Origin of the sequence: Trinickia soli (genome assembly GCF_002879855.1) — a bacterium.
GTDB lineage: Bacteria > Pseudomonadota > Gammaproteobacteria > Burkholderiales > Burkholderiaceae > Trinickia > Trinickia soli.
Genome location: NZ_PNYB01000014.1, coordinates 56,431 through 164,658 on the forward strand (window position 1 = coordinate 56,431; position 108,228 = coordinate 164,658).

The 108,228-nt window shown below is 62.6% G+C and carries 113 protein-coding genes, 4 tRNA genes, 1 rRNA gene and 1 riboswitch (1 of these 119 only partly in view); of the genes, 12 read left to right on the forward strand and 106 right to left on the reverse strand.

All coding sequences use genetic code 11. The annotated features are described in order from the left end of the window. A protein-coding gene (petA, locus tag C0Z19_RS17045; RefSeq protein WP_102611122.1) for a ubiquinol-cytochrome c reductase iron-sulfur subunit crosses the window boundary here: on the reverse strand, positions 1-52 show its 5' portion. 572 nt of this gene lie to the left of the window's left edge; only the first 52 of its 624 coding nucleotides appear in the window; it begins with the start codon at positions 50-52; the stop codon falls past the left edge of the window. A 284-nt stretch (positions 53-336) separates the two neighbouring features. Continuing rightward, positions 337-1,083, reverse strand: a complete 747-nt coding sequence (locus C0Z19_RS17050; protein WP_102611019.1) for a Nif3-like dinuclear metal center hexameric protein — start codon at positions 1,081-1,083, stop codon at positions 337-339. Between the two features lie 19 nt (positions 1,084-1,102). Between C0Z19_RS17050 and C0Z19_RS17055 the strand changes: the two genes are divergently transcribed. Further along, positions 1,103-2,335 (forward strand): Do family serine endopeptidase, encoded by a 1,233-nt coding sequence (locus C0Z19_RS17055; RefSeq protein WP_102611020.1) that lies wholly within the window; start codon positions 1,103-1,105, stop codon positions 2,333-2,335. Between the two features lie 25 nt (positions 2,336-2,360). On the opposite strand, the gene tatC is transcribed toward C0Z19_RS17055, so the two are convergent. The 29 genes from tatC to C0Z19_RS17200 all read right to left on the reverse strand — a co-directional run bounded on the left by tatC (position 2,361) and on the right by C0Z19_RS17200 (position 24,468). Beyond that, positions 2,361-3,140: a twin-arginine translocase subunit TatC gene (gene tatC, locus C0Z19_RS17060; RefSeq protein WP_102611123.1), complete on the reverse strand. Its 780-nt coding sequence runs from the start codon at positions 3,138-3,140 to the stop codon at positions 2,361-2,363. A gap of 84 nt (positions 3,141-3,224) precedes the next feature. Further along, the gene (gene tatB / locus C0Z19_RS17065; RefSeq protein ID WP_102611021.1) at positions 3,225-3,785 is read right to left on the reverse strand and encodes a Sec-independent protein translocase protein TatB; all 561 of its coding nucleotides are present in this window, start codon (positions 3,783-3,785) and stop codon (positions 3,225-3,227) included. A gap of 99 nt (positions 3,786-3,884) precedes the next feature. Beyond that, on the reverse strand, positions 3,885-4,133 hold the full coding sequence (gene tatA / locus C0Z19_RS17070; protein WP_102611022.1) for a Sec-independent protein translocase subunit TatA: 249 nt from the start codon (positions 4,131-4,133) through the stop codon (positions 3,885-3,887). Positions 4,134-4,253: 120 nt separating this feature from the next. Beyond that, positions 4,254-4,616, reverse strand: a complete 363-nt coding sequence (locus C0Z19_RS17075) for a histidine triad nucleotide-binding protein (protein ID WP_102611023.1) — start codon at positions 4,614-4,616, stop codon at positions 4,254-4,256. Positions 4,617-4,658: 42 nt separating this feature from the next. Next, complete coding sequence (locus C0Z19_RS17080) at positions 4,659-5,042, reverse strand: DUF4870 family protein (protein WP_102611024.1); 384 nt, start codon at positions 5,040-5,042, stop codon at positions 4,659-4,661. Between the two features lie 67 nt (positions 5,043-5,109). Next, the gene (locus C0Z19_RS17085) at positions 5,110-5,502 is read right to left on the reverse strand and encodes a phosphoribosyl-ATP diphosphatase (RefSeq protein WP_102611025.1); all 393 of its coding nucleotides are present in this window, start codon (positions 5,500-5,502) and stop codon (positions 5,110-5,112) included. Continuing rightward, complete coding sequence (gene hisI / locus C0Z19_RS17090; RefSeq protein WP_102611026.1) at positions 5,499-5,909, reverse strand: phosphoribosyl-AMP cyclohydrolase; 411 nt, start codon at positions 5,907-5,909, stop codon at positions 5,499-5,501. The genes C0Z19_RS17085 and hisI overlap by 4 nt, the downstream gene beginning before the upstream one ends. Continuing rightward, on the reverse strand, positions 5,909-6,682 hold the full coding sequence (gene hisF / locus C0Z19_RS17095) for an imidazole glycerol phosphate synthase subunit HisF (RefSeq protein WP_102611027.1): 774 nt from the start codon (positions 6,680-6,682) through the stop codon (positions 5,909-5,911). Before hisF ends, hisI begins: the two co-directional genes overlap by 1 nt. A 171-nt stretch (positions 6,683-6,853) precedes the next feature. Further along, positions 6,854-7,606, reverse strand: coding sequence for a 1-(5-phosphoribosyl)-5-[(5-phosphoribosylamino)methylideneamino]imidazole-4-carboxamide isomerase (hisA, locus tag C0Z19_RS17100; RefSeq protein WP_102611028.1), 753 nt, complete (start codon positions 7,604-7,606; stop codon positions 6,854-6,856). 166 nt (positions 7,607-7,772) lie between these two features. Beyond that, positions 7,773-8,411 (reverse strand): imidazole glycerol phosphate synthase subunit HisH, encoded by a 639-nt coding sequence (gene hisH, locus C0Z19_RS17105; RefSeq protein ID WP_102611029.1) that lies wholly within the window; start codon positions 8,409-8,411, stop codon positions 7,773-7,775. Between the two features lie 15 nt (positions 8,412-8,426). Next, complete coding sequence (locus C0Z19_RS17110) at positions 8,427-9,047, reverse strand: MarC family protein (protein ID WP_102611030.1); 621 nt, start codon at positions 9,045-9,047, stop codon at positions 8,427-8,429. A gap of 78 nt (positions 9,048-9,125) precedes the next feature. Next, complete coding sequence (gene hisB / locus C0Z19_RS17115) at positions 9,126-9,713, reverse strand: imidazoleglycerol-phosphate dehydratase HisB (protein WP_102611031.1); 588 nt, start codon at positions 9,711-9,713, stop codon at positions 9,126-9,128. A gap of 19 nt (positions 9,714-9,732) precedes the next feature. Next, entirely contained in the window at positions 9,733-10,809 is a 1,077-nt protein-coding gene (hisC, locus tag C0Z19_RS17120; RefSeq protein ID WP_102611032.1) for a histidinol-phosphate transaminase, read from the reverse strand. A gap of 2 nt (positions 10,810-10,811) precedes the next feature. Continuing rightward, on the reverse strand, positions 10,812-12,134 hold the full coding sequence (gene hisD / locus C0Z19_RS17125) for a histidinol dehydrogenase (protein ID WP_102611033.1): 1,323 nt from the start codon (positions 12,132-12,134) through the stop codon (positions 10,812-10,814). Positions 12,135-12,171: 37 nt separating this feature from the next. After that, positions 12,172-12,855: an ATP phosphoribosyltransferase gene (hisG, locus tag C0Z19_RS17130; RefSeq protein ID WP_102611034.1), complete on the reverse strand. Its 684-nt coding sequence runs from the start codon at positions 12,853-12,855 to the stop codon at positions 12,172-12,174. Continuing rightward, a complete protein-coding gene (gene murA, locus C0Z19_RS17135; RefSeq protein WP_102611124.1) occupies positions 12,852-14,114 on the reverse strand; it encodes a UDP-N-acetylglucosamine 1-carboxyvinyltransferase in 1,263 nt (420 codons plus the stop codon). Before murA ends, hisG begins: the two co-directional genes overlap by 4 nt. Before the next feature lie 87 nt (positions 14,115-14,201). Beyond that, entirely contained in the window at positions 14,202-14,444 is a 243-nt protein-coding gene (locus C0Z19_RS17140; protein WP_102611035.1) for a BolA family protein, read from the reverse strand. A gap of 22 nt (positions 14,445-14,466) precedes the next feature. Then, complete coding sequence (locus C0Z19_RS17145) at positions 14,467-15,222, reverse strand: ABC transporter permease (protein WP_102611036.1); 756 nt, start codon at positions 15,220-15,222, stop codon at positions 14,467-14,469. Further along, on the reverse strand, positions 15,219-16,145 hold the full coding sequence (locus C0Z19_RS17150) for an ABC transporter ATP-binding protein (RefSeq protein WP_102611037.1): 927 nt from the start codon (positions 16,143-16,145) through the stop codon (positions 15,219-15,221). Before C0Z19_RS17150 ends, C0Z19_RS17145 begins: the two co-directional genes overlap by 4 nt. A gap of 283 nt (positions 16,146-16,428) precedes the next feature. Beyond that, the gene (locus tag C0Z19_RS17155) at positions 16,429-16,740 is read right to left on the reverse strand and encodes an STAS domain-containing protein (protein ID WP_102611038.1); all 312 of its coding nucleotides are present in this window, start codon (positions 16,738-16,740) and stop codon (positions 16,429-16,431) included. Then, the gene (locus C0Z19_RS17160) at positions 16,737-17,369 is read right to left on the reverse strand and encodes an MlaC/ttg2D family ABC transporter substrate-binding protein (RefSeq protein WP_102611125.1); all 633 of its coding nucleotides are present in this window, start codon (positions 17,367-17,369) and stop codon (positions 16,737-16,739) included. Before C0Z19_RS17160 ends, C0Z19_RS17155 begins: the two co-directional genes overlap by 4 nt. Before the next feature lie 140 nt (positions 17,370-17,509). Continuing rightward, positions 17,510-18,466: an MlaA family lipoprotein gene (locus tag C0Z19_RS17165; RefSeq protein WP_102611039.1), complete on the reverse strand. Its 957-nt coding sequence runs from the start codon at positions 18,464-18,466 to the stop codon at positions 17,510-17,512. A 37-nt stretch (positions 18,467-18,503) separates the two neighbouring features. After that, positions 18,504-19,061: an outer membrane lipid asymmetry maintenance protein MlaD gene (gene mlaD / locus C0Z19_RS17170; protein WP_102611040.1), complete on the reverse strand. Its 558-nt coding sequence runs from the start codon at positions 19,059-19,061 to the stop codon at positions 18,504-18,506. Positions 19,062-19,147: 86 nt separating this feature from the next. Further along, positions 19,148-19,915, reverse strand: coding sequence for a lipid asymmetry maintenance ABC transporter permease subunit MlaE (gene mlaE / locus C0Z19_RS17175; protein WP_102611041.1), 768 nt, complete (start codon positions 19,913-19,915; stop codon positions 19,148-19,150). Further along, positions 19,912-20,736: an ABC transporter ATP-binding protein gene (locus tag C0Z19_RS17180; protein WP_102611042.1), complete on the reverse strand. Its 825-nt coding sequence runs from the start codon at positions 20,734-20,736 to the stop codon at positions 19,912-19,914. The genes mlaE and C0Z19_RS17180 overlap by 4 nt, the downstream gene beginning before the upstream one ends. Before the next feature lie 104 nt (positions 20,737-20,840). Continuing rightward, positions 20,841-21,941, reverse strand: coding sequence for a thiamine phosphate synthase (thiE, locus tag C0Z19_RS17185; protein WP_102611043.1), 1,101 nt, complete (start codon positions 21,939-21,941; stop codon positions 20,841-20,843). Between the two features lie 106 nt (positions 21,942-22,047). Then, positions 22,048-22,884, reverse strand: coding sequence for a thiazole synthase (locus C0Z19_RS17190; RefSeq protein ID WP_102611044.1), 837 nt, complete (start codon positions 22,882-22,884; stop codon positions 22,048-22,050). A 162-nt stretch (positions 22,885-23,046) separates the two neighbouring features. After that, positions 23,047-23,244, reverse strand: a complete 198-nt coding sequence (thiS, locus tag C0Z19_RS17195) for a sulfur carrier protein ThiS (RefSeq protein ID WP_102611045.1) — start codon at positions 23,242-23,244, stop codon at positions 23,047-23,049. 48 nt (positions 23,245-23,292) lie between these two features. Beyond that, entirely contained in the window at positions 23,293-24,468 is a 1,176-nt protein-coding gene (locus C0Z19_RS17200; protein WP_102611046.1) for an FAD-dependent oxidoreductase, read from the reverse strand. Between the two features lie 156 nt (positions 24,469-24,624). Continuing rightward, positions 24,625-24,756: riboswitch (TPP riboswitch) on the reverse strand. A gap of 305 nt (positions 24,757-25,061) precedes the next feature. On the opposite strand from C0Z19_RS17200, the gene C0Z19_RS17205 reads away from it, so the two are divergent. Further along, positions 25,062-26,825 carry an ABC transporter ATP-binding protein/permease gene (locus C0Z19_RS17205; RefSeq protein WP_102611047.1) on the forward strand — a complete coding sequence of 588 codons (1,764 nt, stop codon included), beginning with the start codon at positions 25,062-25,064 and terminating at the stop codon, positions 26,823-26,825. 34 nt (positions 26,826-26,859) lie between these two features. On the opposite strand, the gene thpR is transcribed toward C0Z19_RS17205, so the two are convergent. The 4 genes from thpR to C0Z19_RS17225 all read right to left on the reverse strand — a co-directional run bounded on the left by thpR (position 26,860) and on the right by C0Z19_RS17225 (position 34,971). Next, positions 26,860-27,447: an RNA 2',3'-cyclic phosphodiesterase gene (thpR, locus tag C0Z19_RS17210; RefSeq protein ID WP_102611048.1), complete on the reverse strand. Its 588-nt coding sequence runs from the start codon at positions 27,445-27,447 to the stop codon at positions 26,860-26,862. A gap of 4 nt (positions 27,448-27,451) precedes the next feature. Then, positions 27,452-28,918, reverse strand: a complete 1,467-nt coding sequence (locus tag C0Z19_RS17215; protein WP_102611049.1) for a glutamate synthase subunit beta — start codon at positions 28,916-28,918, stop codon at positions 27,452-27,454. Positions 28,919-29,098: 180 nt separating this feature from the next. After that, positions 29,099-33,799, reverse strand: coding sequence for a glutamate synthase-related protein (locus C0Z19_RS17220; protein ID WP_175084051.1), 4,701 nt, complete (start codon positions 33,797-33,799; stop codon positions 29,099-29,101). Between the two features lie 449 nt (positions 33,800-34,248). Beyond that, a complete protein-coding gene (locus tag C0Z19_RS17225; protein ID WP_102611051.1) occupies positions 34,249-34,971 on the reverse strand; it encodes a transposase in 723 nt (240 codons plus the stop codon). Between the two features lie 187 nt (positions 34,972-35,158). On the opposite strand from C0Z19_RS17225, the gene C0Z19_RS17230 reads away from it, so the two are divergent. Then, positions 35,159-35,881 carry an OmpW/AlkL family protein gene (locus C0Z19_RS17230; protein ID WP_102611052.1) on the forward strand — a complete coding sequence of 241 codons (723 nt, stop codon included), beginning with the start codon at positions 35,159-35,161 and terminating at the stop codon, positions 35,879-35,881. 383 nt (positions 35,882-36,264) lie between these two features. Continuing rightward, on the forward strand, positions 36,265-36,642 hold the full coding sequence (locus C0Z19_RS17235; protein ID WP_102611126.1) for an ElaB/YgaM/YqjD family protein: 378 nt from the start codon (positions 36,265-36,267) through the stop codon (positions 36,640-36,642). Positions 36,643-36,717: 75 nt separating this feature from the next. Here C0Z19_RS17235 and ugpQ read toward each other — a convergent pair whose 3' ends face one another. The 12 genes from ugpQ to C0Z19_RS17295 form a co-directional block, all read right to left on the reverse strand. Next, a complete protein-coding gene (gene ugpQ / locus C0Z19_RS17240; RefSeq protein ID WP_102611127.1) occupies positions 36,718-37,461 on the reverse strand; it encodes a glycerophosphodiester phosphodiesterase in 744 nt (247 codons plus the stop codon). A gap of 115 nt (positions 37,462-37,576) precedes the next feature. Then, positions 37,577-38,662, reverse strand: coding sequence for a sn-glycerol-3-phosphate import ATP-binding protein UgpC (locus C0Z19_RS17245; protein WP_102611053.1), 1,086 nt, complete (start codon positions 38,660-38,662; stop codon positions 37,577-37,579). A gap of 19 nt (positions 38,663-38,681) precedes the next feature. Continuing rightward, positions 38,682-39,527: a sn-glycerol-3-phosphate ABC transporter permease UgpE gene (gene ugpE / locus C0Z19_RS17250; protein WP_102611054.1), complete on the reverse strand. Its 846-nt coding sequence runs from the start codon at positions 39,525-39,527 to the stop codon at positions 38,682-38,684. Continuing rightward, positions 39,524-40,408: a sn-glycerol-3-phosphate ABC transporter permease UgpA gene (ugpA, locus tag C0Z19_RS17255; protein ID WP_102611055.1), complete on the reverse strand. Its 885-nt coding sequence runs from the start codon at positions 40,406-40,408 to the stop codon at positions 39,524-39,526. The genes ugpE and ugpA overlap by 4 nt, the downstream gene beginning before the upstream one ends. 163 nt (positions 40,409-40,571) lie before the next feature. Continuing rightward, positions 40,572-41,900: a sn-glycerol-3-phosphate ABC transporter substrate-binding protein UgpB gene (ugpB, locus tag C0Z19_RS17260; RefSeq protein WP_102611056.1), complete on the reverse strand. Its 1,329-nt coding sequence runs from the start codon at positions 41,898-41,900 to the stop codon at positions 40,572-40,574. 99 nt (positions 41,901-41,999) lie between these two features. Further along, positions 42,000-43,223, reverse strand: coding sequence for a deoxyguanosinetriphosphate triphosphohydrolase (locus C0Z19_RS17265; RefSeq protein WP_102611057.1), 1,224 nt, complete (start codon positions 43,221-43,223; stop codon positions 42,000-42,002). A gap of 52 nt (positions 43,224-43,275) precedes the next feature. Next, positions 43,276-44,352 carry a 3-dehydroquinate synthase gene (aroB, locus tag C0Z19_RS17270; protein ID WP_102611058.1) on the reverse strand — a complete coding sequence of 359 codons (1,077 nt, stop codon included), beginning with the start codon at positions 44,350-44,352 and terminating at the stop codon, positions 43,276-43,278. Further along, on the reverse strand, positions 44,349-44,855 hold the full coding sequence (locus tag C0Z19_RS17275; RefSeq protein ID WP_425330285.1) for a shikimate kinase: 507 nt from the start codon (positions 44,853-44,855) through the stop codon (positions 44,349-44,351). Before C0Z19_RS17275 ends, aroB begins: the two co-directional genes overlap by 4 nt. Before the next feature lie 150 nt (positions 44,856-45,005). Next, entirely contained in the window at positions 45,006-46,640 is a 1,635-nt protein-coding gene (locus C0Z19_RS17280; RefSeq protein ID WP_233196179.1) for a type IV pilus secretin PilQ, read from the reverse strand. 2 nt (positions 46,641-46,642) lie between these two features. Continuing rightward, entirely contained in the window at positions 46,643-47,593 is a 951-nt protein-coding gene (locus C0Z19_RS17285) for a hypothetical protein (protein WP_102611061.1), read from the reverse strand. Then, positions 47,590-48,255 (reverse strand): PilN family protein, encoded by a 666-nt coding sequence (locus C0Z19_RS17290; RefSeq protein ID WP_102611062.1) that lies wholly within the window; start codon positions 48,253-48,255, stop codon positions 47,590-47,592. The genes C0Z19_RS17285 and C0Z19_RS17290 overlap by 4 nt, the downstream gene beginning before the upstream one ends. Continuing rightward, the gene (locus C0Z19_RS17295; RefSeq protein ID WP_102611063.1) at positions 48,252-49,076 is read right to left on the reverse strand and encodes a type IV pilus biogenesis protein PilM; all 825 of its coding nucleotides are present in this window, start codon (positions 49,074-49,076) and stop codon (positions 48,252-48,254) included. The genes C0Z19_RS17290 and C0Z19_RS17295 overlap by 4 nt, the downstream gene beginning before the upstream one ends. Before the next feature lie 213 nt (positions 49,077-49,289). Between C0Z19_RS17295 and C0Z19_RS17300 the strand changes: the two genes are divergently transcribed. Further along, on the forward strand, positions 49,290-51,722 hold the full coding sequence (locus C0Z19_RS17300; protein WP_102611064.1) for a penicillin-binding protein 1A: 2,433 nt from the start codon (positions 49,290-49,292) through the stop codon (positions 51,720-51,722). 126 nt (positions 51,723-51,848) lie between these two features. Here the strand turns inward: C0Z19_RS17300 and cyaY are convergent, their stop codons facing one another. Continuing rightward, positions 51,849-52,166: an iron donor protein CyaY gene (gene cyaY, locus C0Z19_RS17305; protein ID WP_102611065.1), complete on the reverse strand. Its 318-nt coding sequence runs from the start codon at positions 52,164-52,166 to the stop codon at positions 51,849-51,851. A 53-nt stretch (positions 52,167-52,219) separates the two neighbouring features. Here cyaY and lptM point away from each other — a divergent pair, with 53 nt between their 5' ends. Both lptM and lysA read left to right on the forward strand, forming a co-directional pair. Next, a complete protein-coding gene (gene lptM / locus C0Z19_RS17310) occupies positions 52,220-52,519 on the forward strand; it encodes an LPS translocon maturation chaperone LptM (protein WP_102611066.1) in 300 nt (99 codons plus the stop codon). 14 nt (positions 52,520-52,533) lie between these two features. After that, complete coding sequence (gene lysA, locus C0Z19_RS17315) at positions 52,534-53,793, forward strand: diaminopimelate decarboxylase (RefSeq protein WP_102611067.1); 1,260 nt, start codon at positions 52,534-52,536, stop codon at positions 53,791-53,793. A 97-nt stretch (positions 53,794-53,890) separates the two neighbouring features. On the opposite strand, the gene msrQ is transcribed toward lysA, so the two are convergent. The 5 genes from msrQ to C0Z19_RS17340 form a co-directional block, all read right to left on the reverse strand. Continuing rightward, a complete protein-coding gene (gene msrQ, locus C0Z19_RS17320) occupies positions 53,891-54,637 on the reverse strand; it encodes a protein-methionine-sulfoxide reductase heme-binding subunit MsrQ (protein ID WP_102611068.1) in 747 nt (248 codons plus the stop codon). 24 nt (positions 54,638-54,661) lie between these two features. After that, positions 54,662-55,666 (reverse strand): protein-methionine-sulfoxide reductase catalytic subunit MsrP, encoded by a 1,005-nt coding sequence (gene msrP, locus C0Z19_RS17325; protein WP_102611069.1) that lies wholly within the window; start codon positions 55,664-55,666, stop codon positions 54,662-54,664. Between the two features lie 199 nt (positions 55,667-55,865). Then, positions 55,866-57,071 carry a c-type cytochrome biogenesis protein CcsB gene (gene ccsB, locus C0Z19_RS17330; protein ID WP_102611070.1) on the reverse strand — a complete coding sequence of 402 codons (1,206 nt, stop codon included), beginning with the start codon at positions 57,069-57,071 and terminating at the stop codon, positions 55,866-55,868. A gap of 15 nt (positions 57,072-57,086) precedes the next feature. Further along, positions 57,087-59,330: a cytochrome c biogenesis protein ResB gene (locus C0Z19_RS17335; protein ID WP_102611071.1), complete on the reverse strand. Its 2,244-nt coding sequence runs from the start codon at positions 59,328-59,330 to the stop codon at positions 57,087-57,089. A gap of 217 nt (positions 59,331-59,547) precedes the next feature. After that, on the reverse strand, positions 59,548-60,207 hold the full coding sequence (locus C0Z19_RS17340; RefSeq protein ID WP_102611072.1) for a c-type cytochrome: 660 nt from the start codon (positions 60,205-60,207) through the stop codon (positions 59,548-59,550). Positions 60,208-60,535: 328 nt separating this feature from the next. On the opposite strand from C0Z19_RS17340, the gene yihA reads away from it, so the two are divergent. Next, positions 60,536-61,183, forward strand: a complete 648-nt coding sequence (yihA, locus tag C0Z19_RS17345) for a ribosome biogenesis GTP-binding protein YihA/YsxC (RefSeq protein WP_102611073.1) — start codon at positions 60,536-60,538, stop codon at positions 61,181-61,183. A 349-nt stretch (positions 61,184-61,532) separates the two neighbouring features. Continuing rightward, entirely contained in the window at positions 61,533-62,531 is a 999-nt protein-coding gene (gene hemB / locus C0Z19_RS17350) for a porphobilinogen synthase (RefSeq protein WP_102611074.1), read from the forward strand. Between the two features lie 133 nt (positions 62,532-62,664). Here the strand turns inward: hemB and C0Z19_RS17355 are convergent, their stop codons facing one another. The 37 genes from C0Z19_RS17355 to C0Z19_RS17535 form a co-directional block, all read right to left on the reverse strand. Further along, positions 62,665-63,201: an antibiotic biosynthesis monooxygenase family protein gene (locus C0Z19_RS17355; RefSeq protein ID WP_146012088.1), complete on the reverse strand. Its 537-nt coding sequence runs from the start codon at positions 63,199-63,201 to the stop codon at positions 62,665-62,667. Positions 63,202-63,467: 266 nt separating this feature from the next. Beyond that, entirely contained in the window at positions 63,468-65,333 is a 1,866-nt protein-coding gene (gene dsbD, locus C0Z19_RS17360; protein WP_102611076.1) for a protein-disulfide reductase DsbD, read from the reverse strand. Beyond that, complete coding sequence (gene cutA / locus C0Z19_RS17365; RefSeq protein ID WP_102611077.1) at positions 65,326-65,658, reverse strand: divalent-cation tolerance protein CutA; 333 nt, start codon at positions 65,656-65,658, stop codon at positions 65,326-65,328. The genes dsbD and cutA overlap by 8 nt, the downstream gene beginning before the upstream one ends. Before the next feature lie 242 nt (positions 65,659-65,900). Further along, a complete protein-coding gene (gene rplQ / locus C0Z19_RS17370) occupies positions 65,901-66,296 on the reverse strand; it encodes a 50S ribosomal protein L17 (RefSeq protein ID WP_085228303.1) in 396 nt (131 codons plus the stop codon). 162 nt (positions 66,297-66,458) lie between these two features. Beyond that, the gene (locus tag C0Z19_RS17375; RefSeq protein WP_102611078.1) at positions 66,459-67,436 is read right to left on the reverse strand and encodes a DNA-directed RNA polymerase subunit alpha; all 978 of its coding nucleotides are present in this window, start codon (positions 67,434-67,436) and stop codon (positions 66,459-66,461) included. 124 nt (positions 67,437-67,560) lie between these two features. Further along, positions 67,561-68,184 (reverse strand): 30S ribosomal protein S4, encoded by a 624-nt coding sequence (rpsD, locus tag C0Z19_RS17380; RefSeq protein ID WP_102611079.1) that lies wholly within the window; start codon positions 68,182-68,184, stop codon positions 67,561-67,563. Between the two features lie 153 nt (positions 68,185-68,337). After that, the gene (rpsK, locus tag C0Z19_RS17385; protein ID WP_017777173.1) at positions 68,338-68,742 is read right to left on the reverse strand and encodes a 30S ribosomal protein S11; all 405 of its coding nucleotides are present in this window, start codon (positions 68,740-68,742) and stop codon (positions 68,338-68,340) included. 28 nt (positions 68,743-68,770) lie between these two features. Beyond that, on the reverse strand, positions 68,771-69,136 hold the full coding sequence (gene rpsM, locus C0Z19_RS17390) for a 30S ribosomal protein S13 (RefSeq protein ID WP_102611080.1): 366 nt from the start codon (positions 69,134-69,136) through the stop codon (positions 68,771-68,773). Positions 69,137-69,177: 41 nt separating this feature from the next. Further along, a complete protein-coding gene (gene rpmJ, locus C0Z19_RS17395) occupies positions 69,178-69,294 on the reverse strand; it encodes a 50S ribosomal protein L36 (protein WP_004199844.1) in 117 nt (38 codons plus the stop codon). 20 nt (positions 69,295-69,314) lie between these two features. After that, the gene (gene infA / locus C0Z19_RS17400; protein WP_004521905.1) at positions 69,315-69,533 is read right to left on the reverse strand and encodes a translation initiation factor IF-1; all 219 of its coding nucleotides are present in this window, start codon (positions 69,531-69,533) and stop codon (positions 69,315-69,317) included. Positions 69,534-69,541: 8 nt separating this feature from the next. Beyond that, positions 69,542-70,888: a preprotein translocase subunit SecY gene (gene secY, locus C0Z19_RS17405; RefSeq protein ID WP_102611081.1), complete on the reverse strand. Its 1,347-nt coding sequence runs from the start codon at positions 70,886-70,888 to the stop codon at positions 69,542-69,544. A gap of 62 nt (positions 70,889-70,950) precedes the next feature. Then, on the reverse strand, positions 70,951-71,385 hold the full coding sequence (rplO, locus tag C0Z19_RS17410) for a 50S ribosomal protein L15 (RefSeq protein WP_102611082.1): 435 nt from the start codon (positions 71,383-71,385) through the stop codon (positions 70,951-70,953). Between the two features lie 29 nt (positions 71,386-71,414). Further along, the gene (gene rpmD, locus C0Z19_RS17415) at positions 71,415-71,597 is read right to left on the reverse strand and encodes a 50S ribosomal protein L30 (protein ID WP_010106952.1); all 183 of its coding nucleotides are present in this window, start codon (positions 71,595-71,597) and stop codon (positions 71,415-71,417) included. A gap of 16 nt (positions 71,598-71,613) precedes the next feature. Continuing rightward, the gene (gene rpsE / locus C0Z19_RS17420) at positions 71,614-72,132 is read right to left on the reverse strand and encodes a 30S ribosomal protein S5 (protein ID WP_102611083.1); all 519 of its coding nucleotides are present in this window, start codon (positions 72,130-72,132) and stop codon (positions 71,614-71,616) included. 14 nt (positions 72,133-72,146) lie between these two features. Further along, positions 72,147-72,512 (reverse strand): 50S ribosomal protein L18, encoded by a 366-nt coding sequence (rplR, locus tag C0Z19_RS17425; protein WP_102611084.1) that lies wholly within the window; start codon positions 72,510-72,512, stop codon positions 72,147-72,149. 12 nt (positions 72,513-72,524) lie between these two features. Next, positions 72,525-73,055, reverse strand: a complete 531-nt coding sequence (gene rplF, locus C0Z19_RS17430) for a 50S ribosomal protein L6 (protein WP_102611085.1) — start codon at positions 73,053-73,055, stop codon at positions 72,525-72,527. A gap of 21 nt (positions 73,056-73,076) precedes the next feature. Next, the gene (gene rpsH / locus C0Z19_RS17435) at positions 73,077-73,472 is read right to left on the reverse strand and encodes a 30S ribosomal protein S8 (RefSeq protein WP_102611086.1); all 396 of its coding nucleotides are present in this window, start codon (positions 73,470-73,472) and stop codon (positions 73,077-73,079) included. Positions 73,473-73,486: 14 nt separating this feature from the next. Beyond that, positions 73,487-73,792: a 30S ribosomal protein S14 gene (gene rpsN, locus C0Z19_RS17440; protein WP_085228311.1), complete on the reverse strand. Its 306-nt coding sequence runs from the start codon at positions 73,790-73,792 to the stop codon at positions 73,487-73,489. A 7-nt stretch (positions 73,793-73,799) separates the two neighbouring features. After that, on the reverse strand, positions 73,800-74,339 hold the full coding sequence (rplE, locus tag C0Z19_RS17445; RefSeq protein ID WP_102611087.1) for a 50S ribosomal protein L5: 540 nt from the start codon (positions 74,337-74,339) through the stop codon (positions 73,800-73,802). Positions 74,340-74,356: 17 nt separating this feature from the next. Further along, entirely contained in the window at positions 74,357-74,665 is a 309-nt protein-coding gene (rplX, locus tag C0Z19_RS17450) for a 50S ribosomal protein L24 (RefSeq protein WP_102611088.1), read from the reverse strand. Between the two features lie 9 nt (positions 74,666-74,674). After that, positions 74,675-75,043, reverse strand: a complete 369-nt coding sequence (gene rplN / locus C0Z19_RS17455) for a 50S ribosomal protein L14 (RefSeq protein WP_102611089.1) — start codon at positions 75,041-75,043, stop codon at positions 74,675-74,677. 290 nt (positions 75,044-75,333) lie between these two features. Continuing rightward, positions 75,334-75,606 (reverse strand): 30S ribosomal protein S17, encoded by a 273-nt coding sequence (gene rpsQ, locus C0Z19_RS17460; RefSeq protein ID WP_102611090.1) that lies wholly within the window; start codon positions 75,604-75,606, stop codon positions 75,334-75,336. Then, a complete protein-coding gene (gene rpmC, locus C0Z19_RS17465) occupies positions 75,603-75,797 on the reverse strand; it encodes a 50S ribosomal protein L29 (RefSeq protein WP_075159014.1) in 195 nt (64 codons plus the stop codon). The genes rpsQ and rpmC overlap by 4 nt, the downstream gene beginning before the upstream one ends. A gap of 10 nt (positions 75,798-75,807) precedes the next feature. Continuing rightward, the gene (gene rplP / locus C0Z19_RS17470; RefSeq protein WP_102611091.1) at positions 75,808-76,224 is read right to left on the reverse strand and encodes a 50S ribosomal protein L16; all 417 of its coding nucleotides are present in this window, start codon (positions 76,222-76,224) and stop codon (positions 75,808-75,810) included. A gap of 2 nt (positions 76,225-76,226) precedes the next feature. Next, entirely contained in the window at positions 76,227-77,039 is an 813-nt protein-coding gene (rpsC, locus tag C0Z19_RS17475) for a 30S ribosomal protein S3 (protein WP_102611092.1), read from the reverse strand. 11 nt (positions 77,040-77,050) lie between these two features. Next, positions 77,051-77,380, reverse strand: coding sequence for a 50S ribosomal protein L22 (gene rplV / locus C0Z19_RS17480; RefSeq protein WP_004199272.1), 330 nt, complete (start codon positions 77,378-77,380; stop codon positions 77,051-77,053). 12 nt (positions 77,381-77,392) lie between these two features. Beyond that, the gene (rpsS, locus tag C0Z19_RS17485; RefSeq protein WP_004199273.1) at positions 77,393-77,668 is read right to left on the reverse strand and encodes a 30S ribosomal protein S19; all 276 of its coding nucleotides are present in this window, start codon (positions 77,666-77,668) and stop codon (positions 77,393-77,395) included. A gap of 10 nt (positions 77,669-77,678) precedes the next feature. Next, positions 77,679-78,506 (reverse strand): 50S ribosomal protein L2, encoded by an 828-nt coding sequence (gene rplB / locus C0Z19_RS17490; protein WP_102611093.1) that lies wholly within the window; start codon positions 78,504-78,506, stop codon positions 77,679-77,681. Positions 78,507-78,508: 2 nt separating this feature from the next. Then, positions 78,509-78,823 (reverse strand): 50S ribosomal protein L23, encoded by a 315-nt coding sequence (gene rplW, locus C0Z19_RS17495; RefSeq protein WP_102611094.1) that lies wholly within the window; start codon positions 78,821-78,823, stop codon positions 78,509-78,511. After that, on the reverse strand, positions 78,820-79,440 hold the full coding sequence (gene rplD / locus C0Z19_RS17500) for a 50S ribosomal protein L4 (RefSeq protein ID WP_102611095.1): 621 nt from the start codon (positions 79,438-79,440) through the stop codon (positions 78,820-78,822). The genes rplW and rplD overlap by 4 nt, the downstream gene beginning before the upstream one ends. After that, the gene (rplC, locus tag C0Z19_RS17505; RefSeq protein ID WP_102611096.1) at positions 79,440-80,138 is read right to left on the reverse strand and encodes a 50S ribosomal protein L3; all 699 of its coding nucleotides are present in this window, start codon (positions 80,136-80,138) and stop codon (positions 79,440-79,442) included. Before rplC ends, rplD begins: the two co-directional genes overlap by 1 nt. Before the next feature lie 220 nt (positions 80,139-80,358). Continuing rightward, a complete protein-coding gene (gene rpsJ, locus C0Z19_RS17510; RefSeq protein ID WP_102611097.1) occupies positions 80,359-80,670 on the reverse strand; it encodes a 30S ribosomal protein S10 in 312 nt (103 codons plus the stop codon). Positions 80,671-80,828: 158 nt separating this feature from the next. Next, the gene (gene tuf, locus C0Z19_RS17515; protein WP_102611098.1) at positions 80,829-82,019 is read right to left on the reverse strand and encodes an elongation factor Tu; all 1,191 of its coding nucleotides are present in this window, start codon (positions 82,017-82,019) and stop codon (positions 80,829-80,831) included. A 44-nt stretch (positions 82,020-82,063) separates the two neighbouring features. Beyond that, complete coding sequence (gene fusA, locus C0Z19_RS17520) at positions 82,064-84,166, reverse strand: elongation factor G (RefSeq protein WP_102611099.1); 2,103 nt, start codon at positions 84,164-84,166, stop codon at positions 82,064-82,066. A gap of 137 nt (positions 84,167-84,303) precedes the next feature. After that, complete coding sequence (rpsG, locus tag C0Z19_RS17525; protein ID WP_008343817.1) at positions 84,304-84,774, reverse strand: 30S ribosomal protein S7; 471 nt, start codon at positions 84,772-84,774, stop codon at positions 84,304-84,306. A gap of 171 nt (positions 84,775-84,945) precedes the next feature. Continuing rightward, complete coding sequence (rpsL, locus tag C0Z19_RS17530; protein ID WP_102611100.1) at positions 84,946-85,326, reverse strand: 30S ribosomal protein S12; 381 nt, start codon at positions 85,324-85,326, stop codon at positions 84,946-84,948. A 205-nt stretch (positions 85,327-85,531) separates the two neighbouring features. Further along, positions 85,532-86,236: a FadR/GntR family transcriptional regulator gene (locus C0Z19_RS17535; protein ID WP_102611128.1), complete on the reverse strand. Its 705-nt coding sequence runs from the start codon at positions 86,234-86,236 to the stop codon at positions 85,532-85,534. Positions 86,237-86,448: 212 nt separating this feature from the next. Here C0Z19_RS17535 and C0Z19_RS17540 point away from each other — a divergent pair, with 212 nt between their 5' ends. From C0Z19_RS17540 to C0Z19_RS17550, 3 genes are read left to right on the forward strand one after another with little or no spacing between them, the layout of a single operon-like run. Continuing rightward, entirely contained in the window at positions 86,449-87,774 is a 1,326-nt protein-coding gene (locus C0Z19_RS17540; protein WP_102611101.1) for a C4-dicarboxylate transporter DctA, read from the forward strand. A gap of 48 nt (positions 87,775-87,822) precedes the next feature. Continuing rightward, positions 87,823-88,839, forward strand: coding sequence for an allantoicase (alc, locus tag C0Z19_RS17545; protein WP_102611102.1), 1,017 nt, complete (start codon positions 87,823-87,825; stop codon positions 88,837-88,839). A 10-nt stretch (positions 88,840-88,849) separates the two neighbouring features. Continuing rightward, positions 88,850-89,359, forward strand: a complete 510-nt coding sequence (locus tag C0Z19_RS17550; RefSeq protein WP_102611103.1) for an ureidoglycolate lyase — start codon at positions 88,850-88,852, stop codon at positions 89,357-89,359. Between the two features lie 132 nt (positions 89,360-89,491). On the opposite strand, the gene C0Z19_RS17555 is transcribed toward C0Z19_RS17550, so the two are convergent. From C0Z19_RS17555 to rrf, 16 genes are all read right to left on the reverse strand, one after another. Beyond that, positions 89,492-91,579 carry a hypothetical protein gene (locus C0Z19_RS17555; protein ID WP_146012089.1) on the reverse strand — a complete coding sequence of 696 codons (2,088 nt, stop codon included), beginning with the start codon at positions 91,577-91,579 and terminating at the stop codon, positions 89,492-89,494. A gap of 266 nt (positions 91,580-91,845) precedes the next feature. Beyond that, complete coding sequence (gene recQ, locus C0Z19_RS17560; protein ID WP_102611105.1) at positions 91,846-93,693, reverse strand: DNA helicase RecQ; 1,848 nt, start codon at positions 93,691-93,693, stop codon at positions 91,846-91,848. Between the two features lie 267 nt (positions 93,694-93,960). Further along, positions 93,961-98,220, reverse strand: coding sequence for a DNA-directed RNA polymerase subunit beta' (gene rpoC, locus C0Z19_RS17565; RefSeq protein WP_102611106.1), 4,260 nt, complete (start codon positions 98,218-98,220; stop codon positions 93,961-93,963). A gap of 21 nt (positions 98,221-98,241) precedes the next feature. Further along, positions 98,242-102,348 (reverse strand): DNA-directed RNA polymerase subunit beta, encoded by a 4,107-nt coding sequence (rpoB, locus tag C0Z19_RS17570; RefSeq protein WP_102611107.1) that lies wholly within the window; start codon positions 102,346-102,348, stop codon positions 98,242-98,244. Positions 102,349-102,731: 383 nt separating this feature from the next. Next, positions 102,732-103,109: a 50S ribosomal protein L7/L12 gene (gene rplL, locus C0Z19_RS17575; protein WP_035988792.1), complete on the reverse strand. Its 378-nt coding sequence runs from the start codon at positions 103,107-103,109 to the stop codon at positions 102,732-102,734. A gap of 78 nt (positions 103,110-103,187) precedes the next feature. Beyond that, on the reverse strand, positions 103,188-103,685 hold the full coding sequence (rplJ, locus tag C0Z19_RS17580; protein WP_102611108.1) for a 50S ribosomal protein L10: 498 nt from the start codon (positions 103,683-103,685) through the stop codon (positions 103,188-103,190). Between the two features lie 313 nt (positions 103,686-103,998). Then, positions 103,999-104,697, reverse strand: a complete 699-nt coding sequence (gene rplA, locus C0Z19_RS17590; protein ID WP_102611110.1) for a 50S ribosomal protein L1 — start codon at positions 104,695-104,697, stop codon at positions 103,999-104,001. Next, positions 104,698-105,129 (reverse strand): 50S ribosomal protein L11, encoded by a 432-nt coding sequence (gene rplK / locus C0Z19_RS17595; protein WP_102611111.1) that lies wholly within the window; start codon positions 105,127-105,129, stop codon positions 104,698-104,700. It abuts the gene before it with no gap. A gap of 155 nt (positions 105,130-105,284) precedes the next feature. Next, positions 105,285-105,842 carry a transcription termination/antitermination protein NusG gene (gene nusG / locus C0Z19_RS17600; protein WP_102611112.1) on the reverse strand — a complete coding sequence of 186 codons (558 nt, stop codon included), beginning with the start codon at positions 105,840-105,842 and terminating at the stop codon, positions 105,285-105,287. A gap of 1 nt (position 105,843) precedes the next feature. Further along, the gene (gene secE / locus C0Z19_RS17605) at positions 105,844-106,224 is read right to left on the reverse strand and encodes a preprotein translocase subunit SecE (protein ID WP_102611113.1); all 381 of its coding nucleotides are present in this window, start codon (positions 106,222-106,224) and stop codon (positions 105,844-105,846) included. A 35-nt stretch (positions 106,225-106,259) separates the two neighbouring features. Next, a tRNA-Trp gene (locus tag C0Z19_RS17610) sits at positions 106,260-106,335 on the reverse strand. 63 nt (positions 106,336-106,398) lie between these two features. After that, the gene (tuf, locus tag C0Z19_RS17615) at positions 106,399-107,589 is read right to left on the reverse strand and encodes an elongation factor Tu (protein ID WP_102611098.1); all 1,191 of its coding nucleotides are present in this window, start codon (positions 107,587-107,589) and stop codon (positions 106,399-106,401) included. A 62-nt stretch (positions 107,590-107,651) separates the two neighbouring features. Continuing rightward, a tRNA-Thr gene (locus tag C0Z19_RS17620) sits at positions 107,652-107,726 on the reverse strand. A gap of 15 nt (positions 107,727-107,741) precedes the next feature. Next, positions 107,742-107,815, reverse strand: a tRNA-Gly gene (locus C0Z19_RS17625). Positions 107,816-107,858: 43 nt separating this feature from the next. Next, a tRNA-Tyr gene (locus C0Z19_RS17630) sits at positions 107,859-107,944 on the reverse strand. Positions 107,945-108,104: 160 nt separating this feature from the next. After that, positions 108,105-108,217: ribosomal RNA gene (rrf, locus tag C0Z19_RS17635) — 5S ribosomal RNA — on the reverse strand. Positions 108,218-108,228 lie beyond the last annotated feature (11 nt).

Genomic DNA, 108,228 nt, shown 5'->3' on the forward strand with positions numbered 1-108,228 from the left:
TCAGCCAGGTACGGCGGCTGCTGTCGACGCGTTGCTCTTCTTTATCTCGCATCACACGCCCCACTTCCGAGTTGGATTTTCCGTCACCGCTTTTGTTGCCGCCGCTAGTTTGCGCGAATGGAGTCGGCATTTACAAGAGCCGTCAGTCAAAAACCGTGCGAAGCGCTGATTCTTAAGGGTTTCCCCGCAGCCCGCGGACAGCCTTTCGCCCTCATTCCTCGTTAAGTGTTTCCTCCGTATTTCGTTTTTCGGCATACCCGCCGCACGGCGAATTGATTCGCATCATTTCAAGCACGGACATCAGCGAATAATGCAGCACAAAATTGCGGCACCGCATCAGACGGGATTATGGATATCGATAAACAGATGCTCGACGTCGAAGCGCTCCGACAGATGTGCGCCCAGCGCCTGAACGCCGTAGCGTTCCGTCGCATGGTGCCCCGCAGCAAGAAAGGCGACGCCGCTTTCGGCCGAGATATGGGTCGTCTGCTCCGAGATCTCGCCGGTCAGGTAGACATCGGCGCCCGCCTCGATGGCAGCCTCGAAGTAGTGCTGCGCGCCGCCCGTACACCACGCGATCCGGCGCAGTTCGGAGTCGGCGTCGCCAAGCAGAAGCGGGGTACGGCCGAGCGTCTGTTCGACCTGAGCGGCGAAATGCGCGAGCGTGACGGGCATCGGCAGTGTCGTCATCCAACCGAGCCCGTCGGCCCCGAAGCGCGATTCGCCGATGAGGCCGAGCCGCGCGCCAAGCTGCGCGTTGTTCCCCAGTTCGGGATGATCGTCGAGCGGCAGGTGATAAGCGAACAGGTTGATGTCGTTGGCGATGAGCTGCTTGAGCCGCCGATACTTGCGGCCTGTCACCTGCGGCGTCTCGTTGCGCCAGAAATAGCCGTGATGGACGAGGACCGCATCGGCGCCCCATTCGGTGGCCGCCTCCAGGAACGCGAGCGAAGCCGTGACGCCCGTCGCGATCTTGTCAATGCGCCGACGGCCCTCAACTTGCAGGCCGTTCGGGCTGTAGTCCTTGAAACGACCGATGTCGAGCATGTCGTTCAAGTACAATTCAAGTTCGATCCGATCCATAGAAACCTCGATTCTTCAAATGCTTAGACGCTTCTGGCTGCTTTTCGCCCAAGCGGTGACGGTGCTGCTCGCATTACTGTTCATCGTGGTCACGCTCAAGCCCCAATGGCTGCAGCGGCAAGGGCAATTCGGGAAGCAGCTCGCCTCCCCGATCGTCGCACTGCGTGAAGTCGCGCCGGGTTCGGGCTCCGGACCGGCGACCGCCTCCTATGCCGAGGCCGCCCAAAAAGCGATGCCGGCCGTCGTCAACGTATTCTCGGGCAAGGGTGGCGCGACGCCGCCCAATCCGCACGCGAAGGATCCGCTGTTCCGCTATTTCTTCGGCAACCCCAAGAACCCGCAGCAACAGCAGCAACAGCCGCCGCGAGACGAAGCCGCGACGAACCTGGGCTCGGGCGTCATCGTCAGCTCGGAAGGCTACATTCTAACGAACGAACATGTCGTGGATGGGGCGGACGAGATCGAGGTGGCGCTGCCCGACGGCCGCCGTACCAACGCGAAAGTGATCGGCGTCGATCCCGAAACGGATCTCGCCGTGCTCAAGATCGCCATGACGAACCTGCCGACGATCACGCTGGGCCGGATCGACCAGGCGCACGTGGGTGATGTCGTGCTGGCGATCGGCAACCCGTTCGGCGTGGGCCAGACGGTCACCATGGGCATCATCAGCGCGCTGGGGCGCAATCACCTCGGCATCAACACGTTCGAGAACTTCATTCAAACCGATGCGCCGATCAATCCCGGCAACTCGGGCGGCGCGCTCGTCGACGTCAACGGCAATCTGCTTGGGATCAATACGGCGATCTACTCGCGCTCGGGCGGCTCGCTCGGCATCGGCTTCGCCATTCCCGTGTCGACGGCGCGCAGCGTGCTCGAAAGCATCATCACGACGGGTTCGGTCACGCGCGGGTGGATCGGCGTCGAGCCGCAGGATGTCACGCCGGCGATCGCCGAATCCTTCGGGCTCGAGCAGCGGGGCACGATCGTCGCGGGCGTCCTGCAGGGCGGCCCGGCCGATAAAGCCGGCATCAAACCGGGCGACGTCCTGCTGGACGTGAACGGGCAGGAAATCACCGACACGACGCGGCTGTTGAACGTCATCGCGCAAATCAAGCCCGGCACGCAGGCCAAGGTCAAACTGATGCGTAAGAAGAAAGAGATGGATGTCGTCGTCACGATTGGCCGACGCCCGCCGCCGCCCAAGCAGGCGGCCAACGAAGACGGCAATAGCGACTCGCAGCAGGAAGAGTGACGGCGGAAAGCGCGAGCGGCGATCCTCAGCCGACCGCGCCCTCTTCGTCCACTACCGGGCGGTCCTTCCCGACGATCAAGCGCGCCGCGATGATTCCGGCTTCGTAAAGGATGATGAGCGGCAACGCCAGAATCAATTGCGAAAAGACATCGGGCGGCGTGACGACGGCCGCCACGATGAACGCGCCCACGACCACATAGGGCCGAATGCTGCGCAGCTTTTTGAGCGTCAGCACGTTCATCCGCACGAGCAGCACGACGATGATCGGCACTTCGAACGTCACGCCGAACGCAAGAAACATCGATAAAACGAAACTCAGATAATTGTCGATGTCGGTCGACATCTGCACATCGAGCGGCGCGTTGTAGTGCGCCATGACGCGAAAGATGGTCGGAAACACGACGAAGTACGCGAACGCCATCCCGCATAGAAACAGCAGGTAGCTGCTGCCGACGAGCGGTGCAACGAGCTTCTTCTCGTGCTGATACAGCCCCGGCGCCACGAACGCCCAGATCTGATACAGCACGATCGGCAGCGCTATGACGAGCGCCACCAGCATGGTCACCTTGACGGGCACGAAGAACGAGCCCGTGACGTCGGTCACGATCATGCGCCCGCCTTTGGGCAGGTTTTCCATCAACGGCCGCGCCAGCACCTTGAAAATGTCCGTCGCCCAGTAGACGAGCGAGAGAAACACGACGATGACGGCGATCCCGGCTTTGATGATGCGGTCGCGCAACTCGACGAGATGCGAGATAAACGACTCTTCTTTGCTTTCGCTTGACTTGTGCTGCGGGTCGCTCACGCCGGCCCTCTTAAGAAGAAGATCGACGCGCGGCGCGCCGAGAAATCGGAAGATGGGGAGCGTCAATGACGCGCATGGCTCGGATCAAAGAAACCGCCGCTGCTTGCGCAGGCTCGGGGGCGTATGCCGCGCGACACGCGCGGCGCCCGATTGCACCCGCGTGCGTCGGCCCGTGGCCCGCTTGTACCAGACCGGCGCCGCCGTCCGCTTGACACGCCAACTGACGCGCTTGACGGCGACCCCCGCCGACGCTCTGCGCCAAGCGTAATCCGCCGCCGTGGCAGCGCTTGTGCCCGCGCCCCCAGCGGCCGCGTCTTCGGCTGCGGCAGCGGCTGCGCCGATACTCGGCGAGACCGATGTAGCCGAGCGGAATGCGTCGTTGAGTTCGGACTCGTGCTTGCGAATATTGTCGTGAATCGTGTTTTCGACGTTGCGCGCGGCCGACTCGAATTCGGTCTTCATCCGGCGCAGCTCGTCGAGTTCGATTTCACGCGTGACTTCCGCCTTCACGTCGTTGATGTAGCGTTGCGCGCGCCCGAACAGCGCACCTGCCGTGCGTGCGACGCGCGGCAGCCGCTCCGGCCCCAGTACGACGAGCGCGACTACGCCGATCAGCGCCATCTTCGTCAGTCCGAGATCGAGCATGTAAGTGGCCTAAGCGTCTGTTGTCGGTTGTGCGTTGATATCCTTCCACCGTTTCGCTGCGCCTGCGTGCCGCGCCGTGCCGGCGGGCGCGCGGGGCGCTCAGCGGTAATCGTTCGAGCGTGTCTTTTCCTTCGCTTCGACATCGATCGCGCCGGAGCGCGGCAATTCGCGCCGCTCGGTGTCAGCGGGCGTCGACGAAGACGGCGTATCGGCATCCTTCATGCCTTCCTTGAAGCCTTTCACCGCACTGCCCAAATCGCTGCCCATGCTGCGCAGACGCTTTGTGCCGAACACGAGCGCGACGATCAAAAGCACGATCAACCAGTGCCAAATGCTGAATGAACCCATGAGAACCTCCCGAGCTTTCCGACCGCACTGCCGCGGCGGCAAAGAATACCGGCCTTGCGGCCGTAATGTGGAACGCGTGCGCTCCGCTGTGGACCGATGCGAACAAGGTTCGCCGCGCCTTCAACCCATCCGCTTCCACGGCCGCGGACCGGCAAGTATGTGCGCATGCAAGTGATAGACCTCCTGGCCTCCACCCGGCCCCGTATTGATGACCGTGCGAAACCCCGTATCGCCGCCCGTGTATGCGCAACCGAGCTGCTCGGCCAAGCGCGCCACCAGAATCATCATTTTACCAAGCAGAGGAGCATCGCCTTCGGTGCAATTGGACAGCGTTTCCACGTGTTTTCGGGGAATCACGAGAACGTGCGTGTCGGCCGCCGGATGGATGTCCTTGAAGGCGACGAAATCGTCGTCTTCGTGAACTTTCGTGCTCGGAATCTCGCCGGCGGCAATTTTGCAAAAGAGGCAGTTGTCGTGACTCATGGTGTTCCTGGTTGCGAAACGAAGGCCCGCCGCGCGGTCAGATCAGAACCACGCGCGCGGATCGAGCGGCTTGTTGTCGTAGAGGTACAGCCAGCCCTTGACGATACGGTACAGCATCCAAATCGATACGACCGTCAGAACGGCGAAGCCGATGACGACGAATACCAGCACCGCGCCGATGATATAGCCGACGAGCCCCATCCAAAACGTGCGGATCAGCCATTCCAGGTGCGGCTCCGACGGCGTGCCGGCGGCATCGCCGCGCTTCAGATAAGCGATGATGACGGCCACGATGATCGAGATGCCACCCGTGAACCAATGCAGCGCATAGAGCCCATAGAGGATGTGCGTGAGCGTGCGCAGGTCGCGCTCGCGGCCGATCTCGGAGCCGGTGTAAGGCGTGGGCGTACCCGGTCGCTGTTCCATTGTCGTTCTCCTGCTCGCGTTAAGCGCAATACCCGACCGTTCGCGTCGGGGTGTATCTCGCGCCGGCTCAACCGCCGTTTTCTTCGCGCTCGCGCCGCTTTCTCAGCGCCTTTTCCTCGATGCCGGACAGTCCTTCGCGCCGTTCGAGCTCGGCGATGACGTCCGCGGGGCTCAGATCGTAGTGCGACAGCATGACCAGGCAGTGAAACCAGAGATCGGCCACTTCGCCGACGAGCGCCGAGGGTGCGCCGCCCTGGCGCACGTCCTTCGCGGCGAGCACGACTTCGGTGGCTTCTTCGCCGATCTTCTTCAGGACGGCATCGTCGCCCTTGTGGAACAGGCGCGAGACGTAGGACACCTCGGGGTCGCCGCCCTTGCGGCTGTCGATGACGGCGGCGAGCCGCAGCAATGTGTCTTCGGTGGTGGGCGCGGCGGCGCCCGCTGGCGTGGTTTGCATCATCGGTAGATCTGTTCAGGGTCTTTCAGCACGGGATCGACGGCCACCCAGTCGCCTTCGTCCGCCGTACCTTCGAATTTCTGGAAAAAGCAGGAATGGCGCCCGGTATGACAGGCGATGCCCGACACCTGCTCGACCTTGAGCAGGACGACATCTTCGTCACAATCGAGCCGCACTTCATGGACGCGCTGCACGTGGCCGGACTCTTCGCCCTTGAACCACAGACGCTGGCGCGAACGCGAGAAATAGACGGCGCGCCCCGTTTCGATCGTCTTGGCGAGCGCCTCGCGGTTCATCCACGCAAACATCAGCACGTCGCCCGTCGTCGCTTCCTGCGCAATGACAGGCACGAGACCGTTCGCGTCCCATTGGACTTTATCGAGCCATACTCTTTCGGCGGGAGCCGTCATCATTGCCTCACCGAAATGCCGCGCTCGGCCATGAAGCGCTTGGCCTCGCCGACCGTATGCTCGCCGTAGTGGAAAATGCTCGCGGCGAGCACGGCGTCCGCGTGGCCCTCCACGATGCCGTCGGCCAGATCCTTCAGCGAGCCGACACCGCCCGACGCAATGACGGGCACCGGCACGGCATCGGACACCGCTCGCGTCAGCGCAAGGTCGAAGCCGCTCTTCGTGCCGTCGCGATCCATGCTCGTCAACAGGATTTCGCCGGCGCCGTATTCGGCCATTTGCCTGGCCCACGCTACGGCGTCAAGCCCCGTCGCCTTGCGCCCGCCGTGCGTAAACACTTCCCAGCGCGCCGGCTCGCCCTCGCCGGATACGCGCTTTGCATCGATTGCGACGACGATGCACTGCGAGCCGTATTTCAGCGCGGCCTCCCGCACCAGTTCGGGGCGGGCGACCGCCGACGAATTCATGCTGATCTTGTCGGCGCCCGCGTTCAGCAGCCGCCGTACGTCGTCGACCGTGCGCACGCCGCCGCCCACCGTCAACGGAATGAATACCTGCGCCGCGACCGCTTCAATGATAGGCAGAATCAGATCGCGTTGATCGGACGTGGCGGTGATGTCGAGGAAGGTCAGTTCGTCGGCGCCTTGCTCGTCGTATCGACGCGCGATCTCGACCGGATCGCCGGCATCGCGCAGCTCGACGAAGTTGACGCCCTTGACGACGCGGCCAGCGGTCACGTCCAGACAGGGGATGATGCGTTTAGCTAGAGCCATGATGGTGCAATTGCCGCTAAGTAAGCCGCCTGCGACTGCGCAGACGGCGTGAAGCCGTGACGGATACCGGCCCGCTGGCCGCACGGCCGACGCCGTATGCGCGAGCGGGCCGAATGCGGCCCAACCTGACCGCGGCCCGGTACACCGGGCGCGCCTTCGCCGTGGCGGAGGTCAGGCGTCGTCCGATTCGCGCAGCATATCGGCCCGCTTCTGCGCGGCCGCGAAATCGAGGTCGCCCGAGTAGATCGCGCGCCCGCAAATCACGCCCTCGATGCCTTCGTCTTCGACTTCGCAGAGCGCGTCGATATCGGCCAGATTGGACAGCCCGCCGCTTGCGATCACGGGGATCTTCACGGCGCGCGCAAGCCGCACCGTCGCTTCGATATTGATGCCCTGAAGCATGCCGTCACGGCCGATGTCGGTGTAAATGATCGACTCGCAGCCATAATCCTCGAACTTTTGGGCCAGATCGACGACCTCGTGGCCCGTGAGCTTGCTCCACCCGTCCGTGGCGACCTTCCCGTCCTTGGCGTCGAGGCCGACGATGATGTGGCCGCCGAACGCCGTGCAGGCGTCTTGCAGGAAACCCGGATTCTTCACGGCGGCCGTGCCGATGATGACGTACGACAAGCCATCGTCGAGGTAGCGCTCGATCGTTTCCAGATCGCGGATACCGCCGCCGAGCTGCACGGGAATTTCGGTGCCGACTTCGTCGATGATGGCGCGAATCGCCTCTTCGTTCCTCGGCTTACCCGCAAAGGCGCCGTTCAAATCGACGAGGTGCAGCCGCCGGGCGCCGCGGTCGACCCAATGCCGGGCCATCGCCGCGGGATTCTCTGAAAATATCGTCGCCTGGTCCATATCGCCTTGTTTGAGGCGCACACACTGACCGTCTTTGAGGTCGATGGCGGGAATCAGCAGCATAGCAATCGCGTGAAATCTGGGAGGTTGGATGTCGGCGGCCCCCCCCACTTGGGCGCAAGCATGCCCGACGTGGATGAGCCGTGTCGCTTAGTGTAGTACAACTCTTCGAGGGCTCCGCTTGCTCGCCGTCGGGTTCGGACGAAGCGTGCAGGCAGCCGCCCCATGTTCATGGGTTCCAGTCGACGAAATTGCGATACACGCGCAGCCCCGACGCAGCGCTTTTTTCGGGGTGGAACTGCGTCGCAAACAGGTTTTCGCGCGCCACGGCAGAGGTGAAGATCGCGCCGTAATCGGTTTCGCCGACCGTATGCAGCGGGTTTTCGGGAACCACATAATAGCTGTGGACGAAGTAGAAGAACGCGCCGTCCGGGACGCCGGCCCAAAGCGGGTGCGCGCGCGTCTGCCGCACGCGGTTCCAGCCCATTTGCGGCACCTTGAAACGCGAGCCGTCGTCCTGCAGCCGGCCTTCGAGCGCAAAGCGGACGACTTTGCCCGGCATGAGCCCGAGGCCCGGCGTCGAGCCTTCTTCGCTCCAGTCGAACAGCATTTGCTCGCCGACGCACACGCCCATGAGCGGCTTGGCGCGCGACGCTTCGAGCACGGCTTCCTGCAGGCCCGATTCGCCGAGGCAGCGCATGCAGTCTGGCATCGCCCCCTGACCGGGCAAGACGACCCGATCGGCCGCACGAATGCCGTCGGGGCGGTCGACGATCGCCACGTCCACTTCGGGTGCGGCCTTCTTCAGCGCCTGGTACACCGAGCGCAGGTTGCCCATCCCGTAATCCACAATCGCAATCTTTTTCATCGCATGCAGCGCTTCTCAGCGCAAGTTAGGCAATAACGCCTTCAATCCGTCGACGATGAACTCCACCGCCAGCGCCGACAACATCAAACCCATGAGCCGCGTGCCGATATTGATCCCCGTCTGCCCGACCCAGCGGGCGATCGGCCCCGCAAGCCGCAGCGCCCCGAAGCAGATGATCGCGATCACGAGGCCGATCGCGACGAGGCCGATCCGATCGTACCAGTGCGCGACGCTCGCCGAATAGACGATCACCGTGCTGATCGTGCCCGGCCCCGTCAACAGCGGGATCGCGAGCGGCACGACCGCAATGCTGTTCTTCGACTCGGCTTCGTCGCGCTCCTCGGGCGTCGCGCGCGTGTTGCCGATCTGTGCATTGAGCATATTCACAGCCATCAGCAGCATGATGATGCCGCCGCCCACTTCGAGCGAACCGACCGAAATGCCGAAAAAGCTGATGATCTGCTGACCGAGCAACGTCGTGATCGCGATCACGCAGAACACCGAGATCGAAGCGATGCGGATCGTGCGATGCCGCTCCGCGTCGGATTGCTCCGTCGTGAGGCTCAAGAAGAACGGCACCGCGCCGACCGGATTGATCAGCGCCAGCAGTGAAATGAACGATTTAAGAAGATCCATCGCTAGCCGGCGCTCACGGGGAGCAGCCGGTCCGTCGGTCGAGGTCCAAACCTGCTGACAGGTAGGTCAGAGCCTTGGTCAGAGACTGCCCTTGGTCGACGGAATCTGCCCCGCCGCACGTTCGTCGAGCTCTACTGCCATGCGCAGCGCACGGCCGAATGCCTTGAACACCGTTTCCAGCTGATGGTGCGCGTTCAACCCGCGCAGGTTGTCGACATGCAGCGTCACGCCTGCATGGTTGACGAAGCCACGGAAAAACTCGATCGACAGATCGACATCGAACGTGCCGATCCGCGCCCGCGTAAACGGCACGTGAAATTCGAGCCCCGGCCGCCCCGAGAAATCGATGACGACGCGCGAAAGCGCCTCGTCGAGCGGTACATAGGCGTGACCGTAACGGCGGATGCCCTTCTTGTCGCCGATAGCCTTGGCCACGGCCATCCCGAGTGTGATGCCCGTATCCTCGACCGTATGGTGGTCGTCGATATGGAGGTCGCCTTGCGCCTCGATGTCCAGGTCGATCAGGCCATGACGGGCGATCTGATCGAGCATGTGGTCGAGAAACGGCACGCCGGTGGCCAGCGTCTGCTTGCCCGTGCCGTCCAGATTGATCTTCACACGGATCTTCGTTTCGCTGGTATCGCGAAACACTTCCGCTACGCGCATGGAAAACCTCGAAGTCACTTTATTTCAGCGCGCGCTCTAGCGCCGCCAGCATTTGTGCGTTTTCAATGGGCGCACCCACCGTCAAACGCAAACAATTGGCCAACAATGGGTGCATTTTACCCACGTTTTTGACCAAAACCTTCGCATTCAGCAGCGCATCGAACGCGGCATCGGCGTCCGGCACCCGAACGAGCAGGAAATTGGCTGCGCTCGGAAACACCGTCGCGCCCGGCAGCGCGGCCAGCGCAGCCGATAATTTCCCGCGCTCCGCACGCAGTTCCGCGGCCTGCGCTTCGAGCACGTCGACGTGATCGAGCATGAATTCGGCCGCCGCCTGCGTCAGTACATTGACGTTGTAGGGCGGACGCACTTTGTCGAATTCCTTGAGCCAGACGGGCGGCCCGGCCAGGTAGCCGAGCCGGATTCCGGCGAGGCCCAGCTTCGATACCGTCCGCATGACGACGACGTTGTCGTAGTCGAGCACGCGGCCGATCCAGCTCTTTTGCGCGAACGGCTGATAGGCTTCGTCGATGACGACCAAGCTGCCCTTCGCGCCCGCGATGATGCGTTCGATGTCGGCATCGGGGTACAGCGTGCCCGTCGGATTGTTCGGGTAGGCCAGGTAGATGACGGCCGGCTTGTGTTCAGCGATCGCGGCCAACATGGCATCGACGTCGAGCGTCAGATCCGCGCGGTGCGGCACGCCGACGAACGCGAGTTGGGCGAGCTTCGCCGACATCTGGTACATGACGAAGCCCGGCACCGGCGCAAGCAGCTTCGCGCCCGGCTTCGCACACGCGATGGCGATCATGCTGATGATCTCGTCGGAGCCGTTGCCGAGCAGCAACTCGGCGCCCGCCGGCACGCCCATCACCTGCTTGAGCTTGTCCACGAGCACAGCGGGCCGCGGCTCGGGGTAACGGTTCAACGCAACGCCGGCCAATACCTCGCCCAGCTCGGCAGCAAGCGCCGCGGGCAGCGGGAACGGGTTCTCCATCGCATCGAGCTTCACGAAGCCCTTTGCGTCGGCTACGGCGTAGGTCGTCATCGACAGCACGTCGGGACGAATGATGTCTTCGGGTCGGGTCGTCGTCATGGTCAACCGCCTTGCTTCATCCGGTATTCGGCGCTGCGCGCGTGCGCCGGGAGGCCTTCGCCGTAGGCGAGTTCGGCCGCGATCTCGCCGAGCGTTTGCGCGCCCTCGGCGCTGACTTCGATCACGCTCGAACGCTTGAAGAAATCGTACACGCCCAGCGGCGACGAGAACCGCGCCGTGCGGGAGGTCGGCAACACGTGGTTGGGCCCGGCGCAGTAGTCGCCGAGGCTCTCGCTCGTGTAGCGGCCCAGGAAGATCGCGCCCGCATGGCGGATTTCCTTCGCCCACTGATGCGGATCGAGCGCCGAAATTTCGAGGTGCTCGGGCGCGATCTGATTCGCGATCGCGCAGGCCTCGCTCATATCGCGCACTTTGATGAGCGCGCCCCGGTCGACGAGCGAGCGTTCGATCACGTCGCGGCGCGGCATCGTCGGCAACAATTCGGCGATCGCCTCTTCGACACGCGTGATAAAGGCCTGATCGGGGCACAGCAGAATCGATTGGGCCAGCTCGTCGTGCTCGGCCTGCGAGAACAGGTCCATCGCGACCCAGCGCGGGTCGGTCGTACCGTCGCAGAGCACGAGGATCTCGGACGGCCCGGCGATCATGTCGATGCCGACGGTGCCGAACACGCGCCGCTTGGCCGCCGCCACGTAGGCGTTGCCGGGGCCGCAAATCTTGTCGACGGCCGGCAGGGTTTGCGTGCCGTAGGCCAGCGCGGCCACCGCCTGCGCGCCGCCGATCGTGAACACGCGATCGACGCCGCCGAGCAGCGCCGCCGCGAGCACGAGCGGGTTACGCACGCCGTCCGGCGTCGGCACGACCATCACGATCTCGCGCACGCCCGCCACCCGCGCGGGAATGGCGTTCATCAGCACGGACGACGGATACGCCGCCTTGCCGCCCGGCACGTAGATGCCGGCGCGATCGAGCGGCGTCACTTTCTGGCCGAGCACCGTGCCGTCGGCTTCCGTGTATTGCCAGCTATGGCTGCCGCATTCGATCTTTTGCTTCTCGTGATAAGCGCGCACGCGCGCAGCCGCCGCTTCGAGCGCGGCGCGGCGCTTCGGCTCGAGCCCTTCCAATGCGGCTTCGAGCTCGCTCGTCGGCAACTCGAGCGCAGCCACGCTGTCGGCCGACAGGCGGTCGAAGCGGTTCGTGTATTCGAGGACGGCCGCGTCGCCGCGCGCTTTCACGTCGGCCAGAATCTGCGCCACCGCGCGCTCGATCGCTTCATCCTCGCTCGCCTCGAAGGCGAGCACGCCGGCGAGCGCCGCGGCGAAGCCGGCGTCGCTCGAATCGAATTTGCGAATCGTAAGTGCCATGCTGGTATCCGTTTCGGTAATGCGCGTCGCGCGCGCCTCAGACGCTGCCCGCCGTCCGCCGCGAGGCCTGCTCGAATGCGTCGAGCAGCGGTTTGAGCGCCGCGCGCTTGAGCTTGAGCGCCGCTTGGTTCACCACGAGGCGCGACGAGATCTGCATGATCTCCTCGACCTCGACGAGGTTGTTCGCGCGCAGCGTGCCGCCCGAGCTGACGAGATCGACGATCGCATCGGCCAAGCCGACGAGCGGCGCCAACTCCATCGAGCCGTACAACTTGATCAGGTCGACATGCACGCCCTTGGCCGCGAAGTGCTCGCGCGCAGTCTGCACGTATTTGGTCGCCACGCGCAGCCGGGCGCCTTGACGCACGGCGTTGGCGTAATCGAAGCCGGCCTTCACGGCCACCGACATCCGGCAGCGCGCAATGTCCAGATCGATCGGTTGATACAGCCCGGAGCCGCCATGTTCGAGCAACACATCCTTGCCGGCGACGCCGAAATCGGCCGCGCCGTATTCCACGTACGTCGGAACATCGGTCGCGCGCACGATGATGACGCGCAGGTTCGGCGCGCTCGTGGGCAGAATCAGCTTGCGCGACGTTTCGGGATCTTCCGAAACATGCACGCCGGCCGCCGCGAGCAGCGGCATCGTTTCCTCGAAAATCCGGCCTTTCGAGAGGGCGAGCGTCAAAGGCGTCGCGAGGTTCGTACTGGTCGTGCTCATGCGCGTTTCTCCGACACGCGGCGCACGCGGGCGCCGATCGCCGTCAACTTTTCTTCCATGCGGTCGTAGCCGCGATCGAGATGATAAATCCGGTCGACGAGCGTCTCGCCCTCGGCCGTCAGGCCAGCGATAACGAGACTCGCCGAGGCGCGCAGATCGGTGGCCATCACCGTCGCGCCCGACAAGCGAGGCACGCCCGTCACGAGCGCCGTGTTGCCGTCGATCGTGACGTTCGCGCCGAGCCGATTGAGCTCCTGGACATGCATGAAGCGGTTTTCGAAGATCGTCTCGACCACTTGCGAGGTGCCTTCGGCGATCGCGTTCAACGCCATGAACTGCGCCTGCATGTCGGTAGGGAACGCAGGATATTCAGACGTGCGGAATGAAACGGCCGTCGGACGCCGCGCCATTCGCACGCGGATCCAGTCGTCGCCCTCTTCGATCGTCACACCCGCCTCGCGCAGCTTCATCGTGACGGCTTCGAGCGTGATCGGCCGCACCTTGCGCAGCGTCACGTCGCCGCCCGCCGCAGCCACTGCGCAGAGGAAGGTACCCGCTTCGATGCGGTCCGGGATGACCTCATAGTGCGCGCCGTGCAGCTTGTCGACGCCTTGAATCACGAGCCGATCCGTGCCGATGCCTTCGATCCTGGCGCCCATGCGCACGAGCAACTGCGCGAGATCGCCGACTTCGGGCTCGCGCGCCGCGTTTTCGAGCACCGTCTCGCCGTCGGCCAGCACGGCCGCCATCAACAGATTTTCGGTGCCCGTGACGGTGATCATGTCCGTCATGATGCGCGCGCCCTTCAGGCGCTTCGCGCGCGCTTCGATGTAGCCGTGCTCGATGCTGATCTCGGCGCCCATCGCCTGCAGCCCCTTGATGTGCTGATCGACGGGGCGCGCGCCGATCGCGCAGCCGCCCGGCAACGACACCTTCGCATGCCCGAAACGGGCGACGAGCGGGCCGAGCACGAGAATCGACGCACGCATCGTCTTCACGAGCTCGTACGGTGCGACCGGATTGTCGACGGCCCCCGCATCGAGCGTCAGCTGTGCTGCGCCGCGCGCTTCACGCACGCCCATCTGCGCGAGCAGCTTGAGCGTCGTGCGCACGTCCTGAAGATCGGGCACGTTGTCGAGATGGAGCGGATCGGCCGTCAACAGGCTGGCGCAAAGAATCGGCAGCGCCGCGTTCTTCGCGCCCGAGATGCGGACATCGCCGGCAAGCGGCCGGCCGCCTTCGATCACGAGCTTGTCCATGCTGATTTGCCCCGTGCGGGCCTCCGTAACGACGCCGCTGCCGGCGTCGCGTGAATCTTGTGTAATGCGCACTCTGAGAATCTCGAATTATCCGTTCGTCTGCCATTCCGACGGCGTGAGCGTCTTCATGCTCAGCGCGTGGATTTCCTGGCGCATACGCTCGCCGAGCGCCGCATAGACGAGCTGATGCCGCTGGATCAGGCGCTTGCCTTCGAAGGCATCGGAAACGATCGTCGCAAAAAAATGCTGGCCGTCGCCTTCGACTTCGAGATGCCGGCAGGCAAGACCGGCTTCGATGTATTGCTTGACCTGGTCGGGGGTCGGCAACATGGTGAACGCTCCTTCTTCCGATTCAATAACGCAACTTGTAGCCGGACGCGAGCAAACGCATCGCGAGCGCGGCGATCAGCGCGAAAAATCCGCCGACGACAACGAGACTTGCGAGCGGGTTGATATCGGACACGCCGAAAAACCCGTAGCGAAAGCCGTCGATCATGTAGAAAAACGGGTTAAGCCGCGACACATTACGCCAGACGTCAGGCAGCGTATGCGTCGAATAGAACACGCCCGAGAGGAACGTGAGCGGCATGATCAGGAAATTCTGAAATGCCGCGAGTTGATCGAACTTCTCGGCCCAGATGCCCGCGATGAGCCCGAGCGTGCCCAGAATGGCGGAGCCCAGTACCGCGAACACGATGATGTAAAGCGGTGCGGCGAACCCGAGCGGAATGAACCAGATCGTCACGATCAACACGCCGGCGCCGACGGCGAGCCCTCGCACGACTGCCGCGAGCACGTAGGCGCCGTACATTTCCCAGTACGTGAGCGGCGGCAGCAGGACGAACACGAGATTGCCCGTGATCTTCGACTGGATCAGCGAGGACGAGCTGTTCGCAAACGCGTTTTGCAGCACGCTCATCATCACGAGCCCCGGAATGAGGAAGCTCGTGTACTCGACGCCTGGATAGACTTCGACGTGCCCGCGCAGCGCGTGCCCGAAAATCGTCAAATAAAGGAGCGCCGTGATGACAGGCGCGAGCACCGTTTGGAACGCCACCTTCCAAAAGCGCAGGATCTCTTTGTAGAACAGCGTGCGAAAGCCCGTCATGCCAGCCCCTCGACGAGTTCGGGCGCATTCATCAATTGGACGAAGACGTCTTCCAGGTCAGCCTTGCGCACGTCGATTTCGTCGAACGTGCAACCCGCCGCCCGGCATTGCGACAAAATCCGCTCGACGTCGTCATAGCTCGCCAAACGCAACAGATGCTGACGCGAGCCGGGCGCAGCCGGATCGATTTCGAGCGCCCGCAGCTCCGTGGGCAGCACGCCCTCGGCCAGACGCACAAAGAGTTGCATACCGGAGAAGCGTTGCAGCAACGCACTCGTCCGATCGAGCGCGACCACCTCCCCGCGTCGGAGCATCGCAATCCGGTCGCAGAGCGATTCGGCTTCTTCGAGGTAGTGTGTGGTCAGCACGATCGTGTGGCCTTCACGGTTCAGTCGGGAGATGAATTTCCACAGCGTTTGACGCAACTCCACATCCACGCCGGCCGTCGGCTCGTCGAGCACGATCACGGGAGGGCGATGCACGAGCGCCTGCGCCACGAGCACGCGCCGCTTCATCCCGCCCGACAGCGCGCGCATGTTCGCATCGGCCTTTTCGGTCAGATCGAGGTTTGCCATCACTTCGTCGATCCAATCGTCGTTGTGATGGAGCCCGTAATAGCCCGACTGGATGCGCAGCGTTTCGCGCACGGTGAAGAAGGGATCGAATACGAGCTCTTGCGGCACGACGCCCAGCGCGCGCCGCGCCTGCCGGAAATCGGCGACGACATCGTGCCCGAGGACCGATACGCTGCCTTCATCGGCGCGCGCAAGCCCCGCAAGAATGCTGATGAGAGTGGTCTTGCCGGCGCCATTGGGGCCGAGCAGACCGAAAAATTCACCTTCCTCGACTGTCAAGCTGACGCCTTTGAGCGCTTGTAGCGCCTTATAGCGCTTCTTGACGTTGCGGATCTCTATCGCTGACATGAGTGTGCGCGGCCTTCACGACGGCGCGCCTTTGTTTAGACGTGATTCGCGTCCGCCTCGGACACGGGAGGGCTTGGGCGCGACTGCGGCAGCGCGGCGGCACCGCTGTGGGGCGCCGCTATTGACCCCGCTGTGGACTCGCCACACGCACCGACGGCAAAACCCGTATGCCGGCCGCCCGGAAAAACGGTTGATTATAGGCTAAGTCGGACTTCTCCACCCTGCGCCGCGAGCGGCGGGCCGGAGCGGCGCAGCGGCTCACCCGAGCCGCCGGCGGGAGGGCTCAGAGCGGCGCGACCGCCGCAGCTGGGGAGGAATGCGGCGCCGCGAACAGGGCGTCGATGCCATAGACCTGCGCGAGGCTCGCAAGGCCGGCCGGCACGTTCTCGATGCGAAGCGTGACGCCGCGCGCCTCGCCAGCGCGACGCCATGCCAGCAATACAGCGAGCGCAGACGAATCGAACTGCTTCAGCTCGGCGCAATCGATCACCGTCGCCCCGGCCTCGATCCGAGCCAAACCGGCCGCGAGCGCGGGGGTCGCGCTCGCGTGCGTGAGCGTTGCGCCCGTGGCGAAACGGCTCGTGTCCGTGCTCATGACGGCTGCTTGCCTGCGGCGAGCTGCTCGTTGCGCTGCGTCAGGAACTGCAGCAGGCCATCGACGCCGCCCTGGTTGATCTTTTCCGTGAACTGCTGCTGATACGCCTGGATGAGCCACGCACCGGCAACGTTCAGGTCATAGACCCGCCAGCCTTGCGCAGTCTTGTACAGACGATAGTCGAGTTCGACGGGCTGGCCGTTGTTCATGACCGTCGAGCGGACCACGACGTCGGTCGCACCGGGGTCGGCCCGGAACGGCTTGAATTGCACCGTCTGGTCGCGCACTTGCGAGAGCGCCCCCGAATAGGTGCGGATCAACAGCATCTTGAACTGCTCGACCATCTGATCCTGCTGCTGCGGCGTGGCCGTACGCCAGGCGCGGCCCATCGCCAGCTGCGTCGTGCGGCGGAAATCGGTGTACGGCAGGATCTTCTGGTTCACGACCTGCGTGATCTTGTTGATGTCGCCGCTCTTGATGCTCGAATCGCTTTTGATCTGATCGAGCACCTGTCCGGTCACGGTCTTGATCATGCCGTCGGGCGAATTCGTATCGACGGCTTGTGCGAAACCGCTGCTACTGAACGAAAACAAAGCGGAGAACAGCGCTACCCAGAAAAATTTCTTCATCATCATATCGATCCTTATGTTTCGAGGAACCGGAGTTCGAGCACACCATGCCATGCAAGTTCGAGGCCGGTCCAGCGCAGCGCGGCAACAGTCGTTTCGAATCGTTACTGCTGCCCGTTCTGGTTGGCATCGTCCCCCGCTCAGTGCGGCAGGTGAAGCGCCGGGAAGCCACCGCGCGGCGGCGGTACGTACTGCTGGCCGGGAACCGTCTGACTCTCGCCCCCGCCATCGGGCGCGGAAGCGCCGCTCGCAGGCGCCGCCGGCGCAGCGGACGCGTTCGAAGGCTGAGCGCCCGAAGCGGCGGCCGGCGCCGGTGCCGCTTGCGAACCGGAAGCGCCCGCAGGCGCGGCCGGCGCGGAACCGTCATCGTACTTCGGCAGCGAATCGTCGTAGTTCGGCACGCCGTCGGAACCGTCCGCACCCGAGATCAGGAAGCGGCGACGCTGCAGATAGGCATTGCGGATGAACGAATACTTGTCGATCGCGGCGGCCGAGAGGACATCGACCGTCGTCAGCAGGTTCGCACGCGTGTTGACCAGGTTCACGCCATAGAGTGCCCAGCTGACGCTCGACGGATGCACGTAGCTGAGCGGGTTCCCGTAATAGTCGACGGCAAGCCCGGCCGTATCGCGCACCGTGCTCGGCCCGAGCAGCGGCAAGACGAGATACGGCCCGGACGGCACGCCGTAATGGCCGAGCGTCACGCCGAAGTCGGACGAGTGTTTCGGCAGCTTCGCGAGCGTCGCTACGTCGAACAGGCCGCCAACGCCGAACACCGTATTGATGACGACGCGCATGACGTCGCCTACTCCGTCCGCAATCTTGAGCTGCAGCAGTTCGTTCGCGGCAATGTAGACATCGCCGACGTTCGAGAAGAAGTTCGTCACACTCGATCGCACGGGCTGTGGGACCGCCCAGGCATACCCCTTGGCGACAGGCTTGAGCGCGTAGGTGTCGACCGTGTCGTTGAACTTGAAGACCGTTCGGTTGACGCCTTCGAGCGGATCGCCCGGCGTAGGCGTTTGAACCGACGCACAGCCGGCCAGTGCCGCCATGGCCAGAACGAGCGTCGCGTGTGTGGCGCGCGTGGTTCGCATTATTGTTCTCCGTTGACTCTCTTTATCTGTGACACGATCAGCCGCCTGCGCTCGCCGCGATCGGCGCGCTGGCCGCGGGCGCGCTCGGCGCCGGTGAGCCAGGTGCGGGTGCCGGTGCGGCCTTCGCGCCGCCGGCATCGGCAGCTTTGCTGTAAAGGAATTGCCCGATCAGGTTTTCGAGCACGATGGCCGATTGGGTCATCGAAATGGTGTCGCCGGCCTTGAGCATGTCAGTGTCGCCCCCCGGTTCGAGCCCGATGTACTGCTCTCCCAGCAACCCCGAGGTCAGGATCTTCGCCGACGTATCCTTCGGAAACGGATACTGCTTGTCGATGTCGATCGTGACGAGCGCCTGGTAGGTATTCGTATCGAAACCGATCGCCGAAACCCGACCTACGACAACGCCCGCGCTCTTCACCGCCGCCCGCACCTTGAGGCCGCCGATATTGTCGAACTTGAGCTTGACGGGATAGGTCGCCTGGAACGACAGCGAACTCATATTGCCGACCTTGAGCGCAAGAAACAGCACGGCGACCAAGCCCAGCAACACGAATAAGCCGACCCAAAAGTCGAGAACAGTCTTTTTCATCGTCATTCCAAAAGACAACAAAGAGAAAATTGCCGAATCCGGCGAACGTGCGAGGCGCTGCAAGCGCGCCCCGCTCACGCAGACCGGGCGCGTCAGCTGAACATCAGCGCCGTCAGCAGGAAATCGAGCCCGAGCACCGCCAGCGACGCATACACGACCGTGCGCGTCGTTGCCAGCGATACCCCTTCGGGCGTCGCCTTGGCCTCGTAGCCTTGAAACAGTGCGATGAACGTCACCGCGAAGCCGAACACGATGCTCTTGATCACGCCGTTGCCGATGTCGCTCCAGACATCGACGCCGGCCTGCATCTGCGACCAGAACGCGCCCGGATCGACGCCGATCAGCACCACGCCGACGACATAGCCCCCGAGCACACCCACCGCACTGAAAATCGCCGCGAGCACGGGCATGGAGATGATCCCGGCCCACATCCGCGGCGCCAGTACGTTGGCGACCGGATCGACCGCCATCATTTCGAGCGCCGTCAACTGCTCGCCGGCTTTCATGAGGCCGATCTCGGCGGTCAGCGAAGTACCGGCGCGCCCCGCGAACAAGAGCGCCGTCACGACGGGGCCGAGCTCGCGTACGAGCGAAAGCGCGACGAGCAGCCCGAGCGCCTGCTCGGAGCCGTAGCGGTTCAGCGTGTAGTAGCCCTGCAGACCGAGCACGAAGCCGACGAACAACCCCGACACGGCAATGATGATGAACGAGTAGTTGCCGACGAAGAATATCTGTTTCGCGATGAGGCGCGGCCGGCGCAGCAGCCGCAACCCTTCGAGCACGATGCGCAGAAACAGCCGCGCCGCGTAACCCGTGCGCACGATGCGACTGAGGACCCAATGTCCGAGGCTGCTGATCATGTGCGCTCTCCCAAGCCGAAATCGGCCGCGAGCGTCGCCTGAGCCGGGTAGTGGAAGCGGAATGGGCCGTCGGGCGCTCCGTCGATGAACTGCCGCACGGTCGGATCGACCGATTCGCGCAGTTGCGCCGGCGTGCCTTCCGCCAGCACCGTTCCGTTGGCGAGGAAGTAGACGTAATCGGCGATGGCGAACGATTCGGGCACGTCGTGCGTGACGAGAATCGAGGTGGCGCCGAGCGCCTGGTTCAACGTGCGGATCAGGTTCGCCGTAATGCCGAGAGAAATCGGGTCGAGGCCGGCGAACGGCTCGTCGTACATCATCAGCTGCGGATCGAGCGCGATCGCGCGCGCCAGCGCCACACGCCGCGCCATGCCCCCGGATATCTGGGACGGCGGGAGATCGCGCGCACCGCGCAACCCCACGGCGTTCAATTTCATCAGAACGAGGTCGCGGACAAGCGGTTCCGGCAGATCGGTGTGCTCGCGCAGCGCAAAGGCGACATTCTCGAACACCGACATATCGGTGAACAGCGCACCGAATTGGAACAGCATGCCCATCTTGCGGCGAATGGCGTACAGGCCATCGCGCGTCTGTTTGCCGACATCCCGGCCTTCGAACAGCACTTCGCCGCGCCGAGCGCGCTCGAGGCCGCCGATCAGACGCAGCACCGTCGTCTTGCCGCCGCCGGAGCCACCCATGACGGCCACCACCTGGCCGCGCGGGAAACGCATGTTCAGGTTCGACAAAACGAGACGGTCTTCGCCATAGCCGAAATCGACGTTGCGAAGCTCGAGAATGGGCTCGGAAGATGAAGGCGGCACGAAGGGGGCTTTCCTTGTACGCGTTTACGCGGAAGCGGAATTATAGGGCCTCAGCGAGAACGCTGTCGTGACGTCACGGTGACGGCTGTTGCAACAGTGCGTTGTCAGATGTCGAACACGCGTTGCAGATCGGCCACGGCCCGCGCCGGATCGGCCGCGCCGGTCACCGCGCTCACCACCGCCACGCTGCCGACTCCGGTCGCCAGGACCGCGGGCAGGCGAGGCAGATCGATGCCACCGATCGCCACGAGCGGCACCTGTTCCCCGAGCAAGCGCACGTAGCGTTCAAGCCGAGCGAGGCCCTGCGGCGCCGTGGCAAGCGTCTTCGTCCCTGTCGGAAACACTGCGCCGAAAGCGAGATAGCTCGGCCGAAAATGAAGCGCCCGCAACATCTCGAAGTAGCCGTGCGTCGACAGTCCCAGGCGCATCCCCGACTGCGCAATCGCCGCCAGATCGGCCGTTTCGAGGTCTTCCTGCCCCAGATGCACGCCGTAGGCACCGGCTTCGGCCGCTTCTCGCCAGTAGTCGTTGATGAAGACGCTTGCGCCATGGCGACGGCCGGCCGCGACGGCCTGCCCGATTTCGGCGCGAAGACGGTCAGGGGGCGCGTCTTTCACGCGCAACTGAACGGTGGCGACGCCGAGCGCCAATACACGCTCGACCCACTGCGCACTCGGCAAGACGGGATACAGACCAAGGCGCGGCGCGCACAGGGGAAACGGCTGCGCGGGGGCGGCCGGCAGACCCGCGACGAGCGGAAAGCGCGCGAGGTCGACCGGCCAGGCATCGTCTCCGGTCGTTTCGTCGCCGTCGCGCCAAGCCAGTGCGAGCACCAGCGCATCGGGCGGTTCGAAACCGCAATCGAGAAACGCGGCGAGCGCCGCGAGCCAGTCTTCGGGGAGCTTGCCTTCCAACGCATAGCGCTCTCCACCGGCAGTCGTCAGCGCTGCGCCGCCGATATCGGCCACGATCAGGCTCGCGCCCGCTGTCCGCCACGCTCGCGCGTCGCCCGCATCGGCCTGCGCGCCGATGACGACGACGATATCGCCCGAGCGCGCCGTATCGGGCGCCGCGAGGCAAATACGCCAATCGACGCGCGCGCGCGGCCAATCGCCGAGCCGCGCACGGATGCGCTCCGCCACTTCGATCAACTCGTCGGCGGGCGGCCAGAACAGATCGCGATTGGCCAGGGTCAGCGTTTTCATAAGGCGCTCCGTCCGCCGATACCCGTCCGGGCACGACGCCACAAGAGATCAGCGGCGACGTCGACGTCGAAGTCGACGCGCGCGAGCGAAGGCGTACGCAGGCCGCTCAATGCCGATCCTGGTGCCAGAACGGCATGCCGACCACGGGCGTGCTCGCGTGCGCGCTGTCGCGCTCGGCCATCGGGCCCGCCACGTACGCCGCGCGCCCCGCCTCGACGGCTTGGCCGAACGCACGCGCCATCGCGGACGGCAGCGTCGCCTGGGATACCGCCGTATTGAGCAGCACGCCGTCGAAACCCCACTCCATCACCTGGCACGCGTGCGACGGCACGCCAAGCCCCGCGTCGACGATCAACGGGACATCGGGCAACCGCTCGCGCAGCACGCGCAGTCCGTACGGGTTGATGACGCCCTTGCCCGTGCCGATCGGCGCCCCCCACGGCATCAACGCTTCACAACCGGCATCGAGCAACCGACGGCCGATGACGAGATCCTCGGTGCAGTACGGCAAGACTTTGAAGCCGTCCTTGACGAGCCGCGTCGCAGCCTCGATCAATCCGACGGGATCGGGTTGCAGTGTGTAGTCGTCGCCGATCAACTCGAGCTTGATCCAATCCGTGTCGAACACTTCGCGCGCCATGTGCGCCGTCGTCACCGCTTCGGCGACGCTCTGGCATCCGGCCGTATTGGGCAGCAGCGGTACCTTGCGCGCCTTGAGCAATTCGAAGAAGCCGGCCTCGGCCGTTTGCGCATTCATCTGCCGACGCAGTGCGACCGTCACCATCCCGGGCCGCGCGGCGTCGATCGAATCGGCCAGCGACTGCAGCGATGGATACCGCGACGTGCCAAGCAGCACGCGGCTTGCGAAGGTTTCGCCGTAAAGCGTCAGCGCGTCGGAATGGGCGTCGGCGCCGCCGGAGACTGCCTGAGAAGCGGTTGTCATCGGATGTCCTGAAATGCTCGAATACTCGTCACTCGAAAGCGAACTCGCTGCGCCACGTCGTGCGGGCCAAGCGTTCGACGAGCAAACCGTCGGCCCGCTGCGCACCACCCGCACGCGATCCTGCACACCCCTGCGCGCGCGGCACGCGCAGACAAGCGGCGCTCATCCGCCCGCAACGGGGTGGACGACGTCGATTCTGTCGCCGGCGCTCAACAAACGCGCCGCGTGCTGCCCGCGCGCGACGAACTCGCCATTTACGGCGACGGCGAAAGGCGGACGCGCGCCGAAAGCCGAAAGCGCATCGGCGAGCGTCGCCTGCTCGGGGAGCGAAAACGGGGTTTGATTGACTTCGATATCCATGATCAGCAATACGATTCGCGGTTCAACTCACACTTGATTCATGTTCGACTATGACTGCGATGCGCTGGCGAGTTCGTGCGGCGCAGTGCAATGGAGCATCGGCGCCCACGGCGACGCCTTGCGCAGCGCCGCAAACCCGTCGAAGTCCGTCACCTGCCCCGCCAGCAGCGCACACGCCAGCTCGGCAGCCGTCTTCGATACTTCGGGCGCGATCATATAGCCGTGACGGTACAGCCCATTGACGCGCAGCGTGTTGACGCCGTCCCACATAACGGCGGGGAGATGGTCCGGCAGCGTCGGGCGACACTGGGTGTTCAGTTCGAGGATGCGCGCCTCGCCGAAGCCGGGATGGACCGCGAACGCTGCGCTCAGCAATTCCAGCGCGGAGCGCACGCTCACCGGCGACATGTCCTCGCCCTCGATTTCAGTCGCGCCGATCACGTAGACATCGTCCTGCTTGGGGGCCACATAGAGCGGATAGCGCGGATGCAGCAGCCGCACGGGCCGCGTGAGACCAATGCCGGGCGCCTGCACGCGCGCGACTTCGCCACGAATGCCGCGCAGCACCGGCATCACGGGCTTCGCGCCCAGCCCGCGACAGTCGATGGTCACGCGTGCCGATGGCAGGGCTGCATCGTCGATGGTCGTGTTCCAGTGCGTCGCGACGCCGCGCGCCGCGAGCCCGGCGGCCAGCGCCCGTAGCACCTGCCGATTGTCCAATTGGCCTTCGCGCGGCAGCAACCAGCCCGTGGCGAAGCGGCCCGCAAGCGCGGGTTCGGCCAGCGCAAGCGTGTTGCCGTCGACGCCGACGAGCCCGCCGTCGGCCAGCAGTTGCGCCGGCGCATTCGCGCGCACGCGACGCTCGAACAACGACGCTTCGGAGCGGTCGGCATGGTGCCAGACGACGAGCGTGCCGTTGCGCTGAAAAAAGACGGGCTCGGGTAGCGCGGCGAGGACGGTCGGCCATTCTTCGAGCGAAGTCGCGCCCAGCCCGACGATGAGGGGTTCGGCAACGGCCGCTTCGGCAAGCGGCGCGAGCATCGCCGCGGCCACCCAGGCGGCCGACGACGAACCGGCCGGATCGCCCCGGTCGTAAAGCGCGACGCTGTGGCCCGCGCCGGCGAGCCGCCATGCGACGAGCCGGCCGCAAAGGCCCCCGCCCAGGACGGCAAAATCGGGCGTCGACGGAATCGTGGGTGAAACGACTGAAGAATGAGCGGTCATCGGTTCGATCCTTTCCGTACGCCGGAGCCGATCGCAAACGGCAAACTTGCGTACATAAGGACGAAACCGGCCGGTGGGGCCGGCCGGGCGTGCAGCATCGGAAAGATGCGGACGAGGCCCGGCGGGGAAGGACGATCCGACACGGAGCGTCCCACGCAAAGCGTTCCCGAAACTTCCCGCGCCGGTATTACCCGGATCGGGTGCGAAGGGTCTCTCTCAGCCTCGCGGCAGTGCGGCTTGGCGCCGTACCACCCACCTGCAACGTGCGAAGCACCCCTGTTTCGTCGACGGCCATTAGACCATAAAAGCCCGCGCGCCCGCAAACGCAGCGCATGCAAGCGCCGCGCGCGCAGTCAATTATTGGGGGGCAATGCGCCCGCGCTCGGCCCAGGTCTCGCGCTCTGGCACAATGTCCCATCGCCGGCTAGGACGATTTAACGTCGGCACGATACGCGCTGCTCGAACGCACGCAGTTAAGACTGGTTTAAGGGCCGCGGCCAACAATCCGCGGCAACGAGCACACGGCATGACGGCGGCGCGCATCGTTGCGCGACCCACCGGCGTCCGCTTGCGATTTACGATCGAAAAACACTATGACAGCGTCCCTGAATCCCGTACCCGCCCGCGACGATAAGCCGCTCGAGATTCGTTCGATCACAGCCTGGGGGCTTATCAAACCTTACTGGGTATCGGAGGAATGGAAGCTCGCGTGGGGGTTGCTGATCGCGATCGTCGCGATGAATCTGACCCTTGTCGGTTTCAATGTCTGGTTCAACCAGTGGTACGCGAAGTTTTACAATGCGTTGCAGACGAAGGACATGTCGCAGTTCACGCATTTGCTGATGCAGTTCACGCTGCTCGCGTTCGTGTTCGTTGCCCTCGCCGTCTACCGCGTCTATCTGCGGCAAATGCTCGAATTTCGCTGGCGACAATGGCTGACGCACCGCTTCCTGCGTGCGTGGCTCGGCGAACGAGCGTTTTATCGGATCGAGCGCGATCGACTCGCCGACAACCCGGACCAGCGGATCACGGACGACCTCCAATCGTTCGCCACCAATACGCTCGCGCTTTCGCTGGGGTTCCTGTCGAACATCGTCACGCTGTTCTCGTTCGTCACGATTCTGTGGACTGTCGCGGGGCCGCTGACGCTCAAGCTCGGCGGTTCGAACTGGGTGATTCCGGGCTACATGGTCTGGGCCGCGTGCCTGTATGCGATCGGAGGTTCGTATCTGATCTATCGAATCGGCCATCCGCTCGTGTCGATCACCTACCAGCAACAGCGCGTCGAGGCCGATTTCCGTTTCGGCCTGATCCGCGTGCGCGAAAACGCCGAGCAGATCGCTTTCTACGATGGCATGCGCACCGAGAACGCCAACGCGCAAAACATCTTCGCGCGCATTCGCGACAACTGGTCGCTCATCATGAAGTACACGCGGCGACTGAACTTCGCATCCAACTTCTACGGCCAGGCAGCGTTGATCTTTCCGCTCGTCCTCGCTGCGCCGCGCTACTTCGCCGGCGCGTTCGCGTTCGGCGTGCTGATGCAGATTCAAAACGCCTTCAATACCGTCAGCGATTCGTTTTCCTGGTTCATCAACAATTACTCGTCACTCGTCGACTGGCGCGCCACCGTCAACCGGCTTCGCGAATTCAGCCGGGTGATTCAAAGCACGCATATGCGCGAGGCGGCGTCGCCCGCCACCGAGCACGGCGGCATCAACCTGCATTACGTCGATGCGCCGACGCTCGAAACCAAGAACCTCCGACTCGCCCTGCCCAACGGCACACCGCTCGCCACGATTGCGGATATCACCGTCGAGCCCGGTGCGCGTTGGCTCGTCCGCGGCCCGTCGGGCTCGGGCAAGAGCACACTGCTGCGCGCGTTCGCCGGGCTCTGGCCATTCGGCGATGGCGCGATCGACGCGCCCGTCGGCGCGCGCACGATGTTCGTGCCGCAGCAAGGCTATCTGCCCATCGGCACGCTCAAAGCCGCGCTCGCCTATCCTTCGGCGGCCGATGCGTTCTCCGACGATGCCTGCCGTGAGGTGCTGCGCGCTTGCCGGCTCGAAGGGTATGCCGAACGGCTCGCCGAATCCGCGCATTGGACGCGCGTGCTGTCGCCGGGCGAGCAGCAGCGCCTCTCCTGCGCGCGCATTCTGCTGCACAAGCCCGATTTCCTTTTCCTCGACGAAGCCACGAGCGCGCTCGATACCGTCAATGAGGCGAACGTGTACCGCTTGCTGGCCGAACGGCTGCAGAAAACGGCGATCTTCAGCGTCGCCCATCGCGAGTCGCTGCTCGCTCTGCACGAACATGTGCTCGACATCGAGCGCGTCGACGAGCGGGTCGTGGCGTAACGACGCAGTTGCAGCGCAGTCGCGAAAGCCGCGCTCACGCGGCCGGCACGGCAACCGAGGCAAGCGCTTTGTAACGGGCGCCGTGACGGGCCAGCGTGCTCGAATAAAGCGTCAACGTGTCGAATCGGGGCGTGACTGCGAGCGTCGCCGCAGGGGGCGACGAGCATGGGCGACCGAGGGCCGGCTCACGCGCCGGTTGAACGGAACGCGCATATCGCGCCAGCGTGATATGCGGGCGAAACGGGCGATGATCGTCGATCGGCAACCCAAACCCCGCCACGAGCGCGCGCACGCGCCGTTCGAATCCGGCAAGCCCTTCGGCCGCCGAAAACGGCACGACGACGAGGCGCGGATGCGCAGCGCTCGGCCAGGTCTCGACGGGCTCGGCACGCTGCTCCGCCAACGGCGCGACAACCGAAGCGAGCTGCGCGGCAAGCCGCGCGCCCGTCGCAGGAGGGACCGTGCCGAGAAACGCGAGCGTCATATGCAGCTGATCGACGCTCACGCGCCGCGCTGCCGCGCCGACCGGCATCGCCGCCAGCGCATCGCGCGTGGCCACATCGGGCACGAGCGCGATGAAGCAGCGATGCCAATCGTCTTCGACGATCTCGCGCCCCGTCATACGATCAGCGCGGCAACTCCGAGCTGCCCATCAGGAACGCATCCACGGCACGCGCGCATTGGCGGCCTTCGCGAATCGCCCAGACGACGAGCGATTGACCGCGCCGCATGTCACCGGCCGTGAACACTTTATCGACTGACGTGTAGTACGCCCGCTCGCCCTCGGTCGAAGCACGCACATTGCCGCGCGCGTCCTTATCGACGCGGAAAGCGTCGAGCACCGGGGAAGCCGGCTGCGTGAAGCCCATCGCCAGCAACACGAGATCCGCCTTCATTTCGAACTCGGAGCCCGGCACTTCCTGCATCTTGCCGTCCTTCCACTCGACGCGGGCCCCGATCAGCTTCTCGACCTTGCCGTTCTTGCCCTCGAAGCGCTTGGTCGCAACCGACCAATCGCGGCTGCAGCCTTCCTCGTGCGAGGACGACGTGCGCAGCTTGATCGGCCAGTACGGCCACACGAGCGGCTTGTTTTCCTCTTCGGGCGGCTGCGGCAGCAATTCGAATTGCGTCACGCTCTTGGCGCCGTGGCGATTCGACGTGCCGACGCAGTCGGAACCCGTGTCCCCGCCGCCGATCACGACGACGTGCTTACCCTTGGCCAGCAGTTGGTCAGTGAGCTTGTCGCCCGCGTTGACCTTGTTCTGTTGCGGCAGGAACTCCATCGCATAGTGGATGCCGGCCAATTCGCGCCCGGGAACGGGCAGATCGCGCGGCGTCTCGGAGCCGCCCGCGATGACGACCGCATCGAACTGCTCCTTGAGCGCCGCGGGCGAAATCGTCTCCTTGGCCGTATTGCCGATGTAGGCCGGCAGCGATTCTTCGCCGACGAACACGTTCGTGCGGAAGGTGACGCCCTCGGCTTCCATCTGACGCATGCGCCGATCGATCAGCCACTTTTCGAGCTTGAAGTCGGGGATGCCATAGCGCAGCAGCCCGCCGATCCGATCGTTCTTTTCGAATACGGTCACCTCGTGACCGGCGCGCGCGAGTTGTTGCGCCACGGCCAGCCCGGCCGGTCCCGAACCAACGACGGCCACCTTCTTGCCCGTCTTCTTCTTCGGCGGCAGCGGCACGACCCAGCCTTCGGCCCATGCCTTGTCGATGATCGCGTGCTCGATCGACTTGATGCCGACGGGCTCGGCGTTGATCCCCAACGTGCAGGCCGCCTCGCAGGGCGCCGGGCAGATTCGTCCCGTGAATTCGGGGAAATTGTTCGTCGAATGGAGCACGTCGATCGCGCGCTGCCAGTCCTGGTGATAAACGAGATCGTTGAAGTCGGGGATGATGTTGTTGACCGGGCAGCCGTTGTTGCAAAACGGAATGCCGCAGTCCATACACCGCGCGCCTTGAACCTTCGCGTCCTCGTCGGTCAGCGCGAGAACGAACTCCTTGTAGTGCTTCAAGCGAGCGAGCGGGGCCTCGTACGACTCGTGGCGACGCTCAAACTCGAGAAAACCGGTTGCCTTGCCCATGGGGTGCTCTTCTATTCCAAATCGTCGGTATCGGGGTGGCCGGCGGGCCACGCGCGTCGAATCGGGGTCGATGTTGCTGTCGGAGTCGATCTCGATCGAGGCGCGCAGCCGGGTTCGCCGGCCGCTCGGGTCAGGTCGGGCGCGCGCACTCGAGCGCAGCGCCACACGTGCGGCGGCCGCTTACGCAGCCATCGCCTCCTTGGCCGCTTTCTTGGCAGCCAGCTCGCCGAGCGCACGCTTGTACTCGGTCGGGAAGACCTTGACGAACTGACGCCGCGACGCGTCCCAGTTCTCGAGCAGCGCCTTCGCGCGCGGCGACCCCGTGCATTGGAAGTGCTTCTCGATGAGACCCTTGAGCAGCGCTTCGTCGGTCACGCCCGTATGCCAGAGGCCGCGGTCGACCGTCCGCTCTTGCTCGGCTTGCTGCAGCACCGGCTCGAGCGCGACCATCGCCTTGTTGCACTTGCCCGCGAACGTGCCGTCGGCGTCGTAGACGAACGCGATGCCGCCCGACATGCCCGCCGCAAAGTTGCGTCCGGTTTCGCCGAGCACCACGACCGTGCCGCCCGTCATGTATTCGCAGCCGTGATCGCCCGTGCCCTCGACGACGGCGCTGGCCCCCGAGTTCCGCACGCAGAACCGCTCGCCCGCCACGCCGCGCAGATAGGCTTCACCCTCGAGCGCCCCGTACATGACCGTATTGCCGCAAATGATGTTCTCTTCGGACTTGCCGCGGAAATCGTTCGTCGGGCGGATGATGATGCGGCCGCCGGACAGCCCCTTGCCGACATAGTCGTTGCCGTCGCCGACGAGATCGAGCGTCACGCCGCGCGCGAGGAACGCACCGAAGCTCTGGCCCGCCGTGCCCTTCAACTGAATGTGAATCGAGTCGTCGGGCAGACCATCATGGCCGTGCTTCTTCGCGATCACGCCCGAGAGCATCGCGCCGACGCTGCGATTGACGTTGCGCACCGGCTGGATGAACGACACGTGCTCGCCGCTTTCGATCGCCGCGCGCGCCTTCTCGATCAGCGTGTGGTCGAGCGCACGCGCGAGGCCGTGATCCTGCTCCTCCACGTGCTTGCGGGCCACGTCGCTCGGCACCTTCGGCTGATAGAAGATGTTCGTGAAGTCGAGCCCCTTCGCCTTCCAGTGCTCGACGCCCTTCTTCATGTCGAGCAGATCGGCGCGGCCGATCAGATCCTCGAACCTGCGGATGCCCAGTTGCGCCATGATCTCGCGCACTTCCTCGGCAACGAAGAAGAAGTAGTTGACGACATGTTCGGGCTGGCCCTGGAACTTCGCGCGCAGCACGGGATCCTGCGTGGCCACGCCGACGGGGCAGGTGTTCAGATGACACTTGCGCATCATGATGCAGCCTTGGACGACGAGCGGAGCCGTCGCGAAGCCGAACTCGTCGGCACCGAGCAACGCACCGATGACGACATCGCGGCCCGTCTTCATCTGGCCGTCGGCCTGCACGCGGATACGGCCGCGCAGACGGTTCAGCACGAGGGTCTGTTGCGTCTCGGCCAAACCGAGCTCCCACGGCGTGCCGGCATGTTTGATCGACGACAACGGCGATGCGCCCGTGCCGCCGTCATGGCCCGCGATGACGACGTGGTCGGCCTTCGCCTTCGCCACGCCGGCGGCCACCGTGCCGACGCCGACTTCCGAGACGAGCTTGACCGAAATGCTCGACGCCGGGTTGACGTTCTTCAGATCGTGGATGAGCTGCGCCAGGTCTTCGATCGAATAAATGTCGTGGTGCGGCGGCGGCGAAATGAGGCCGACGCCCGGCACCGAGTATCGCAGCTTGCCGATGTACTCCGACACCTTGTGCCCCGGCAGCTGACCGCCCTCGCCGGGCTTCGCGCCTTGCGCCATCTTGATCTGGATCTGGTCGGCCGACGCAAGATACTCGGCCGTCACGCCGAAGCGGCCTGACGCCACCTGCTTGATCTTCGAGCGCAGCGAATCGCCGTCCTTCAACGGAATGTCGCGCACGACTTCGGAGCCGATCACGGAAGCGAGCGTATCGCCGTTCTTGATCGGAATGCCACGCAATTCGTTGCGGTAGCGGTTCTCGTCCTCGCCGCCCTCGCCTGTGTTCGACTTGCCGCCGATGCGGTTCATCGCGACGGCCAGCGTGGCATGCGCTTCGGTGCTGATCGAGCCGAGCGACATCGCGCCCGTCGCAAAGCGCTTGACGATTTCCTTGGCGGACTCGACTTCGTCGAGCGAAATCGCCTTGCTCGGTTCCACCTTGAACTCGAACAAGCCGCGGAACGTCATATGACGACGCGTCTGATCGTTGATCAGATGCGCGTATTCCTTGTACGTCTGGTACGAGTTGCTGCGCGTCGAATGTTGGAGCTTGGCGATCGCATCGGGCGTCCACATGTGATCCTCGCCACGCACGCGATACGCGTATTCGCCGCCGGCCTCGAGCATGTTGGCCAGCACGGGGTTCTCGCCGAATGCTTCGCGATGCAGGCGAATGGCTTCTTCGGCCACTTCGAAGAGGCCGATGCCGCCCACCTTGGAGGCCGTGCCCTTGAAGTACTTCTCGACCAGATCGCTCGCCAACCCGACCGCTTCGAAAATCTGCGCACCCGTGTACGACATGTAGGTCGAAATGCCCATCTTCGACATGACCTTGTGCAGGCCCTTGCCGATCGCCTTCGTGAAGTTGTACACGGCCTTTTCGGGCGAAAGATCGCCCTTGAGCCCTTGCGCCAGCTGCGCGAGCGTTTCCATCGCAAGATACGGATGGACCGCTTCCGCGCCGTAGCCGGCCAGCAGTGCGAAGTGATGGACCTCACGCGCGGAGCCGGTCTCGACGACGAGGCCCGTGCTCGTACGCAGCCCTTGCGACACGAGGTGCGTGTGGATGGCGGCCGTGGCGAGCAGCGCCGGGATCGCGACGTTGTCGCGATCGGTGCGGCGGTCGGACACGATCAGCATGTTGTAGCCGGACTTGACGGCGTCGACCGCTTCGGCGCACAGCGAGGCCAGCCGCGCCTCGATCCCTTCCTTGCCCCAGGCGACCGGATAGCAAATATTGAGCTCGTACGAACTGAACTTGCCGCCCGTGTACTGATCGATCGCGCGGATCTTCGCGATGTCCTTGAAGTCGAGCACCGGCTGCGACACTTCGAGCCGCATCGGCGGGTTGATGTTGTTCGTGTCGAGCAGGTTCGGCTTCGGCCCGACGAACGAGACGAGCGACATCACCATGTTTTCGCGGATCGGATCGATCGGCGGGTTCGTGACCTGGGCGAACAGCTGCTTGAAGTAGTGGTAGAGCGTCTTGTTCTTGTTCGACATGACCGCGAGCGGCGAATCGTTGCCCATCGAGCCGATCGCCTCTTCGCCTTGCTGCGCCATCGGCGCCATCAGGAACTTCAGATCTTCCTGCGTGTAGCCGAACGCCTGCTGACGGTCGAGCAAGGCGGCAGCCTCGCGACGCTCGGTAGCGACGTCTTCGGCGTTCGGCTCGATCTCGTCGAGCTTGATCCGCACGGCGTCGATCCAGCTCTTGTAGGGCTTGGCGTTGGCCAGGTTGTCCTTCAGTTCCTTGTCGCCGATGATGCGGCCGTGCTCCATGTCGATCAGGAACATCTTGCCCGGCTGCAGACGCCACTTCTTGACGATCTTCGATTCGGGGATCGGCAGCACGCCGGACTCCGAAGCCATGATGACGAGATCGTCTTCGGTGATGATGTAGCGCGCCGGACGCAGGCCGTTGCGGTCGAGCGTCGCGCCGATCTGGCGGCCGTCCGTGAAAGCGATCGCGGCCGGGCCGTCCCACGGCTCCATCATTGCGGCGTGGTATTCGTAGAAGGCGCGGCGGTTCTCGTCCATCAGCGTGTGCTGTTCCCACGCTTCGGGAATCATCATCATCATCGCGTGAACGAGCGGATACCCGGCCATCACGAGCAGCTCGAGGCAGTTGTCGAACGACGCCGTATCGGATTGTCCCGGGTAAATAAGCGGCCAGAGCTTGGGCAGATCGTCGCCCAGCACGGCGCTCGCGATGGCGCCCGTGCGCGCGTTAAGCCAGTTGACGTTGCCCTTCACCGTGTTGATTTCGCCGTTGTGGGCGATCATCCGGTACGGGTGAGCCAGTTCCCACGCGGGGAACGTGTTCGTCGAGAAGCGTTGATGCACGAGCGCGAGCGCGGAGACGACGCGCTCATCCTGCAAGTCGCGATAGTAGACGCCCACCTGGCCCGCCAGCAGCAGCCCCTTATAGACGACGGTGCGCGCCGACATCGACGGCACGAAGTATTCCTTGCCGTGCTTGAGCTTGAGCGCCTGGATACGGTGGCTGGCGGTCTTGCGGATGACGTAGAGCTTACGTTCGAGCGCGTCGGTCACCATGATGTCGCGCCCGCGGCCGATGAAAATCTGGCGGATCACGGGTTCGGTCGCCTTCACGGCCGGGGAGATCGGCATCGCGTGGTCGACGGGCACGTCACGCCAGCCCAGCACCACCTGCCCTTCCGCCTTCACCGTCCGTTCGAGTTCCTGCTCGCAGGCCAGACGCGACGCATGCTCCTTCGGCAGGAAAATCATCCCGACGCCGTACTCCCCGGCCGGCGGCAGCGTCACCCCCTGACGCGCCATTTCCTCGCGATAAAACGCGTCCGGAATCTGAATCAGGATCCCCGCGCCGTCGCCCATCAATGGATCGGCGCCCACGGCGCCCCGGTGATCGAGATTCTCGAGAATCTTCAGACCTTGCTGGATGATCTCGTGGCTCTTCTGGCCCTTAATGTGCGCGACGAAGCCGACGCCGCAGGCGTCATGCTCGTTGCTCGGGTCGTACAGACCTTGGGCGGCGGGGACCGAGCGGATCGGTTGGTGGTCGTTCATGAGGGGACACCGTCTATCAGAGGCCTTTGCGGCCGTTCGCATGGGGATGAGCGCAGGGATCGTCGTCGCCGGGCAACCATCGACCGGTCCGACATTTCACGCACTGCACTTGTCGCGGGTGACCGAGGGGTGGTGAGGCGCCGCGGGGCGGGTTGGGCTTATGGCCGTGGCACCCGCCGGAAATCGGAATATACGCGACGAATCAACTGAATAGCAAACAAAACGTGGTGATCGGACCCCAATAAAACAGATGCATCGAGTTGGTGCCTATTTAATAGGGCCGTATAAAATTGGGGCAAACAAAAACGGCATCGCATCGATCCGCTCCGGCAGCTCGATCGGGACTCTCGGCTGCGAGCGCGTTCGACGCGAAGCCGTCCTGGCTGCGCCGGCAAAACCAGAGGCGCGCCGAGCACAGCATCGCGCCCGGCGGCACGCCTTTCGTCGTATTATTGCTGCGACGTTTGCGGCGTCTGAGGTGTTTCGCGCGTCTTCTTGGGCCGTCCGCGGGGCAACGGCGAAACCCGCCGATTGGCGGCCCGTGCCGCCCACTCGCGATACGAATCGCCGCCGAGCACCCAACCCTTGAGCGTCGCCTGCTGCAACTCGTTGGCCTCGCGCTCGTCGAGCGGTTGCTCGCACAGATCCTTGTAGGCGCGTTGCCGTTCGAACGGCGTATTGCCGAGCGACCAATAAAGCGGGTGGTCAGTGACGAGGCTGTCGACGGTGAGCCCGATGTGATGCCGGTAGCTCGACCATCGGTAGTCTTCCGCCGCACTGACGAGTTGCGCGCGCACCGGGCATAGCTCGATGACGCGACTCGCGAGCAGGAAGTAGCGCTCGCCCTCGATGACGGTCGCGCGGTAACGCCCTTCCCAGAGCGTGCCGCGCCGGGCATAGCGGCGATTGAAGTGCGCAACGTAGCGACGGCCGACGGCCTGCATAGCCTTGGGCAGACTGGTCTCGTCACTGGGCGTGACGAGCAGTTGTACCGCGCCGGGCATGAGGACGTAGGCGTGAACGTCGAGATGATGGTCGCGCGAAGCGGCCTTCAGGCAATCGACGAAAAGCTCGTAATCCTGCTCGTCGACAAAGGCGGGCTGCTGATCGAGTCCGCGCAGGATGACGTGCTGCGGCTGTTTGGGGACGTAGAGACGTGCGAGCCGTGCCATGCTGGATTCCGTTTAGTACGTTGGTGGTTACCCCAAGGGACGATGCGTCGCTTCGGGCGTCTGCGACGACACACGTGGCTTTGAGTGAACACGCGCCACGCTTAGGGAGAATGCTCTAGCGTGCGCGCTTGGTTTGTTTCAAACCTTCTACTCATAATAGGCGGGCCTTTCATGGAGGAGCACATAGATGAAATTAAAACAGGCCATCACAGGGGCCGTCGCTGCGCTTGCTTGCGTACAGGCGGCTCATGCCCAAACGGCCGGGACCTTTTACGTCACATCGGGGTGGTTCCACTTCGCACCTCAAAGCGCCAGCGACCCGCTCGAAGTGCTGAGCGTCGGCGGAACGACCTTGAACGCATACCAGCCGAACACAGGCGCCCGCATCGACAGCTCCGATACGCTGGGCCTGAGCATCGGTTACTTCGTTACCGACCACATCTCCACCGAGTTTGAACTCGGTATTCCGCCGAAGTTCGACATCGACGGCGCCGATCAACTGGGTCAATTCGGCAAGCTCGGCAGCGCGAGGCAGTGGTCGCCTGCACTGCTGTTCAAATGGAACTTCATGAGCCCCACGGACAAGTTCCGTCCGTATGTGGGCCTGGGCGTCACACGCGTCTGGTTCACCGACGCCCAGATCACGAACGGCGCCTTCGTGCAAAACGTGTTGCATGGTCCGACCTCCGTCTCGACGGATCGTTCCTGGGCACCCGTGTTCAATGCAGGCTTCAACTATTCGTTCAATAAGCATTGGTTCGCCGGCTTGTCAATCTCGTACATCCCGGTGAGCGTGACGGCCAATCTCACGTCGACGAACGTCGGGCCCTTCGGCTTGACAGTTCAGACGCAAGCAAAGATCAGGCTCAACCCGATCGTCACCTTCGCCAAGGTCGGCTACGCCTTCTAAAGCGTAGGTCGAATTTCGACGCGTGCCTATCTGCCGCCGCCCCCGGGCGGCGGCGTTGTAATTTCGACCTTTGCCTGGTCGCCCTGATTACGTTTCGACGCGGGCCGTCTGCGCGCTCGTGCAAAGCCTGCCCGGCTCCCCGCGGTCCTCTTTCGGCGGCGCGCCCGGGCAGTCATGGACGGCCCGCAGCGCGCGGCCCGGCGTCGCTGGTCTGGCGTCGGGGGGCGTCGGGCGCACGGCGCGCACTCCTGTTATTGAGGCACTCACGCGCGCGCTCGCTTGCCCAGCGGATGGAACTGGCATCGAAGTTGCGTCGAAAGGGTTCTTCCCGCATCGGATTCGCGGGTACGTTCTTCCCGTTACCCATCGTCGACGGAGCGACCATGACCGCACTACCGAATACGCGAGACGCGCTCGAAACTTCCTGGAACAGCGCCGGCCGCCATGCGCGCCGCGTGGCGCGCCACAGCCGGCACGCCGCCGAGGACATCGGCAGCGAAATGCGCGACTTGCTCGCGGAGCTCGAACAAACCCTGGCCGACGGCACGCAGGCCGACGCCGCCGTGCTACGCGAACAGATGAGGAAACGTCTGGACGCCGCGCGTTCACGCCTTGACGGCGCGCGCGAAACGATTCGCGACCGCGCCGCCGCCACGCTGAGCGACGCACAGGGCTACATTCGCGAAAACCCGTGGGAGACGCTGGCCGTCGTAGGCGGCCTCGCCCTCGTGACGGGGTGGCTGCTCGCGCGCAGCCGCTAGCGACGGCCCCGGGTACGAGGGCTTGCACCCGGGGCGCATTGCCCGATCTGACCGACGGACCAGGCTGTACCTGGGCTAAGCGAGGAAGTCCGCCCCGATCAGATCGATGCGGTCGGTGCAAACGGCATCGACGCCCCAGTGCGCAAGCATGAGGGCGCGGGCTGGATCGTTGACCGTGTAAGCGAGGAGATGGAGACCTGCCGCTTTGATCCCGGCGACGAGTCCCGCGTCGAGCTTACGATGGTCGACATGAAGGGACACGCAGCCCAGCGCGTCGGTTTGCGCGCGCCAGTCCGGGGGCACCGCACCGAACAGCAAGCCGCGCGGCAGCTCCGGCTGCTCGTCGCGCGCGGCCGCGAGCGCGTCGAACGAGAACGACGACAACAGCGGCGGCGGTTCGACGCCTTGCCACAAGCGTGCGGCTTCTTGCGCGACGAGACGCCCGGTTACGACCTCGCGACCGGGACAAGGCTTGATCTCGATATTCGCCGCCAGTCCCAGCGCAACACATCGCTCGTGAACCTGGACCAGCGTAGGCATGCGCTCGTCGCGAAAACGCGTATCGAACCAGCTGCCGGCGTCGAGCGCCGCCAGTTCCGTGTAAGTCTTACGCGCTGCCGCGCCACGCCCGTTCGAAGTTCGATCGACCGTGTCGTCGTGCAGCAGGAAGGGGACATCGTCGGCCGACAGCTTCGCGTCGAACTCGATCATCCTGAGTCCGAGCCGCGCGCCCGTCTCGATCGCGGCCAGTGTGTTTTCGGGGGCGAGCGCGCCGCCGCCGCGATGGGCGACGATGCGTGGGTATGGCCAGTCAGGCATGGGAATCGTCCGTGCGCTCGTCATCGTGGTGAGTGGTGAGTGGTGATCGTCATCGCTTCCTTCTGCGCTTTACGCGAACTGCGCCGCCGCCGGGCAGCCGCCGGCGGCGCGTCGCTCAAAGCGCACGTTTGCCCGACGCCGGATCGAAGAAATGCAGATGCTCGGCGGGCAGCGCGGCCGGCACGGCTTCGCCGCGCTGCGGCCGATTCACGTGCGCAAGTCGCACCGTTACGTCGTGCGCGCCCCACCGGCCATGAGCGAGATTATCGGCGCCGAGCAATTCGCATGAATCCACAATCAGCGACGCCTGCGGGCCACCGGCACGCGGGGTCATGTGTTCTGGGCGAATGCCCAGAATCCACTCGCGCCCGCCTGCGATCTCGCGGCCCACACCGGCCGCACCCGCGACCGCCAGCGTGGGGCCGCCGCCGGACACTTCAAAGGCCGAGCCATCCTCACTGAGCTTGCCCGACAACAAATTCATGGCCGGCGAACCGATGAAACCCGCGACGAACACCGTGGCGGGGCGCTCGTAGACTTCCGTGGGCGCCCCGATCTGTTCGGCGTGACCTCGGTTCATCACGATGACGCGCTGAGCGAGCGTCATCGCTTCGATTTGATCGTGCGTCACATAGAGGCTCGTCGTCGCGAGCCGCGCATGCAGACGCTGGATTTCAAGACGCATCTGGACGCGCAGCTTCGCATCGAGGTTGGATAGCGGTTCGTCGAACAGAAACACAGAAGGCTCGCGCACGATCGCGCGCCCCATTGCAACGCGTTGCCGCTGGCCGCCCGACAGCTCGCGCGGCTTACGTGCCAATAGAGGCTCGAGCTCGAGAATCTTCGCAGCCGCCGCGACGCGCGCCGCGATCGTGTCCCGTTCGATTCCGCGAATCTTGAGCCCGTACGACATGTTTTCCTGGACGCTCATGTGCGGATAGAGCGCATAGTTCTGGAACACCATCGCAATATCGCGATCTTTCGGCTCCAAGCGGTTGACCACGCGGTCGCCGATCGCGATCTCCCCTTCTGAGACGCTTTCCAGGCCCGCCACCATCCTCAGCAGCGTCGACTTGCCGCAGCCCGACGGGCCGACAAGCACGACGAACTCTCCGTCGGCCACGTCGACATCGATGCCATGCAATACGAACTGCTTGCCGTCGTACGTCTTGCGTACGCCTTGTAGTGTCAACCCTGACATGCCGAGTGTTTCCTTTCGATCATTTTTCCGCATCCACGAGGCCGCGCACGAACCACCGCTGCATCGCGATGACGACGACGAGCGGCGGCAACATGGCGAGCAGCGTGGCAGCCATCACGAGATGCCACGCGGTCGCGGTGTCCCCGCTTGCGATCATCGATTTGATGCCGACGACGGCCGTCGTCAGCGATTGTTCGTTCGTGATCAGAATGGGCCAGAGATACTGGTTCCAGCCGTAGATGAAGGTGATGACGAACAGCGCTGCGATGTTCGTTTTCGACAACGGCAGCACGACGTCATAAAAGAAGCGCAGCGGTCCCGCTCCGTCGATGCGCGCCGCATCCATGAGTTCGTCGGGCAGCGTCATGAAGAACTGGCGAAAAAGGAACGTGGCCGTTGCGGAGGCGATGAGCGGTAGCGTGAGCCCCGCATACGTGTTCGTCAGGTGCATCGACGAGACGACCTGCACGGTCGGGAAAATGCGCACCTCGACGGGCAGCATCAGTGTCACGAAGATCAGCCAGAACGCCGTGTTGCGCAGCGGAAAGCGGAAAAAGACGATCGCATAAGCCGAGATGATCGACACCGCGATCTTGCCGACGGCAATCGCCAGCGCCATCACCAGGCTGTTGAGCAACATCCGGCCGAACGGGCTGGCGGCATTGCCGGTTCCATGCGACCAGACATTGGCGATGTTTTCCAGCAAATGCGTGCTCGGCACGAGCGAAAGCGGCACGGTGAACACTTCATGTTCGCTCATCGTCGCCGCGCAGAACGCCACATAAACGGGAAACGCGACGAGTACGACGCCGGCGATCAAAACGACATGGCAAAACAGATCGAAGCCTTTGCGATTCTCGATCATGCGTATTGCACCTTGCGTTCGATGAAGCGGAACTGGACCACCGTCAAACCGACGACGATCGCCATCAACACGACCGACTGCGCCCCGGAACTGCCGATATCGAGCCCCTGGAAACCTTCGGCGAAGATTTTATAGATCAGCGTCTTCGTGGCTTGAGCCGGCCCGCCGCCCGTCGCCGCATCGATCACGGGGAAAGTGTCGAAGAACGCATAGACGACATTGACCACGAACAAGAAGAAGGTGGTCGGCGACAACAGCGGCAGCGCAATGCCGAAAAAACGGCGTACCGGCCCGGCGCCGTCGATGGCCGCGGCCTCGATCAGCGAACGCGGAATGGCCTGCAAACCCGCGTAGAAGAACAAAAAGTTGTAACTCACCTGCTTCCAGACCGAAGCCAGCACCACGAGGGTCATCGCCTGGCTGCCGTTCAACGCGTGGTTCCAGACGATGCCGCCCTTCGCCAGTGCGTAGGTGACGAGCCCGATGCTGGGGTTGAACAGGAACGCCCACAACACGGCGGCGATCGCAGGCGCGACGGCGTAAGGCCAGATCAGCAACGTGCGGTACAGCTTCGCGCCGCGCGTGACGCGATCTGCGCAAGCCGCGAGCAGCAGCGAAACGACGAGACCCGACACGGTGACGAGCGCACTGAACACCAGCGTCGTCTTGAACGAATCGAGATAAAGCGGATCGGCAAACAAATGCGCGAAATTGGCGAGCCCGACGAATTCGCTCGAAGTGCCGAAAGCGTCCTGCATTTGCGTGGATTGCCATAGCGCGACGCCGGCCGGCCAAAGAAAGAAGAGCCCGGTGATGGCCAACTGTGGCGCAATCAACAGGTAAGGCAATGCGCTCGCGGCGAAACGGGAACGTTCGTGCATGAAGGGTGTTTCCGTTAATGCGATGCGCCGTCGCTCGGCTCCGGGAAAACGGAATCAGCCAAGCGGACGGCGAGCCGGACAAAGTGTGCGTCGCGCGGTGCGCGGCGCACGGACGTGAGAGCCCGACGCGCAGAACACGCATCGGACGTCATCGATCGCTCGCTTACTGCGCCGATTGCTGGAAACGCCGCAACAGCTCGTCGCCGCGGCTCGCGGCCGAATCGAGCGCAGCCTGAGGCGTCTTCTTCTGCGCCCACACCTGCTCCAGCTCTTCATCCACCACGGTACGAATCTGCGGCATGTTGCCAAGACGCAGTCCCTTCGTGTACGGCAGCGGCGGCTTGTTCAGCATCTGCTTGATCGCTGTGTCGGCCCCAGGGTTTTTCGCGTAGAAGCCTTGTGAGCGCGCGAGATCGTAAGCGGCCGTCGTCACGGGCAGATAGCCCGTATCTTCGTGCCACTTGGCCGCCACGGCCGGCGACGAAAGGTATGCGAGGAATTTCGCCACGCCCTTATAGACGTTCGGATCCTTGCCCGCAAGCACCCACAGGCTGGCGCCGCCGATGATCGCGTTTTGCGGCGCGCCCTTCACGTTCGCGTCGTACGGCATCATGCCCGTACCAAAATCGAACTTCGCGTACTTGCGAATCGTGGCGAGCGAGCCCGACGAATTGGTCAGAATCGGGCAGTCTCCGCTATAGAACTTCGAGACTGCCTCGTCCTTGCGGCCCACATAGGTGAACGTGCCTTGCTTCGCCATCTCCTGCAAGAACCTGATATGGGCGACTTGTTGCGGCTTGTTGAATTCGAGCTTTGCGTCCAGGCCGTCGAACCCGTTGTTTTCCGATGCGAACGGCAGGCCGTGCCACGCACTGTAATTCTCGAGTTGAATCCAGCCTTGCCAGCCTGTGGTGAAGCCGCAGCTCGAGCCCGCTGCTTTCAGCTTTTCGGCGTCGGCTCGCACTTCGTCCCATGTCTTGGGCGGCTGATTCGGATCGAGCCCGGCCTTCTTGAATGCTTCCTTGTTGTAGTAGAGAACGGGCGTCGAGCTATTGAACGGCATCGACACGAGTTCGCCCGTCTTGGCGTCGCTGTAGTAGCTCGCAATGGTCGGCACGAAGGCCTTTTGGTCGAGCGGCATCCCCGCTTGCTTGAAGACTTCCGTGACCGGCACGACGGCCTTGTTCGCCGCCATCATCGTGGCCGTGCCCACTTCATAGACCTGGAGAATCGCCGGCGCATTGCCGCTGCGATAGGCGGCGATGCCTGCTGCGAGCGTTTGGTCGTAAGTACCCTTGAAGACGGGCACAATCTTGTAATCGCTCTGCGAGCGATTGAAGTCGTTCGCGATGTCGTTCACGCGCTCGCCCAGCGCCGCTTCCATCGCGTGCCAGAACTGAATCTCCGTCGCGGCCAGGGCCGCCTGGCTTACACCGATGAGGAGCACGCCCCCGAGCGCCAGCGAACGAACCAGCGTTTTACACCTGTTCATTTAGTTCTCCTAAAAGTCATGTGACGACGAAACTGCCGTGTCGCGTCGCACTATCGGGCTCTATCCGGCACCATGCCGCGTACCTGCCGGGGCGGTAGTCTAACTATCGTTGATGACAAACAGACGTTGATATTCTTTCAACGCATACCGATCCGTCATGCCGGCGATGTAATGCGCGATGAGTCGCGGCTGGGCGGCCTCATCGTCAGCCTGGTAGGCGGGCGGCAACAGGCGCGGATCCTCACTGAACGCCTCGAACAACCCGCGGATCACGCGGCGCGCCTTGCTCGCCATGCGCATGACGCGGTAATGCCGATACAGATTCCTGAACAAGAAGCGCTTCAATTGCGCCGCCTGCGCCGCCACGGCGCCGCTGTGCGCAACGAGCGCAGGCGCCGCACGCACCGCATCGAGCGACCGCGGCGCGGAGTCGGCCAGATTGCGCCGCGTCGTATCGATGAGATCGACAATGAGCGTATTGATCATGCGACGCACCGTCTCATGCACCATGCGACGCCCGTCGAGTTGCGGATGCTCGCGCCTCGCATCTTCATAATGCGTCTGCCACAGCTCGACGTGCGAGAGTTGCTCGATCGTCAGAAGCCCGGAACGCAAACCATCGTCGACATCGTGATTGTTATAGGCGATTTCATCGGCAATGTTCGCAATTTGCGCTTCGAGCGATGGACGCTTGCCGGTCAGGAAGCGTTCGCCCAGATCGCCCAGTCTCAGGGCATTTTCGCGCGAACAGTGTTTCAAAATGCCTTCGCGCGTTTCGAAGCAGAGATTGAGCCCGTTGAAGCCGCCGTAGTGCTCTTCGAGTTCGTCCACGACGGCAAGGCTCTGCAAATTGTGCTCGAAGCCACCGTGCGCCTGCATGCATTCGTTCAACGCGTCTTGCCCCGCGTGGCCGAACGGCGTGTGTCCCAGATCGTGTGCCAGCGAAATCGCTTCGACGAGATCCTCGTTGACGCGCAGATTGCGCGCGACAGAGCGCGCGATTTGCGCGACCTCCAGGCTGTGCGTGAGCCGCGTCCGAAAGAGATCGCCTTCGTGATTGACGAATACCTGCGTCTTGTATTCGAGACGCCGGAAGGCCGTGGAATGGACAATGCGATCGCGGTCGCGCTGAAATTCGGTGCGCGCCGAGGGCGGCGCTTCGGGGAAGCGGCGGCCGCGCGATTGAGCCGAGTGCGCAGCATACGGCGCGAGATGGGACTCGAGCATGGCGAGCGTCGGCGGCTTGACCAGCAGCGAGCGCTCGTCACCATTCGCCGATATGGCCTCCGCGGGATCGCGCGTTCGGTCAGCCTTGTCGCTCATCGTTTCCCCTCTCGCATCGGGTCTGCTCTCGCTGCATGCGACGCAGCGCGGCTCAGAGGCACGCGGTCAGCGTCGCTCGCAGTGCATCCTCCGGAACGTCCGTGATCAAAGTGCCGCCAAGCTGATTGAGCAGCACGAACCTGATCGCACCCGCCTCGGCCTTCTTGTCGACCTTCATGAGTTCGATATAACGGTCTTCGCCAAGCGCTGGCGCGCGGGTCGGCAATCGGGCGGCTTCGATGACGGCGAGCAGCCGCTTGCGCACCGCTTCATCCAGATGACCGACGCGCACCGACAGATCGGCGGCCATCACCATGCCGCACCCGACCGCCTCACCGTGCAGCCATTGCCCATAGCCAAGCCCCGCCTCGATTGCATGACCGAACGTGTGGCCGAAATTGAGGATTGCACGCAATCCTCCCTCGCGCTCGTCGGCCGCGACAACCGAGGCCTTCAGCTCGCACGACCGCTTGACGGCATGGGCAAGCGCTTCCGGCTCGCGTCGATTCAGTGCGTCCATGTTCGCTTCGAGCCACTCGAAAAACGCGGCGTCGGCGATCGCAGCCGTCTTGATGATCTCCGCGATGCCCGCCGCAAGTTCGCGCTCGGGCAACGTACGCAGGGCGCCGATATCGGCGACGACCGCCTGCGGCTGGTAAAACGCGCCGATCATGTTCTTGCCGAGCGGATGGTTGATACCGGTCTTGCCGCCCACGGACGAATCGACCTGCGACAGCAGCGTCGTCGGCACCTGGATGAACGGCACGCCTCGCATATAGCAGGCGGCGGCGAAGCCGGTCATGTCGCCGATCACGCCGCCGCCGAGCGCGATCAGCGTGGTCTTGCGATCGGCCTGCGCGGACAGCAGCGCGTCGAAGATGCAATTGAGCGTCTCCCAGTGCTTGAACGCCTCGCCGTCCGGCAGCACGACGGTCGACACCTGCTTGCCGAGAGGCGCCAGCGCGTTCCGCAGCGACTCGCCGTAGAGCGGCTCGACGGTTTCGTTCGTTACGATCGTTACGGACGCTCCCGCGATATGCGGCGCAAACAAGTCGGTCCGACCGATCAGGTCGGCACCGATGCGGATCGGGTAGGAGCGTTCGCCGAGATCGACGTTGACGGTAATCATGACTGTGTCTGCTTCGTAATGCCGGCCATCTCGAGCTGCATGAGCACCATGTTGACTAGCCCATTGACGGACGGCCGCCCGGTTTCGACGATGAAGTGCGCGCATTCGCGATAAAGCGGATCGCGCTCGCTGTACAAGGCTTCGAGCTTCGCCTTGGGATCCTCTGTTTGCAGCAGCGGACGGTTCTTGTCTTTCCGCGTGCGCAACCATAAATCGTGCGGGTTGGCGCGAAGATAAACGACCAGCCCGCGATCGTGCAGAAATGCCCGGTTTTCCGGACGCAAGACCGCGCCGCCGCCTGTCGCCAACACAATGGCTTCGCGCGCCGACAGTTCCGCGATCACCTGTGCCTCGCGCTCGCGAAAGCCGGCCTCGCCCTCGAGCTCGAATATGACGGGAATGCGTGCTCCCGTGCGGGCTTCGATTTCGTGATCGCTGTCGAAGAACGGGCGACCGAGCCGGCGCGCCACGGCGCGGCCCACGGTGGTCTTACCTGCCCCCATGAGCCCCACGAAAAAAATGTTGGTGTTGGCGCCCCGCTCTTGCAACGTATCCTCTGCTCAATCCGCTATGGTTCGTGGCGCAGCTTACTGGCAAAGCCGCCGCCTTGTCGAGTGCGCCGGCTCCCCGGGGGGCCCGGCCAGGCTTGCCGGTCAATCGGTCGGAACGATCCGCGCCGTGATGAAAACGGCGAGTTCCGTGCGCTGCTCGCGCATCGCCCGATGGCGAAACAACGCGCCCAGCAGCGGTATTTTGCCTAACAGCGGCACACGCGTCACATCGTCGCGATCCTGACTCTCATAAATGCCGCCTATCGAGAAGGTACCGCCATCCTCCACTTCTACCCGTGTGCGCACGTGTTTCGTGTCGATCGCAGGACCGCCGGCGGTCGGTTTGCCGACACTGTCTTTCGAGATATCGAGGTCGAGAATCACGCGCCCCGCGGGCGTGATGCGCGGTTCGACTTCGAGCTTCAGACTGGCGCGGCGAAACTGCACGCCCGACACGCCGTTGCGCACCTTGGCCTGATACGGCAGCTCGGTGCCCTGCTCGACGAGCGCCTTCGTTCGATCCGCCGTGACGATGCGCGGGCTCGACACGATCTGCCCCCGGCCCTGGGCCTCCAAAGCAGACAATTCCGCCGTCACGAGCCGCGTGGCGCCCGCGGCGAAAAGGGTCAGGCCGGCCGTCGCCGCCTCGACGCCGGCAATCGCGCGCGCCGAGACATCGTACACGACACCCTCTTTCCCGCCGCCGAGTCCCACCGAAGGGGGATCGGCATCGGGCTTGACGCCTGCCGTTCGCATCGACAAGCGCGCGCCCAATTCACGCGAGAATCCGTGTTCACCCTCGACGATGCGCGCCTCGATCAATACCTGGCGATTCGGCTTGTCGATTGCGTCGATCAGTTGCGCCACCTGATCGAGACGCGCGGCCAAATCGGTAACGAACAGCAGGTTCGTGCGCGTATCGGCCATCGCAGCCCCGCGCTTGGACAGCACACGCTGCGCGCCAGGCGCCGTCAGCAGACGCTGAACCTCGTCGGCGCGTGGGTAGCTGAGCGCAAACGTTCGGCTCGCGAGCGGCTCGAGGTCCGCCGCGCGCGCATGCGCCTCGAAGCGCTGACGCTCGCGCGCCGCCAGTTCCGCCAGCGGGGCAACCCAGATCACATTGCCGCGCCGGGACATCGCCAAGCCATGCGCATCGAGCAACGCGTCGAATGCAGTGCGCCACGGCACGCCGTTGAGGCTTAGCGAGACAAGGCCGCGCACACGCTCGCCAGCCACGATGTTCAGGCCGGTGAAGCGCGCGAAGGCATCCAGCACATCGGCCAGCTCGGCGTTTTTGAACCGCATCGTGATCGGCCGCTCGACGTCGGTTTGGCCCCTCCACCCGGTGTTGACCATCACCCCATCGCTCATGCGAGCCGCGGGCGCCAGCGGCACCGGCGGCCCCTCGAGCACGGGGGCAGGCGGCCCGCCCTGGGCAGGCGCAACGGTGGGGCCGGCGCCGACGACTGGCGGCATGGGCCCGCTGGCGTCAGCCGAAGCTTCATCTTCATCGTATCCGCCGCTCTGCGCATCGCCCTCACCGCCAGGAAGCGGCGGCGCCCCCTCGTTGGGCCATGCGGAGCCGGATCGGCCTGCGTCGATATCGGCCAGCAACGCGGGCGGCAACGGCGGCATCGGCGCCGGATTCTGCCCCACGGCGCTTGTCGATACAAACAACGCAGCCGCAAAGCCCGAATAACAGACGGCCCCCATGGCGCTCCGGCCTCGCAGGCGCATGCTCATCGCGCATCCTCCGGCAGCACGGCGCGGCGAGCGCCGTCCCGGCCCGCCAATGTCACGCCGTGAACGTCGATTTGAACGACTCGCTCTGCGCCCAACGTCTGCCCGGGCTCGACGACGGCCGCCGGTACGCCGCCACCCTCGAACAGCGCGAGCGAATGCAACTCGTCGAGCACAAAGCCCGCCAGACGGGCCGTCGATGCACCTCCTTGCGCACTCGCCCGCGCAATGCCGAAGGGATCGATCGATGATCGCCGCTTATCGCCGACCGCTGCGCCAGATGCGACTTGCCCGTAGGTCGCAGGCGCGGGATGCGCCGGCAATGCATCGAAGACGTCTAACGTTGTGGCGAACGATAGCGCATCGGATTCGCGCTTGACGCTGAGCGCCGCCGGGACGACAAGCATCGGCAACGTCGAGAGTCCCTGCAAAAAAGCATGCAAAGAGACGAAATCCGCCCGCCCATCCATGCGCAGTGCGCGTTGCGCGGCTTTGCCTCGCCCGCTCGTGGGCATAACGGCCTCCGGCGCAGGCTCCAGCGTGCGCAACGTCACGTCCGTACGGCTTGCAAGATCGGCCACGGCCCGCCACTCACGACCCGACGTGCGCCCGATGGACTCGGCCGACGCCTGCCTGCCTGAATCGAAAGACCTGCGCATTTGCGGCAATCGCGCGATCCGCGCACGCCCCTCTCGCAATCGCTGCTCGAGCGCATCGATGGCGGCTGTACTCGTCGCGCGGCCATTGAGATCGAGTGCGCGGCAAGCGTAAGCCGCAAGCGCAAAGGCAAACGCCGCCAGCGCCACGCACGCCATGAGACGGCGCGTCAGGTTCCACCGTTGCGCTGGGGCACGCAGCGAAGCAACGGCGCGAGCGAAGCGCTGGTCCGCCGAAAATCCTGCTGGGACACGACCGATGCGCTCCAGACCGCTTAGCAGCGCCTCTTTCATCCGTCGCTCCTCTCGCCAGCCCGAGGGGCGCGGCCGCGCTGGCCATGAGCCGTTCGCCGCAAGGGCGATGACTGTTCGGCATCGCTCCATCGAAACCGCACGACGGCCTCCACGGGCCGCCGCGCCTCGCCTCCGCTCGTCGTGGCAATCAATTTGAGATCGCCGATTTCGGCCGGCTTCGCCCCGGCGATCGGGGGCAATCGCTCGGCCCAAGCGGCGGCCGACAGGCTATCTACCGCGTTCAGGTGCAACTCGATGTCGTCGGTTCGCAGCTGCAGCCGGCTGACGGTCACGCCCGCGTGCGCCTCGCGGCTCAGTGCTTCAAGCAGCGAGAGCAGCGCGACGTAAGGCTGCGTGCGCTGTTGCACCTCGCGCTCGCGCGCCCGCATGCTTTCCGCCGCTTGCTCGAGCCGCGCGTATTCGGCCATCGAGGGCGCGAGCTGCGCCCACTCCCGCTCGAGCCGCGTGCGTCGTTCGTCGAGCGCGCCGACCATCGCCCACCCAACGGCGGCCAATGCACCCATGAGCACCGCTGCCGCGCCTTCGATCAAGCTGCGCCGACGACGCCGGCGCGTGCTCCATACGCCACACGCCAACGGCTCGCGGCCGGATGCGCCGCCCGGGCCATCTTTGTCCAAGCATCCCGCTGCAATGGCGTTCATTCGAGCACCCCATGCAACGCCAATCCAAAGGCAACGGCGAAGCTCGCGGCGCGTTCGGCATCGGCAGGCGCAGCGAATCTGCCTCCGTCGAAACAGAACGATGCGCAGCCGAACGGCTCGACGAGACATCCGAGACAGTCGCCGATATCGGGCAGTGTCAATCCCACGCGCGCGAGCAACCCCAAGTCGCCGCCCACCAGCGCCCTCTCGAGCCCCGCGGTCGATGCGAGCGCACGGAGCGCCGATTCGAGATCCGCCTGACCGCCGCCGGGGAAACGGATGCTCGCTTCGATCATGCCCTCGGCGACGCGCCACCCATAAACACCGTCGGCCCCAGCCCACACCGCGGCGTAACGGTCGACCCGTCGCAATGAATGCTCCGCTGCGTACGCAAGTCCGCGCAAAGCTGCGAGCGGCTCGCCGTCGATCGCGGCCAATGCGATGCCGGCTGCCGCGGCAACCTCCGCCCGCTCTTCCAACTGACGCCGTGACGCCACGCGAAGCGTCGCGCTCGACTCCCTCTGCGTTGCTGGCGCGCTTGCTGGAACCGCCATCGCACAGGGCATTGCGCGCATCACGCGCCGCCGCGGCCATCGGGCGCAAAGCGAAGACAGGGCCGCGGCCACCGCCGCCCGATTGACGAGATGCGCACCGGACACCGAGCCAGGGGCCAGCGGCGCAATGCCGAGCCACTCGACGCGAACGGGCAGATCAGATCTGCCCTTGCGGCTCGCGATGACGAGCCGCACTTCGGTCGGACTCACGTCGATGCCGGCCCCGAAGCGGCGCGCGGCAGACAGCAGTTTGTTTCTCATCAGCATGGCATTTCCCCGCAGCAGCCGGGCCGTCGATATGAGCGGCCAACACGGCGTGCTGCGACGAAATTGTGCGAATCGAACCGTTGCGCGAGTACTCGACCGAATGGCTAATGCCGCCGCGGCCGCGGACGTCCCGGTGTCCGGATTGGCCGTTAAGCCAAACGAAAGGCGTGGCAGGCGCCGCTATAATCCCGGCCATCGCAAGTCAGCTTCGCTATGGATTCACGCCTGCCCTCGCCCAACGCCTCACCTCCCGTTCCCTCGCAGCCACCGAAGCGCCGCAGGCGCTGGGCGGTCAAGCTCGCTCTCTCGTTCGCTGGGGCGCTCGCCGCCATGTGCGCCTGCGCAGGACTGGTGCTGCTTTACGCACTTATCGTCGCGGCACCGCAACTGCCGTCGCTCAGCGCGCTCACGGACTATCGACCCAAAGTCCCGCTGCGCATTTACACCGCCGATCACGTTCTGATCGGCGAATTCGGCGAGGAACGCCGCGACGTCGTTCGCATTGAAGCTGTCCCTGTCTTTTTGAGACAAGCGATTCTCGCCATCGAAGACGCGCGCTTCTACGACCACGGCGGAGTTGACGTCACGGGCGTGCTGCGCGCTGGCATGTCGGCGCTGACGAACGGGCGAGCGACGCAGGGCGCGAGCACGATCACGATGCAGGTGGCGCGGAATTTCTTCTTGTCGAGCGAGAAGACATACACACGCAAGATTTACGAGATGATGCTTGCGTACAAGATCGAGCGGGAACTGACGAAGGATCAGATCCTCGAGGTCTACATGAATCAGATTTATCTCGGGCAGCGCGCGTACGGCTTCGCGTCCGCAGCGCGCGTCTACTTCGGCAAAGACATCCGCCACATCACGCTGGCCGAGGCGGCGATGCTCGCCGGTTTGCCCAAGGCGCCATCGGCGTACAACCCGATCGTGAATCCCCAGCGCGCGAGATTGCGCCAGCGGTACATCCTGCAGCGCATGCTTGAGCTTCATGAGATTACGCGTGCGCAGTATGACGGCGCGATCGCCGAACCGCTCGTATTGGCTGGCGCGCCGGCGCAGCAGTTCAGCGTGCATGCGGAGTACGTTGCCGAAATGGTGCGCCAGGCCATGGTCGCGCAGTATCGGGAGGAGGCCTATACCCGCGGCCTGAACATCGTCACGACGATCGATTCGGGCGATCAGGATGCAGCCTATCGCGCGCTGCGCAGGGGACTCATGACCTACGACAGCCGGCGAGGGTATCGAGGTCCCGAGGGCCAGCTCGCACTGCCCGCCGCCCCTGGTGCACGCGCCGACGCAATCGCTGCGGCGCTGGAGAAGCACCCCGACAACGGAGAGATCGTCGCAGGCGTCGTCGTTTCCGCGAACCCGGGCGAAGTGCAAGCGGTTCTGTCCAATGGCGTCACGGCAAAGATCAGCGGCGACGGATTGCGCTTCGCTGCGGCTTCGCTCTCCCCGCGCGCGCCAGCGGCGGCCGGCATTCGACCGGGCTCGATCGTGCGCCTCGTCAAAGACGATGCGGGGGCCTGGTCGATCGTCCAATTGCCGCAGGTCGAAGGCGCCTTCGTTTCGATCGTGCCGCAGGATGGAGCCATCCGTTCGCTCGTGGGCGGCTTCGACTTCGGCAAGAGCAAATTCAATCACGTCACACAGGCGTGGCGTCAGCCCGGTTCGAGCTTCAAGCCATTCATCTATTCGGCTTCGCTCGACAAAGGCCTCGGGCCGGCGACGATCATCAACGACGCGCCGCTCTTTTTCAGTGCGGCCGAAACGGGCGGCCAGCCGTGGGAACCGAAAAACTACGGGGGCCGTTTCGATGGCCCGATGACGATGCGCACGGCATTGCAGAAGTCCCGCAACCTCGTTTCGATCCGGATCCTCGCGCACATCGGCACCCATTACGCGCAGCAATACATCACGCGCTTCGGGTTCGACGCAGATAAACACCCTGCCTATTTGCCGATGGCGCTCGGCGCGGGTCTCGTGACGCCGCTGCAAATGGCCGGTGCTTACTCCGTGTTCGCCAACGGCGGCTATCGCGTGAACCCGTATCTCATCTCAGAGGTGACCGATCAAGACGGCGTCGTGCTCGCACGCGCGCAACCGATCGTCGCAGAGCGCGACGCGCCCCGCGCGATCGATGCGCGCAACGACTATGTGATGAACAGCCTGCTGCAAAGTGTCGCCCAACGTGGAACGGGCGCGAAATCGAATCAGTTGGGGCGCAAGGACCTCGCCGGCAAAACGGGAACCACGAACGATTCTCGCGACGCCTGGTTCGCGGGTTATCAGCACTCGCTCGCCGCGATTGCGTGGATCGGCTACGACGCGCCGCGCAGCCTCGGCGATCGCGAAACGGGCGGCGGGCTCGCTTTGCCGGTTTGGATGGACTACATGCGGCAAGCGCTGACAGGGGTGCCCGAATATGAAATGCCAATGCCTTCGGATGTCATACCGATAGGCGGTGAACTGTACTTCGACACGTTCTTGCCGGGACAGGGCTTCGTTCACGCCGTCGGCGTCAGCGAAGCCGCGTTGCATGCGCAAGAGAATGCCATAGGCCCGGTTGCCGAAGCAGCAGATCAGCATACGCCGGCAGCGGTGAGCGAGCCTGCGGCTGCGTCGGCCACTGTCGCCGAACAGTAGCGGTGAACGAGCGCGGATGTCAGACGCGCATCCGCGCCGGTTCAACGGCCGCTGCAAGCGCCAATGCCGCCGTAGCTCAAGCGCCGACGCATCGCCGGTCGTTACGCCGCCTTCCGCGCGAACGCGTCAAGCCAGGAAACGAACCGGCTCGCCGGCTTGCTGGGTGGCGTACTCGGACAACGCCTCGAAGAACTCGCGGCCGTTGCGCGTATCAAGCCACTGCGTACCGTCGAATCGGAAGTGAAAGCCGCCCGCTTTTGCGGCGATCCAGATTTCCTGCATCGGCGGCTGCAGGTTGACGATGATCTTCGAACCGTTTTCGAATTCGAGCGTCAGCACGTTGCCGCTGCGCTCGATCTCGATGTCGGCGTCGATGTCGTCGGCAGCCTGCTCGATACGCGTGAGAATGGCTTCGGCGCGGGCAAGGTAGTCGCTGTCGGTCATGCTAAACTCCGCCGGTTAAACACATCACAGCTCTTGAGCTTTAAGAGACAGTCATGCGAGTCGTTTTCAGGATGAGCGCGATTGTAGCGGCTTTGGCCGTTGCGACAAGCGTGGCGCTAACCGGCTGCGGTCAACGCGGGCCGCTCTATCTGCCGTCCGTTCCTCCACTGCCTGAAAAACCGGCGCTCAGGACAGAACCGTCGGCGTCGGATGCATCCGCGCATTCGCAGGGCGCGTCCGATGCGAATGCACCGCTCACGCTCGCGCCGGCCGACTCGCTCGGCGCGGCGCCAGGAGCCAAACGCCCGACACCCGCCGCCAACGCGGCGTCCAGCCCGGCATCCGATCAATAACGCAGGACTTCCGCATGTCTCACTTCGCCTATGTCGACGGCGTGCTGCACGCCGAAGGCGTCAGCGCCGTCTCGCTGGCCGAACAATTCGGCACACCGCTTTTCGTCTACTCGCGCGCGGCGCTGACTGAAGCGTATCAAGCGTACGCGCATGCGTGCGCCGGTCACCGCGCGTCTGTTCATGTGGCCGTCAAAGCCAACAGCAATCTGGGCGTGCTCAACGTTTTCGCACGGCTCGGCGCGGGCTTCGACATCGTCTCGGGCGGCGAGCTCGCTCGCGTCCTCGCCGCGGGCGGCCAAGCAAAGGACGTCGTCTTTTCCGGCGTCGGCAAGAGCGCGGCGGAAATGCGCGAGGCGCTCGAAGCGGGCGTGAAATGCTTCAACGTCGAATCGATTCCCGAACTCGACCGCCTCAATGCCGTCGCAGCCGAGGTCGGCAAGAAGGCGCGAATCTCGCTGCGCGTCAATCCCGATGTCGACCCGAAAACGCACCCGTACATTTCCACCGGGCTCAAAGCGAACAAGTTCGGCATTGCATTTGACGAAGCGCGCGCGGCCTATCGAACGGCGGCAGCATTCGCGCATCTCGAAGTCGTCGGCATCGATTGCCACATCGGTTCGCAGATCACGGAAATCGCGCCGTATCTCGATGCACTGGAGAAGTTGCTCGATCTCGTCGAACAAATCGAATCGGACGGCATTGCGATTCACCATATCGACGTAGGCGGCGGGCTCGGCATCACCTATTCGAAGGAAACGCCGCCCGATACGGGCTTGTTCGTCCGCACCCTGCTCGAGCGCATCGAGGCACGCGGGCAAGGCCATCGCGAAGTCTATTTCGAGCCGGGGCGCTCGGTGACGGGCAACGCCGGCATTCTGCTGACCCGCGTCGAGTTTCTGAAGCCCGGTGCCGAAAAGAATTTCGCGATCGTCGACGCCGCGATGAACGATCTCGCACGGCCCGCCATGTATCAGGCCTATCACGCGATCGATCCGGTCCTGGAACGGCACGATATGCCGACGAGACTCTATGACGTGGTCGGCCCTGTCTGCGAAAGCGGCGATTGGCTGGGCCGCGACCGGTCGCTCGCTGTCCTGCCCGGCGATTTGCTCGCGATCCGCTCGGCCGGCGCGTACGCGTTCGCGATGAGTTCGAACTACAACACGCGGCCGCGTGCAGCCGAAGTCATGGTCGACGATCAGAATGTCTTTGTCGTCCGTGCGCGCGAAACGGTGCGCGAACTGTTCGCCGGCGAGTCGATTTTGCCGGCCTGACCTGCCCGCCTCACCTCGGCGGACGCAACACAGCAATGCGGTGGCTGCCCGGCCACCGCTTGTTCCGCCGCCCGCCCCGCGCCAGGCGACGGACTCATCACCTGGTAGTTCGGTCTCGAACCACGGCCATGCGCCGGCGGTCGGCAAGCTTGCCGCCCACCCAGAAGGCCACGCGCCAGCCCAGCAAGGCAATCACGATGGCGCCATAGAGCTTCGGCAAGATGAGATCGTGCTTGCCGGCCTTCATCCACCAGAAGTGCAAAATCGCGAGCACAGCGATGGCATAGACCGCGCGATGCAGGGTCTGCCAGCGACGCCCCAACTTGCGCAAGGCTGCTTTGGGCGATGTCGCCGCGAGCGGAATCAGCAAAACGAACGCCGCGAAACCGACCGTAATGAACGGACGCTTGCCGATATCTTTCAGGACTTCGGCCACGTTGAACCACTTGTCGAACCAGATGTACGTCGTGAAATGCAGCGTCGCATAAAAGAAGGCATAGAGCCCCAACATGCGTCGGAAGCGAATCACGGCATTGACGCCTGTCATGCGGCGAAGCGGCGTGACGGCCAGCGTGATACAGAGGAATACAAGCGTCCAGAGTCCCGTCGATCGAGTGATGAACTCGATCGGGTTCGCGCCGAGACGATCGGTCAAGCCGAACAGCACGATGCGCGCGAGCGGGTACAAGGCGGCAACGAACACGCCGATCTTGGCCGGCCGGATCCAGCGGTCGACGCCGCTGCGAGCGCGCACCGCCCCGCCATGGCCTGGGGGGGCGGGCCGAACGCCCGGTCGGTTCCGACGGTCGGTTGCAGCCGTCAGCGTTTGCGTATCGAGAGACATGGAGAGCGCCCCTTGGTGCTTACTTCAAAAGAATTTGCGCAAATCCATGCCCTGGTACAGCGAGGCGACGAGATTGCCGTAGCCGTTGAACATCAACGTTTTCCGCTTGGGCGTGAAAAAGCCGTCCTCGCCAATGCGCCGCTCGGTGGCCTGGCTCCAGCGCGGATGATCGACGTTCGGGTTCACATTCGAATAAAACCCGTATTCGTTAGGCGCATACGTGTTCCAACTCGTCGGCGGTTGCTTTTCGACGAAGCGAATCTTGACGAGCGACTTCGCGCTTTTGAACCCATACTTCCACGGCACCACGATGCGAACCGGCGCGCCGTTCTGATTCGGCAACACCTGACCGTAGACGCCGACGGTCAGGAGCGCGAGCGGGTTCATCGCCTCGTCCAGGCGCAGCCCTTCAGAATATGGCCACTCGAGGATCGGTTCGGCGATGCCCGGCATCTGCGATGGATCGGCAAGCGTAATGAACTGCACGAACTTCGCATTGCCTGTGGGCTGGGCGCGCTTGATGAGTTCCGCAAGTGGGTACCCTACCCACGGAATGACCATCGACCACCCTTCGACGCAGCGGTGCCGATACACGCGCTCTTCGAGCGGCGCGAGCTTGAGCAACTCGTCGATGTCATAGACCTTCGGATTCTTGATTTCGCCCTCGACGCTTACGCGCCAGGGATGCGGCCGCAAGGTGCCGGCGTTATGGGACGGGTCGCTCTTGTCCGTGCCAAATTCGTAGAAGTTGTTATAGGTCGTGACGTCCTTGTACGGCGTGACCTTGTCGCCGACGACGAATTTGGCATTCGTCGTCGCCCCGAGCTTCTGCGCTTTCGGGTCCGGTGACGCATAGGCACCCAATGCGGCACGGCTGATCCCGAGCGCGCCCGAGGCCACCGCCAGCCCCGCTACGCCGGCAGCCTGCAAGACGCGTCGACGATTCTCGAACACCTCACGCGGCGTAATTTCGCTGGCGGCGATGTCTTCGCCGGTCAATAAGACACGCTGCTCTCGTTTGATCCCCACGATGCTGCTCCTTAATGATCCCGGGCTCTCGGCTCGTCGCGTCGGTTCAACGCTATGGAGCCCGCTTGCCTGGTATACGACGACCGCAGGCAACCGGATGCACCGCCGAAACAAAAAACCGCCGATGGCGCGACCATGCGGCGGTTTCTTCAGACTGGCTCGATTGGAAGCGCGACCGAAATCGACGCCGGCGCATCCGTTACAGCTTGCCGTAGCTATGCAAGCCCGACAAGAACATATTGACGCCAAGGAATGCGAAGGTTGTCACGAGCAAACCCGTGAGCGCCCACCACGCCGCGGCTGCGCCCCGAAGGCCTTTCATCAGACGCATGTGCAGCCATGCAGCGTAGTTGAGCCAGACGATCAACGCCCAGGTTTCTTTCGGATCCCAACTCCAATAGCCGCCCCAGGCTTGGGCAGCCCACAATGCGCCGAGAATCGTTGCGACCGTGAAAAACGCGAAGCCGACGGCAATCGACTTGTACATGACGTCGTCGAGCACGGCGAGCGGCGGCAGCCGATCGGCCAGAATACCGCGCTCGCTGAGCAGATAGGCCACGCCGACCATCGCTGAAAGGGCGAACGAACCGTAGCCGATGAAGTTCGCGGGCACATGGATCTTCATCCACCAGCTCTGTAGCGCCGGCACGAGCGGCTGAATCTGCTGTGCGTCGCGTGCAACCGAGTACCACATCAGGAAGCCGACCGCCGCGCTGATGACGAGCAACACGAAGGCGCCCATCGCGCGCGTTGCATAGTGCTGCTCGTAGTAAAGGTAGAACAACGCCGTGATCAAACAAAACAGCACGAACACTTCATAGAGGTTCGAGATCGGAATATGGCCGACATCCGCGCCGATCAGATACGACTCGTACCAGCGGACCATCATGCCCGTGAAACCCATCAGGACGGCGAACCACGTCAATTTGGATCCGATCGCGCCCCCGGACGGCGAGCGCGACAGCAGGCCGATCCAATAGAACAGCGTCGCGAACACGAACAACGCGCTCATCCAGAGAATGGCGGACTGGCTCGACAGGAAGTACTTGAGCAGAAACACCGAGTCGGCACGCGACAAATCGCCGTGATAGAGCTGCAATGACAGCAGCGAGAACGCCGCGATCGCGACGGCGAGCAACCGCACCGGTTTCCAGCGCCAGCCGAGCACGATGAGCGCCGGCGCCGCGCAGACGAGCACGAGCTTGTCGTAGTAGTTCATGAACGCGTGGTAACGCGACAGCCCAAAACCGGCGCCGCCGACGACCGCAAGCGCGAATAGCCAATCGAACACCCCGAGACGGCGCAGGAACGGGCGCTCGTCCAGAGCGCCGAACTGCGAGGCGGCCTGTGAAGCGACCTTTGAAGCGTCCGCTGGTCTGGGGGAAGAAGCGTGTGTCAGATCCATGATGATTACCGAGTATCAATCTTGCGAGTCGGAGGACGACTCGATCTTCGCGTCGAGCACAGGATCGGCGGACGACGCGCGCCTCTCGAGTGCGCTATCACGCGCTGTGGCGGCGTCGTGGGCCGTGGCGCCGAGCGTCGCGCCGGCGGCGTCTCGCACCTTGGCGAACTCCTTCTCAAAATCGAGCGTCTTGCGCGCCGTCGACATCGCCATCACGACCGACGTGCCGACAGCCGAGTCCTTCAGCCAGAACCAAAGCCGCCGCTCGCGTACGTAAAACATCGAAAAGATGCCGGCAACGAGAAGCAAGCTGCCAAGATACACCACTTTTTTACCCGGCGCGCGCGTGAGCTGGAACACCGAAGCTTGCACCTGCTTGAACGAATCCAGCTGCAAATAGACCGGCGATCCATACAAAAAGCTGTCAGAAAGCGCGTTGATCGAGTTCTGCACGAAGCGGCTCGTGTCCGCATTCGGCTGCGCATCGCTCTGCCCGGCCTGCTCGCGCGCGAGTTGCCAAAGATCCCACGTCGAGCCCTCCAACATGCGCAGCAACAGCGAAGCCGCCTTCTCCTGCTCGCCCTTCGGAACCGAATGGTCGATGAAGGTGGCGATCGATTGGAAGCCGCCAGCGGGCTGTCCGGGCGCTGCGCCGTCGGCGCTCGTGTCCGCCCCGGCGAAAAGGGACAAAACGCGCGCCGCGCTTTCTTCGAGATGTGCCCGCAGATCGGGATTCGAATCGGCGATCGAGCGTTGTGCAAACCGATGCGCGGCTTGCGCGCGCATCGTGGGATTCTCGAGCGCGGCGCGCAGCAGCATCCACTGTTTCACACTGCCCTGCTCGTCGGCCGGGATGCGCAAATAACGGAACGGATCGTTCGGCGTGGTGCGCATGCCCGCGAGGAGGAACCGCACGCCGTCCACGTCGACGGGCAGCATGTAGTTGTTGAACTCGCGCGCCTGCCCATCGGTGCCGCGGATCTTGTACTGGACCGACGGTCCGACGTTGTGCAAATCGAGCGGCTTCGACGATTTGGCGCCCGAACCGAGCCGCTCGTCGAAGACTTCCTTGAGCGAAGAGTGCGCAACCACGCCACGCGCGTCGGTTTGCCCGCTGCCATTCGTGATGTTTTCGACGTTGATGGCACGGAAATCGGCGAACTCGACCGTTTGACCACTCACACCGGGCATCGACGCCGAGAGCGGCGCGGAACTGCCGATGGCGCCGTTGACCGCCATCGTTTTCACCGAGTCGCCCGTCATCGGCCATGCCGTCATCGACATTTCCGAACCGCCGTCCTGGAAACTCGATTGGTAGATCGACACGCCGTCGTACGTGAACGGTTTGTTCACTTCCACACGAGCCGGTATGCGCTGCCCCGTTGCGTGATCGACGACGACGATGTCGCTCGCGAACAGTTTGGGCATGCCCGTCGAGTAGTAATCGACGATGAACTTCTTGAGCTCGATCGAAAACGGCAGGTCTTGAATCAGCGAACCGTTCGGCTCATTGAGGATGGCCGTCGAAACGTGCTGCCCCTCGGGCACCCACGCATAGCCGCGGAAGGTCGGGTTCGACGTCGAGAGCCGGTGCGCGGGCGAGATGTCGTTGATGACGGCGCTCGTCGAGATCGGCGATTTGCCGAACAGCCACATTTGGAATTTGATCGGCAGGTTGCTGTCCATCAACCCGCCAATGCAGATGACGACGATCGCCAAGTGCGCAAAGATGTATCCGATCTTGGCCAGTGCCCCGCGCTTCGCGGCGATCAGCGTCGCGCCGTCCACGTCGCGTACGACATACCGGTAGCCTAGCTTGCCTGCCAGCGCGGACAAGCGCTTCGTCGTTTCGTCGCGCGACTGGCCGGCTGCATACTCGGCCTTGTGATGGAACGCGCGCAAGCTGCCCTCGCGCACTTTGACCTTCCAGCTCTTGATGTCGGCGATCAGTTTCGGCGCGTTGCGCATGACGCAAAGCGAGATCGATACGATCAGGAAGCCAAGAATCAACATGAACCACCAGGCACTGTAGACGGTGAACAGGCCCAGCGCGCGGAAGATGTCGGCCCAGAACGGGCCGAACTGGTTGACGTAGTTCGGGTAGGGGTCGTCCTGTGTGAGCACGGTGCCGATGACGCTTGCGATCGCGAGCACGACGAGCAGCGCAATCGCAAAACGCATCGAACTGAGCAGCTCGATTGTCCTTTTGAGAACCTGCCGGTCCGACTTCACTTGATACCCCGAGGTGGTGACGCTCATTCAAACTCCCGTCGACCAGAGTTCAGGCTTTTACGTGTCGACGAAAGCCGGCGCTTTAGCGCTTTCTTTCGTCCCATGCAGAGCGGTGACTCCGGTGCAATACAAAGCAATACACAACAGCAAAAAAGGGTGAGGGCCAGCCGCCGAGGCGGTGGCGCTCCCACCCTTTTCTTGTTCTCGCCGGGAGGCCCGGCGGGTTATTCGTTCCCGGTGGCGCTCAATGCAGGCCGGCGACGTAATCGGCGACCGCTTTGATCTCGCTGTCCGAGAGCCGCGCCGCAATGCCATGCATCGCGTCGTTGTTGTTGCGTGCCCCGGCGCCTTGCTGGAAGGCATGAAGCTGCGCAACGGTGTAATCGGCCCACTGCCACGACAGCCGCGGGTACTGCACGGGAATGCCCATTCCCGTCGGACCGTGACAGCTCGCGCAGGCCGGCACGCCCTTGTCGGCGATGCCCGCGCGATAAATCTTTTGGCCCTCAGGCACCGTCGCCGCATCGTGCGCGACGCCCGGCTTCGGCGTTTGCGACGCGAAATACGCGGCGACGTTAACCATGTCGCTGTCGGACAAGGCGCCCGCCATGCCGGCCATGATTGGATTGTTGCGAGCGGCCGTCTTTGCGCCCGCCTGCACCTTGAAATCTTTCAGTTGCTTGACGAGATACGCCTCGTGCTGCCCCGCCAGCTTCGGAAACGACGCGCTCGCGCTGTTGCCGTCGGCTCCGTGGCAGGACGCGCAGACCTGCATCGCAATCGCCTGCCCTCGGTTCATGTCCGGCTTCGGTGCATCCGCCGCTCTCGTTTGTGCCGCCAAACTCAACAAACCCGCTGCTGCAACGACCTGAAGCACCTTCAAAGACATGCACAGTCGATTCATTCGCACACCCGGTTTCGTCTTGTGAGAATAGAGTGCCCTCCAGCGCCCGGTGTCCGGGCGCCGCCTTTGCAGGCGCGCAGGATCGCCAAGCGGCCAGGCGAGTTCCCCGAGAGGTCAATGCAAAAACGACGGCGACCTATCGCCGCTAAAAGCCACGCGGCAATGAGCCCGAAGCGCTCCGTCATGCTTGGCAAACACCCGGGCCGGCCTTGAGTAAACCGTCGTATTGTACAATAACTCGCTAATCGCCAAGACGCCAGTCGGGCATGTCCCGGCCTCGTCAGCGCCGTCACCTGGGCCTCGCGCACGCCCTCCTTCCTGTCCCGCCATGGCCTTCCTGCTGCATCAAGCCCGCTTTCACACGACCGTCAACCACTTGCGCGACCTGCCCGCCACGGTCCAGCCCGAGATCGCCTTCGCCGGCCGATCGAATGCCGGCAAGTCGACGGCCATCAACCTCCTGTGCAACCAAAAGCGACTCGCCTTCGCCAGTAAGACGCCAGGCCGCACGCAGCATATCAATTACTTCAGCGTCGGGCCCGAGCGCGAACCGGCCGGCTACCTCGTCGACCTGCCCGGCTACGGCTATGCCGAAGTGCCCGGCGCCGCCAAGGCGCACTGGGAGGCGCTGCTGGCGAGTTACCTGCAAAGCCGCGCCCAGCTGCGCGGCATGATCCTGATGATGGATTCGCGCAGGCCGTTGACCGACCTCGACAGACGCATGATCGAGTGGTTTGCGCCGACGGGCAAGCCGATTCACACGCTGCTGACCAAGTGCGACAAACTGACGCGGCAAGAGTGCGTCAACGCGCTGCGCGCAACGGAAAAAGGTTTGGCTGAATATCGCGCGGCGGGCTACGCGGGGGAACTCACGGCACAACTGTTTTCGGCGCTCAAACGCGTCGGACTCGACGAAGCGCATGCCCGCATCGAAGGTTGGTTGGCCGCCGGCACGAGTCAGGGCTCATCGGACTGAAATCGGCGCGATGCGGCGCCGGCTGCCAGCAGGACAATCCTCGTGGCCTTGCCTGACGCGGGCACGATGTGCGCGAGCAGCAGGAATCGATGCGGCACAGCGTCGCGGCGCGAGTGGCTAAAAATTACAAAGAATCGAAATAAAAAAACCCGCCGAACGTCGGCGGGTTAAACAGCCTAATCGAAAAAACGACAGGCACCCGCTCAGGGAGGAGAAGCGGGGAGGTCCGCAGCATGCGCTCATCGAGAGGCACGCGCTTCGCTCGATCGCTATCATATACCATTGTTTGCAAAAGTTTTTGCGCCGACTCTCTCGGCGTTTCCCACCAATTCGATAGCGAATTCACCCTATGAGCTTCTATCCGCATCACCGCCCGCGTCGCATGCGCCGCGACGACTTTTCGCGTCGCCTCATGCGCGAGCACACGTTGACGACGAACGACCTCATTTACCCCGTGTTCATCGTCGAGGGCCAGAATGTGCGTCAGGCCGTGACGTCGATGCCCGGCGTCGAGCGGGTATCGGTCGATCTGCTCATGCATGTCGGCGAACAGTGCGTCGAACTTGGTGTCCCGGTGTTGTCATTGTTCCCGGCGATCGAGCCGTCGCTGAAAACGCCTGACGGACGCGAAGCGGCCAATCCCGAGGGCTTGATTCCGCGGGCGGTGCGCGAACTCAAGCGCCGTTTTCCCGAACTCGGTGTGCTGACCGATGTAGCGCTCGATCCCTATACGAGTCACGGGCAAGATGGCGTGCTCGATGAAGCCGGCTATGTGCTCAACGACGAAACGGTGGAAATTCTCGTCGAGCAGGCGCGCGCGCAGGCCGAAGCCGGCGTCGACATCGTCGCGCCGTCCGACATGATGGACGGCCGGATCGGCGCACTGCGCGAGATGCTTGAAAGCGAGGGGCATATCTACACGCGCATCATGGCGTACGCGGCGAAATATGCTTCGGCGTTTTACGGCCCGTTTCGCGATGCGGTCGGGTCCGCGACGAATCTGGGCAAGAGCAACAAAATGACCTACCAGATGGACCCCGCGAATTCGGACGAGGCGTTACGCGAAGTGCGCATGGACATTGACGAAGGCGCCGACATGGTGATGGTCAAACCGGGCATGCCGTATTTGGACATCGTGCGTCGCGTAAAGGACGAATTCAGATTCCCGACCTACGTCTACCAGGTCAGCGGCGAATACGCGATGCTCAAGGCGGCGGCGCAAAACGGCTGGCTCGATCACGACAAGGTGATGTTGGAATCGCTGCTTGCGTTCAAACGCGCCGGGGCCGATGGCGTGCTGACGTACTTCGCGCTCGATGCGGCGCGCTTGCTGCGCGCACAGAAGTAGCCTGTGCAGCGTCTGCGCGCGCATGAAATGTGGCCTTATCGCGGCGGCCGAACCGTGTGCGAGGGCCGCATTTCGATTTCGTGCAGGTAGGCATGTGGCGCCCGAACCGTACCTGTGACTGAGCGCTCGGACGTCAGCGCTTCACAGAGTCGAAAACGCGCAGTTCCTGCCAGTTCGATTTGCTCTTCGGAATAAATTCGTGCACGTGCGCGTACGAAACCTGGTATTGGTCGTGCGCACGCGCATTGGCGAATACCAGATGGAAGGCGACGTCGAAGTCGGTCTCGTTATGGAGATATGGCACCTGCTGGTGGCGTTTTAGACCGGTCGCCAAGACGGTTGCCGTGAAAGAGAGCTCACCTGGATGCTTATGGACACTGAGGTACTCCTTACCGAGCCGCAATTGTTTCTGAACAGCTATTTGGCTGTGGTCTTTAAGCGTGATGTAGATATCGTGATAAATTGGCCTATCGCGCGAGGTCGGTGCATGAGGCGCAGTTGAAGTGTCTCCCGTGTTTGAAGCATCACCCGTAGCTGAAGCAGTGCCCGCGGTTGGCGTATCACCCGTGGTTTGCGCCAAAGCGATTGGGCTGGCAAAAGCGAGCGTGAGCAGAGAAAGGAGCAATGCGGGAGCGAGGCGTCTCATCGATTCTTCCTTTTGCAGTGACATTAATCGCTCCGCCATCACACGAAGGAGATTATTCGTCGATTAATGAAGTGCTGTAAATGGGATAACCTATTCCGCCCCGCCAATACCTCGCAGGGTCCTGACCAGTATAGTAGACCTGAATGATGGGCAAGCAGCCGTTGTCATCTAATACGGAAGCGATATTCACTATCTGAATGATGGGCATTGACGGTTCGACTTGAAGTAGTCCATCAAGGCGATGTCCCGCGTTGCGCGTCGCGTAATTTGTAATTTGTGGTCTGCGACTGCTACGACTGCAATGCGGGCGCGACGCGGTCGAGGCTACGTAAGAACGAATCGGCCGACTCGTAGCCCACCACACGCAGGACTTCCTTTCCCGCTCGATCGAAGAAGATAATGCCCGGTGGGCCGAACAGATCGAAACGCTTTAGCAGCGCCCGATCGTCGACATTGTTCGCCGTGACGTCTGCACGTAGCAGTTGAAGCTGCGCAAGACGCGCTTGCACTCGCTTATCCGAGAACGTAAAACGCTCCATCTCCTTGCAGCTCACGCACCAATCCGCATAGAAATCGAGCATCGCGGGCCGGCCTTGCGTCCTCAGCAATGCGTCGAGTTTGGTCGAAGACTGAACGGGAGCAAATGCTTCCTGTGCGAGCTTGGCGGCGCTCGGGGCCGTCGACTCGCCGCTCGCACGTGCGGCCAGTACGGCCAACGGACGCACCGGATCGCCCGACCCGGCCGCAAGGCCGACGAGCAGCGCGGCCGCCCAGATGGTCAGCGCCGCGCCGACGCCGCGGCCCAACCTGCGCCAGATAGAGGGGCCGCCCGCGTTCGGCGTGAATAGACCCAACGCCGCTGCCGCAATCAGGAGCCACAGCGCCGCGAGCAGCATCTGCACCGTCGGTGCTAACACCGGCCATACGATCCAGAGTGCCGCGGCCAGCAGCACGACGCCGAAAAACACCTTCACGCCGTCCATCCACGCACCGGCACGCGGCAACAAGGTACCGGCGCCGAGCCCGATGATCAACAGCGGCACGCCCAACCCGAGTCCCATCGAGAAAAGTGCGGCCGCGCCCAAAACAGCGTTGCCTGTATGGGCGATAAAGGCCAGCACGGCAAACAGCGGTGCGGTCATGCATGCTCCGACGACTAAGGCGGAGAGCGCCCCCATTACCGCCACCGCCGCGAACGTCCCCCCGGAGCGACGGTTCGAGGCTTGCGATACGCGATCCTGCCAGCGCTGCGGCAGCACGAGATCGAAGCCCGCTATCAGCGTCATCGCGAACACCGTCAGCAATACCGCGAACGTCCCCAACACCCATGCGTTCTGCAGCCACGCGCCGAGCGATTGCCCGGCGAGTGCGGCCGCAATGCCGAGCACCGTGTAGACGAGCGACATCCCGATGACATATGACAACGACAGCGCGAAGCCACGGCCATGCGTCACTTTGCCACCCTGTCCGATGATGATCGCGGACACGATCGGAATCATGGGATAGGAGCACGGGAGCAGGCTAAGGACGAGTCCGGCCAAAAAGTAGAGGCCGACCGTCGCCGCGAAACTACCGCCTTGTAGCAGCGACTGCGCATAATCGGCGCTCGTGACCCGTTCGTACCAAGACGAGGACACGCGAGGATCCGCGTTTGCCGCGGACTGCGCAGCCCCGGCCGACCCGTCCCCCACATTCAGCGCCACGCCGCTGACGTGGTAGACGTGCTCTGCGGGCGGATAGCAGATGCCCGCATCCGCGCATCCCTGCGAAGTGACAACCAAATCGAATGGCCCCGAGGCCGCTTGCACGGGCACGCGGACGGTCAAGTCGCCGCGATAGGTTTCGACGTTCTTTTGAAATGTGGGATCAAACTTGACATGGCCGGCCGGCAGCTGCGCAGCGCCGAGGGTAGCGGTTCCGCTCTTCGTCGCAAATTGAAAACGTTCGCGATAAAGGTAATACCCATCCGCGATCTTGAAATGGACGTCGACTTCGTGCGGCTGTTCATCCGCACTGAACCGGAATGCGACGGACGGATCGAGGAAGTCATCCGCGCGCGCGGGATTACTGAGCCCTGCGCCGAGGCAGATGAAGGCGACGATGAATAACGCCAACCGCGCAAACGCGCGCGTCAGCTTGGAAAACGGCTTAAACATGTGTCGGTCGATGCGTTTCGGTCTCCACCCACTGTGCATAACCGGCCGATCCGGCGGCTTGCCATGAGAGGACTTCAGGCGTCTCGTAAGGATGGTTGGCGAGAATGAATTGTTCGAGCTCGTACGAACGTGCGACGCTGGTTTTGAACAGCAATTGGATTTCGTCTGCTGTTTCGATTTGCCCTTTCCAACGATAGCGCGAGCGCACTGCGCCAAGCTCGGTCACGCAAGCGGCGAGGCGTTCGTCGAGCGCCGCCTCTGCAAGCCTTTGCGCCGAATCGGCGTCAGGCAGCGTGGTCAGCACGAGCACGACAGGAGGGAGCACGGCGTCAGCACCTCGATAGAAATTCAGTCCGGCAGGACTCGGTACGCCGCTATCGTATCACCGACCGTGATCAGGCCGCCGGCGCGGCGCGACTGAAACCAGCGACGGTTTCGTTCCGCCTGTGACACATTCGTCTTGCCCCCTCATGCAAGCACGCCATCCCAAAATACAAAAAGGGCCAAGCTCACGCTTGACCCCTTATGCGGAACAGCCGGCTGGCGTGCGTACGCACGCCGCACCGCTTATTCAGCTTCTTGCACTTCTTCGGCTTCCACCGGTTCCGGGCGGTCGAGCAACTCGACGAGCGCCATGGGCGCGTTGTCGCCAACACGGAAACCGAACTTCAGGATACGGAGGTAGCCGCCCGGACGGTTCGCGAAACGCGGACCGAGCACGTCGAACAGCTTCGTGACGGAGTCACGATCGCGCAGGCGGTTGAACGCCAGACGACGGTTTGCGAGCGAAGGCTTCTTGCCGAGCGTGATGAGGGGCTCGACAACCTTGCGCAGTTCCTTCGCCTTCGGCAGCGTCGTCTTGATGACTTCGTGCTCGATGAGCGAGTTGGACATGTTACGGAGCATTGCCAGACGGTGGCTGCTCGTGCGGTTCAGTTTCCGCAGACCATGACGGTGACGCATTTCAATTTCCTTGATTCGAAGTTTTGATCCAGCTCTTCTATCGTCCGTCCGTCACATGATTCGGCGACGAGGACACGGGCCGGTATGAAAAAAAGACAAGACGCGGATTTTAAAGGAAAATCCGCGTCTTCGCCAGACGTCGGGGCGCCTGCTCCGGCGGCTTTACTTGTCGAGACCGGCCGGCGGCCAGTTCTCGAGTTTCATACCGAGCGTCAAACCGCGCGAAGCGAGCACTTCTTTGATCTCGTTCAGCGACTTGCGACCCAGGTTCGGCGTCTTCAACAACTCGTTTTCCGTGCGTTGGATCAGATCGCCGATGTAGTAGATGTTCTCGGCCTTCAGGCAGTTGGCCGAGCGCACCGTCAGCTCGAGATCGTCCACCGGACGCAGCAGGATCGGATCGATCTGCGGCGCGCGCGACGGGGCCTCAGCGGCGGCTTCCGTGCCTTCCAGGGCCGCAAATACGGCCAGCTGGTCGACGAGGATGCGTGCCGATTGACGAATCGCTTCCTCAGGCGAGATCACGCCGTTGGTCTCGATGTTCATCACGAGCTTGTCCAGGTCGGTACGTTGCTCGACCCGTGCGCTTTCGACTGCATAGCTCACGCGGCGAACCGGCGAGAACGACGCGTCGAGGACGATCCGACCGATGATCTTGGCCGTTTCCTCGCCATAGCGGCGAACGTTGCCCGGCACATAGCCGCGACCCTTCTCGACCTTGATCTGCACGTCGAGCTTGCCGCCCTTCGACAGATGCGCCACGACGTGATCGGGGTTGATGACTTCGCAATCGTGCGGCAACTCGATGTCGCGCGCCGTCACGACGCCTTCGCCTTCCTTGCGCAGCGTGACCGTCACTTCGTCACGGTTGTGCAGCTTGAATACGACGCCCTTCAGGTTCAGCAACAGATTAACGACGTCTTCCTGCACGCCGTCGATCGTGGAGTACTCATGCACGACACCTGCGATCGTCACTTCGGTCGGGGCATAACCGACCATCGACGACAGCAGGACGCGCCGGAGCGCGTTGCCCAAAGTGTGGCCGTAACCGCGTTCGAACGGTTCCATGACCACTTTCGCATGGCTCTCGCCCAGCGATTCAACAGCAATGATTTTGGGCTTCAACAAACTGGTTTGCATAGGTTTTCCTTTTCAATACCCTCGGCTCGTTACACCGATAAGGCTGACCGGTAACACCCTAAAAATAAACAGCCGAGGCACACCCTTGCGCAATGCAATCGAGGTACCCCGGCCGTAAATACGATTAGCGCGAATACAATTCGACGATCAGGCTTTCGTTGATGTCGCCGGCGATATCGCTACGTTCCGGCATTTGCTTGAACGTGCCTTCGAACTTCTTCGCATCGACCGCAACCCAGCTCGCCATGCCGCTTTGCTCAGCCAGCGACAAGGCTTCGAGAATGCGCGCTTGCTTCTTGGCTTGCTCGCGCACGGCCACGACGTCGCCCGCCTTCACTTGCAGCGAAGGAATATTCGCAACCTGGCCGTTCACCGTGATCGCCTTGTGGCTCACGAGTTGGCGCGCTTCAGCGCGCGTGGAGCCGAAGCCCATGCGATAGACGACGTTATCGAGGCGCGACTCGAGCAATTGCAGCAGGTTTTCACCCGTGTTGCCCTTGCGACGGTCGGCTTCCGCGAAATAGCGGCGGAACTGACGCTCCAGCACGCCGTAGATACGCTTCACTTTTTGCTTTTCGCGAAGCTGCGTGCCGTAGTCGGACGTACGAGCGCCCGAGGTACGGCCGTGCTGGCCCGGCTTGCTGTCGAGCTTGCACTTGTCGGCGAGCGAACGACGCGCGCTCTTCAGGAACAGATCGGTGCCTTCACGGCGGGACAACTTGGCTTTAGGGCCGGTATAGCGTGCCACTTTGCATTCCTTCCAGGTTTGATCACGCAAACTTGCGTCTGCGCTAGTCCGTGCCCGATGCGGGCCGAACGGTGGGCTTAGTCAAACAAACTGCATACGCAAATAGCCTGCTGGCGCACAGGTGCGCCAGCAGGCGTCATACTGGCGCTCGTCTTAGATGCGACGGCGCTTCGGCGGACGGCAGCCGTTGTGCGGAACGGGCGTCACGTCGGAGATTGCCGTGATCTTGATGCCAAGACCATGCAATGCGCGCACCGCCGATTCGCGACCGGGGCCGGGGCCCTTGATCCGCACTTCGAGGTTCTTCACGCCGTATTCCATCGCCACGCGACCGGCCGACTCAGCTGCAACCTGCGCCGCGAACGGCGTCGATTTGCGCGAGCCCTTGAAGCCCTGGCCACCCGACGTTGCCCAGGCAAGCGCGTTGCCTTGACGATCGGTGATCGTGATGATGGTGTTGTTGAACGACGCGTGAACGTGAACCACGCCCTCGGCGACGTTCTTCTTGACCTTCTTGCGAACGCGTTGCGCCGCGGTGTTGTTCGAAGCCTTAGCCATTACGTTTTCCTGTAACTGTCAGTCGCGCTTATTTCTTCAGCGATTGGGCAGCGCGGCGCGGACCCTTGCGAGTACGCGCGTTCGTACGCGTACGTTGGCCACGCAGGGGAAGACCCTTGCGATGACGCACACCGCGGTAGCAGCCGAGATCCATCAGACGCTTGATGTTCATCGTCACTTCGCGGCGCAGATCGCCCTCAACGACAAACTTGCCGACTTCGTCACGCAGCTTCTCGAGATCCGCGTCCGTCAGGTCTTTGACCTTCTTGGTCACTTCGACGCCAGCCGCTTCGCAAATCTTTTGCGAACGCGTAAGGCCGATCCCGTAGATGGCCGTGAGGCCGATCTTCGTGTGCTTGTGGTTCGGGATGTTCACCCCTGCAATACGAGCCATTGTTTTTCCTCAAACAAAAAGCGCAAGCAAAAGCGCGGCGTTCAGCCTTGGCGCTGTTTGTGGCGCGGATCAGAGCTGCAAATCACGCGCACGACACCCTTGCGCTTGATGATCTTGCAATTGCGGCAAATGCGCTTAACCGATGCCATCACTTTCATGATATTACCCTTTTTTCAAATCACTTCGCCCGGAACACGATCCGTGCACGCGACAGATCGTAAGGCGTCAACTCAACCGTCACCTTGTCGCCCGGAAGAATGCGGATGTAGTGCATGCGCATCTTCCCAGAGATATGCCCCAACACGACATGGCCGTTTTCCAGCTTCACGCGGAAGGTAGCATTGGGCAGATTCTCGATCACCTCACCCTGCATCTGGATTACATCGTCTTTGGCCATAAGTCCTTTCAACGCATCGGGATGTTGGTGCCCTTGAAGTTCGCCTTCTTGAGCAACGACTCATACTGTTGCGACATAACGTACGACTGCACCTGCGCCATGAAGTCCATTGTGACGACGACAATGATCAACAGCGACGTCCCGCCAAAATAAAACGGCACGTTCCAGCGCAGCACCAAAAATTCGGGCAACAAGCAGACGAACACGATATAGATCGCACCGGCCAGCGTCAGACGCGTCAGGATGCGGTCGATATAACGTGCGGTCTGGTCACCGGGGCGGATGCCCGGAACAAACGCACCGCTCTTCTTCAGGTTGTCCGCCGTCTCTCTGCTGTTGAACACCAAGGCGGTGTAGAAGAAGCAGAAAAAGACGATCGCCAACGCGTACAGCAACACGTACACAGGCTGACCCGGCTTCAGCGCTTCGGCCACGTTGTGCAGCGTGTCGGTGAGCCAGCTGCCGCGCGCGCCCGAGCTGAACCAATTCAGGATCGTTGCCGGGAACAGGATGATCGACGATGCGAAGATCGGCGGAATCACGCCCGACATGTTCAGCTTGAGCGGCAAATGCGACGACTGCCCGCCGTAAATTTTGTTACCGACCTGGCGCTTCGCGTAGTTCACGAGGATCTTGCGTTGGCCGCGTTCGATGAAGACGACGAGATACGTCACCGCACCGATCAACGCCACCACGACGATCGCCGTGAACGGGTGCATCGAACCCGACTGCACCAGCGAGACGAGCCCGCCGACCGCATTCGGGAAACCCGCTGCGATACCGCCGAAGATGATGATCGAAATCCCGTTGCCGAGCCCGCGTTCCGTGATCTGCTCACCGAGCCACATCAGGAACATCGTGCCGGTCACGAGCGTCACCACCGTCGTCAGGCGAAACACCATGCCTGGATCGATCACGAGGCCCGGCTGATTCTCGAGCGCGACGGCAATGCCGAACGCCTGGAATGTCGCCAACAGCACCGTGAAGACCCGTGTGTACTGCGTAATCTTGCGCTGTCCGGCCTGGCCTTCCTTCTTCAGCGCTTCGAGCTGCGGCGACACGATCGCGAGCAACTGCATGATGATCGACGAGGAGATGTACGGCATGATCCCCAACGCGAAAATCGTGAATCGCGACAGCGCGCCACCCGAGAACATGTTGAACATGCCCAGGATGCCGCCCGACTGGCTCTGGAACAGCTTCGCCAACTGATCCGGGTCGATCCCCGGCACCGGAATGTGCGCGCCGATGCGATAGACGATCAACGCCAGCAGCAGGAACACTGCCCGCCGGCGCAAGTCGCCAAACTTCGCCGTGCTTCGACCGGTTTTTGCGAGACTCGGGCTGTTAGCCAAGTACCTTCTCCGATGCAAATGCCATTGACGGCAATCGGCCTTTCACTCGATCGAAAAGCCGCTTACTCGGCGAACGAGCCGCCGGCCGCTTCGATCGCGGCGCGTGCGCCCTTCGTCGCGCCGAGGCCCTTCACGACGATCTTGCGCGAGATCTCGCCGGTGGCGATGATCTTGGCGCTCTTCGTCAGTTCACCGACGAGGCCGGCTTGCTTCAGTGCGAGCAGGTCGATTTCGTCAACGGGCAACGCTTGCAGATCGCCGAGGCGCACTTCACCGACGAATTCCTTCGTCAGCGACGTAAAGCCACGCTTGGGCAGACGACGTTGCAGCGGCATCTGACCGCCTTCGAAGCCGACCTTATGAAAGCCGCCCGAACGCGATTTCTGACCCTTGTGACCACGGCCGGCCGTCTTGCCGAGGCCGGAGCCGATACCGCGGCCGACGCGACGCTTGGCGTGCTTGGCGCCTGCGGCCGGCTTCAGGTTATTCAATTCCATATTCAACTCCTCGAGTCCCTGGTCCGCGTTTAGCCGATGACCTTAACGAGGTACGAGACCTTGTTGATCATGCCGCGCACGGCGGGCGTGTCTTGCAATTCGCTGACCGAGTTGAGTCGGCGCAGGCCCAGGCCGCGCACCGTGGCACGGTGCGTTTCGCGGGTCCCAATCAGGCTCTTCACGAGCTGAACCTTGACAGTTTTTTCAGACATGGTGACCACCTAGGCATTAGCCCAAAATTTCTTCGACCGACTTGCCGCGCTTCGCCGCGATGTCCGCCGGCGTCGACTGCTTGCGCAGCCCGTCGAGCGTGGCACGCACGAGGTTGTACGGGTTCGTCGAACCGTGGCTCTTCGAGACGACGTTGCGCACGCCCATCACGTCGAACACTGCGCGCATCGGACCGCCGGCGATCACGCCGGTACCTTCCTTCGCCGGGGCGAGGAGGACGGTCGAAGCGCCGTGCTTGCCATGCACTTCATGTTGCAGCGTGCCGTTCTTCAGGGGCACCTTGAACATGTTGCGGCGAGCCTGCTCCATTGCCTTTTGCACGGCAACGGGCACTTCCTTCGCCTTGCCCTTGCCCATGCCGACGCGGCCATCACCGTCGCCAACCACGGTCAGTGCGGCGAAGCCGAGAATACGGCCGCCCTTCACCACCTTGGTCACGCGGTTGACCGAGATCATCTTTTCGCGAAGGCCGTCGTCGCGCTCGTCAGCCTGAACTTTCGCTTGCATCTTTGCCATGACGAATTCCTTCCTTAGAACTTGAGCCCGGCTTCGCGCGCCGCATCAGCCAGCGCTTTCACGCGGCCGTGGTAGCGAAAGCCCGAGCGATCGAAGGCGACGGATTCGACGCCGGCAGCCTTGGCTTTTTCAGCGATCCGCTTGCCGATCAGCGTGGCGGCGGCGATGTTGCCGCCCTTGCCCGTCTTGTCGGCCAACTGCGCACGCACTTCAGCTTCGAGCGTCGACGCGCTGGCGAGCACCTTGGTGCCGCAGGGCGAGAACACTTGCGCATAAATGTGCGTGTTCGTGCGATGCACGGCAAGGCGCGCGACCTGCAATTCGGCGATCTTGATACGCGTCTGACGAGCGCGGCGCAGGCGAGATTGAGTCTTATCCATGATTGCGCACCCTTACTTCTTCTTCGTTTCTTTGAGGATCACCACCTCGTCGGCATAGCGCACACCCTTGCCCTTGTAGGGCTCAGGCGGACGATAGCCGCGCACTTCGGCAGCGACTTGGCCGACTTTCTGCTTGTCGATCCCCTTGATCACGATTTCCGTTTGCGATGGGGTTTCTGCCTTCACGCCTTCCGGCATTTGGTGCACCACAGGGTGCGAGAAACCCAGCGACAGGTTGAGCTTGTCGCCTTGCGCTTGTGCACGGTAGCCGACGCCGACGAGCGTGAGCTTGCGCTCGAAGCCCTTCGTTGCGCCATGCACCATGTTCGCGACGATCGCGCGCATCGTGCCCGACATTGCGTTCGCTTCGCGGCTTTCGTCTGCCGGCTCGAACTTCAGGAACGCGCCGTCGACAACGATGTTCACAAGTTTGTTCAGCGACTGCGAAATCGTGCCGAGCGCGCCCTTCACCGTAATGAGGCCGTCTGCGACCTTCACTTCGGCGCCATTGAGCGCGACCGGGCTTTTACCTACTCGAGACATGTTTCTTCTCCTCTTTCGGCGTTAAGCGACGTAGCAGATGACTTCGCCGCCGACGCCAGTGGCGCGGGCCTTGCGGTCGGTCATCACACCCTTGGGCGTCGACACGATCGCGACGCCGAGGCCGTTCATGACCTGCGGGATGTCGTTGCGACCACGGTACACGCGCAGGCCGGGCTTCGAGACGCGCTCGAGGCGCTCGATGACCGGACGGCCGGCGTAGTACTTCAACGCGATGTTCAATTCCGACTTCGCACCTTCCGACTTCACTGCGAAGTCGTCGATGTAGCCTTCGTCCTTCAGGACCTGCGCAATCGCCACTTTGACCTTCGACGAGGGCATCGCGACCGTTACCTTCTCGACCATCTGCGCGTTGCGGATGCGAGTCAGCATATCGGCGATAGGATCACTCATGCTCATTTATGTTTCTCCTATTACCAGCTCGCCTTGGTCAGGCCGGGGATCTCGCCACGGAATGCGATTTCGCGAATCTTGTTACGCGCAAGTCCGAACTTGCGGAACGTGCCACGCGGACGACCCGTGATCGCGCAGCGATTACGCTTACGCGTCGGGTTCGCGTTACGGGGCAGTTGTTGCAGCTCGAGACGAGCTGCATAGCGCTCTTCTTCCGACTTCGATTGGTCGTCGATGATCGCTTTCAGCGCTTCGCGCTTCGGTGCGAACTTCGCAGCCAGGCGGGCGCGCTTCTTTTCACGTTCGATCAGTGCCAGTTTAGCCACGGTAACCTCAGTTTCTGAACGGGAACTTGAAGCTGGCGAGCAGTGCCTTGGCTTCTTCGTCGGTCTTCGCCGTCGTGGTGATGCTGATATTCAGCCCACGCAGTGCGTCGATTTTGTCGTAGTCGATTTCGGGGAAAATGATCTGCTCTTTCACACCGATGTTGTAGTTGCCGCGACCGTCGAACGCACGACCCGACACACCACGGAAGTCACGTACACGCGGCAGCGCCACGGTAACGAAACGATCGAGGAATTCGTACATAGCCTGACCACGCAGCGTGACCATCGCGCCGATCGGGTAGCCCTGACGGATCTTGAAGCCCGCGATTGCCTTGCGAGCCTTCGTCACGACCGGCTTTTGACCCGCGATCTTCGTCAGATCGCCAACGGCGTTTTCGATGATCTTCTTGTCAGCGACGGCTTCGCCAAGACCCATATTCAGGGTGATCTTGGTGATACGCGGCACTTCCATGATCGACTTGTAGCCGAACTTCTCGATGAGGCCGGGAACGACCTTCTCTTTGTAAAACTCTTGCAAACGAGCCATTTTTATACTCCGCAGCGTCAGGCGCTCAGCACGGCACCGGTCGTCTTCAGGAAGCGCACCTTCTCGCCGTCCTCGACCTTGATGCCCACACGCGAGGCTTTGCCGTTCGCATCAACGAGCGCGACGTTCGAAATGTGCAGCGGCATCGTCTTCGCTTCGACGCCGCCCGTCGTACCCTTCATCGGGTTCGGCTTGACGTGCTTCTTGACGAGATTGATACCTTCCACCGTCACGCGATCTTCGCCGACGGCGAGCACGACACCGCGCTTGCCCTTGTCTTTACCGGTGATGACGACGACTTCGTCACCCTTGCGAATCTTGTTCATCGCGACTCCTTACAGCACTTCGGGGGCCAGCGAAACGATCTTCATGAACCGTTCGCTACGCAACTCACGCGTGACCGGCCCAAAAATGCGGGTGCCGATGGGCTCGAGCTTGGCATTCAACAAGACAGCAGCGTTGCCGTCGAACTTGATCAGCGAGCCGTCCTGGCGACGCACACCCTTGGCGGTGCGAACCACCACGGCGTTGTAGATTTCGCCTTTCTTCACGCGCCCGCGCGGCGTTGCCTCTTTGACGCTCACCTTGATGATGTCGCCGATGCTGGCGTAACGACGCTTCGAGCCGCCGAGCACCTTGATGCACATGACTTCACGCGCACCCGTGTTGTCGGCCACTTCAAGCCGAGATTCGGTCTGGATCATGATTAACTTTTCCCAACTTAATCCGCCTGCACCACCATGGTTCAGCCGGTCAGTCTTGGTCCCGTCAGCCAATCGGCTGCTTGGGTTAGAACAGCAGCGACGGCACACGAAACCGCCATCGCAATCGAGTGATTCATTCGGACGGGACTGCTGCCCTTCCGCTTCCCTTCCACTTCGCCCGCAACGGATCCCATAAAGAGGGAAGACCGAGATTATATCAAACAATCTCGGTCTTGCAAGCGAAATCTACTGCGACTTCAACTACTTCTACTGCCTGCTACTCAGCCGCTTCAGATGACACGCGCAGCTTCGACCAAGCGCGACACGGTCCAGGCTTTCGTCTTCGAGATCGGACGCGTTTCCTGGATTTCAACGAGGTCGCCCTCGTTGTACGTGTTCGCGTCGTCGTGTGCGTGGTACTTCTTCGAGCGCACGACGTACTTGCCGTAGATCGGGTGCTTCACGCGATGCTCGACGAGCACGGTGACCGTCTTGTCCATCTTGTTGCTGACGACCTTGCCGACCAGCGTCCGCTTGAGCGAGGTTTTAACGCTATCGTTCATTTCTGGTTCGCCTTCTCAGTCAGGACGGTCCGCACACGCGCGATGTCGCGACGAACCTTCTTCAGCTGGCTCGTGTTCGTGAGCTGCTGCGTCGCGAGTTGCATGCGCAGGCCGAATTGCGCTTTCAACAGGTCCGACAGCTCCTTGTTGAGCGCGGCCTTGTCTTTCTGGTGAAGTTCGGAAGCCTTCATCGTTTGCTCCTTAGGCGCCAAGCTGACGAACGATGAACGTCGTCTTCAGCGGCAGCTTCGCTGCAGCGAGACGGAACGCTTCACGCGCCAACTCTTCGGATACGCCATCCATTTCGTACAGCATCTTGCCCGGCTGAATCTCGGCGACGTAGTACTCAGGGTTACCCTTACCGTTACCCATCCGTACTTCGGCCGGCTTTTGCGAAATCGGCTTGTCCGGGAAAATGCGAATCCAAATGCGGCCGCCGCGCTTGATGTGACGCGTCATGGCACGACGCGCCGCTTCAATTTGACGCGCGGTCAGACGGCCGCGACCGATAGCCTTCAGGCCGAATTCACCGAACGACACGGCGTTGCCGCGCGTCGCGATACCGGTGTTACGACCCTTCTGCTCTTTGCGATACTTCCTGCGTTTCGGTTGCAGCATCGTTATTCTCCAGTCTTGCCGTCGCCGCCTGCGTTGCCGCCGGCAGCACCGCGACGCGGCGCACCACGGCGAGCACCCGCGGGCGCGCCACCTTCACCGTCACGGCGGGGACGGCGATCGCCCGGACGTGCGTTACGGCGCGGACGCTTCTCTTCCGGCGCTTCTTCGACGACCGGCGCTTCGTTACGGCCCAGCGTGTCGCCCTTGTAGACCCACACCTTCACGCCGATGATGCCGTACGTCGTCTTCGCTTCCGACGTTGCGTAGTCGATATCGGCACGCAGCGTGTGCAGCGGCACGCGACCTTCGCGATACCACTCCGTACGTGCGATTTCGATACCGTTCAGACGGCCGGCACTCATGATCTTGATGCCTTGCGCGCCCAGACGCATCGCGTTTTGCATTGCACGCTTCATCGCGCGGCGGAACATGATCCGACGCTCGAGCTGTTGCGTGATGGAATCGGCGATCAACTGCGCATCGGTTTCCGGCTTGCGGATTTCCTCGATGTTCACATGAACGGGCACGCCCATGCGCTTTTGCAGTTCCGTCTTCAGAAGTTCGATGTCTTCGCCCTTCTTGCCGATGACGACGCCAGGACGCGAGCTGTAAATCGTGATGCGCGCGTTCTTCGCCGGACGCTCGATCACGATACGGCCGACCGAAGCGTTCTTCAGCTTCTTCTTCAGGTATTCACGAACACCGATGTCTTCCTGGAGCATCGCTGCGAAATTGTTGTTGCTCGCGTACCAACGCGAAGCCCAATTCCGCTTGACGGCCAGACGGAAGCCAGTCGGATGAATTTTCTGTCCCATCGTATGACCCCTTAATTCCCGACCGTCACAGTGATGTGACAGGATTGCTTCTCGATGCGATTGCCGCGGCCCTTGGCGCGCGCGGTGAACCGCTTCAGCGAGGCAGCCTTGTCGACGTAGATGCTCTTGATCTTGAGCTCGTCGATGTCGGCGCCTTCGTTGTGCTCCGCATTCGCGATCGCCGACAGCACGACCTTCTTCACGATGCCAGCCGCTTTCTTCGGCGAGAACGTCAGGACGTTCAGCGCCTTGTCGACCGGCAAACCGCGGATCTGGTCGGCCACAAGGCGCGTTTTCTGCGCCGAGATGCGGGCACCGCGATGAATTGCTTTCACTTCCATCTTGATTGCCCCTTATTTCTTGGCCTTCTTGTCGGCCGCGTGACCCTTGAACGTCCGGGTCAATGCGAACTCGCCAAGCTTGTGGCCGACCATGTTTTCCGAGATGTACACCGGAACGTGTTGACGGCCGTTGTGAACGGCGATCGTCAAACCGATGAAATCCGGGAGGATCGTCGAGCGACGCGACCAGGTCTTGATCGGCTTCTTGTCGCGCGAAGCTGCAGCCGCCTCAACTTTCTTCAGCAAATGGGCGTCGCAGAACGGACCTTTTTTAACAGAACGTGCCATTGCCTACTCCTTAACGCTTGTGACGGCGCTGGACGATCATCGTCGTCGTGCGCTTGTTGCGACGGGTGCGATAGCCCTTCGTCTGCTGGCCCCACGGGCTCACCGGATGGCGACCGGCAGCAGTACGGCCCTCACCACCACCGTGCGGGTGATCGACCGGGTTCATCGCCACACCACGCACCGTCGGGCGGATGCCACGCCAGCGGTTCGCACCGGCCTTACCGATTTGACGCAGGCTGTGCTCTTCGTTACCGACTTCGCCGATCGTTGCGCGGCACTCGATGTGCACGCGGCGGATTTCGCCCGAACGCAGGCGAACCTGCGCGTACGTGCCTTCACGTGCCAACAGCATGGCCGACGTACCGGCCGAGCGCGCGATTTGCGCGCCCTTGCCCGGCAACATCTCGATGCAGTGGATCGTCGTACCGACCGGGATGTTGCGGATCGGCAGCGTGTTGCCTGCACGAATCGGCGCTTCCGAGCCCGACATCAGTTGTTGACCGACCGTCATGCCCTTCGACGCGATGATGTAGCGACGCTCGCCGTCTGCATACAACACGAGTGCGATGTTGGCGCTACGGTTCGGGTCGTATTCGATACGCTCGACCTTCGCCGGAATGCCGTCCTTCGTGCGACGGAAATCGATGACGCGATAGTGTTGCTTGTGACCGCCGCCTTGATGGCGCGTCGTCACGTGACCGTTGTTGTTACGGCCGGCAGCCTTGCTCTGCGGCTCGAGCAGCGCAGCGTGCGGCTTGCCCTTGTACAGATCCTTGTTGACCACCTTGACCATCGCGCGGCGACCCGGCGAAGTCGGCTTAACTTTCACGATTGCCATGATTACTTGGCCTCCGCTTCAAAGTTGATTTCCTGGCCCGGCTTCAGGCAAACGTACGCCTTGCGCACGTCCTTACGACGGCCCATGAAACGGCCGAAACGCTTGGCCTTGCCCTTGACGTTCAGCACGTTGACGGAATCGACTTCCACCTTGAACAGCAGCTCAACGGCGGCCTTGACTTCCTGCTTCGTCGCATCGGGGGCGATTTCGAACACGACTTGCTCGTTCTTATCAGCCACCAGCGTCGCCTTTTCGGAGATCACCGGCGCGAGCAGAACCTGCATCAAACGATGATCGTTCTTGCGAATCTCGCTCATGACAGCAACTCCTCGATCTGGGCGACCGCTGCCTTCGTGATCAGCACTTTCTTGAAGTAGATCAGCGACAGCGGATCGGCGTAACGCGGCTCGACAACGGCCACGTGGGCCAGATTGCGCGACGCGAGGTACAGGTTCTCGTCAACCGTATCGGTAATGACCAGCACGGACTCAAGACCCATGGCCTTGAATTTTTCGGCCAACAGCTTCGTCTTCGGCGCTTCGAGAACGATGTCCTCGACGACCGACAGGCGGCCTTCGCGAGCGAGCTGCGAGAAGATCGAGCAGAGACCTGCACGATGCATCTTCTTGTTGACCTTGTGCGAGAAGTTCTCTTCGGGCGAGTTCGGGAAAATCCGACCACCGCCACGCCACAACGGGCTCGACGACATACCGGCACGAGCACGGCCCGTACCCTTTTGACGCCACGGCTTCTTCGTCGTGTGCTTGACCTGCTCGCGATCCTTCTGCGCGCGGTTGCCGCTACGGGCATTGGCTTGATAAGCCACCACAACCTGGTGAATCAGCGCTTCGTTGTAATCACGACCGAACACGACGTCCGACGCGCTCACGCCTGCGCCTTCCTGACCATTAGCATTGAGGAGCTTCAGTTCCATTATTTCGCTCCTTTCACGGCACGCGCCTTCACTGCCGGCGTCACGAACACTTTGCCACCCTTCGCGCCCGGAACCGCACCCTTGACGAGCAGCAGGCTCCGCTCGGCGTCGATGCGAGCGATTTCGAGGTTCTGCACCGTGACGGTGTCGTCACCCATGTGACCCGTCATGCGCTTGCCGGGGAACACGCGACCCGGATCTTGCGCCATACCGATCGAACCCGGCACGTTGTGCGAACGCGAGTTACCGTGCGAAGCGCGGCCCGAGCTGAAGTTGTAGCGTTTGATCGTGCCGGCATAACCCTTACCGATCGACACGCCTTGCACATCGATCTTTTGGCCGACTTCGAAGATATCCACACCGATCACGGCGCCGGCGGACAGCTCGGCAGCCTTGGCGGCATCGATGGGGAATTCCTTGAGGATTTCACCGGCTTGTACGCCGGCTTTGGCGAGGTGACCTGCCAGCGGCTTCGTCACACGTGATGCACGGCGCGTACCGAATGCCACTTGAACGGCCGTATAGCCATCCGTTTCAACGGTCTTGATCTGCGTCACGCGGTTGTCAGACACATCCAGCACGGTGACGGGAATCGAGTCCCCATCCGCCGTGAAGATACGCGTCATGCCAACCTTGCGACCTACGAGTCCAAGCTTACGCTTGGAACTATCGTGTCCAAGGCTCATCGTTTTCTCCATTCCCGACTGCGATTGGCCGGGGCTAATTTACAAAATGTCGGCGCCAGCAGGCTCGTTAACCGCGAGCCGCACTGCCTTTTGTGCCGCATCGCCGCGCACGAACTGACACCGACTTTTTACGCGAATGCGCGAAAAGCCTTGCATTATAGCGAGGCTTTCCGTTTTCCGCAAGCAATCAAAGACTTACCGCCGCCGCCCGCGGGCCGCGGCCGCACAAACCTTATTGCAGCTTGATTTCGACGTCGACACCGGCCGGCAGATCGAGCTTCATCAATGCGTCGACCGTCTTGTCCGTCGGATCGACGATGTCCATCAGGCGTTGGTGCGTACGGATTTCGAGCTGGTCGCGCGACGTCTTGTTGACGTGCGGCGAACGCAGGATGTCGAAGCGTTGAATGCGGGTAGGCAGGGGCACCGGGCCGCAGACGATCGCACCAGTCCGCTTCGCCGTATCGACGATCTCGGCTGCCGATTGATCGATCAGGCGATAGTCGAATGCCTTCAGGCGGATGCGGATTTTTTGCTTTTGCATGACGATTCCTTCGAAAGAGCGAGGCGGTTTTGCGCCGCCAAATTAATAAAAGAACGTGGGCTCGGTCGTCTCCGGGAGGAGCGCGGCCGAGCCCGGGCGCGTTTTACTGCGGTACGGCGTGTACAACCGGTGCTGCGTTTAATGCCAAGCCAGCGATTTTACTCGATGATCTTCGCAACGACACCTGCGCCGACGGTACGGCCACCTTCGCGGATGGCGAAGCGCAGACCTTCTTCCATGGCGATCGGGGCGATCAGCTTGACCGTGATCGCCACGTTGTCGCCCGGCATCACCATTTCCTTGTCCTTCGGCAGCTCGATCGAGCCCGTCACGTCCGTCGTACGGAAGTAGAACTGCGGACGGTAGTTGTTGAAGAACGGCGTGTGACGGCCGCCTTCGTCCTTGCTCAGCACGTACACCTCAGCCGTGAAGTGCGTGTGCGGCGTGATCGAACCGGGCTTGGCCAACACCTGGCCGCGCTCCACGTCTTCGCGCTTCGTGCCGCGCAGCAGGATACCGACGTTGTCGCCTGCTTGACCTTGATCGAGCAGCTTGCGGAACATTTCCACGCCCGTGCAGGTCGTCTTCACCGTCGGCTTGATACCGACGATTTCGATTTCCTCGCCAACCTTGACCACGCCACGCTCGACACGACCCGTCACCACCGTACCGCGGCCCGAGATCGAGAACACGTCTTCCACCGGCATCAGGAACGCACCGTCCACCGCGCGCTCCGGCGTCGGGATGTACGTATCGAGCGCATCGGCCAGGTTCATGATCGCCACTTCACCGAGCTCGCCCTTGTCGCCTTCCAGCGCCAGCTTGGCCGAACCCTTGATGATCGGCGTGTCGTCGCCCGGGAAGTCGTACTTCGAGAGCAGCTCGCGCACTTCCATTTCCACGAGCTCGAGCAGCTCGGCGTCGTCCACCATGTCGCACTTGTTCAGGAACACGATGATGTACGGCACGCCAACCTGACGGGCCAACAGGATGTGCTCGCGCGTTTGCGGCATCGGGCCGTCAGCGGCCGAACACACCAGGATCGCGCCGTCCATTTGCGCCGCGCCCGTGATCATGTTCTTCACGTAGTCGGCGTGGCCCGGGCAGTCAACGTGTGCGTAGTGACGGTTCGCCGTTTCGTATTCCACGTGCGCCGTGTTGATCGTGATGCCGCGCGCCTTTTCTTCCGGCGCCGCGTCGATCTGGTCGTACGCCTTCGCCTCGCCGCCGAACTTCGCCGTCAGCACCGTCGTGATCGCCGCCGTCAGCGTCGTCTTGCCATGATCCACGTGACCGATCGTGCCGACGTTCACGTGCGGCTTGGTCCGTTCGAATTTACCTTTAGCCATGATTCTCTTCTTTCAAAAAGTAGTCGATGAAAAAGCCGGGTGGCTTACTTCGCTTTCGCGCTGATGATCGCCTCAGCGACGTTGCGCGGCGCTTCGGAGTAATGCTTGAACTCCATCGTGTACGTCGCACGACCTTGCGTAAGCGAGCGCAGCGAAGTGGAGTAGCCGAACATTTCCGACAGCGGCACTTCGGCGCGGACGATCTTGCCGCCGCCGACCATGTCTTCCATACCTTGGACGATACCGCGACGGCCCGACAAGTCGCCCATCACGTTGCCCATGTAGTCTTCCGGCGTTTCGACTTCCACTGCCATCATCGGTTCGAGGATGACGGGGCTCGCCTTGCGCATCGCGTCCTTGAAGGCCATCGAGCCGGCCATACGGAACGCGTTTTCGTTCGAGTCCACGTCGTGGTACGAACCGAACGTCAGATGCACCTTGACGTCCACCACCGGGAAGCCAGCCAGCACGCCGCTCTTGAGCGTGTCCTGGATACCCTTGTCGACCGCCGGGATGTATTCGCGAGGAATGACACCGCCCTTGATCTCGTCGAGGAACTGGTAGCCCTTGCCTTGCTCGTTCGGCTCGAGCGTGATGACCGCGTGACCGTATTGGCCGCGACCGCCCGACTGCTTGACGAACTTGCCTTCGACATCGGCGGCCGTCGAGCGGATCGTTTCGCGATACGCCACCTGCGGCTTGCCAACGGTCGCTTCCACGCCGAATTCGCGCTTCATACGGTCGACGAGAATTTCGAGGTGCAGCTCGCCCATACCCGAGATGATCGTCTGACCCGATTCTTCGTCCGTTTGGACGCGGAACGACGGATCTTCCTGAGCCAGGCGATTGAGGGCGAGGCCCATCTTTTCCTGGTCGGCCTTCGTCTTCGGCTCGACGGCCTGCGAGATCACGGGCTCCGGGAACACCATGCGCTCGAGCACGATCGGGTGCTGCGGATCGCAGAGCGTGTCGCCCGTCGTTGCTTCCTTCAAGCCCACCGCCGCAGCGATATCGCCCGCGCGCACTTCCTTGATTTCCTCGCGCTGGTTCGCGTGCATCTGCAGAATCCGGCCCAGACGCTCCTTCTTGTCCTTGGTCGAGTTCAGGACCGTGTCGCCCGAGTTGACGACGCCCGAATAGACGCGGAAGAAGATCAACTGACCGACGAACGGGTCCGTCATGATCTTGAACGCGAGCGCCGAGAACTTCTCGTCGTCGGCAGCCTTACGCTCGGCCGAATCGCCGTTTTCGAGTTCGCCCTTGACCGGCGGGATATCGACCGGCGACGGCAGGAAATCGATCACGGCGTCGAGCATGCGCTGCACGCCCTTGTTCTTGAACGCGGTGCCGCACAGCATCGGCTGGATTTCGCAGGCGATCGTACGGTCGCGCAGCGCCTTGACGATTTCGGCTTCGGACAGCTCTTCGCCGCCGAGGTACTTTTCCATCAGCTCTTCGCTGGCTTCGGCGGCCGACTCGATCATCTTCTCGCGCCACTCGTTGCAGGTATCGACGAGTTCAGCGGGGATATCGACGTAGTCGAACTTCGTGCCTTGCGACGCTTCGTCCCAAATGATCGCGCGCATCTTCAGGAGGTCGACGACGCCCTTGAAGTTTTCTTCCGAGCCGATCGGCACCACGACGGGCACCGGGTTCGCCTTCAGACGCGTCTTCAGTTGGTCGTAGACCTTGAAGAAGTTCGCACCGGTACGGTCCATCTTGTTGACGAACGCGAGACGCGGCACCTTGTACTTATTGGCCTGACGCCACACCGTTTCCGACTGCGGCTGCACGCCGCCCACGGCGCAGTAGACCATGCACGCGCCGTCGAGCACGCGCATCGAGCGCTCGACTTCAATCGTGAAGTCGACGTGACCCGGGGTGTCGATGATGTTGATGCGGTGTTCCGGATAGTTGCCGCCCATGCCCTTCCAGAAGGCAGTGGTAGCAGCGGACGTGATGGTGATGCCGCGCTCTTGCTCTTGCTCCATCCAGTCCATCGTCGCCGCACCGTCGTGAACTTCACCGATTTTGTGATTCACGCCGGTGTAGAACAAGATGCGCTCGGTCGTCGTCGTTTTGCCGGCGTCGATGTGAGCGCTAATACCGATGTTGCGGTAGCGCTCGATAGGTGTCTTACGAGCCACTTTGATCCTCTATTGGGATAGCGCGAAGAGCCTGTACTGTCTTCGCGCCCTAACACAAACGGGCGAGGCGCTTGATCAGCGCACCCGCCCGGAAATTTTCCGCTTTGCTTGAGCCGAGTCTTACAACGGGCCGAAGCTTAGAAACGGAAATGCGAGAACGCCTTGTTGGCTTCCGCCATCCGGTGGACTTCGTCGCGCTTCTTCATCGCGCCGCCGCGACCTTCCGCGGCTTCTTGCAACTCACCGGCCAGACGCAGAGCCATCGACTTCTCACTGCGCTTCTTCGCGGCCTCACGCAACCAACGCATCGCCAATGCCATACGACGCGACGGACGCACTTCGACCGGAACCTGGTAGTTCGCCCCGCCAACGCGGCGGCTCTTCACTTCGACCACCGGCTTGACGTTGTTGAGCGCCACCGTGAACACTTCCAGCGGGTCCTTGCCACCCTTGGTCTGGATCTGTTCGAAAGCGCCATAAACGATACGCTCGGCAACCGACTTCTTGCCCGAGAGCATCAACACGTTCATGAACTTAGCTACATCAACGTTACCGAACTTCGGATCCGGCAACACTTCCCGCTTGGGAACTTCGCGACGACGCGGCATGTTTCTTCCTTTGACTTTTCAGTTGGAGCTCAGTCATGAGCCCCGCGGCCACCAACTAACCCGATCCATCTTTGACGACTAACCAGCTTGGCCGGGTGACCACTTACTCGACAGCACCGGCAATTCCGGCACCACCGCCTAATGACTTCGACAGGCGAATGACCTGCCTGCTTACTTACCAGCCTTGGCGCGCTTCGCACCGTACTTCGAGCGAGCCTGCTTACGATCCTTGACGCCCTGCGTATCGAGCGAACCGCGGACCATGTGGTAGCGCACACCCGGCAAGTCCTTCACACGACCGCCGCGAATCAGCACGACCGAGTGTTCCTGCAGGTTGTGGCCTTCACCACCGATATACGAAATGACTTCGAAGCCGTTCGTCAGACGAACCTTGGCGACTTTACGCAGCGCCGAGTTCGGCTTCTTCGGCGTCGTCGTGTACACACGCGTGCATACACCACGACGCTGAGGGCAGTCCTGCAAGGCCGGGCTCTTGCTCTTCGTCGTTTCCGACTCGCGGCCTTTGCGAACCAGTTGATTGATGGTTGGCATTGTGTATTCCCGAAATTGAACAAAAACAGCACACCACCAGCCGGGCAAAGCGGCTTGCGATGCGTGTCAAACTTCCCGCCTGACTCGACGCGAGGTTCACCCACGCATGGGCGGACCCTCGGCCACAAAGCCAAGAACAGGAACCCAGCATGATAATGCGAAAAGATCAAGCGCGTCAATAGGTTGCGGGTCTTCGGGTCGCGATTCAGCGCCCGTCAGTCCGTGGCGGCGCCGGAAAATGCACGCCGGCGCGCTGTGCAGCAGCCGTGATGTGCGCCTCGATGCTGCGCCCTGCCGCCTCGGAGTCGCGTGCCTTCAACGCGTCCAGAATCGCGCGATGTTCGCGATACGTCGATTGCAATAGCTCGCGCCGATAAAACGGCAAGCGCTGGCTCTCCTGCATGATTTCGCTGCTAGTGCGCAAGATTGCTTCGATGGCCTCGTTGCCGGCCACCGCCACGATGCGCATATGAAACTCAAAATCGAGACGGGCGGCCGTGTCGAGGTCGCCGTCCGTCAACGCCTCGTGCAAGCGAACCATGTTCTCCTCCAACGAGTCGATCATCTCGTCGGTCATCGCCAGCGCCGCCATGCGCGCCGCGAAACCTTCAAGCGCATAACGCACCTGGTAGGTGTCGGGCAGCGACGATTGCTCCGCGAAACGCCACGCCGGGCCGCTTTGAGCCCGCTCGCTTTGCACATACACGCCTTTGCCCGCGCGGATCGTCAACATGCCGAGCGCCTCCAGCGTCGAAAGCGCCTCGCGCAACGCGGCCCGGCTGATGTCCAGTTCCTCCGAAAGCTGCCGTTGCGCGGGCAGCGTGCTGCCCACCGGATACTCGCCGCGCTCGATGCGCTCGCGGATCGTCTCTGTCGCGGCTTCGGTCACCGTCTGTGTCGTGCTTCTCATCGTGCAGAAGAATCGCCTGGTCGGACCAGCATTGTAGCGCGCCGCAGGCCAGAGCCTGCGCGCGGCGCTCATCCGCCCTCCCTTCGACGGGTATACCACTACGCTTTCCATGCTTGACGCGACTATATCGGTTTCCTAATCTTCGCCATAAGTTGTCCGGTCTTACCAGTTAGACCAGACACGTTCTGCCCGCAACCGTCCTGGAGAAAGCCGTGCTCAGATTCATCAATTCGCTGTTCGGCCGCGTCATGATCGCGCTCGTGGCCGGGGTCGCAATCGGCGCGCTGTTCCCGCATTTCGCGCAGTCGCTCAGGCCGTTCGGAGACGGCTTTCTCAAATTGATCACGATGGTGATCGCGCCGATCGTCTTTTGCGTGGTGGTGAGCGGGATCGCCAGCGCGGGCAATCTGAAGAAGGTGGGCCGCGTGGGCGGCAAAGCCATCGTCTACTTCGAGATCATGACGTCGATCGCGCTGATGATCGGCGCCGCGCTCGCGCTCGTGCTCAAGCCCGGCGCCGGAATGAATGTCGACGTTCGCGCGCTCGATGTGCAAGCGTTGACCACCTACACCGACCACGCGAAGAGCTTGAAGGACGTCGCGGCATTTTTGCTGAAAATCATCCCGAGCACGGCGTTCGATGCGTTCGCCAAAGGCGACATCCTGCAAGTGCTCGTGTTCGCCGTGCTGTTCGGCTCGGCGCTTTCGCTGCTCGGTGACAAAGCCAAGCGCGTGAGTTCGCTGATCGATGAGCTCGCGCAAGTGTTCTTCCGCATCATGGGCTTCATCATCAAGCTGGCGCCGCTAGGTGTGCTAGGCGCCATCGCGTTCACCACCGGCACCTATGGCGTTGCCTCGCTCCAGCAACTGGGTCTGCTCGTGCTCGTGTTCTATGCGAGCTGTCTGCTGTTCGTCGTGCTCGTGCTCGGTGTCGTCATGCGGCTGGCCGGGTTCAACGTCTTCAAGTTGATCCGCTACCTGCGGGAAGAACTCGTGATCGTGCTTGGCACGGCGTCGTCCGACGCGGTGCTGCCGCAAGTCATGCGCAAGCTCGAATGGATGGGCGTCAAGGATTCGACGGTCGGCCTCGTGATCCCCACCGGCTACTCGTTCAACCTCGACGGCTTCTCGATCTATTTAACGCTCGCCGTACTGTTCATCGCCCAAGCGACCAACACGCCGCTGTCGATGCACGACCTGATTGTCGTGATCCTGATATCGCTTGTGACGTCCAAGGGCGCGCATGGCATCCCCGGCTCCGCCATCGTCATTTTGGCGGCCACATTGTCCGCGATTCCCGCGATCCCCGTACTGGGCCTCGTGCTGATTCTTCCGGTGGATTGGTTCGCGGGCATTGCACGCGCCGCCACCAACCTGATCGGCAATTGCGTGGCGACTGTGGTCGTCGCGGCCTGGGAGCGCGACATCGACCGTGCGCGCGCTCATCGCGTACTGAACCAGGATCCCGACGTGCTCTTCTTGCAGGACGCGCAAGCGCCGGAAGTGGCAACGCCCGCTCATGGCGCCGCCGCGATTTGACGGCGGTGCAGCCGCCCCGACTCTCTCTGAACAACCGATCAATCCGCCATGGCTATCCCGACGCTCGACCCCAACGCCCCCGCTTTCACACGCCGATGTCTGAATCTGGCGGATCCGCGCCTCGGCGCAAAAGCGCTTGCCGCCAGCGATGAGTTTTTCGCGCCGAAAGAGCGCATGCTCGATCCCGAGCCAGCCGTCTTCGTTCCCGGGAAGTACGACGATCACGGCAAATGGATGGACGGGTGGGAGACGCGCCGCAAGCGCACGACGGGCCAGGACTGGTGCGTCGTCAAGCTGGCACGCCGTGGCACGATCGAAGGCGTCGATGTCGACACGAGCCACTTCACGGGTAACTTCCCGCCCGCCGCATCAATCGAAGGCTGTGCAAGCATGACAGAGATGCCGCCCGACGACGCTCAATGGCACACCCTGGTTGAGCCGACCGCCCTACACGGCAACCAGCATCACTACCTCCCGGTACACCATAGCGCAACGTTTACGCACATCCGCATCACACTGTTTCCCGACGGCGGCGTGGCCAGGCTGCGCGTCTATGGCAGACCCGCGCTGGAGCAATCGCCCGCATCGCCCGCCGAGGGCGGCCTGTTCGACCTTGCGGCTGCCGTCAACGGTGCGCACGTCGTATGCGCGAACAATCAGCATTTCGGGTTGGCCGCCAATATGCTGATGCCGGGCCGCGGCGCGAACATGGGCGATGGGTGGGAAACGCGCCGCCGGCGTGAACCCGGCAATGACTGGGCCATCGTCGCGCTCGCGCGGCCGGGCGTGATCCGCAAGATCGAGGTCGACACCGCCTTCTTCAAAGGTAACTACCCCGATCGTTGTTCTCTACAGGCGGCCTTTGTCGCGGGCGGCACCGACGAATCGCTCGTCACGCAAGCGATGTTTTGGCCCGTCCTGCTCCCCGAACAACCGCTGCAGATGGACCACCAGCATGTCTATGAGCGCGAGCTCGCCGAGATCGGCGCGGTCACGCACGTGCGGTTCAATATCTTTCCTGACGGTGGAGTGTCGCGGCTTCGTCTCTGGGGCAATCTGGCGTAAGGACACAACGATGAACCGCACCCTGCGCATCGAACCGCTCACACGCGACGCGTTCGCGCCGTTCGGCGACGTTATCGCCCTCGACGGCGCACGCCATTTCCCGATCAACGGCGGTACGACCGAACGCTTTCACGATCTGGCGACGATCGATGTCAACGATGCCGGCGGGCGACCGCTCGTCAACATTTTGCGCGGGCAGCCACGAACGCTACCGTTCGAGGTTGCAATGATGGAGCGCCACCCGCTCGGCAGCCAGGCGTTCATTCCGCTCGGAATCGTCAGGTATCTGGTCGTCGTGGCGCCGGCCGGGCCCTTCGACGAGCGGCAGTTGCGCGCCTTCTCGATCGAAGGCCGCGAGGGCGTGAACTATGCGCGCGGCGTCTGGCATCACCCGCTGATTGCGCTCGATGCCGTTGCCGATTTCCTCGTCATCGACCGCGGCGGGCTCCAGCCCAATTGCGACGAGATCGAACTGGCGCAACCGTACCGGCTCGCCTTCGAGGAGGTCGTCGCGACATAATCTGATCGCAACGCGAGGACGTGGCACACAGGGGGGGAGCGCTTCGACTTCGATCGGGCTACGCAGCGGCTGGCGGCGGACTAGAATCGACGGGGGGCTCGGATTGCGCCCCCGCCGCTCGCGCCAAAGACACTAATCCTGCGGACCGAATCCATCGCGGACAGCATGCCCAAGCCGAACGATGATGTCCAAGGCGCCTCCGGTTCCGGAGGGGGCGGAATGGAGCTGGAATTCGTAGCCGGTCGGCGTGCGCCCCAGGGACGCGGCAACCGAATCGGCCAGTTGCGCCAGCCTCGTCGTCTCAGGCCGACCGCCTTCCGAGAAGACCCGCCAAGCATCCGCGTCCTTGGTGCCGGGAAAGACAATGGATGTAATGCCCGCTGTCCGAGGATCCTGCTTGAGCATGAGCGACAACATGTCAGCGGGCGGCAGCTCGCCGGCACGAAGATCGGTGACATCGGCGGCCGATCCGCCGTCCGCCGCGGGCTTCAATTCAATACGGGCGTGGATGTGCGGATCCCGCGCCTCGAGGTTCAGCCACAGTTCCGCATAACCATCGGGTGTGCGCTGCATATCTTTCTTCGCGAACCAGGTTTCGATCGGGAGCCCACTTTCCGAGGCCGGAATGAACCTGCCTGGACTGATGCCCGGAACGAACGGGAGGGGACCGGTGCGCGCTACGGATGACACGGGATCGCGAAGGATCCTGACCAGCGGCAAGACGTCGAGCGCCATATGCTCCGACCCGGGAACGACGTAAAAGCCGCTCCTCAGGTGATACGCGAGCGCGACCTTGTTGTGAGGTGCAACGACCCCATGGATCGGCTTGGTCGAATCTGCCCATTTCAGAAAGCCATCCGTCAAACGCTGCGCCAAGCCGCTGGCTTTGATCCCTTCCTCGATATAGAGCGTCGTGTACCATTGCTCCCCGTCCGCGTTGATCTCGCCGCCGACCACCCCGATGGTCCTCCATTGGCCATCTTGATCTGGAACGCTGAGCTTTCTCCAATAGGACGAGTCCGGGTTCGTCTGATTTGCCAGGAACTTTTCTGGCATCCAGGTCGGGGCGACCTCCTCTCGAAGAATCTTTGCGCGGGCCGCGGTCCATTCGAGCGGGACACCCGCCATTGGGTCTGTGTTGGCGCCGATATTGCCCGACCCTATGAGTTCGGCGATCCTGTCCATATCCGAGACGGTCGGATCCGACAGCTGGAAGAGTTGCACCGAGTCCGACCGCTCGGCCGGTCCGCTGATTTCGGCCCATATTTCATGGCTGCCGGGCGGCAGCGTGACATACCCCCCCAAATCCCCCGCTGGTACGGTCAACGCGCTCCCCTCCTTGCCGCGCAGGATGACTGTTCCCGGCTCGGCGCCGGCCTCCACGCGGGCAAGACTATCCAGGTCGAATGGACGCGGCGCGTGTGCAGCCGCCTTGGCGCTATCCACAGTGGCATGGGCGGCGAGATCCCCCACCTCCGCCGCATGGGCCGCGGCCAAATCGCTTTTCGCTACCAGCGCCGCCCCTTCGGTCGCTTTCGCGGCATCGCCTGCACCGCCGGGGATGAACAGGCTCGCAAGATCGAATAGGCCGCGACCGCTCGCTTCGCCCTCATCACCATGTGTCCAATCGTCGATCTCCGGCTGCACCAAAGACTTCGCTGTTTTTACATCGTCGCGCACCCCGCTCGGGCCGCTGAACAGGATGGCGCCTGGCACCGAGGCGTCGACGCTCAGCTTGCCGATTTTCAGCAGCCCCATCCCGGTGGCTTTGAGCTCCTGGGCCGCCCGGGCCGTACCCTTTGGATCGATGATGGCGAGAGGTACCGCCGTAATCGGGTCGAACCGCGCCACGTCGACGGCGAGCTTGCCCGTATCGACGACCGCCTCCTTAGGAGCGTCCCAGAAAAACCCCTTTAAGAATCCCAGCGCCTGATGCTCGATCTGGGACGCGATGCCGGGATGGGACGGTGCTTTGTGAGACGGCTTATCCTTCCCGGCCGGTTCCGACGCCATGGGCTTGCCAAGCGACGTGGGTTCGGCGCTCATGCTCAGCCGGTAAGCCGTCTTGCCGGCATCGTCATTCGCATAGGGTACCGGCGGTGGCGGCAACTGATCGAGCGTCGATGGTAGCGATGGCGAGGGATGTAGAGGAAGCTGGAAAGGCGCTAACGGTGAACTGGATGAAAGCGGCGCGCAGCCGGCATCGTCGGCGATTCGCATGGTCGTTCCTTTTGCAGTGGCGAGACAGCATGTAAAAGCTTCTCAAATGCTCGGACATGAGAAAGTTTCGCCTCATGGCCCGATGAAGTGCCGCAGGTTCTTTCTTCGAATTGGACGACGCTTCTCGCGAGTAGTAACGTCAATCCGCCCAGCTTGACGGGCTGCCTGATCGGCAAGCCGTCGCATCCCATCCGTGGTGAAAGATGGCCTTGACAGCTGCCAGGAAAGTTTAGGAATCCGGTATGCAGACAGCTTCGGTGGCGCACTCAATCCGCTCCCACCACCTCCAGCAACTCGTCTCCAAATCGCTCGAGCTTGCGCGCGCCGATACCGGGGATATGGCGAAGGTCGTCGATCGTATCGGGCGCCGAGCGCGCAATTTCAGCCAGAGTGGCATCGTGAAAAATCACGTAGGCCGGCACGCCGTCGCTCTTGGCCGTATCCGTACGCCATGCGCGTAGCCGGTCCCAGCGCGCGCGCTCGCGCGGCCCCATACCTGCCGTCGGGTCGGCCCGCCCGCTGGCACGGGAAGAAGCTTGCCGCGTACGCGTCGGTTTCACGTATCGGCGCAAGGTGACACTTTGCTCTCCCTTGAGCACCGGCTTGCTCGATTCGGTCAACATGAACGCGCCGAAGCCGTCGTGATCGACCGTCAAATAGCCGTATGCGACGAGCTGCCGGAAGACCCCGCGCCATTCTGGCTCGGATAACTCCGCCCCGATGCCGAACGTGCTCAGCGTGTCATGCCCGCGTTCGCGCACCTTTTCGGTTTGGTTGCCGCGCAAAATGTCGATCAGGTGGCCAGCGCCGAAATGGAATCCGCTCGCGCGGCGCGCACGGAAAACGCACGACAGAGCCATTTGTGCTTCGCGGCTGGCGTCCCAGGTGGCCGGCGGCTCGAGGCAGGTGTCGCAATTGCCGCATGGCTTGCTCGCTTCGCCGAAATACGACAGCAAGCGCACCCGTCGGCAAGCAGCCGTCTCACACAGCCCAAGCAGCGCGTCAAGCTTGCTCGTCTGCACCCGCTTGTGCGTTTCGTCGGCCTCCGACTCGTCGATCATCTTGCGCTGTTGAACCACGTCGCCCAGCCCATACGCCATCCAGGCATTCGCCGGCAACCCATCGCGGCCGGCGCGGCCGGTCTCCTGGTAATACCCTTCAACACTTTTGGGCAAATCGAGGTGGGCGACAAAACGCACGTCAGGCTTGTCGATGCCCATGCCGAACGCGATCGTCGCGCAAATGACGACGCCCTCTTCGCGCTGAAAGATTTCCTGGTGACGCTGCCGCGTTTCGAAGTCCATCCCCGCGTGATAAGGCAGCGCACGAACACCTTGTGTCTTCAGCCAATCCGCCGTTTCCTCGACCTTGCGGCGCGACAGGCAATAGATGACGCCGGCATCGGTCGTGCCGTCATCGTTCGTGTGCTCGGCGCGAATGAAGTCGAGCAACTGCGAGCGCGCGTTGTCCTTTTCGACGATGCGATAGCGAATGTTGGGCCGATCGAAGCTCGATATGAACACCCGTGCTTCGTCGAGCGCAAGGCGATGGACGATCTCGTCGCGCGTAATCGCGTCGGCCGTTGCGGTCAGTGCGATGCGGGGGACCGAAGGAAATCGTTCGTGCAGCACCGATAGCTGCATGTATTCGGGGCGGAAGTCGTGCCCCCATTGAGAGACGCAATGCGCTTCGTCAATCGCGAACAAGCCGATGCGCGCACGCTCGAGCAGTTCGAGAAAGCGCGGCGTCATCAAACGCTCGGGCGCGACATAAAGCAGGTCGAGATCACCGTCGCGCAGCGCGCGTTCGGTGGCCGCTGCTTCTGCGCCCGTGAGTGTCGAATTCAAATAGGCGGCGCGCACGCCCAGTTCCTTCATCGCGGCCACCTGATCCTGCATCAACGCGATCAGCGGAGAGACGACGACACCCGCCCCAAGGCCCGCTTCGCGGCGCACGAGCGACGGGATTTGATAGCAAAGCGATTTGCCGCCGCCCGTGGGCATCAGCACGAGGCAATCGCCGCCGTCCGCGACATGTTCGACGATGTCGCGCTGCTGCCCCCGGAAGGCGGGATATCCGAAGACTTCGTTGAGAATTTCTAGAGCACGCGACATGTAGGCAGTAGGAACGGCAAACGGCAGATGGACGCAATTCTACCAACCAGCCCGCGTATCCAGATGCCCGCCGGACAACGTTGGCCGTTCGGCCGAAGAATGCGCGTACCGCGCGAACCGCCGCTTCGAGGAAAGCGGTGCCGAATGATTGAGCGGCGCCTTGCACGCCAGGCGCACATAAAAAAAAGCCCGGTAGAAACCGGGCAGTTTTTGTGCCAGTGAAGGCTGAGCGGTGCGCAGAGAGAGCGGCGCAAGCGCCGCTCGCCCTTACTCCGCCGAGTGCGGTTGATGCGGCTCGTCGGTCGGCGTTTCGGCTGCCGGTGCCTCGGGCGTACCGAACTCGAACGCCTCTTCCGCGGCGATCTGGTCGAAACGCTCGCGATCCGACGATTCCTTCGCCTTGCGTGCCTTGTGGAACGACAGGCCCGTACCGGCCGGGATCAAACGGCCGACGATCACGTTTTCCTTCAGGCCACGCAGATCGTCGCGCTTGCCCATGATCGCCGCTTCGGTCAGCACGCGCGTCGTTTCCTGGAACGATGCCGCCGAGATGAACGAATCGGTCGACAGCGACGCCTTCGTAATACCGAGCAACACGTTCTCGTACGAAGCCGGACGCTTGTCCTCTGCGACCATCCGATCGTTCTCGTCGAGCATGTCCGACCGCTCGACTTGTTCGCCCGGGATGAAGCGCGTATCACCGTTGTCGGTGATCTGCACGCGGCGCAGCATCTGACGCACGATCACTTCGATGTGCTTGTCGTTGATCTTCACGCCCTGCAGACGGTACACGTCCTGCACTTCGTCGACGATGTAGCGCGACAGCGCCTCGATACCCTGCAGACGCAGGATGTCGTGCGGATCGGCCGGACCGTCCACGATCATTTCGCCCTTGTTGACGACCTGACCATCGTGGACCAGCACCTGCTTTTCCTTCGCGATCAGGAACTCGTGCTGGTTGCCCTCGAGATCCGTGATGACGAGACGCTGCTTGCCCTTCGTATCCTTACCGAACGACACGGTACCCGTGACTTCGGCCAGGATGCCCGCATCCTTCGGCGAACGCGCTTCGAACAGCTCGGCCACGCGCGGCAGACCACCGGTAATGTCACGCGTCTTCTGGGATTCCGTCGGAATCCGCGCGAGCACCTCACCGACCTGCACTTGCTGGCCGTCCTTCACCGTAATCAGCGCGCCAACCTGGAAGCCGATCTGCACCGAGTGCTCGGTGCCCGGGATCTTCACTTCCTCGCCGCTTGCGTCGAGCAGCTTCACCTGCGGACGAACGCTCTTGCTGGCTTGCGAACCGCGGCGCTTCACGTCGATCACGACGAGCGTCGAAAGCCCCGTCACGTCGTCGATCTGCTTGGCAACCGTCACGCCTTCTTCGACGTTCTCGAACTTCACCGTACCGCCGTACTCGGTGATGATCGGACGCGTGAGCGGATCCCACGTCGCCAGTTGCGTACCGGCCTTGACCGTCACACCGTCGAGCTGCAGCAGCGTGGCGCCGTACGGCACCTTGTGACGCTCGCGCTCGCGACCGTGATCGTCGGTGATCATCGCTTCGCCCGAACGCGAGATGACGATCTGCTCGCCCTTCGCATTCGTGACATAACGCATCGTGGCCGTAAAGCGCACCGTACCGTTGCTCTTCGCTTCGACCGACGAAGCCACTGCCGCACGCGACGCCGCACCACCGATGTGGAACGTACGCATCGTGAGCTGCGTGCCCGGTTCGCCGATCGACTGCGCCGCGATCACGCCAACCGCTTCGCCGACGTTCACGAGCGAGCCGCGGCCGAGGTCGCGGCCGTAGCACGACGCGCACAGACCGTAACGCGTTTCGCAGGTAAGCGGCGTGCGCACGCGCACTTCGTCGATGCCGAGGCGCTCGATCTCTTCCACGGCCGTTTCATCGAGCAGCGTGCCCGCTTCGTAAAGCGTCTCTTGCGACTCGGGGTTGACGACATCGGCCGTCGCGACACGACCGAGAATCCGGTCGCGCAGCGCTTCGACGACTTCACCGCCTTCCACGAGCGCCTTCATCGCCACGCCGTTGCTCGTGCCGCAATCCTCTTCGGTCACGACGAGATCCTGCGTCACGTCGACGAGACGACGCGTCAGGTAACCCGAGTTCGCCGTCTTCAACGCCGTATCGGCCAGACCCTTACGCGCGCCGTGCGTCGAGATGAAGTACTGCAGCACGTTCAGGCCTTCGCGGAAGTTCGCCGTAATCGGCGTCTCGATGATCGAGCCATCCGGCTTGGCCATCAGGCCCCGCATACCGGCGAGCTGACGAATCTGCACCGCCGAGCCGCGAGCGCCCGAGTCGGCCATCATGTAGATCGAGTTGAACGACTCCTGACGCACTTCCTTGCCGTCGCGATCGATCACGGGCTCGGTCGAGAGCTGTTCCATCATCGCCTTGCCGACCGCTTCCGACGTGGCCGACCAGATATCGACGACGTTGTTGTAGCGTTCTTGCGCGGTGACGAGGCCCGACATGTACTGACGGTCGTACTCCTTCACCTTCTTCGCGGCGTCGCCGACGATGACTTCCTTCTGCGGCGGCACGAGCATGTCGTCCACGCAGATGGAGATACCGGCGCGCGTCGCCAAACGGAAGCCCGACTGCATCAGCTGATCGGCGAAGACCACCGTCGCACGCAGACCGCACTTGCGGAACGCCGTGTTGATCAGGCGCGAGATTTCCTTCTTCTTCAGCGGCTTGTTCAGCACCGAGAACGGCAGACCCGGCGGGAGAATTTCCGACAGGATCGCGCGGCCGACCGTCGTCGCATAGAGCGAGATCTTCGGCACGAACTTCGGCGCGCCTTCGGACGTGTCCTCGTTCGCCACCATTTCGGTGATACGGACGTTCACGCGCGAGGCGAGTTCGACTTCCTTGTTCTCGTAGGCGCGCAGCACTTCCGACACGCCCGTGAAGGACATGCCTTCGCCCTTGCCGTTGACGGCTTCACGCGTCGCGTAGTACAGGCCGAGCACGATATCCTGCGACGGCACGATCGACGGATCGCCGTTGGCCGGGAACAGGATGTTGTTCGACGCGAGCATGAGCGTACGCGCTTCCATCTGCGCTTCGAGCGACAGCGGCACGTGAACGGCCATCTGGTCGCCGTCGAAGTCGGCGTTGAACGCCGCGCAGACGAGCGGGTGCAGCTGAATCGCCTTGCCTTCGATCAGCACAGGCTCGAACGCCTGAATACCGAGACGGTGCAGCGTCGGCGCGCGGTTCAGCATCACCGGATGCTCGCGGATCACCTCTTCGAGGATGTCCCACACCACCGCGGTCTGGTTCTCGACTTCCTTCTTCGCCGCCTTGATGGTCGTCGCGACGCCCATCACTTCAAGCTTGTTGAAGATGAACGGCTTGAACAACTCGAGCGCCATCAGCTTGGGCAGACCGCACTGGTGCAGCTTCAGCGTCGGACCCACCACGATGACCGAACGACCCGAGTAGTCGACGCGCTTACCGAGCAGGTTCTGACGGAAGCGACCGCCCTTACCCTTGATCATGTCGGCGAGCGACTTCAGCGGACGCTTGTTCGCACCCGTCATCGCCTTGCCGCGACGGCCGTTGTCGAGCAGCGAATCGACGGCCTCTTGCAGCATCCGCTTTTCGTTGCGGACGATGATTTCGGGTGCCTTGAGCTCGAGCAGACGCTTCAACCGGTTGTTACGGTTGATGACGCGACGATAGAGGTCGTTCAGGTCCGACGTGGCGAAACGACCGCCATCGAGCGGAACGAGCGGACGCAGCTCGGGCGGCAGCACCGGCAGCACTTCGAGCACCATCCATTCGGGCTTGATGCCCGAACGTTGGAAGGCCTCGAGCACCTTCAGGCGCTTGGCGTACTTCTTGATCTTCGCTTCCGAACCCGTGTTCTTGAGCTCGGTGCGCAGCGTCTCGACCTGCTCGTCGATGTTGATCGCGCGCAGCAGTTCGCGCACGCCTTCCGCGCCCATCTCGGCGCGGAATTCGTCACCGTACTCTTCGACCTTGTTGTAGTAATCCTCTTCGGTCATGATCTGACGCGCCTTGAGCGGCGTCATGCCCGGATCGATCACCACGTACGCTTCGAAGTACAGCACGCGCTCGATGTCGCGCAACGTCATGTCGAGCACCATGCCCAGACGCGACGGCAGCGACTTCAAGAACCAGATGTGCGCGACGGGCGAGGCGAGCTCGATGTGCCCCATGCGCTCGCGACGCACCTTGGCGAGCGTCACTTCGACGCCGCACTTCTCGCAGATCACGCCACGATGCTTCAGGCGCTTGTACTTGCCGCACAGGCATTCGTAGTCTTTGATCGGCCCGAAGATCTTCGCGCAGAACAAGCCGTCCCGCTCGGGCTTGAACGTACGATAGTTGATCGTCTCGGGCTTCTTGACTTCGCCGAACGACCACGAACGGATCTTGTCCGGCGAGGCCAGACCGATCTTGATCGCGTCGAAAACTTCTTCTTGTTGGACTTGCTTGAATAGATCGAGCAGAGCTTTCATTGCCTTCTCTCCGTAGTCCGATTAGTTGCGGTCGAGGTCGATGTCGATGCCGAGCGAGCGGATTTCCTTCACCAACACGTTGAAGGATTCCGGCATGCCCGCGTCGATCACGTGGTCGCCCTTGACGAGGTTCTCGTACACCTTCGTCCGGCCCGTCACGTCATCGGACTTCACCGTCAACATTTCCTGCAGCACATACGAAGCGCCATACGCCTCGAGCGCCCACACTTCCATTTCACCGAAGCGCTGACCACCGAATTGCGCCTTACCACCCAGCGGCTGCTGCGTCACGAGCGAGTACGGGCCCGTCGAACGCGCGTGCATCTTGTCGTCCACCAAGTGGTGCAGCTTCAGGTAGTGCATGTAGCCCACGGTGACCGTACGCTCGAATGCTTCACCCGTGCGGCCGTCGTACAGACGCACCTGATTCTTCGACTTCGTCATGCCGAGGTTCTCGGCGATCTCGTCCGGGAAGGCGAGGTCGAGCATCTTCGACATTTCCTCTTCCGTCGCACCGTCGAACACCGGCGTCGCGAACGGCACGCCTTCGCGCAGGTTCTTCGCGAGTTCGACGATGTCGTCGTCCGAGAAACTCTCGAGCTCTTCCTGGCGGCCCGACTCGTTATAGAGCTTGGTCAGGAACACGCGCAGCTCTTCGACCTTGGCCTGACGCTGCAGCATTTCGCCGATACGCCAGCCGAGACCCTTCGCGGCCCAGCCCAGATGCACTTCGAGCACCTGACCCACGTTCATCCGCGACGGCACGCCGAGCGGATTGAGCACGACGTCGGCAGGACGGCCATCGGCCATGTAGGGCATGTCTTCAATCGGAACGATCTTCGACACGACACCCTTGTTACCGTGACGGCCGGCCATCTTGTCGCCAGGCTGCAGACGACGCTTGACGGCCAGGTACACCTTGACCATCTTGAGCACGCCCGGGGGCAGCTCGTCGCCTTGCGTGAGCTTCTTGCGCTTTTCTTCGAAAGCGAGGTCGAACTGGTGACGCTTCTCTTCGATCGAGTTTTTGATCGCTTCGAGCTGCGCCGCGGCGTCCTCGTCGGCCAGACGAATATCGAACCAGTGGTAGTGGTCGAGATCCGACAGGTACGCCTGGTCGATCTTCGTGCCCTTCGCGAGCTTCTTCGGACCGCCGTTTGCGACCTTGCCTTCGAGCATGCGGGCGAGACGCTGGAAGGCGTCGCCTTCAACGATACGCAGCTGGTCGTTCAGGTCGAGGCGATAGCGCTTCAGTTCATCGTCGATGATCTGCTGCGCACGCTTGTCGCGCTGAATGCCTTCGCGCGTGAACACTTGCACGTCGATGACCGTACCGCTCATGCCCGAGGGCACGCGCAGCGAGGTGTCCTTCACGTCGGACGCCTTCTCGCCGAAGATCGCGCGCAGCAGCTTCTCTTCAGGCGTCAATTGCGTTTCGCCCTTCGGCGTGACCTTGCCGACGAGCACGTCGCCCGCTTCGACTTCGGCGCCGATGTAGACGATGCCCGACTCGTCGAGACGGCCAAGCTGGACTTCCGCCAGATTCGAGATGTCGCGCGTGATTTCCTCAGGTCCGAGCTTCGTGTCGCGAGCGACGACGTTGAGCTCTTCGATGTGGATCGACGTATAGCGATCGTCGGCCACGACCTTCTCGGAGATCAGGATCGAGTCTTCGAAGTTGTAGCCGTTCCACGGCATGAACGCGACGAGCATGTTCTGGCCGAGCGCGAGCTCGCCCAGATCCGTCGAAGCGCCGTCCGCGAGGACGTCGCCGCGCGCAACCATGTCGCCCACCTTGACGATCGGGCGCTGGTTGATGTTCGTGTTCTGGTTCGAACGCGTGTACTTGATCAGGTTGTAGATGTCGACACCGACTTCACCGGCCACGGCTTCGTCGTCGTTCACGCGAATGACGATACGGCCCGCGTCGACGTAATCGACGACACCGCCACGCAGCGCTTGCACCGTGGTGCCCGAGTCGACCGCGACCGTACGCTCGATGCCCGTACCGACGACCGGCTTCTCAGGACGCAGACACGGCACGGCCTGACGCTGCATGTTCGAGCCCATCAACGCGCGGTTCGCGTCGTCGTGCTCGAGGAACGGGATCAGCGAGGCGGCAACCGAGACGATCTGCGACGGCGCCACGTCCATGTACTGGATGCGGTCCGGCGTGACCATCAGCGTTTCGCCCGCTTCGCGCGACGAGACGAGTTCGTCGGTCAGCGTGCCGTCGTCAGCCACCGCCGCGTTCGCCTGGGCGATCACGTAGCGGCCTTCTTCGATCGCCGACAGATAGTCGATCTGGTCGGTCACTTTGCCGTCCGCGACCTTCCGGTACGGCGTTTCGAGGAAGCCGTACTCGTTCAGGTGCGCGTAAAGCGCGAGCGAGTTGATCAGACCGATGTTCGGGCCTTCCGGCGTCTCGATCGGGCAGACGCGGCCGTAGTGGGTCGGATGCACGTCGCGCACTTCGAAGCCTGCGCGCTCGCGCGTCAGACCACCCGGGCCCAGTGCGGACACGCGACGCTTGTGCGTGATTTCCGACAGCGGGTTGGTTTGGTCCATGAACTGCGACAGCTGCGACGAACCGAAGAACTCACGGATAGCCGACGAAATCGGCTTCGAGTTGATCAGATCGTGCGGCATCAGGTTTTCGCTTTCGGCTTGGCCGAGGCGTTCCTTCACCGCACGCTCGACGCGCACGAGACCGGCGCGGAATTGGTTTTCCGCGAGTTCGCCCACGCAACGCACGCGACGATTGCCGAGGTGATCGATGTCGTCGACTTCGCCCTTGCCGTTGCGCAGCTCGACGAGGATCTTGATCGTCGCCAGGATGTCGTCGTCCTGCAGCGTCATCGGGCCCGTGATCTCGTCACGGCCGACACGGCGGTTGAACTTCATACGGCCGACCTTGGACAGGTCGTACGCGTCTTCGCTGTAGAACAGACGGTTGAACAAAGCCTCGACCGCTTCTTCGGTCGGCGGCTCGCCCGGACGCATCATGCGGTAAATCGCGATGCGTGCGGCCATCCTGTCGGTCGTTTCGTCGATGCGCAGCGTTGACGAGATGTACGGCCCCTGGTCCAGATCGTTCGTGTAGAGCGTCTGGATATCCTTGACCTTGGCCTCGCGCAGCTTTTCGAGCGTGCTTTCGGTGATCTCGTCATTCGCGTTCGCGATGACCTCGCCCGTTTCGCCGTCGATGACGTTCTTCGCGAGCACCCGGCCGAGCAGGTAGTCCTCGGGCACCGAGATGAACTTCGTCTTGGCGTTTTCGAGGTCGCGGATGTGCTTTGCGTTGATCCGCTTGTCCTTTTGGACAATGACGTTGCCGTCGCGATCGGTGATATCGAAACGCGCGACTTCGCCGCGCAGACGCTCGGGCACGAACTCCATCTGCGCGCCTTCACCCATCAGCGTGAAGTTGTCGAAGACGAAGAAGTTCGCGAGGATCTGTTCGGGCGAGAGGCCGATTGCCTTGAGCAGGATCGTGACCGGCATCTTGCGGCGGCGGTCGACGCGGAAGTAGAGGATGTCCTTCGGATCGAATTCGAAGTCGAGCCACGAGCCGCGGTACGGAATGATCCGTGCCGAGAACAGCAGCTTGCCCGAGCTGTGCGTCTTGCCCTTGTCGTGTTCGAAGAACACGCCAGGCGAGCGGTGCAGCTGCGAGACGATGACACGTTCGGTGCCGTTGATGACAAACGAGCCGGTCGGCGTCATGAGCGGAATTTCGCCCATGTAGACTTCCTGCTCCTTCACTTCCTTGACGACGGGCTTGCTCGGCGATTCCTTGTCGAGCAGCACAAGGCGCACTTTGGCGCGCAAGGCCGAGCAGTAGGTGAGGCCGCGCTGCTGGCATTCCTTGATGTTGAACGCCGGCGGCGACAACGCGTAGCTCACGAACTCGAGGCGCGCGAAACCGTTGTGCGAGACGATCGGGAAAACGGACGTGAACGCAGCCTGCAGACCCTCGGGTTTGCGAGCATTTGCGAGCACGTCAGCTTGCAGAAACGTGCTGAATGATTCAAGCTGGGTGGCCAGCAGGAAAGGTACTTGGTGAACGATGGGGCGCTTCGCAAAACTCTTACGAATGCGCTTCTTCTCGGTGAAGGAATATTGCATACGATCTCCGAATCACGGCGGGCATGGTGTCGAGGCTAGGCGCCAGGATGAGACAACCCGAGTGTTCACCGACTGAGACCCGATGGCCGTCCTGAGGCTTGAACGAGCCTAGAAGCTTGGTGGTTGGCCGCTACCAACCGCTGGCTGACGGCAGCGGATGCCTGTGTTGCCCGCTGCCCGACCAAACTTGCCTTCTGCAGTCGCTTCAGAAGACAAAGAGAAGTGCCGGTCGTTCGACACCCGAGGGTGCGACGAGAGGCAATTTTCTTTGGCCTCTGGGGCCATGTTCCGGGCCCCGAGACGCCGGGCCAAAACAAAGTCCCACAAAAGCACAAAAAGGCTGGCGGTGGAAAACCGCCAGCCTGCGCTCAACGCGAGGGGCTTTACTTGATTTCAGCCTTCGCGCCGGCTTCTTCCAGCTTCTTCTTCGCTTCTTCAGCAGCAGCCTTGGGCACCGCTTCCTTCACGGGCTTCGGTGCGCCGTCGACCAGATCCTTCGCTTCCTTCAGGCCGAGACCCGTCAGTTCGCGAACGGCCTTAATGACGGAAACCTTGTTTGCGCCGGTTTCGGTCAGGATCACCGTGAATTCCGTTTGCTCTTCGGCAGCAGCTGCGCCGCCGCCAGCGCCCGCCGGGCCCGCCACTGCGACAGCAGCAGCCGACACGCCGAACTTCTCTTCGAACGCCTTGACGAGTTCGTTCAGTTCCAGAACCGACATCGCGCCAACGGCTTCGAGGATGTCTTCTTTTGCGATTGCCATTTGAAATACTCCTAAATTGAATTCGGATACAGCCAGCGACCGGTTACGCTCGACCGGAGTGCGCCATGCACCGCCTGCTTAGGCGGCTTCGCCCTGCTTCTTCTCGGCGAGCGCGGCGAGCGCGCGCGCGAAGCCCGAAACAGGCGCTTGCATGACGAACAACAGCTTGGAGAGCAGCTCCTCACGGCTCGGGATGTTGGCAAGCGCTTGCACGCCAGCCTTGTCCATCACCTTGCCTTCGTATGAGCCAGCCTTGATGATCAACTTGTCATTGCTTTTGCCGAAGTCGTTGACGACCTTGGCGGCGGCAATGGCATCTTCCGAGATGCCGTAGATCAGAGGACCGGTCATCTGCTCAGCCAACGGAGCGAACGGCGTACCTTCCACGGCGCGACGCGCCAGCGTGTTTTTCAACACGCGCAGGTACACCTGCTGCTCGCGTGCTTTCGCACGCAGCTTCGTCAGATCGCCAACCGTGATCCCACGATACTCGGCCAACACCATGGTCTGGGCCTTCGCGACTTGCGCGGAAACCTCAGCCACGACGGCCTGCTTATCTTCTTTGTTCAGTGGCACGGTTAACCTCCAGATTCGATGTATCGAACGGCTAAGCCCGATACACCGCGTTCAACAACGGCGTCCGAGGGTTAGGAGTATTTCGACCATCGGCGCCACGCATCGCTGCGCAACGCCCATGAACTCAATGACTGCAAAACTTTTTCGGGTTCGCCATCTGCGTTGGCTCGCATTAAGGAAACGCCCGACTGCTGCGCTTCCGCCAACGGTCTTTGACAACCGGCCGCGTGAAGCTTGACGCCACCCGCGACCGCCCAAAGCCCTTTCATACCGCCGCGGCCCGTGACATCGGAACGCGGCGCGATTGATTCTGTTACTGCGCTGCGAGCGACCCTTGGTCGACACGCACGCCCACGCCCATCGTGCTCGACAGGGCGATCTTGCGCAGATACACGCCCTTGCTCGTCGCGGGCTTTGCCTTCTGCAACGCTTCGACGAGCGCCGACAAGTTCGTCCGCAGCGCTGCCGGTTCGAACGAGGCACGGCCGATCGTCGCGTGGATGATGCCTGCCTTGTCGACGCGGAACTGCACCTGACCGGCCTTGGCGTTCTTGACGGCCGTGGCGACATCGGGGGTGACCGTGCCGACCTTCGGGTTCGGCATCAAGCCGCGCGGGCCGAGGATCTGGCCCAAGGTGCCGACGATACGCATCGTGTCCGGGGAAGCGATCACGACGTCGAAATTCAGGTTACCGCCCTTGATCTGCTCGGCGAGGTCTTCCATGCCGACGATTTCGGCGCCGGCGGCGCGGGCTTGCTCAGCCTTTTCGCCCTGCGCGAACACAGCGACGCGCACCGACTTACCGGTACCGGCGGGCAACACGACCGAGCCGCGAACGACCTGATCCGACTTCTTCGCATCGATACCGAGCTGAACGGCGACGTCGATCGACTCGTCGAACTTTGCCGTGGCGCATCCCTTCACGAGCGACAGCGCTTCGTCGACCGGGTACAGCTTTTGACGATCGATCTTGTTTGCGAATGCTTGCAGACGCTTGGAAACCTTAGCCATTTACACGCCCTCCACGGTGATGCCCATCGAGCGGGCGCTGCCGGCGATCGTACGAACCGCGGCGTCCAAGTCGGCCGCCGTAAGGTCAGGCATCTTCGCCTTGGCGATATCTTCGGCTTGTGCGCGCGTGATCTTGCCGACCTTGTCGGTGTGCGGCTTGCTCGAGCCCTTGTCGATCTTCGCTGCCTTCTTGATGAGGACGGTAGCGGGGGGCGTCTTCAGGACAAACGTGAAGCTCTTGTCGGCGAACGCGGTGATCACGACGGGAACGGGCAGGCCCGGTTCCATCGCTTGGGTCTGCGCGTTGAACGCCTTGCAGAACTCCATGATGTTCAGGCCGCGCTGGCCCAGTGCCGGACCAACCGGCGGCGACGGGTTGGCTTTACCTGCAGGGATCTGCAGTTTGATAAAGCCGATGATTTTCTTTGCCATGTCGAAAACCTCGTTGGAACGCGTGAGCGTTCGGTGAGTAGTAGCGCGCGTTCACCGCGATCAACCTTGCGATTACTGGCGCTCCTCAACGGTCATGACGCGGACCGTAAGCGCGAAAGCGGACCGCCCGCTGCCGGGCGACCCGCTGGAATGAGTTACAGCTTTTCGACCTGCCCGAATTCCAATTCGACAGGCGTAGCGCGCCCGAAGATCGTGACCGACACGCGCACGCGCGATTTCTCGTAATTCACTTCTTCGACGCTGCCATTGAAGTCCGTGAACGGACCCTCCTTGACGCGGACCATCTCGCCCACCTCGAACAGCGTCTTCGGCCGCGGCTTCTCGACGCCTTCTTGCATTTGCGACATGATCTTCTCGACTTCCCGCGGGGAAATCGGGCTCGGCTTGTTGCGCGTGCCGCCGATGAAACCGGTTACCTTCGCCGTATTCTTGACGAGGTGCCACGTCTCATCCGTCATTTCCATCTCGACGAGAACATAGCCCGGGAAGAAACGGCGCTCGGTCACCGACTTGTGACCGCCCTTCACTTCCACAACTTCTTCGGTCGGAACAAGAATCTGACCGAACTTGTCTTGCATGCCTGCGCGCTCGATACGCTCTTGGAGCGCTCGCTGCACACTCTTCTCCATGCCGGAGTAGGCATGCACAACGTACCAACGCTTACCGCTCGGAGATGCCGGAGTATCGCTCATATCATTTCCAACCCAGAATCGCCGAGAAAATGACCCATTCGATGGACTTATCGCTGATCCACAGCAGCACCGCCATCACGAGCACGAAGCCGAAGACGACGAGCGTGGTTTGCGTTGCTTCCTTGCGAGTCGGCCAAACAACCTTGCGGACTTCTTTGTAGGAATCCTTGGCGAAAGCAATAAAGCCCTTACCAGGAGAGGACAGGAGACCAACAACAACACCGGCAGCGATGCCGACGACAAGCGCCGCGCCGCGCACATACCACTCCTGGCCACTCAGCCAGAAGAAACCCACGAATCCGGCCAAGACCAGCAGTACACCCGCGATAACCATCAACTTGTCGCTGGAAGTATCCACAGCTTCGACGGAAGGATTCGCCATAACACCTTAACGCGCGCCTGTGTGGCGCAGAATTTTGGCAGGGGCAGAGGGAATCGAACCCCCAACCTTCGGTTTTGGAGACCGACGCTCTGCCAGTTGAGCTATACCCCTAAACCATTTGGGGTCGGCCCTGCAGCCAACCCCGAAACCACAGACCAACGAGAATTAACTGGCTTACTCGATGATCTTCGCAACGACACCTGCGCCGACGGTACGGCCACCTTCGCGGATGGCGAAGCGCAGACCTTCTTCCATGGCGATCGGGGCGATCAGCTTGACCGTGATCGCCACGTTGTCGCCCGGCATCACCATTTCCTTGTCCTTCGGCAGCTCGATCGAGCCCGTCACGTCCGTCGTACGGAAGTAGAACTGCGGACGGTAGTTGTTGAAGAACGGCGTGTGACGGCCGCCTTCGTCCTTGCTCAGCACGTACACCTCAGCCGTGAAGTGCGTGTGCGGCGTGATCGAACCGGGCTTGGCCAACACCTGGCCGCGCTCCACGTCTTCGCGCTTCGTGCCGCGCAGCAGGATACCGACGTTGTCGCCCGCTTGACCTTGATCGAGCAGCTTGCGGAACATTTCCACGCCCGTGCAGGTCGTCTTCACCGTCGGCTTGATACCGACGATTTCGATTTCCTCGCCAACCTTGACCACGCCACGCTCGACACGACCCGTCACCACCGTACCGCGGCCCGAGATCGAGAACACGTCTTCCACCGGCATCAGGAACGCGCCGTCCACCGCGCGCTCCGGCGTCGGGATGTACGTATCGAGCGCATCGGCCAGGTTCATGATCGCCACTTCACCGAGCTCGCCCTTGTCGCCTTCCAGCGCCAGCTTGGCCGAACCCTTGATGATCGGCGTGTCGTCGCCCGGGAAGTCGTACTTCGAGAGCAGCTCGCGCACTTCCATTTCCACGAGCTCGAGCAGCTCGGCGTCGTCCACCATGTCGCACTTGTTCAGGAACACGATGATGTACGGCACGCCAACCTGACGGGCCAACAGGATGTGCTCGCGCGTTTGCGGCATCGGGCCGTCAGCGGCCGAACACACCAGGATCGCGCCGTCCATTTGCGCCGCGCCCGTGATCATGTTCTTCACGTAGTCGGCGTGGCCCGGGCAGTCAACGTGTGCGTAGTGACGGTTCGCCGTTTCGTATTCCACGTGCGCCGTGTTGATCGTGATGCCGCGCGCCTTTTCTTCCGGCGCCGCGTCGATCTGGTCGTACGCCTTCGCCTCGCCGCCGAACTTCGCCGTCAGCACCGTCGTGATCGCCGCCGTCAGCGTCGTCTTGCCATGATCCACGTGACCGATCGTGCCGACGTTCACGTGCGGCTTGGTCCGCTCAAACTTACCCTTGGCCATTTTCGACTCCTAAGAGGATTTTCAGTATGTTGCGCCGCACGCAAACAATCAATGACAACTACTGGTGCCCATGGGCAGGATCGAACTGCCGACCTCTCCCTTACCAAGGGAGTGCTCTACCACTGAGCCACATGGGCAGTACTTCTTGGCAATGGAGCGGGTGAAGGGAATCGAACCCTCGTCGTAAGCTTGGAAGGCTTCTGCTCTACCATTGAGCTACACCCGCTAGGGCCTTCGCGATTCCCTGCCGCACCACGGCATGCATATTCTGGTGGAGGAGGTTGGATTCGAACCAACGTAGGCGTAAGCCAACAGATTTACAGTCTGCCCCCTTTAGCCACTCGGGCACCCCTCCGCAGAGAACGGACGATTATGAAGGCCAAGGCACGCTTTGTCAAGCTTTGCGCACAGGCCTTGCTGGTCGACGCTCTCACTTATAGCGAGGCTTGTGCGCCACCAAAGCACAAACCCCCGAGAGCGCTATGACTGTCGGGGGTTTGGGTGCTACTAGAGGAGCCTGACGATTACCTACTTTCACACGGGAATCCGCACTATCATCGGCGTGGAGTCGTTTCACGGTCCTGTTCGGGATGGGAAGGGGTGGTACCAACTCGCTGTGGTCATCAGGCATAACTTGTT

Bases quoted from the DNA above. Each gene is read 5' to 3' on its own strand.
- C0Z19_RS17150 (WP_102611037.1), bottom strand. From the start codon at position 16,145: ATGTCAGCGATAGAGATCCGCAACGTCAAGAAGCGCTATAAGGCGCTA.
- rpsL (WP_102611100.1), bottom strand. From the start codon at position 85,326: ATGCCAACCATCAATCAACTGGTTCGCAAAGGCCGCGAGTCGGAAACG.
- dsbD (WP_102611076.1), bottom strand. From the start codon at position 65,333: ATGTTTAAGCCGTTTTCCAAGCTGACGCGCGCGTTTGCGCGGTTGGCG.
- tatA (WP_102611022.1), bottom strand. From the start codon at position 4,133: ATGGGTTCATTCAGCATTTGGCACTGGTTGATCGTGCTTTTGATCGTC.
- rpsH (WP_102611086.1), bottom strand. From the start codon at position 73,472: ATGAGCATGAGTGATCCTATCGCCGATATGCTGACTCGCATCCGCAAC.
- hisA (WP_102611028.1), bottom strand. From the start codon at position 7,606: ATGCTGCTGATTCCCGCCATCGACCTCAAAGACGGTCAGTGTGTGCGC.
- thiE (WP_102611043.1), bottom strand. From the start codon at position 21,941: ATGAAAACGCTGACCCTGGCCAATCGCGATCTGTTCTGGCCGCCCGCC.
- hisF (WP_102611027.1), bottom strand. From the start codon at position 6,682: ATGGCTCTAGCTAAACGCATCATCCCCTGTCTGGACGTGACCGCTGGC.
- hisC (WP_102611032.1), bottom strand. From the start codon at position 10,809: ATGACGACGACCCGACCCGAAGACATCATTCGTCCCGACGTGCTGTCG.
- hisG (WP_102611034.1), bottom strand. From the start codon at position 12,855: ATGAGCACGACCAGTACGAACCTCGCGACGCCTTTGACGCTCGCCCTC.
- hisI (WP_102611026.1), bottom strand. From the start codon at position 5,909: ATGACGGCTCCCGCCGAAAGAGTATGGCTCGATAAAGTCCAATGGGAC.
- C0Z19_RS17375 (WP_102611078.1), bottom strand. From the start codon at position 67,436: ATGCAAACCAGTTTGTTGAAGCCCAAAATCATTGCTGTTGAATCGCTG.
- C0Z19_RS17050 (WP_102611019.1), bottom strand. From the start codon at position 1,083: ATGGATCGGATCGAACTTGAATTGTACTTGAACGACATGCTCGACATC.
- rplA (WP_102611110.1), bottom strand. From the start codon at position 104,697: ATGGCTAAGGTTTCCAAGCGTCTGCAAGCATTCGCAAACAAGATCGAT.
- lptM (WP_102611066.1), top strand. From the start codon at position 52,220: ATGCGAGTCGTTTTCAGGATGAGCGCGATTGTAGCGGCTTTGGCCGTT.
- hisD (WP_102611033.1), bottom strand. From the start codon at position 12,134: ATGGCACTTACGATTCGCAAATTCGATTCGAGCGACGCCGGCTTCGCC.
- C0Z19_RS17200 (WP_102611046.1), bottom strand. From the start codon at position 24,468: ATGACCGCTCATTCTTCAGTCGTTTCACCCACGATTCCGTCGACGCCC.
- rplK (WP_102611111.1), bottom strand. From the start codon at position 105,129: ATGGCAAAGAAAATCATCGGCTTTATCAAACTGCAGATCCCTGCAGGT.
- tuf (WP_102611098.1), bottom strand. From the start codon at position 82,019: ATGGCTAAAGGTAAATTCGAACGGACCAAGCCGCACGTGAACGTCGGC.
- cyaY (WP_102611065.1), bottom strand. From the start codon at position 52,166: ATGACCGACAGCGACTACCTTGCCCGCGCCGAAGCCATTCTCACGCGT.
- rplN (WP_102611089.1), bottom strand. From the start codon at position 75,043: ATGATCCAGACCGAATCTCGGCTTGAAGTGGCCGACAACACGGGTGCG.
- C0Z19_RS17080 (WP_102611024.1), bottom strand. From the start codon at position 5,042: ATGGAACAGCGACCGGGTACGCCCACGCCTTACACCGGCTCCGAGATC.
- rplW (WP_102611094.1), bottom strand. From the start codon at position 78,823: ATGAGCGAGATTCGCAAGAACGATCATCGTTTGATGCAGGTTCTGCTC.
- C0Z19_RS17245 (WP_102611053.1), bottom strand. From the start codon at position 38,662: ATGTCAGGGTTGACACTACAAGGCGTACGCAAGACGTACGACGGCAAG.
- C0Z19_RS17110 (WP_102611030.1), bottom strand. From the start codon at position 9,047: ATGGATCTTCTTAAATCGTTCATTTCACTGCTGGCGCTGATCAATCCG.
- msrQ (WP_102611068.1), bottom strand. From the start codon at position 54,637: ATGTCTCTCGATACGCAAACGCTGACGGCTGCAACCGACCGTCGGAAC.
- rpsC (WP_102611092.1), bottom strand. From the start codon at position 77,039: ATGGGACAGAAAATTCATCCGACTGGCTTCCGTCTGGCCGTCAAGCGG.
- rplO (WP_102611082.1), bottom strand. From the start codon at position 71,385: ATGGAATTGAATAACCTGAAGCCGGCCGCAGGCGCCAAGCACGCCAAG.
- C0Z19_RS17085 (WP_102611025.1), bottom strand. From the start codon at position 5,502: ATGATGCAAACCACGCCAGCGGGCGCCGCCGCGCCCACCACCGAAGAC.
- murA (WP_102611124.1), bottom strand. From the start codon at position 14,114: ATGGACAAGCTCGTGATCGAAGGCGGCCGGCCGCTTGCCGGCGATGTC.
- C0Z19_RS17295 (WP_102611063.1), bottom strand. From the start codon at position 49,076: ATGCTGATGAGAAACAAACTGCTGTCTGCCGCGCGCCGCTTCGGGGCC.
- C0Z19_RS17165 (WP_102611039.1), bottom strand. From the start codon at position 18,466: ATGCGAACCACGCGCGCCACACACGCGACGCTCGTTCTGGCCATGGCG.
- rplB (WP_102611093.1), bottom strand. From the start codon at position 78,506: ATGGCAATCGTGAAAGTTAAGCCGACTTCGCCGGGTCGCCGCGCGATG.
- thpR (WP_102611048.1), bottom strand. From the start codon at position 27,447: ATGACGGGGCGCGAGATCGTCGAAGACGATTGGCATCGCTGCTTCATC.
- tuf (WP_102611098.1), bottom strand. From the start codon at position 107,589: ATGGCCAAGGGTAAGTTTGAGCGGACCAAGCCGCACGTGAACGTCGGC.
- rpsK (WP_017777173.1), bottom strand. From the start codon at position 68,742: ATGGCTAAGGCTTCGAACAACACCGCGGCGCAACGCGTTCGCAAGAAG.
- mlaE (WP_102611041.1), bottom strand. From the start codon at position 19,915: ATGATCAGCAGCCTCGGACATTGGGTCCTCAGTCGCATCGTGCGCACG.
- rpsE (WP_102611083.1), bottom strand. From the start codon at position 72,132: ATGGCAAAGATGCAAGCGAAAGTTCAGGCTGACGAGCGCGACGACGGC.
- rpmJ (WP_004199844.1), bottom strand. From the start codon at position 69,294: ATGAAAGTGATGGCATCGGTTAAGCGCATTTGCCGCAATTGCAAGATC.
- ugpQ (WP_102611127.1), bottom strand. From the start codon at position 37,461: ATGCCTGACTGGCCATACCCACGCATCGTCGCCCATCGCGGCGGCGGC.
- C0Z19_RS17355 (WP_146012088.1), bottom strand. From the start codon at position 63,201: ATGTCACTGCAAAAGGAAGAATCGATGAGACGCCTCGCTCCCGCATTG.
- rpmD (WP_010106952.1), bottom strand. From the start codon at position 71,597: ATGTCTGAAAAAACTGTCAAGGTTCAGCTCGTGAAGAGCCTGATTGGG.
- hisH (WP_102611029.1), bottom strand. From the start codon at position 8,411: ATGAAAAAGATTGCGATTGTGGATTACGGGATGGGCAACCTGCGCTCG.
- rpmC (WP_075159014.1), bottom strand. From the start codon at position 75,797: ATGAAGGCTTCCGAACTTCACCAGAAAGACAAGGCCGCGCTCAACAAG.
- nusG (WP_102611112.1), bottom strand. From the start codon at position 105,842: ATGAGCGATACTCCGGCATCTCCGAGCGGTAAGCGTTGGTACGTTGTG.
- C0Z19_RS17235 (WP_102611126.1), top strand. From the start codon at position 36,265: ATGACCGCACTACCGAATACGCGAGACGCGCTCGAAACTTCCTGGAAC.
- rplC (WP_102611096.1), bottom strand. From the start codon at position 80,138: ATGGAGAAAACGATGAGCCTTGGACACGATAGTTCCAAGCGTAAGCTT.
- hemB (WP_102611074.1), top strand. From the start codon at position 61,533: ATGAGCTTCTATCCGCATCACCGCCCGCGTCGCATGCGCCGCGACGAC.
- thiS (WP_102611045.1), bottom strand. From the start codon at position 23,244: ATGGATATCGAAGTCAATCAAACCCCGTTTTCGCTCCCCGAGCAGGCG.
- C0Z19_RS17535 (WP_102611128.1), bottom strand. From the start codon at position 86,236: ATGAGAAGCACGACACAGACGGTGACCGAAGCCGCGACAGAGACGATC.
- secE (WP_102611113.1), bottom strand. From the start codon at position 106,224: ATGGCGAATCCTTCCGTCGAAGCTGTGGATACTTCCAGCGACAAGTTG.
- C0Z19_RS17550 (WP_102611103.1), top strand. From the start codon at position 88,850: ATGAACCGCACCCTGCGCATCGAACCGCTCACACGCGACGCGTTCGCG.
- ugpE (WP_102611054.1), bottom strand. From the start codon at position 39,527: ATGATCGAGAATCGCAAAGGCTTCGATCTGTTTTGCCATGTCGTTTTG.
- rpsM (WP_102611080.1), bottom strand. From the start codon at position 69,136: ATGGCTCGTATTGCAGGGGTGAACATCCCGAACCACAAGCACACGAAG.
- C0Z19_RS17555 (WP_146012089.1), bottom strand. From the start codon at position 91,579: ATGCGAATCGCCGACGATGCCGGCTGCGCGCCGCTTTCATCCAGTTCA.
- C0Z19_RS17340 (WP_102611072.1), bottom strand. From the start codon at position 60,207: ATGAATCGACTGTGCATGTCTTTGAAGGTGCTTCAGGTCGTTGCAGCA.
- ccsB (WP_102611070.1), bottom strand. From the start codon at position 57,071: ATGGATCTGACACACGCTTCTTCCCCCAGACCAGCGGACGCTTCAAAG.
- rpsS (WP_004199273.1), bottom strand. From the start codon at position 77,668: ATGGCACGTTCTGTTAAAAAAGGTCCGTTCTGCGACGCCCATTTGCTG.
- C0Z19_RS17285 (WP_102611061.1), bottom strand. From the start codon at position 47,593: ATGAAAGAGGCGCTGCTAAGCGGTCTGGAGCGCATCGGTCGTGTCCCA.
- infA (WP_004521905.1), bottom strand. From the start codon at position 69,533: ATGGCCAAAGACGATGTAATCCAGATGCAGGGTGAGGTGATCGAGAAT.
- rplD (WP_102611095.1), bottom strand. From the start codon at position 79,440: ATGGAACTGAAGCTCCTCAATGCTAATGGTCAGGAAGGCGCAGGCGTG.
- C0Z19_RS17145 (WP_102611036.1), bottom strand. From the start codon at position 15,222: ATGACGGGCTTTCGCACGCTGTTCTACAAAGAGATCCTGCGCTTTTGG.
- rpoB (WP_102611107.1), bottom strand. From the start codon at position 102,348: ATGCAATATTCCTTCACCGAGAAGAAGCGCATTCGTAAGAGTTTTGCG.
- C0Z19_RS17190 (WP_102611044.1), bottom strand. From the start codon at position 22,884: ATGACAACCGCTTCTCAGGCAGTCTCCGGCGGCGCCGACGCCCATTCC.
- mlaD (WP_102611040.1), bottom strand. From the start codon at position 19,061: ATGACGATGAAAAAGACTGTTCTCGACTTTTGGGTCGGCTTATTCGTG.
- C0Z19_RS17215 (WP_102611049.1), bottom strand. From the start codon at position 28,918: ATGGGCAAGGCAACCGGTTTTCTCGAGTTTGAGCGTCGCCACGAGTCG.
- tatB (WP_102611021.1), bottom strand. From the start codon at position 3,785: ATGCTCGATCTCGGACTGACGAAGATGGCGCTGATCGGCGTAGTCGCG.
- C0Z19_RS17220 (WP_175084051.1), bottom strand. From the start codon at position 33,799: ATGAACGACCACCAACCGATCCGCTCGGTCCCCGCCGCCCAAGGTCTG.
- C0Z19_RS17300 (WP_102611064.1), top strand. From the start codon at position 49,290: ATGGATTCACGCCTGCCCTCGCCCAACGCCTCACCTCCCGTTCCCTCG.
- rplR (WP_102611084.1), bottom strand. From the start codon at position 72,512: ATGGATAAGACTCAATCTCGCCTGCGCCGCGCTCGTCAGACGCGTATC.
- rpsJ (WP_102611097.1), bottom strand. From the start codon at position 80,670: ATGCAAAAGCAAAAAATCCGCATCCGCCTGAAGGCATTCGACTATCGC.
- ugpA (WP_102611055.1), bottom strand. From the start codon at position 40,408: ATGCACGAACGTTCCCGTTTCGCCGCGAGCGCATTGCCTTACCTGTTG.
- C0Z19_RS17225 (WP_102611051.1), bottom strand. From the start codon at position 34,971: ATGGCACGGCTCGCACGTCTCTACGTCCCCAAACAGCCGCAGCACGTC.
- rpsQ (WP_102611090.1), bottom strand. From the start codon at position 75,606: ATGAACGATAGCGTTAAAACCTCGCTCAAGCGGACGCTGGTCGGCAAG.
- rplE (WP_102611087.1), bottom strand. From the start codon at position 74,339: ATGGCTCGTTTGCAAGAGTTTTACAAAGAGAAGGTCGTTCCCGGCCTC.
- yihA (WP_102611073.1), top strand. From the start codon at position 60,536: ATGGCCTTCCTGCTGCATCAAGCCCGCTTTCACACGACCGTCAACCAC.
- lysA (WP_102611067.1), top strand. From the start codon at position 52,534: ATGTCTCACTTCGCCTATGTCGACGGCGTGCTGCACGCCGAAGGCGTC.
- C0Z19_RS17230 (WP_102611052.1), top strand. From the start codon at position 35,159: ATGAAATTAAAACAGGCCATCACAGGGGCCGTCGCTGCGCTTGCTTGC.
- rpoC (WP_102611106.1), bottom strand. From the start codon at position 98,220: ATGAAAGCTCTGCTCGATCTATTCAAGCAAGTCCAACAAGAAGAAGTT.
- C0Z19_RS17155 (WP_102611038.1), bottom strand. From the start codon at position 16,740: ATGAGCACGGACACGAGCCGTTTCGCCACGGGCGCAACGCTCACGCAC.
- C0Z19_RS17055 (WP_102611020.1), top strand. From the start codon at position 1,103: ATGCTTAGACGCTTCTGGCTGCTTTTCGCCCAAGCGGTGACGGTGCTG.
- C0Z19_RS17265 (WP_102611057.1), bottom strand. From the start codon at position 43,223: ATGAGCGACAAGGCTGACCGAACGCGCGATCCCGCGGAGGCCATATCG.
- rplP (WP_102611091.1), bottom strand. From the start codon at position 76,224: ATGCTGCAACCGAAACGCAGGAAGTATCGCAAAGAGCAGAAGGGTCGT.
- C0Z19_RS17290 (WP_102611062.1), bottom strand. From the start codon at position 48,255: ATGAACGCCATTGCAGCGGGATGCTTGGACAAAGATGGCCCGGGCGGC.
- C0Z19_RS17335 (WP_102611071.1), bottom strand. From the start codon at position 59,330: ATGAGCGTCACCACCTCGGGGTATCAAGTGAAGTCGGACCGGCAGGTT.
- rpsG (WP_008343817.1), bottom strand. From the start codon at position 84,774: ATGCCGCGTCGTCGCGAAGTTCCCAAGCGGGAAGTGTTGCCGGATCCG.
- C0Z19_RS17140 (WP_102611035.1), bottom strand. From the start codon at position 14,444: ATGTTGCCGACCCCCGACCAGGTCAAGCAATACATCGAAGCCGGTCTT.
- alc (WP_102611102.1), top strand. From the start codon at position 87,823: ATGGCTATCCCGACGCTCGACCCCAACGCCCCCGCTTTCACACGCCGA.
- recQ (WP_102611105.1), bottom strand. From the start codon at position 93,693: ATGTCGCGTGCTCTAGAAATTCTCAACGAAGTCTTCGGATATCCCGCC.
- C0Z19_RS17160 (WP_102611125.1), bottom strand. From the start codon at position 17,369: ATGAAGAAATTTTTCTGGGTAGCGCTGTTCTCCGCTTTGTTTTCGTTC.
- aroB (WP_102611058.1), bottom strand. From the start codon at position 44,352: ATGATTACCGTCAACGTCGATCTCGGCGAACGCTCCTACCCGATCCGC.
- hisB (WP_102611031.1), bottom strand. From the start codon at position 9,713: ATGCGCGTAGCGGAAGTGTTTCGCGATACCAGCGAAACGAAGATCCGT.
- rplF (WP_102611085.1), bottom strand. From the start codon at position 73,055: ATGTCTCGAGTAGGTAAAAGCCCGGTCGCGCTCAATGGCGCCGAAGTG.
- C0Z19_RS17205 (WP_102611047.1), top strand. From the start codon at position 25,062: ATGACAGCGTCCCTGAATCCCGTACCCGCCCGCGACGATAAGCCGCTC.
- rplV (WP_004199272.1), bottom strand. From the start codon at position 77,380: ATGGAAGTGAAAGCAATTCATCGCGGTGCCCGCATCTCGGCGCAGAAA.
- C0Z19_RS17280 (WP_233196179.1), bottom strand. From the start codon at position 46,640: ATGCGCCTGCGAGGCCGGAGCGCCATGGGGGCCGTCTGTTATTCGGGC.
- rplX (WP_102611088.1), bottom strand. From the start codon at position 74,665: ATGAACAAGATTCGCAAGGGTGACGAAGTCGTCGTCATCACCGGTAAA.
- C0Z19_RS17075 (WP_102611023.1), bottom strand. From the start codon at position 4,616: ATGAGTCACGACAACTGCCTCTTTTGCAAAATTGCCGCCGGCGAGATT.
- ugpB (WP_102611056.1), bottom strand. From the start codon at position 41,900: ATGAACAGGTGTAAAACGCTGGTTCGTTCGCTGGCGCTCGGGGGCGTG.
- rplQ (WP_085228303.1), bottom strand. From the start codon at position 66,296: ATGCGTCACCGTCATGGTCTGCGGAAACTGAACCGCACGAGCAGCCAC.
- rplL (WP_035988792.1), bottom strand. From the start codon at position 103,109: ATGGCAATCGCAAAAGAAGACATCCTCGAAGCCGTTGGCGCGATGTCG.
- C0Z19_RS17275 (WP_425330285.1), bottom strand. From the start codon at position 44,855: ATGGGGGCAGGTAAGACCACCGTGGGCCGCGCCGTGGCGCGCCGGCTC.